Origin of the sequence: Microbacterium sp. NPDC076895, from assembly GCF_040687115.1 — a bacterium.
Taxonomy (GTDB): Bacteria; Actinomycetota; Actinomycetes; order Actinomycetales; family Microbacteriaceae; genus Microbacterium.
In genome coordinates, this window is record NZ_JBFBMQ010000003.1 from 115,344 (window position 1) to 230,686 (window position 115,343).

Annotated in this window: 96 protein-coding genes, 1 pseudogene and 2 riboswitches (2 of these 99 cut by a window edge); of the genes and pseudogenes, 47 read left to right on the top strand and 50 right to left on the bottom strand. The window is 67.6% G+C overall.

Translation table 11 applies throughout. From position 1 onward, the window contains the following. The 9 genes and pseudogenes from AB0O89_RS03805 to AB0O89_RS03845 form a co-directional block, all read left to right on the top strand. Positions 1 to 24 (top strand): annotated as a pseudogene (locus tag AB0O89_RS03805) (ABC transporter permease); its annotated part reaches 810 nt to the left of the window's first position; the annotation flags it as partial. A gap of 76 nt (positions 25 to 100) precedes the next feature. Continuing rightward, the gene (locus tag AB0O89_RS03810) at positions 101 to 958 is read left to right on the top strand and encodes an ABC transporter permease (protein ID WP_363494335.1); all 858 of its coding nucleotides are present in this window, start codon (positions 101 to 103) and stop codon (positions 956 to 958) included. Beyond that, positions 955 to 2,523: an ABC transporter ATP-binding protein gene (locus AB0O89_RS03815; RefSeq protein ID WP_363494337.1), complete on the top strand. Its 1,569-nt coding sequence runs from the start codon at positions 955 to 957 to the stop codon at positions 2,521 to 2,523. Before AB0O89_RS03810 ends, AB0O89_RS03815 begins: the two co-directional genes overlap by 4 nt. Position 2,524: 1 nt before the next feature. Beyond that, a complete protein-coding gene (locus tag AB0O89_RS03820) occupies positions 2,525 to 3,613 on the top strand; it encodes a peptidase C39 family protein (RefSeq protein WP_363494339.1) in 1,089 nt (362 codons plus the stop codon). Positions 3,614 to 3,760: 147 nt separating this feature from the next. Further along, a complete protein-coding gene (locus AB0O89_RS03825; RefSeq protein WP_363494341.1) occupies positions 3,761 to 6,148 on the top strand; it encodes a UvrD-helicase domain-containing protein in 2,388 nt (795 codons plus the stop codon). A gap of 136 nt (positions 6,149 to 6,284) precedes the next feature. Further along, positions 6,285 to 7,868 carry a TrkA C-terminal domain-containing protein gene (locus AB0O89_RS03830; RefSeq protein ID WP_363494343.1) on the top strand — a complete coding sequence of 528 codons (1,584 nt, stop codon included), beginning with the start codon at positions 6,285 to 6,287 and terminating at the stop codon, positions 7,866 to 7,868. A gap of 83 nt (positions 7,869 to 7,951) precedes the next feature. Then, the gene (locus AB0O89_RS03835; RefSeq protein ID WP_363494345.1) at positions 7,952 to 9,013 is read left to right on the top strand and encodes an SseB family protein; all 1,062 of its coding nucleotides are present in this window, start codon (positions 7,952 to 7,954) and stop codon (positions 9,011 to 9,013) included. Next, entirely contained in the window at positions 9,003 to 10,055 is a 1,053-nt protein-coding gene (ligD, locus tag AB0O89_RS03840; protein ID WP_363494347.1) for a non-homologous end-joining DNA ligase, read from the top strand. Before AB0O89_RS03835 ends, ligD begins: the two co-directional genes overlap by 11 nt. Further along, complete coding sequence (locus AB0O89_RS03845) at positions 10,052 to 10,573, top strand: nitroreductase family deazaflavin-dependent oxidoreductase (RefSeq protein ID WP_363494349.1); 522 nt, start codon at positions 10,052 to 10,054, stop codon at positions 10,571 to 10,573. The genes ligD and AB0O89_RS03845 overlap by 4 nt, the downstream gene beginning before the upstream one ends. 3 nt (positions 10,574 to 10,576) lie before the next feature. Here the strand turns inward: AB0O89_RS03845 and AB0O89_RS03850 are convergent, their stop codons facing one another. The 4 genes from AB0O89_RS03850 to AB0O89_RS03865 form a co-directional block, all read right to left on the bottom strand. Further along, complete coding sequence (locus AB0O89_RS03850; protein ID WP_363494351.1) at positions 10,577 to 11,623, bottom strand: ATP-dependent DNA ligase; 1,047 nt, start codon at positions 11,621 to 11,623, stop codon at positions 10,577 to 10,579. Positions 11,624 to 11,668: 45 nt separating this feature from the next. After that, positions 11,669 to 12,826, bottom strand: a complete 1,158-nt coding sequence (locus AB0O89_RS03855; RefSeq protein WP_363494353.1) for an AI-2E family transporter — start codon at positions 12,824 to 12,826, stop codon at positions 11,669 to 11,671. 80 nt (positions 12,827 to 12,906) lie between these two features. Continuing rightward, the gene (locus tag AB0O89_RS03860) at positions 12,907 to 14,370 is read right to left on the bottom strand and encodes an NAD(P)/FAD-dependent oxidoreductase (RefSeq protein WP_363494355.1); all 1,464 of its coding nucleotides are present in this window, start codon (positions 14,368 to 14,370) and stop codon (positions 12,907 to 12,909) included. A 55-nt stretch (positions 14,371 to 14,425) separates the two neighbouring features. Next, a complete protein-coding gene (locus AB0O89_RS03865; RefSeq protein WP_363494357.1) occupies positions 14,426 to 15,103 on the bottom strand; it encodes a TetR family transcriptional regulator in 678 nt (225 codons plus the stop codon). A gap of 234 nt (positions 15,104 to 15,337) precedes the next feature. Here AB0O89_RS03865 and sucC point away from each other — a divergent pair, with 234 nt between their 5' ends. From sucC to purH, 8 genes are all read left to right on the top strand, one after another. Then, positions 15,338 to 16,504 (top strand): ADP-forming succinate--CoA ligase subunit beta, encoded by a 1,167-nt coding sequence (sucC, locus tag AB0O89_RS03870; protein ID WP_341577771.1) that lies wholly within the window; start codon positions 15,338 to 15,340, stop codon positions 16,502 to 16,504. A 27-nt stretch (positions 16,505 to 16,531) separates the two neighbouring features. Further along, positions 16,532 to 17,434: a succinate--CoA ligase subunit alpha gene (sucD, locus tag AB0O89_RS03875; RefSeq protein ID WP_341577772.1), complete on the top strand. Its 903-nt coding sequence runs from the start codon at positions 16,532 to 16,534 to the stop codon at positions 17,432 to 17,434. A 140-nt stretch (positions 17,435 to 17,574) separates the two neighbouring features. Next, positions 17,575 to 18,009 carry a nitroreductase family deazaflavin-dependent oxidoreductase gene (locus AB0O89_RS03880; protein WP_363494360.1) on the top strand — a complete coding sequence of 145 codons (435 nt, stop codon included), beginning with the start codon at positions 17,575 to 17,577 and terminating at the stop codon, positions 18,007 to 18,009. 131 nt (positions 18,010 to 18,140) lie between these two features. After that, positions 18,141 to 18,722 (top strand): hypothetical protein, encoded by a 582-nt coding sequence (locus AB0O89_RS03885; protein ID WP_363494362.1) that lies wholly within the window; start codon positions 18,141 to 18,143, stop codon positions 18,720 to 18,722. Further along, positions 18,719 to 20,308: a polysaccharide deacetylase family protein gene (locus AB0O89_RS03890; RefSeq protein ID WP_363494364.1), complete on the top strand. Its 1,590-nt coding sequence runs from the start codon at positions 18,719 to 18,721 to the stop codon at positions 20,306 to 20,308. The genes AB0O89_RS03885 and AB0O89_RS03890 overlap by 4 nt, the downstream gene beginning before the upstream one ends. Before the next feature lie 43 nt (positions 20,309 to 20,351). Then, positions 20,352 to 21,608, top strand: a complete 1,257-nt coding sequence (locus AB0O89_RS03895) for a DUF6350 family protein (protein WP_363494366.1) — start codon at positions 20,352 to 20,354, stop codon at positions 21,606 to 21,608. A 4-nt stretch (positions 21,609 to 21,612) separates the two neighbouring features. Continuing rightward, positions 21,613 to 22,197, top strand: coding sequence for a phosphoribosylglycinamide formyltransferase (purN, locus tag AB0O89_RS03900; protein ID WP_363494368.1), 585 nt, complete (start codon positions 21,613 to 21,615; stop codon positions 22,195 to 22,197). 71 nt (positions 22,198 to 22,268) lie between these two features. Next, positions 22,269 to 23,876 carry a bifunctional phosphoribosylaminoimidazolecarboxamide formyltransferase/IMP cyclohydrolase gene (gene purH / locus AB0O89_RS03905; RefSeq protein WP_363494370.1) on the top strand — a complete coding sequence of 536 codons (1,608 nt, stop codon included), beginning with the start codon at positions 22,269 to 22,271 and terminating at the stop codon, positions 23,874 to 23,876. 116 nt (positions 23,877 to 23,992) lie between these two features. Here the strand turns inward: purH and AB0O89_RS03910 are convergent, their stop codons facing one another. Further along, a complete protein-coding gene (locus AB0O89_RS03910; RefSeq protein WP_363494372.1) occupies positions 23,993 to 24,649 on the bottom strand; it encodes a TetR/AcrR family transcriptional regulator in 657 nt (218 codons plus the stop codon). Positions 24,650 to 24,705: 56 nt separating this feature from the next. Between AB0O89_RS03910 and AB0O89_RS03915 the strand changes: the two genes are divergently transcribed. Both AB0O89_RS03915 and AB0O89_RS03920 read left to right on the top strand, forming a co-directional pair. Further along, on the top strand, positions 24,706 to 25,494 hold the full coding sequence (locus AB0O89_RS03915) for an SDR family oxidoreductase (protein ID WP_363494374.1): 789 nt from the start codon (positions 24,706 to 24,708) through the stop codon (positions 25,492 to 25,494). Between the two features lie 17 nt (positions 25,495 to 25,511). Beyond that, positions 25,512 to 25,907: an ester cyclase gene (locus AB0O89_RS03920; protein ID WP_363494376.1), complete on the top strand. Its 396-nt coding sequence runs from the start codon at positions 25,512 to 25,514 to the stop codon at positions 25,905 to 25,907. Positions 25,908 to 25,916: 9 nt separating this feature from the next. On the opposite strand, the gene AB0O89_RS03925 is transcribed toward AB0O89_RS03920, so the two are convergent. The 4 genes from AB0O89_RS03925 to AB0O89_RS03940 form a co-directional block, all read right to left on the bottom strand. Further along, on the bottom strand, positions 25,917 to 28,154 hold the full coding sequence (locus tag AB0O89_RS03925; protein ID WP_363494378.1) for a family 78 glycoside hydrolase catalytic domain: 2,238 nt from the start codon (positions 28,152 to 28,154) through the stop codon (positions 25,917 to 25,919). 45 nt (positions 28,155 to 28,199) lie between these two features. Continuing rightward, a complete protein-coding gene (locus AB0O89_RS03930; protein WP_363494380.1) occupies positions 28,200 to 29,078 on the bottom strand; it encodes a carbohydrate ABC transporter permease in 879 nt (292 codons plus the stop codon). Next, a complete protein-coding gene (locus AB0O89_RS03935) occupies positions 29,075 to 29,962 on the bottom strand; it encodes a sugar ABC transporter permease (RefSeq protein WP_363494382.1) in 888 nt (295 codons plus the stop codon). The genes AB0O89_RS03930 and AB0O89_RS03935 overlap by 4 nt, the downstream gene beginning before the upstream one ends. A 99-nt stretch (positions 29,963 to 30,061) precedes the next feature. Further along, entirely contained in the window at positions 30,062 to 31,426 is a 1,365-nt protein-coding gene (locus tag AB0O89_RS03940; RefSeq protein ID WP_363494384.1) for an extracellular solute-binding protein, read from the bottom strand. A 156-nt stretch (positions 31,427 to 31,582) separates the two neighbouring features. Between AB0O89_RS03940 and AB0O89_RS03945 the strand changes: the two genes are divergently transcribed. Beyond that, a complete protein-coding gene (locus tag AB0O89_RS03945; RefSeq protein WP_363494386.1) occupies positions 31,583 to 34,081 on the top strand; it encodes a glycoside hydrolase family 2 protein in 2,499 nt (832 codons plus the stop codon). Positions 34,082 to 34,220: 139 nt separating this feature from the next. After that, positions 34,221 to 37,184, top strand: a complete 2,964-nt coding sequence (locus AB0O89_RS03950; protein WP_363494388.1) for a GH92 family glycosyl hydrolase — start codon at positions 34,221 to 34,223, stop codon at positions 37,182 to 37,184. A gap of 13 nt (positions 37,185 to 37,197) precedes the next feature. On the opposite strand, the gene AB0O89_RS03955 is transcribed toward AB0O89_RS03950, so the two are convergent. Then, positions 37,198 to 38,388, bottom strand: coding sequence for a serine hydrolase domain-containing protein (locus AB0O89_RS03955; protein ID WP_363494390.1), 1,191 nt, complete (start codon positions 38,386 to 38,388; stop codon positions 37,198 to 37,200). A gap of 99 nt (positions 38,389 to 38,487) precedes the next feature. On the opposite strand from AB0O89_RS03955, the gene AB0O89_RS03960 reads away from it, so the two are divergent. Both AB0O89_RS03960 and AB0O89_RS03965 read left to right on the top strand, forming a co-directional pair. Next, positions 38,488 to 39,567, top strand: coding sequence for a LacI family DNA-binding transcriptional regulator (locus tag AB0O89_RS03960; protein WP_363494392.1), 1,080 nt, complete (start codon positions 38,488 to 38,490; stop codon positions 39,565 to 39,567). Beyond that, positions 39,564 to 40,754: a GDSL-type esterase/lipase family protein gene (locus tag AB0O89_RS03965; RefSeq protein WP_363494394.1), complete on the top strand. Its 1,191-nt coding sequence runs from the start codon at positions 39,564 to 39,566 to the stop codon at positions 40,752 to 40,754. The genes AB0O89_RS03960 and AB0O89_RS03965 overlap by 4 nt, the downstream gene beginning before the upstream one ends. Here the strand turns inward: AB0O89_RS03965 and AB0O89_RS03970 are convergent. Continuing rightward, complete coding sequence (locus AB0O89_RS03970) at positions 40,708 to 42,126, bottom strand: NAD(P)/FAD-dependent oxidoreductase (protein ID WP_363494396.1); 1,419 nt, start codon at positions 42,124 to 42,126, stop codon at positions 40,708 to 40,710. The two genes, AB0O89_RS03965 and AB0O89_RS03970, sit on opposite strands and share 47 nt — an antisense overlap. A 250-nt stretch (positions 42,127 to 42,376) precedes the next feature. Here AB0O89_RS03970 and AB0O89_RS03975 point away from each other — a divergent pair, with 250 nt between their 5' ends. The 4 genes from AB0O89_RS03975 to AB0O89_RS03990 all read left to right on the top strand — a co-directional run bounded on the left by AB0O89_RS03975 (position 42,377) and on the right by AB0O89_RS03990 (position 48,331). Beyond that, on the top strand, positions 42,377 to 43,885 hold the full coding sequence (locus tag AB0O89_RS03975) for an AlkA N-terminal domain-containing protein (RefSeq protein ID WP_363494556.1): 1,509 nt from the start codon (positions 42,377 to 42,379) through the stop codon (positions 43,883 to 43,885). A 2-nt stretch (positions 43,886 to 43,887) separates the two neighbouring features. After that, the gene (locus tag AB0O89_RS03980) at positions 43,888 to 44,406 is read left to right on the top strand and encodes a methylated-DNA--[protein]-cysteine S-methyltransferase (RefSeq protein ID WP_363494558.1); all 519 of its coding nucleotides are present in this window, start codon (positions 43,888 to 43,890) and stop codon (positions 44,404 to 44,406) included. 290 nt (positions 44,407 to 44,696) lie between these two features. Then, entirely contained in the window at positions 44,697 to 46,520 is a 1,824-nt protein-coding gene (locus AB0O89_RS03985; RefSeq protein ID WP_363494398.1) for an ABC transporter ATP-binding protein, read from the top strand. Then, entirely contained in the window at positions 46,517 to 48,331 is a 1,815-nt protein-coding gene (locus AB0O89_RS03990) for an ABC transporter ATP-binding protein (RefSeq protein WP_363494400.1), read from the top strand. The genes AB0O89_RS03985 and AB0O89_RS03990 overlap by 4 nt, the downstream gene beginning before the upstream one ends. A gap of 112 nt (positions 48,332 to 48,443) precedes the next feature. Here AB0O89_RS03990 and AB0O89_RS03995 read toward each other — a convergent pair whose 3' ends face one another. Then, the gene (locus AB0O89_RS03995) at positions 48,444 to 48,896 is read right to left on the bottom strand and encodes a GNAT family N-acetyltransferase (protein ID WP_363494402.1); all 453 of its coding nucleotides are present in this window, start codon (positions 48,894 to 48,896) and stop codon (positions 48,444 to 48,446) included. A gap of 134 nt (positions 48,897 to 49,030) precedes the next feature. On the opposite strand from AB0O89_RS03995, the gene AB0O89_RS04000 reads away from it, so the two are divergent. Further along, positions 49,031 to 51,250 (top strand): NADP-dependent isocitrate dehydrogenase, encoded by a 2,220-nt coding sequence (locus tag AB0O89_RS04000; protein WP_363494404.1) that lies wholly within the window; start codon positions 49,031 to 49,033, stop codon positions 51,248 to 51,250. Positions 51,251 to 51,420: 170 nt separating this feature from the next. On the opposite strand, the gene AB0O89_RS04005 is transcribed toward AB0O89_RS04000, so the two are convergent. The 5 genes from AB0O89_RS04005 to AB0O89_RS04025 form a co-directional block, all read right to left on the bottom strand. Then, the gene (locus tag AB0O89_RS04005; protein WP_363494406.1) at positions 51,421 to 52,341 is read right to left on the bottom strand and encodes a BadF/BadG/BcrA/BcrD ATPase family protein; all 921 of its coding nucleotides are present in this window, start codon (positions 52,339 to 52,341) and stop codon (positions 51,421 to 51,423) included. Then, a complete protein-coding gene (locus AB0O89_RS04010; protein ID WP_363494408.1) occupies positions 52,338 to 53,312 on the bottom strand; it encodes an acetylxylan esterase in 975 nt (324 codons plus the stop codon). Before AB0O89_RS04010 ends, AB0O89_RS04005 begins: the two co-directional genes overlap by 4 nt. 141 nt (positions 53,313 to 53,453) lie before the next feature. Beyond that, the gene (locus AB0O89_RS04015) at positions 53,454 to 54,959 is read right to left on the bottom strand and encodes a carboxylesterase family protein (protein WP_363494410.1); all 1,506 of its coding nucleotides are present in this window, start codon (positions 54,957 to 54,959) and stop codon (positions 53,454 to 53,456) included. Beyond that, positions 54,956 to 56,572 (bottom strand): family 20 glycosylhydrolase, encoded by a 1,617-nt coding sequence (locus AB0O89_RS04020; protein ID WP_363494412.1) that lies wholly within the window; start codon positions 56,570 to 56,572, stop codon positions 54,956 to 54,958. The genes AB0O89_RS04015 and AB0O89_RS04020 overlap by 4 nt, the downstream gene beginning before the upstream one ends. Further along, positions 56,569 to 57,846, bottom strand: coding sequence for an MFS transporter (locus tag AB0O89_RS04025; protein ID WP_363494414.1), 1,278 nt, complete (start codon positions 57,844 to 57,846; stop codon positions 56,569 to 56,571). The genes AB0O89_RS04020 and AB0O89_RS04025 overlap by 4 nt, the downstream gene beginning before the upstream one ends. Positions 57,847 to 57,980: 134 nt before the next feature. Between AB0O89_RS04025 and AB0O89_RS04030 the strand changes: the two genes are divergently transcribed. From AB0O89_RS04030 to AB0O89_RS04040, 3 genes are read left to right on the top strand one after another with little or no spacing between them, the layout of a single operon-like run. Beyond that, positions 57,981 to 59,075: an ROK family transcriptional regulator gene (locus AB0O89_RS04030; protein ID WP_363494416.1), complete on the top strand. Its 1,095-nt coding sequence runs from the start codon at positions 57,981 to 57,983 to the stop codon at positions 59,073 to 59,075. A 1-nt stretch (position 59,076) separates the two neighbouring features. Then, positions 59,077 to 60,021: an ROK family protein gene (locus tag AB0O89_RS04035; RefSeq protein WP_363494418.1), complete on the top strand. Its 945-nt coding sequence runs from the start codon at positions 59,077 to 59,079 to the stop codon at positions 60,019 to 60,021. Next, positions 60,014 to 60,793: a glucosamine-6-phosphate deaminase gene (locus AB0O89_RS04040; RefSeq protein ID WP_363494420.1), complete on the top strand. Its 780-nt coding sequence runs from the start codon at positions 60,014 to 60,016 to the stop codon at positions 60,791 to 60,793. Before AB0O89_RS04035 ends, AB0O89_RS04040 begins: the two co-directional genes overlap by 8 nt. A gap of 86 nt (positions 60,794 to 60,879) precedes the next feature. Here the strand turns inward: AB0O89_RS04040 and AB0O89_RS04045 are convergent, their stop codons facing one another. From AB0O89_RS04045 to AB0O89_RS04060, 4 genes are all read right to left on the bottom strand, one after another. Beyond that, positions 60,880 to 62,247 (bottom strand): FAD-linked oxidase C-terminal domain-containing protein, encoded by a 1,368-nt coding sequence (locus tag AB0O89_RS04045; RefSeq protein ID WP_363494422.1) that lies wholly within the window; start codon positions 62,245 to 62,247, stop codon positions 60,880 to 60,882. Next, positions 62,244 to 62,621: a YrdB family protein gene (locus AB0O89_RS04050; RefSeq protein ID WP_300592198.1), complete on the bottom strand. Its 378-nt coding sequence runs from the start codon at positions 62,619 to 62,621 to the stop codon at positions 62,244 to 62,246. The genes AB0O89_RS04045 and AB0O89_RS04050 overlap by 4 nt, the downstream gene beginning before the upstream one ends. Before the next feature lie 135 nt (positions 62,622 to 62,756). Then, on the bottom strand, positions 62,757 to 63,917 hold the full coding sequence (locus tag AB0O89_RS04055) for an N-acetylglucosamine-6-phosphate deacetylase (protein WP_363494424.1): 1,161 nt from the start codon (positions 63,915 to 63,917) through the stop codon (positions 62,757 to 62,759). Next, complete coding sequence (locus tag AB0O89_RS04060) at positions 63,914 to 65,470, bottom strand: family 20 glycosylhydrolase (protein WP_363494426.1); 1,557 nt, start codon at positions 65,468 to 65,470, stop codon at positions 63,914 to 63,916. Before AB0O89_RS04060 ends, AB0O89_RS04055 begins: the two co-directional genes overlap by 4 nt. Positions 65,471 to 65,552: 82 nt before the next feature. Continuing rightward, positions 65,553 to 65,636, top strand: a riboswitch (ZMP/ZTP riboswitch). A gap of 53 nt (positions 65,637 to 65,689) precedes the next feature. On the opposite strand from AB0O89_RS04060, the gene glyA reads away from it, so the two are divergent. From glyA to AB0O89_RS04075, 3 genes are all read left to right on the top strand, one after another. Then, positions 65,690 to 66,964 carry a serine hydroxymethyltransferase gene (glyA, locus tag AB0O89_RS04065; protein ID WP_300592204.1) on the top strand — a complete coding sequence of 425 codons (1,275 nt, stop codon included), beginning with the start codon at positions 65,690 to 65,692 and terminating at the stop codon, positions 66,962 to 66,964. Between the two features lie 118 nt (positions 66,965 to 67,082). Beyond that, positions 67,083 to 67,970: a bifunctional methylenetetrahydrofolate dehydrogenase/methenyltetrahydrofolate cyclohydrolase gene (locus AB0O89_RS04070; protein WP_363494429.1), complete on the top strand. Its 888-nt coding sequence runs from the start codon at positions 67,083 to 67,085 to the stop codon at positions 67,968 to 67,970. Between the two features lie 54 nt (positions 67,971 to 68,024). Then, entirely contained in the window at positions 68,025 to 69,014 is a 990-nt protein-coding gene (locus AB0O89_RS04075; protein ID WP_363494431.1) for a DUF4436 family protein, read from the top strand. A gap of 1 nt (position 69,015) precedes the next feature. On the opposite strand, the gene AB0O89_RS04080 is transcribed toward AB0O89_RS04075, so the two are convergent. The 3 genes from AB0O89_RS04080 to AB0O89_RS04090 form a co-directional block, all read right to left on the bottom strand. Further along, entirely contained in the window at positions 69,016 to 69,447 is a 432-nt protein-coding gene (locus AB0O89_RS04080; RefSeq protein ID WP_363494433.1) for a hypothetical protein, read from the bottom strand. Positions 69,448 to 69,498: 51 nt separating this feature from the next. Further along, positions 69,499 to 70,494: a DUF559 domain-containing protein gene (locus AB0O89_RS04085; protein WP_363494435.1), complete on the bottom strand. Its 996-nt coding sequence runs from the start codon at positions 70,492 to 70,494 to the stop codon at positions 69,499 to 69,501. Between the two features lie 271 nt (positions 70,495 to 70,765). Continuing rightward, positions 70,766 to 72,202, bottom strand: a complete 1,437-nt coding sequence (locus tag AB0O89_RS04090) for a helix-turn-helix domain-containing protein (RefSeq protein ID WP_363494437.1) — start codon at positions 72,200 to 72,202, stop codon at positions 70,766 to 70,768. 117 nt (positions 72,203 to 72,319) lie between these two features. Here AB0O89_RS04090 and AB0O89_RS04095 point away from each other — a divergent pair, with 117 nt between their 5' ends. Further along, positions 72,320 to 74,182: a phosphoenolpyruvate carboxykinase (GTP) gene (locus AB0O89_RS04095; RefSeq protein WP_363494439.1), complete on the top strand. Its 1,863-nt coding sequence runs from the start codon at positions 72,320 to 72,322 to the stop codon at positions 74,180 to 74,182. 124 nt (positions 74,183 to 74,306) lie between these two features. On the opposite strand, the gene AB0O89_RS04100 is transcribed toward AB0O89_RS04095, so the two are convergent. Further along, positions 74,307 to 76,304, bottom strand: coding sequence for an ABC transporter ATP-binding protein (locus tag AB0O89_RS04100; RefSeq protein WP_363494441.1), 1,998 nt, complete (start codon positions 76,302 to 76,304; stop codon positions 74,307 to 74,309). Positions 76,305 to 76,467: 163 nt separating this feature from the next. Here AB0O89_RS04100 and AB0O89_RS04105 point away from each other — a divergent pair, with 163 nt between their 5' ends. After that, a complete protein-coding gene (locus AB0O89_RS04105; protein WP_363494443.1) occupies positions 76,468 to 77,115 on the top strand; it encodes a GntR family transcriptional regulator in 648 nt (215 codons plus the stop codon). Positions 77,116 to 77,218: 103 nt separating this feature from the next. On the opposite strand, the gene AB0O89_RS04110 is transcribed toward AB0O89_RS04105, so the two are convergent. Genes AB0O89_RS04110 through AB0O89_RS04130 form a run of 5 tightly spaced genes read right to left on the bottom strand, consistent with a single transcriptional unit; the run spans position 77,219 to position 81,927 of the window. Next, positions 77,219 to 78,487 (bottom strand): ABC transporter substrate-binding protein, encoded by a 1,269-nt coding sequence (locus AB0O89_RS04110; protein WP_363494445.1) that lies wholly within the window; start codon positions 78,485 to 78,487, stop codon positions 77,219 to 77,221. Beyond that, positions 78,484 to 79,563 (bottom strand): branched-chain amino acid ABC transporter permease, encoded by a 1,080-nt coding sequence (locus AB0O89_RS04115; protein WP_363494447.1) that lies wholly within the window; start codon positions 79,561 to 79,563, stop codon positions 78,484 to 78,486. Before AB0O89_RS04115 ends, AB0O89_RS04110 begins: the two co-directional genes overlap by 4 nt. Next, positions 79,563 to 80,444: a branched-chain amino acid ABC transporter permease gene (locus AB0O89_RS04120; protein ID WP_363494449.1), complete on the bottom strand. Its 882-nt coding sequence runs from the start codon at positions 80,442 to 80,444 to the stop codon at positions 79,563 to 79,565. Before AB0O89_RS04120 ends, AB0O89_RS04115 begins: the two co-directional genes overlap by 1 nt. Before the next feature lie 3 nt (positions 80,445 to 80,447). After that, complete coding sequence (locus AB0O89_RS04125) at positions 80,448 to 81,158, bottom strand: ABC transporter ATP-binding protein (protein WP_363494451.1); 711 nt, start codon at positions 81,156 to 81,158, stop codon at positions 80,448 to 80,450. After that, positions 81,145 to 81,927 (bottom strand): ABC transporter ATP-binding protein, encoded by a 783-nt coding sequence (locus tag AB0O89_RS04130; RefSeq protein WP_363494453.1) that lies wholly within the window; start codon positions 81,925 to 81,927, stop codon positions 81,145 to 81,147. Before AB0O89_RS04130 ends, AB0O89_RS04125 begins: the two co-directional genes overlap by 14 nt. A 249-nt stretch (positions 81,928 to 82,176) precedes the next feature. Between AB0O89_RS04130 and AB0O89_RS04135 the strand changes: the two genes are divergently transcribed. Together AB0O89_RS04135 and AB0O89_RS04140 are read left to right on the top strand one after the other, a co-directional pair. Further along, entirely contained in the window at positions 82,177 to 83,547 is a 1,371-nt protein-coding gene (locus AB0O89_RS04135) for an aminomethyl transferase family protein (RefSeq protein WP_363494455.1), read from the top strand. Positions 83,548 to 83,587: 40 nt separating this feature from the next. Next, positions 83,588 to 84,484 carry an IclR family transcriptional regulator gene (locus AB0O89_RS04140; protein WP_363494457.1) on the top strand — a complete coding sequence of 299 codons (897 nt, stop codon included), beginning with the start codon at positions 83,588 to 83,590 and terminating at the stop codon, positions 84,482 to 84,484. Positions 84,485 to 84,509: 25 nt separating this feature from the next. On the opposite strand, the gene AB0O89_RS04145 is transcribed toward AB0O89_RS04140, so the two are convergent. Next, the gene (locus AB0O89_RS04145) at positions 84,510 to 85,880 is read right to left on the bottom strand and encodes an aminomethyl transferase family protein (RefSeq protein ID WP_363494459.1); all 1,371 of its coding nucleotides are present in this window, start codon (positions 85,878 to 85,880) and stop codon (positions 84,510 to 84,512) included. Between the two features lie 148 nt (positions 85,881 to 86,028). On the opposite strand from AB0O89_RS04145, the gene AB0O89_RS04150 reads away from it, so the two are divergent. Further along, positions 86,029 to 86,955, top strand: coding sequence for a LysR family transcriptional regulator (locus AB0O89_RS04150; protein WP_363494461.1), 927 nt, complete (start codon positions 86,029 to 86,031; stop codon positions 86,953 to 86,955). An 83-nt stretch (positions 86,956 to 87,038) separates the two neighbouring features. Here the strand turns inward: AB0O89_RS04150 and AB0O89_RS04155 are convergent, their stop codons facing one another. Together AB0O89_RS04155 and AB0O89_RS04160 are read right to left on the bottom strand one after the other, a co-directional pair. Beyond that, complete coding sequence (locus AB0O89_RS04155; protein WP_292732827.1) at positions 87,039 to 88,442, bottom strand: aminomethyl transferase family protein; 1,404 nt, start codon at positions 88,440 to 88,442, stop codon at positions 87,039 to 87,041. A 216-nt stretch (positions 88,443 to 88,658) separates the two neighbouring features. Then, positions 88,659 to 89,774, bottom strand: a complete 1,116-nt coding sequence (locus AB0O89_RS04160) for a 5-methyltetrahydropteroyltriglutamate--homocysteine S-methyltransferase (RefSeq protein ID WP_363494463.1) — start codon at positions 89,772 to 89,774, stop codon at positions 88,659 to 88,661. A 56-nt stretch (positions 89,775 to 89,830) separates the two neighbouring features. Here AB0O89_RS04160 and AB0O89_RS04165 point away from each other — a divergent pair, with 56 nt between their 5' ends. From AB0O89_RS04165 to AB0O89_RS04175, 3 genes are read left to right on the top strand one after another with little or no spacing between them, the layout of a single operon-like run. After that, a complete protein-coding gene (locus AB0O89_RS04165; RefSeq protein WP_363494465.1) occupies positions 89,831 to 90,772 on the top strand; it encodes an ABC transporter ATP-binding protein in 942 nt (313 codons plus the stop codon). Further along, entirely contained in the window at positions 90,769 to 91,635 is an 867-nt protein-coding gene (locus tag AB0O89_RS04170) for an ABC transporter permease (protein WP_363494467.1), read from the top strand. The genes AB0O89_RS04165 and AB0O89_RS04170 overlap by 4 nt, the downstream gene beginning before the upstream one ends. Further along, positions 91,632 to 92,456: an ABC transporter permease gene (locus AB0O89_RS04175; protein ID WP_363494469.1), complete on the top strand. Its 825-nt coding sequence runs from the start codon at positions 91,632 to 91,634 to the stop codon at positions 92,454 to 92,456. The genes AB0O89_RS04170 and AB0O89_RS04175 overlap by 4 nt, the downstream gene beginning before the upstream one ends. Positions 92,457 to 92,480: 24 nt before the next feature. Here AB0O89_RS04175 and AB0O89_RS04180 read toward each other — a convergent pair whose 3' ends face one another. The 7 genes from AB0O89_RS04180 to AB0O89_RS04210 form a co-directional block, all read right to left on the bottom strand. After that, a complete protein-coding gene (locus tag AB0O89_RS04180; protein WP_363494471.1) occupies positions 92,481 to 93,923 on the bottom strand; it encodes an MFS transporter in 1,443 nt (480 codons plus the stop codon). Positions 93,924 to 93,975: 52 nt separating this feature from the next. Beyond that, positions 93,976 to 94,335 carry a Fe-S protein gene (locus AB0O89_RS04185; protein WP_363494473.1) on the bottom strand — a complete coding sequence of 120 codons (360 nt, stop codon included), beginning with the start codon at positions 94,333 to 94,335 and terminating at the stop codon, positions 93,976 to 93,978. A 64-nt stretch (positions 94,336 to 94,399) separates the two neighbouring features. Continuing rightward, positions 94,400 to 94,873, bottom strand: a complete 474-nt coding sequence (gene ribH / locus AB0O89_RS04190) for a 6,7-dimethyl-8-ribityllumazine synthase (RefSeq protein WP_363494475.1) — start codon at positions 94,871 to 94,873, stop codon at positions 94,400 to 94,402. Further along, positions 94,870 to 96,153 (bottom strand): GTP cyclohydrolase II, encoded by a 1,284-nt coding sequence (gene ribA / locus AB0O89_RS04195; RefSeq protein WP_363494477.1) that lies wholly within the window; start codon positions 96,151 to 96,153, stop codon positions 94,870 to 94,872. The genes ribH and ribA overlap by 4 nt, the downstream gene beginning before the upstream one ends. After that, complete coding sequence (locus AB0O89_RS04200) at positions 96,150 to 96,794, bottom strand: riboflavin synthase (RefSeq protein ID WP_363494479.1); 645 nt, start codon at positions 96,792 to 96,794, stop codon at positions 96,150 to 96,152. The genes ribA and AB0O89_RS04200 overlap by 4 nt, the downstream gene beginning before the upstream one ends. Positions 96,795 to 96,807: 13 nt before the next feature. Further along, a complete protein-coding gene (gene ribD, locus AB0O89_RS04205) occupies positions 96,808 to 97,866 on the bottom strand; it encodes a bifunctional diaminohydroxyphosphoribosylaminopyrimidine deaminase/5-amino-6-(5-phosphoribosylamino)uracil reductase RibD (protein ID WP_363494481.1) in 1,059 nt (352 codons plus the stop codon). Positions 97,867 to 97,952: 86 nt separating this feature from the next. Then, positions 97,953 to 98,112, bottom strand: a riboswitch (FMN riboswitch). Between the two features lie 53 nt (positions 98,113 to 98,165). Beyond that, on the bottom strand, positions 98,166 to 99,134 hold the full coding sequence (locus AB0O89_RS04210; protein WP_363494483.1) for a sugar-binding domain-containing protein: 969 nt from the start codon (positions 99,132 to 99,134) through the stop codon (positions 98,166 to 98,168). A gap of 102 nt (positions 99,135 to 99,236) precedes the next feature. Here AB0O89_RS04210 and AB0O89_RS04215 point away from each other — a divergent pair, with 102 nt between their 5' ends. Then, a complete protein-coding gene (locus AB0O89_RS04215; protein WP_363494485.1) occupies positions 99,237 to 100,970 on the top strand; it encodes a glycerol-3-phosphate dehydrogenase/oxidase in 1,734 nt (577 codons plus the stop codon). Between the two features lie 49 nt (positions 100,971 to 101,019). After that, positions 101,020 to 102,558, top strand: coding sequence for a glycerol kinase GlpK (gene glpK / locus AB0O89_RS04220; protein ID WP_363494487.1), 1,539 nt, complete (start codon positions 101,020 to 101,022; stop codon positions 102,556 to 102,558). Positions 102,559 to 102,747: 189 nt separating this feature from the next. Here the strand turns inward: glpK and AB0O89_RS04225 are convergent, their stop codons facing one another. Further along, complete coding sequence (locus tag AB0O89_RS04225) at positions 102,748 to 103,623, bottom strand: DNA-formamidopyrimidine glycosylase family protein (protein ID WP_363494489.1); 876 nt, start codon at positions 103,621 to 103,623, stop codon at positions 102,748 to 102,750. Positions 103,624 to 103,635: 12 nt separating this feature from the next. Further along, the gene (locus AB0O89_RS04230) at positions 103,636 to 104,223 is read right to left on the bottom strand and encodes a GNAT family N-acetyltransferase (RefSeq protein ID WP_363494491.1); all 588 of its coding nucleotides are present in this window, start codon (positions 104,221 to 104,223) and stop codon (positions 103,636 to 103,638) included. Positions 104,224 to 104,346: 123 nt separating this feature from the next. Between AB0O89_RS04230 and AB0O89_RS04235 the strand changes: the two genes are divergently transcribed. Beyond that, positions 104,347 to 105,123 carry an SDR family oxidoreductase gene (locus AB0O89_RS04235; protein WP_363494493.1) on the top strand — a complete coding sequence of 259 codons (777 nt, stop codon included), beginning with the start codon at positions 104,347 to 104,349 and terminating at the stop codon, positions 105,121 to 105,123. A 37-nt stretch (positions 105,124 to 105,160) separates the two neighbouring features. On the opposite strand, the gene trpS is transcribed toward AB0O89_RS04235, so the two are convergent. The 8 genes from trpS to sdhC all read right to left on the bottom strand — a co-directional run bounded on the left by trpS (position 105,161) and on the right by sdhC (position 113,188). After that, positions 105,161 to 106,165, bottom strand: coding sequence for a tryptophan--tRNA ligase (gene trpS / locus AB0O89_RS04240; RefSeq protein WP_363494495.1), 1,005 nt, complete (start codon positions 106,163 to 106,165; stop codon positions 105,161 to 105,163). Between the two features lie 40 nt (positions 106,166 to 106,205). Further along, positions 106,206 to 107,054: an exodeoxyribonuclease III gene (locus AB0O89_RS04245; RefSeq protein ID WP_363494497.1), complete on the bottom strand. Its 849-nt coding sequence runs from the start codon at positions 107,052 to 107,054 to the stop codon at positions 106,206 to 106,208. Positions 107,055 to 107,106: 52 nt separating this feature from the next. Further along, a complete protein-coding gene (locus tag AB0O89_RS04250; RefSeq protein ID WP_363494499.1) occupies positions 107,107 to 108,336 on the bottom strand; it encodes a YihY/virulence factor BrkB family protein in 1,230 nt (409 codons plus the stop codon). Between the two features lie 9 nt (positions 108,337 to 108,345). Then, positions 108,346 to 109,560, bottom strand: coding sequence for an MFS transporter (locus AB0O89_RS04255; RefSeq protein ID WP_363494501.1), 1,215 nt, complete (start codon positions 109,558 to 109,560; stop codon positions 108,346 to 108,348). Between the two features lie 96 nt (positions 109,561 to 109,656). Beyond that, positions 109,657 to 110,451: a succinate dehydrogenase iron-sulfur subunit gene (locus AB0O89_RS04260; RefSeq protein WP_363494503.1), complete on the bottom strand. Its 795-nt coding sequence runs from the start codon at positions 110,449 to 110,451 to the stop codon at positions 109,657 to 109,659. Positions 110,452 to 110,453: 2 nt separating this feature from the next. Continuing rightward, positions 110,454 to 112,259 carry a succinate dehydrogenase flavoprotein subunit gene (gene sdhA, locus AB0O89_RS04265; RefSeq protein ID WP_363494505.1) on the bottom strand — a complete coding sequence of 602 codons (1,806 nt, stop codon included), beginning with the start codon at positions 112,257 to 112,259 and terminating at the stop codon, positions 110,454 to 110,456. A 36-nt stretch (positions 112,260 to 112,295) separates the two neighbouring features. Beyond that, complete coding sequence (locus AB0O89_RS04270; RefSeq protein ID WP_363494507.1) at positions 112,296 to 112,754, bottom strand: succinate dehydrogenase hydrophobic membrane anchor subunit; 459 nt, start codon at positions 112,752 to 112,754, stop codon at positions 112,296 to 112,298. Continuing rightward, positions 112,754 to 113,188 (bottom strand): succinate dehydrogenase, cytochrome b556 subunit, encoded by a 435-nt coding sequence (gene sdhC / locus AB0O89_RS04275; RefSeq protein ID WP_228179563.1) that lies wholly within the window; start codon positions 113,186 to 113,188, stop codon positions 112,754 to 112,756. Before sdhC ends, AB0O89_RS04270 begins: the two co-directional genes overlap by 1 nt. A gap of 212 nt (positions 113,189 to 113,400) precedes the next feature. Between sdhC and AB0O89_RS04280 the strand changes: the two genes are divergently transcribed. Both AB0O89_RS04280 and AB0O89_RS04285 read left to right on the top strand, forming a co-directional pair. Continuing rightward, positions 113,401 to 114,516 (top strand): mannose-1-phosphate guanylyltransferase, encoded by a 1,116-nt coding sequence (locus AB0O89_RS04280; RefSeq protein WP_363494509.1) that lies wholly within the window; start codon positions 113,401 to 113,403, stop codon positions 114,514 to 114,516. 161 nt (positions 114,517 to 114,677) lie between these two features. Further along, positions 114,678 to 115,343 carry the 5' portion of a BMP family ABC transporter substrate-binding protein gene (locus AB0O89_RS04285; RefSeq protein ID WP_363494560.1) on the top strand. It continues 444 nt past the right edge of the window, so the window shows 666 of its 1,110 coding nt (coding positions 1-666); it begins with the start codon at positions 114,678 to 114,680; its stop codon lies beyond the right edge, outside the window.

The following is a 115,343-nucleotide window of genomic DNA, read 5'->3' on the forward strand; positions in this document are numbered from 1 at the left end:
CTCACACTCCTGGTCGCGATCGTCATCGCGGTGATCGCGCTCCTGGCCGACATCGCCTACATCCTGCTCGACCCGCGGGTGCGCGAACGGGGGTGCCCGCATGACCGCGGCCATCGAACTCATGACATCGCCGACGCGCCGCCGTCGACGGATGCCGATTCTCATCATCCTGTCGGTGGGCCTCATTGCTCTCGTCGTGCTGGCGGCCGTCCTCGGCCCGCTGCTGTTCCCCGATGCGATGCGCCAAGACATCCTCTCCGCGCTCCTGGCGCCGGGTCAGGACGGGCATCTCCTCGGCACCGACGAGCTCGGCCGCGACGTGTTCGCCATGACGGTCGCGGGCACCGCGTCGGCCCTGGTCGGACCGGTGTGTGTCGCCCTCGGATCGATGCTGCTCGGCATCCTGCTCGGCACTCTCGCGGGTTACGAACGCGGCTGGCTCGATTTCCTGATCAGCCGCTGGACCGACCTGCTGCTGGCACTTCCGGTGCTGCTGGCCGCGATCGTCGTCGCCGGTGTGTTCGGGGGCGGGTACTGGGTCACGGTGGTGTTGCTGATCGCGCTGTTCTCACCCTCCGACATCCGGATCGTGCGTGCCGGCGTGCTCGAGCAGTCGGCCAGGCCCTACATCGAAGCGGCCCAGATGCTCTCACTCTCACGGTGGCGCGTGATGTTCCGCCACATCCTGCCGAACGTGTCGACCCTGGTGATCACGAACGCGATGCTCAACGTCGCCTTCGCGATCGTCGCGTTCTCGTCGCTGTCGTTCCTCGGCGTCGGCGTCCCGCCCGGGACCGCCGACTGGGGCCGGCAGCTCACCGACAACCGGGCGATCATGTTCGACAATCCCGCGGCCGTCCTCGTGCCTGCGGCGTTGATCATCCTCGTCGCGTGCGCCGTGAACCTCGTCGGTGACTGGGTCGGGCAGCGCCTCTCGCAGGTAGGAGAAGAGCCATGACCGGCGTGCAGATTCAGGGGCTCACGGTGCGGGGGCCACAGGGCGTCATGGTCGAACCGTTCGACGCGACCATCGCTGCGGGCCGGACCCTGGCCATCATCGGAGAGTCCGGATCGGGCAAGACCCTCAGCGCGAAGAGTCTCATCGGCCTCCTGCCCCGTGGCTTCCGCGCCGCGGGAACTGCCGTCGTCGGTGACACCACGCTTGCCCTGGATGCCGCACCGGCAGCGTGGACGTCGGTGCGTGGGTCCACCGTCGCGCTTCTGCTACAGGACCCGTTCACGAGCCTCTCGCCCGTGCACCGGTGCGGCGATCAGATCGCGTGGACGCTACGGGCAGCATCCGATCGGCGGATCGCGGCATCCGAACTCACCCGCGAGGTCGCCGCGCGGCTGGCTGAGGTGAAGCTTCCCGAACGTGTCGCGCGGGCCTTCCCGCATCAGCTCTCGGGTGGGATGCGGCAGCGGGTCGCTATCGCGGCAGCGCTCGCCGCCGATCCGAAGCTCCTCATCGCCGATGAGCCCACCACGGCCCTCGACGCCTCGAACCAAGCGGAGATCCTCGACCTCCTGCGTGCGGTGCAGGCACGTCGAGACCTGTCGGTGATCCTCATCTCGCACGACCTCGGGCTCGTGCGCGGCCGCACCGACGATGTTCTGGTCATGCAGCACGGCGTCATCGTCGAGCGCGGAACAACCGGTGCCGTGCTGTCTTCCCCGAAGCATCCGTACACTCGCGCGCTGATCGACGCGGATCCCGTGCTTGCTCCGCCGCGAGACGCACCGACCTCCGCCAGCGAGACGACGCCGACGCTCGTGCAGGTGACGGGGGTGACGAAGCACTTCGGGGAGCGCACCGTGCTCGACGGTGTCGACCTGCGGATCGGCGACGGTGAGATCGTCGGTGTGGTCGGAGAGTCAGGGTCGGGGAAGTCGACGCTCGCTCGCTGCATCGCGGGGCTCGAGCGCGAAGACGGCGGAATCATCTCCTTTGCGGGCGATAACCTCGCGCCCGGACGTCGCTCGCGCACCCCCGCGCAGATGCAGATCGTGTTCCAAGACCCGTACTCGTCGCTGAACCCGATGATGTCGATCGGGTCGATCCTGCGCGAAGCCCTCGCGGTCGCGCACCGCCCGGCATCCGATGTCGCGGAGCTGCTCGAGACCGTCGGGCTTCCCGCCGACTTCGCCGGCAAGCGACCGGCCGAGCTGTCGGGCGGCCAACGCCAGCGCGTCGCCATCGCGCGCGCCCTGGCGCCCAGGCCGCGCCTGCTCATCTGCGACGAATCGGTCTCGGCACTCGACGTCTCGGTGCAGGCCCAGATCCTGACGCTGTTGACGAAGCTGCGCGACGACCTCGGCATCTCGCTGCTGTTCATCTCGCACGACCTGGCCGTCGTGCGACTGCTCGCCGACTCGGTCACGGTGCTCTGGGACGGCCGCGTGATCGAGAGCGGACCGTGCGAACAGGTGCTCACCGAGCCCCACCACGAATACACCCGGATGCTGGTTGCCGCCGCGCACCGCGAGAACACGTCGGTGAGTACCGGCGAGAGAGAAGACTGACGTGCAATCGATCGAACCGGTGCTTGCGGAAGGCGCAGACGCTGTCGCGGCGGTTCTGGATGCGGGCCTTGCTGACGCTCTGGGTGGCGAACGAGCCGCGCGCTGGCGGATCGAGCGCACCGGATACCGCCCGACGGTGCACACGCTCGGGCACGGTGCCGGCATCCTGGCTGCCGCGCTCACGTCCGGTCGCCCCGCAACCGCTGCGACCAAGATCGTCGACGTGTGGGCCTCGCCCGATGCGCCGGATGACGCCGCCGATCGCCTCATCGCGGGAGTGATCGCCGCTGCGGCAGAGCGCGGGGATGCCGCTGTGAAGTGGGAGGTTCCTGAGGGCGCTGCCGTGCCCGAGTCGGCTTCGGCACACGACTTCGCGCCCCTGCGCGCCCCGTGGGGAGCTGTGGGGACCGAGGGTACGCGCGGACTCGTGCGCTGGCTCGTTCCCCTGACCCACGACGAGCCCGGGTACTACGGGCAGACGACGCTCTTCACCTGTGGGGCGGTGGCTGGCCTCATCGCCACCGAGCGCTTCGGCAGCCCCGGGTTCGCGGGGCAGAGTGTGTCCGATCGTGATCTCGAGATCGACTTCTGGCGGCGTGCCAGCAACTATCCGGCGTGCGAACCGATCGGGCTGGCTGTCACGGTGCAGGAGCACATCGGGCCTCACGGCGCCGTCGAGGTCACGCTCGATCACCCGGGACCGGTCCTGCTGGAGGAGTTCTCCGGCTTCGACTACGACTTTCGTGCGGAGTTGCAGCAGGAGTCGCGCAAGCGCGCGGCAGATCTTGGCATCCGGGTCGACACAGCCCGCATCCCGATGACGGAGGTGGCCGCGCGGGTGGCGGCGGGCGAGCAGGCCCTTCTTCTCATCGATGAGGCGCCGATGCACGCCGACCCCGGCCCGCACTGGATCGTCGCTCACGCTACTGCCGGGCCCTACGTCGTCGTCGAGGACCCGTGGGTGAACACAGCGACGGGAGAGACGTGGGTCGACACGCACGACCTTCCGATCCACGTCGATGACCTGGAGCGACTCGTCGCCTGGGGTCGCGACGGCTATCGCGGCGTCATCTTCCTGTCGCCGCGCTGAGTAGACGGCCCGATCGCAGGAGGAATGGCGGCTTTGTCCGCCGTGAGGGGCGTCGAAAGCCATCTGATCCTGCAATCGAGACCGTCACCCGCGGGGCTGCGCGGAGCCGGGGCGGATGTCCGGGGTCGCGAATAGACTTGCGGGGTTATGGATGTGGTGGATGACGAGCTTCTGACCGGCCTGAATCCGCCGCAGCGTGAGGCGGTTCTGTACCGGGGCCCGGCGCTGTTGATCGTCGCGGGCGCGGGGTCGGGAAAGACCCGAGTGCTCACCCACCGGATCGCGTCGTTGCTTCGCAGCGGCGAGGCCTACCCCAGCCAGATTCTCGCCATCACGTTCACCAACAAGGCTGCCGGTGAGATGCGCGAGCGCGTCGAGCAGCTCGTCGGGGAACGCGGACGCGGCATGTGGATCTCGACGTTCCACTCGGCGTGTGTGCGGATCCTGCGGCGCGAGGCCGAGCAGTTCGGCTTCACGAAGGCCTTCACGATCTACGACTCGGGCGACTCCCGCGCGCTCATCAAGCGCCTCGTCAAAGAGCACGAAGCTGACGCACTCGGGCTGACCCCCGCCGGTGTGCAGGGACGGATCTCCAAGCTCAAGAACGAACTCGCGGATGCCGAGTCCTTCGCCCGCCAGGCGAACATGAGCGACCCCGCCGAGCGCCTGTTCGTCGAGATCTTCGGCGACTACCAGCGAGCCCTGCAGCGCGCCAACGCGTTCGACTTCGACGACCTGATCGCCCAGACCGTCTACCTGTTCCGCGCGTTCCCGCAGGTCGCGGATGTCTACCGCCGGCGCTTCCGGCATGTCCTGGTCGACGAGTACCAGGACACGAACCACGCCCAGTACGCGCTCATTCACGAGCTCACCCGCCCCGTCACGGGAGCTGCGGCCGAGCCGTATTCCGTCGGCGGAATGATGATCTTCGAGCCCGACGAAGCCCCCGAACTCGAGGGAGCCTCGCTCACGGTCGTCGGCGACTCCGACCAGTCGATCTACGCTTTCCGCGGCGCCGACATCCGGAACATCAGCGAGTTTGAGCGCGACTTCCCGGGTGCGAAGGTCGTGCTGCTCGAGCAGAACTACCGGTCGACCCAGAACATCCTCTCGGCAGCGAACGCTGTCATCGGCAACAACTTCGACCGCAAGGACAAGAAGCTGTGGACCGATGTCGGCGCGGGGGATCCGATCGTCGGGTTCACCGGTTACTCGCAGCATGACGAAGCCCAGTTCGTCGCGGACGAGATCGAGGCCCTCCACCGTCGCGGTGTCGAGTACGGGCAGATGGCAGTCTTCTACCGCACGAACTCCCAGTCCCGTGCGCTGGAAGAGATCTTCATCCGCTCGGCTGTGCCCTACAAGATCATGGGCGGCACCAAGTTCTACGAGCGCGCCGAGATCAAGGATGCCCTCGCATACCTCGTCGCCGTCGCCAATCCCGCCGACGAGATGGCCGTGCGCCGCATCCTGAACAAGCCGCGGCGCGGCATCGGCGACGTGACCGAAACGGCCATCGCCCGCTACGCGGCAGACCAGCAGATCACGTTCCGCGATGCCCTCGCCAACGCCTCGGCGCTCGGCGTCGGACCCAAGATCCAGGCCGCGATCGTGCAGTTGGATGCCGTGCTCGCCGAGGCCAGTGCCCTGATGCTCCCGGCGTCCGGCGAACTTCCCCCGCCGACCACGGTGGCCGAGGGACTCCAGCTGCTGCTCAACAAGTCGGGATACCTCGACGCCCTGCGCGCCTCGCGCGATCCGCAGGACGAAGCGCGCGTCGAGAACCTCGACGAACTCGTCGCCGTCACTCGGGAGTTCGCCCGCAACAACCCCGACGGCACGATCATCGACTTTCTCACCGAGGTCGCCCTCGTCGCGGATGCCGATGACCTCGACGATGCGACAGGGTCGGTGTCGCTCATGACGATGCACACCGCAAAGGGTCTGGAGTACGACACCGTGTTCATCACGGGCGTCGAAGAAGACCTCATCCCGCATCGCATCTCGGCCGGCGAGCCGGGCGGACCACAGGAGGAGCGACGCCTGTTCTACGTCGGGGTCACGCGCGCTCGGGCGCGCCTCTACCTCACGCTCGCCATGACCCGTGCGCAGTTCGGTGAGGTGTCGGTCGCGATGCCCAGCCGCTTCCTGCAAGAGATTCCCGCGACGCTCATCGACTGGCGCCAGTCCCCGGGGGATGTGAACTCGCGCGGGGGTTCGCAGTCCCGCGCACTCAATGCTCGGCCCGGGCGGTCTGGTGCGGGCGGCGGCTTCGGGGGTTCGGGCCGCTACGGCGACGCACTCGTGCCGAAGTCGACCTCGATCGACAAGTTCGCCAACCGCATCCCCGCGAAGGTGCGCGACAACGGTGACATGGAGCTCGCGCCAGGTGACCGCATCCGTCACGACGACTTCGGCGAAGGGCGAGTGGATGCCGTCACCGGCGAGGGGGCGAAGCGCGTCGCGCATGTGCGGTTCGATACTGCCGGAGCCAAGAAGCTTCTGATCAAGATCGCTCCGATCGAGAAGCTCTGACGGCCGCGTCTGGCCAGCGCGCCAGGACTTTCGCCCCTGAGCGCCGCCGGTGGCCGAGCGTACGATCGCGATGACGGCGTGAGCGAGGGCGCACCAGCGCCCAGGGCAGATCAGGCCCGCTGGCAGAAGGAGGCTCATGACCCTCGCGTCAGTGCTCACAGTGCTCGCCGATCACCCGGTGCTCGTGCTGTTCCTGGTCACAGGTGTCGGCGCGGCGATCGGCCGCATCCGGCTGTGGGGGATGTCCCTTGGTGCGGTAGCCGTGCTGTTCACGATGATTGCGCTGACGGCCTGGGGTGTGTCCCAGGGCGTCACGATCGAGGTGCCCTCGTACGTCGGCGACTTCGGTTTGGTGCTCTTCGCCTTCAGCATCGGCGTCATCGCCGGGCCGGGGTTCGTGAACGCCCTCCGCACGTCGTACTGGATGCTGCTGCTCGTCTCGGCCATCATGATCGTCGCCGCGGCCCTGACGCTCGGCCTCGGGACGATGCTGGATCTGTCGCCGGAAACGATCGCCGGTGCCTATGCCGGCTCGGTCACGAGCACCCCTGCCCTTGCTGCTACCGGGGGCAGCCCGGCAGCCACGGTCGGGTATGCGAGCACCTACATCTTCGGCGTCATCGGGGCGATGGGCGCCGTCGCTCTCGCGCTTCGCCACAGCCGCACTGACGCTGACGCGCCACCGCGGATCGTCGATCTCGTGATCCGCATCGATACCGACAGCACCCCCACGATGACCGACCTCACGCGGCGGCACGGCGGTCGGGTGCTGGTGTCGCGCCTGCGTCGCCCCAGCGGGGAGGTCATTGTCGTCGGCCCCGACACGGTGCTCGAAAAGGGCGCGATCATCAATGTGGTCGGCCCTGAGCGGGTCGTGGCAGCCGTCACCGATGAGCTCGGGCATCCGTCCACGGTGAACATCACCCACGACCGCAGCCGCCTCGACTACCGGCGGATTATCCTGTCGGACGCACGCTGGTCGGGGCGCACGATCGCCCAGCTCGGCGTCGCTGAGCGCTTCGGCGCCACGATCGTGCGGGTGCGGCGCGGGGATGTCGAGTTCCTCGGCACACCCGACTTCGTGCTGCACCAGGGCGACCGGCTTCGCGTGGTCGCGCCGCGCGACCAGCTGCCCGCGGTCACAGCCTTTCTCGGCGACTCCGAACGCGGCATGGCCGACCTCAACCCCGTGGCGCTCGGCCTCGGCATCGCGGCCGGCATGCTGCTCGGCCTCATCGAAGTGCCGCTGCCCGGCGGATCCCACTTGTCGCTCGGAGCTGCCGCCGGTGCGCTCATCGTCGGCCTTGTGATGGGCAGGATCGGGCGCATCGGCCGGTTCGTGACGACGATTCCGAATGCGGCGGCCACCGCGCTGGGCGAGCTCGGCCTCCTGATCTTCCTTGCGTACGCCGGATCGAAGGCGGGATCGCAGATTCTGCAGGCGATCGCATCGGGAGAGATCGTCGCTCTTGTCGGAATCGGCCTGGTCGTGACATCCTTCGCGATGTTCGGCACCTACCTGCTCGTGCGACGCATCCTGCACCTGGGCGGCACAAAGCTCTCGGGTGTCATCGCCGGAGCGCAGACGAACACCGCGATTCTCGCCTTCGCCCAGGAACGGACCGGCCACGACGTCCGTGTCGCCCTCGGCTACAGCCTCGTCTATCCGACGGCGCTGGTCGTGAAGATCCTGCTGGCACAGCTACTGACGCTGCTCTGAGGGGTGCGGCCGAGACTTACCGTCTTTCCCCACCTGTGACAACCCTGGTGCCGTTGGGCGCTCGACGTCTGTAGCCTCGAAACATGGCTCTGTTCTCTCGACGCCCTGCAGCAACGCCTGCCGAGACGCCCGAGGGCGCCTCCGACGATGCGGCATCCGTTGACGACGCGGTCGTCGCCGACACCACATCCGACGTCGACGCAGCAGCTTCGCAGCCCTCCGAGATCACTGACGACGAACCAGATTTCGACGCGGTGGTCGGCATCTCGATGTCGTCGTTCCAGGGTCTGGGGGCGCCAGCACCGGCGGTAAATGCCGCAGAAGCGGCAGGCGACGACGAGGCCGACGCTCCTCCCCGGCCGGGGCTGCAAGACAACGGCCCGCTCGTGACTGCCCTCGCGAAGCTTCCGGAGCGGCCCGAGCCCGCGGAACTGTTGCAGGTTGCGCGCCAGCTTCTGCAGGGACACCTCTTCTTGCGCGTCAAGGGAGACGCGAAGCGGATGCTGGCCGAAGGTGAGAACATTCCTCTGGCCATCACGACGATCGGTGACAAGCAGTACGTGCTCGTCTATAGCGGTGTAGCCGCTCTGCGCGCGAGCCTCGCTGCCGACGGCGCCACCGACACCTCGGCGATGGCCCAGCCCGCGCAGGCTGTGCTCCGGTTCCTGCTGTCGGGAACGTACGCCGGCCTCATCGTCGACCCGGCGTCGGCGCCCGCCAGAGCCATGCTGTCGCGAGAGCTCATCGCCCAGATGATGGAGCAGGCCGATCCCGACTTCAGCATCAAGAAGCTGCTCTCCGCTCGCCGCACCGAGTCCACGCCCGACGATGTCGTGGCAGCCATCCCCTCATCGCGTCTGTGGATCGCGGTGAACAAGCCCGACGGGTCCGATCAGGTCGGGGTCGCCGAGGCCCGCACTGCCGACGGTGACCGCCTCATCGAAGTGTTCACGCACCCCATCGAGATCGCCGCCCTCGGGCGCGGTGACCGGCCCGCCCCCGTCACCGGCGTGCAGCTGGGTGCTGCACTTCGCGCAGACCCCGGGCTTGCCGGCATCCTCATCGACCCCGCCGGTCCGTGGATTCGCCTCGACCGTGAGGACCTCGCCCCGCTGATGGTCGAGGCTCCGGGCGATGGCGACTGACCGAGTCATCCTCGAGATCCCCGGCCCCGACGGTGACCGGGAGGTCGGGCTGTCGAGCCCCGATCGCGTGCTCTGGCCGGCGGTCGGGATCACCAAACGCGAGCTGGCCGAGTACCTGCTCGCCGTCGCCGAGCCCTTCCTTGCCGCCAACGGCCACCGTCCCGTCTCGCTCGAGCGCTACCCCGACTCGATCGAGGGTGAGATGTTCTTCTCGAAGAACCCGCCCAAGGGTGCACCGTCCTTCGTCGACACCGTCACCGTGACCTACAACAGCGGGCGTCGGCATCCGCAGATCGTGCTCACCGAGCCCGCCGCCGTCGTCTGGGCGGCACAGATGAACACCGTCGTCTTCCACCCCTGGGCATCGCGGACCGAGAACACCGACAACCCGGTTGAGCTGCGGATCGACCTCGACCCGCAGCCAGGGACCGATTTCGCGGATGCCGCGGCCGTCGCCCCGGCGTTACGCGATGTGCTCGCCGAGGCGGGCCTTGCGGCGTGGATCAAGACGAGCGGGAACCGCGGCATCCACCTGTTCTGCCCGATCGAACCGGACTGGGAGTTCCTCGATGTTCGGCACGCAGTCATTGCCGCGGGTCGCGAGCTGGAGCGACGGATGCCGGAACAGGTCACGACGAGCTGGTGGAAGGAAGAGCGCGGGCAGCGCGTCTTCATCGACTTCAACCAGGCAAATCGCGACCGCACGATGGCCGGGGCCTACAGCCCGCGCGCCCTCCCGACCGCCACCGTTGCCACCCCGATCATGTGGGAGGAGCTGGCCTCTGTCGATCCGGCATCCTTCACGGTGCGCACGGTGCCAGGGCGCCTTGCCGAGCTCGGCGACCCGTGGGCCGACTTCGGAACATCCCCGGGGCGAATCGACACGCTGCTGGAGTGGTGGGAGCGCGACCTCGCCGACGGCCTCGGCGAGTTGCCGTTCCCGCCCGAGTTCCCGAAGATGCCCGGCGAACCCCCACGCGTGCAACCGAGCCGGGCACGCAAACCCGACACGAGCGGTCACGAAACGGAAGAGACCGCGTGACCGAGAAGACCACTGACGGGGCGCGCTCCGATACGACAGGCTCCGAGACACCGGCGACGATCGATCAGTGGGCAGCGCGCCTGCTTCAGACGCGCTGGATCGTCCGCGCCCCGATTCTGGTCTTTCGTGCAGGCCTCGGCTGGTTGTTCGGCGGCAGGTTCGTGATGGTCGAGCACATCGGCCGCAAGAGCTGCGAGCCTCGCTACGTCGTTCTCGAGGTGATCGAGCGCGAGACGAACGCGCTCCGTGTCGCTTCCGGCCACGGCTCTCGCGCGCAGTGGCTGAAGAACCTCCACGCCAACCCCGCCGCCCGGCTCTGGGTCGGTCGCTCGAAGGGCGTACCCGCGACGTCCCGCATCCTGCCCGAAGCCGATGCTGCAGCGGTCCTCGCCCGCTACGCCCGCGTGCACCCGGATACCTGGGAACACCTGAAGGGGGCGATGGACAAGCTGAACGGGGGAGAGGTGACCATACCTGTCGTCGAGTTCACCCCGCCAGTCGGCAAACTGACCCGCTGACTGTCAGCTTTCGAGCACCGCGCCCACGTCGTACGCGTTGACAGTCTCCAGCTGCTCATAGGTGCACGAGCGGGGATCACGATCTTCGCGCCACCGCACGAACTGCACCGTGTGGCGGAATCGCCACTTCTCGAGCTGGTCGTAGCGCACCTCGAGCACCAGCTCGGGGCGCAGCTGTACAAACGACACGTCCTTGCCCGAAGCGAAGCGAGAGCGCTCGCCCTCACCGGTCACCGCGGCGCCGGACTCGTCGCGTTCGACGAACGGCTCAAGCTCGTCGACCAGCTCGAGCCGGCGTTTGTCTGACCACGCTGCGACCCCGCCGACCTGGACGAGCCGACCGTCGTCGGTGTAGAGGCCCACGAGGAGTGAACCGACGCCGGTACCGCTCTTGTGCACGCGGTATCCGAGGGCAACGACATCCGCCGTGCGTGCGTGCTTGATCTTGAACATCGTGCGCTTGCCCGGCGCATAGGGCTGTGCGAGCGGCTTCGCGACAACGCCGTCGAGGCCCGCCCCCTCGAATTCATCGAGCCAGCGGGCGGCCCGGTCAGGGTCGTCTGTCGTGCGCGTGATGTGCACCGGATGCGGCACGGCTTGCAGCAGGTCGAGGAGCTCCGCCCTCCGGGAGGCGAACGGCTCGCTGGCAAGATCGCGCTCGCCGCGAGCCAGGATGTCGAACGCGATGAACATCGCCGGGGTCTGCTCGCTCAGCATCCGCACCCTGGACTCGGCGGGGTGGATGCGCTGCGTCAGCGCGTCCCAGTCCAAGCGCTGCGAGCCGGACTCGCCCAGCGCGATGACGATCTCGCCGTCGAGCAGGCACGGCTCGGGCAGGAGCCGCGCGAACGCCTCGACGAGCTCGGGAAAGTAGCGCGTGAGCGGTTTCGCGCCGCGGCTGCCGATCTCGACATCCGTCCCGTCCCACGAGATGAGCGCGCGGAAGCCGTCCCACTTCGGTTCGAAGCTCAGGCCACCCGCTACGGCGTCGGGGGCGGGGATGCTGTCGACGGACTTCGCGAGCATCGGCTCGGGGATCGCGTAGGGCATGCGGTCAGCATCCTGTCTGTTGGGGGTCGCTGTCGAGCCCCGGCGTCAGGACGGTGCCGATTCGGTGCTCTTGCGCCGTGCCCACCGGGCTGGCGTGTTGGGTCCGTCCCAGACCTGCACGATGCCCCACGCCACCGCCGTGATCGGCACCGCGAGCACCGCGCCGACGATACCGCCGAGTACCGTGCCGACCGTCAGGGCGATCAGGATGACGAACGAGTGCAGCTTCATCGAGCGGCCCATCAGCACCGGTTGCAGGAAGTTGCCCTCGAGCTGGTTGACCAGCACCACGACTCCCACGACGAACAGGGCGTTCACCAGTCCGTTCGAGACCAGCGCGACCAGCGCCGCGAGGATGCCGGCCAGGGTCGCCCCGACGATCGGAATGAAGGCCAGGAGGAACACGAGGACGGCCAGGGGGAGGGCGAGCGGGACGCCGAGAATCCAGAGGCCGATGCCGATTCCGACCGCGTCGACGAAGGCTACCGATGCCGTGCCGCGCACGTACGCGCCGAGGGTTGTTACCGTCTTGTCGCCGATGCGGCGCGCGCGGGCTTCGGCCGAGCCGCGGAAGGGGCGCAGCAGGAACTCCCACATCCTCGGGCCGTCCTTCAGGAAGAAGAACAGCACGACGACCAGCAGCACGAAGCCCGTCGCGAAGTTCGCGACGATACTCACGCCGGCGATCGCGCCAGAGCCGAACTGCGCGCTCGTAATGAAGTCCTGAATCGAGGCGATCCACTGGTCGATCTGCTGCTGGTCGATTCCGAACGGCAGCGACTGTACCCACTGCCAGAGCTGCTGCGCGCCGGCTTCGGCCTGGCTATAGAGCGAATCCCACTGGTCGCGCACCGCCCAGACGATGAGCCAGCCGATGCCCCCGAGAATCAGCACGATGGCAAGAAGGGCGATGAGGGTCGCGAGGATCGAGGGAACGCCGCGACGGCGCATCCAACTCATCACCGGAGCGAACGCTGACGCGAAGATCAACGCGAGCAGCACCGGGATGACCACGAGCGTGATCTGCTGAAGTCCCCCGATGACACCTGCCGCCAGGGCGACCACCACGATGATCTGCAGGCCTCGCGTCGCGAGCACACCGAACTTGTCGCCCCAGAGCTTGCGGGGCGGCACGATGCCGTCATCCGGTACCGCAAGCGCCCTGTTGCTGTCTTTGGACGAGCCGAAGCCGAACAATCCCATGGCACGACCGTAGCTGTTGAATGCGCCAGCGGGCACGGTCTTGACGGCACCGCCACGCTTGGGGCAGTGCGACGCGTCGGCTATGCGTCGCCGAACACGTCATCGAGCGTGATCGGCACGCCAGCCCCGTCACTGAGCGCCGCGCGCGCGGCGTGCCACCCGCTCATCCCGTGGACGCCGGGCCCGGGCGGAGTCGAAGCCGACGCGAGATACACACCCGGCAACGGTGTTCGCCACGGATGCCGCGAAACGACGGGTCTGCGGATTGCCTGCGTCATCGTGAATGCGCCCCCGGAGATGTCGCCCCCGATCTCCGTAGGGTTGGTTCGCACGCGGGCCGCCGCTGTCGTCGAGTGCACCGCGAGGATCAGATCCCGCACGCCCGGCGCGAAGCGCTCGACCTGTGCGAGAACGGCAGCCGTGGCATCCGTCGTCGATCCGAGCGGAACGTGCGTGTACGCCCACAGCACGGCCTTGCCCGCGGGAGCGCGGGTCGGGTCGATCACCGATGGCTGCACCGCGAGCACGTAGGGGTTCGCGGGGATCCGGCCGCGTGCGACATCCTGTTCGGCGGCGATGATCTCCTCGCGAGTCCCGCCCAGGTGCACCGTCGGCGCGCGACCCACGTCCGGGTCGCGCCAGGGGACGGGCCCCGCAAGTGCGACATCCACCTTCATGACGCCGGGTCCGTACCGGTAATGACTGACTGCCCTCGCGTACGCGGTCGGCAACGCGGATGCCGTCAGAAGCAGCCGCGGAGAGGTGTCGAGAATCAGCAGATCACCCGCCGCCGGATCGCCCCAGTCCAGGTCGTCGAGGGAGGTGACGCGCGTGCCGGTCTCGATCACGCCGCCGTGTGCGCGGATGTCGGCGGCGAGGGCCTCGGCGATCGTCTGGGCGCCTCCGCCCGGAACGGGCCACCCGCCGGCGTGGGCCTGCGCCGTGAGCAACAGACCCGCTGCTGCCGACGCCAGGGACGGCATCCAGGTGTTCGCGTGAGCCATGGCTCCTGCCAGCAGTGCCGCAGCTCGCGGCGTACGGAAACTCCGAGCGGCGAGGCGCGTGCCCTGCTCGAGCACACGGAAGCTGTAGCGCGCCGCCGTGACCGGATGCCGCGGCATCCGTATCAGCTGGTCGCCCGTGAATGACACGAGCTCGTCGATGTGGCGTGCGAGCGGCCGCATCGTCGCGAGCCAGGCGCGTCCATCGGGGCCGAGGTCGTGTGCTGTGCGGTCGATGTCGCGCCAGGCGATGGCCGCGGGCCCCCGATCGAGCGGATGCGCAAAGGATGCCTCAGGGATCAACCACGACACGTCCCGATCCAGCCCGAGCGCCCGGAACACCGGAGAGGTCAGCGCAGCGGGGTGCACGGCCGAGCAGACGTCGTGACGAAATCCGGGGAGGGTCAGCGCTTCGGTTCGCAGTCCACCGCCGATCGTGTCGGCTGCTTCGAGGACCCGCACCCGCAGTCCCGCCCGCGCGAGTGTCGCCGCGGCGGTCAGTCCGTTCGGTCCGCTGCCCACGACCGTTGCGTGTGCCGCCATGCCGTCAGTCTGCCACCCCGGCATCCGGCGCGCCCCGGCATCCGGCGCGCCCCGGTCAGAGGTCGAGCGAGGTGCGCAGGCGACGAGTGACCTCGGCCAGCGGCATCCGCTTGGGGAATACAGCAACCACGACGTCGTCGGGATCGGGATGCTGGGGGTCGGGGTGAACGCCGAACTTGCGCATGAGGTCATCGAGGGCGGCCCGCAACACCGACACGGGCACGGGTTCCCGGTCGCGCAGTAGTTGGCGCAGCACGTGGTTGTGAACGGCAGCGACGGATGCCGCGAAGCCGACCGCATCGATCGGATCAAGTCCCGGGAGTGCGCCGCGGAGGTACTCATCGAAGAGTCGCTCGTAGCGGAACACCGTGACGATCTCGCGCTCGCGCAGCGCAGGAACCTTCCGCACCACGGAGTAGCGTCGCCGCGCCAGCTCGGGGTCGGCGGCGAAGTGTTCGAACACGGTGACTGCCGCATCGCACACCGCGACCCAGGGGTTCTCGTGAGGCTGCGACAGGTTCTCACGCAGTCGCGCGAGAAGGAGCTCGTGATCGGCGAACACGACGTCGTCCTTACCGCCGAACTGACGGAAGAAGGTTGATCGGGAGCTGCCGGCAGCCTGGGCGATCTGCTCAACGGATGTCGCGTCGAAGCCGTTCCGATCGAACAGGTCGAGCGCGACGGCGACGACCGCGGTCCGCGACGACGACGTGGCGGCGGTGGTGTCGGACATGCCGTGAGCCTACCGCCGCAAGAACCTCAACCTCCCCGGTCGCCTCTGGAGAGCACCAGTCGATACGACGGAGGGCCTGCGCCGAAGTATCACAGCCGGACGTCCCTCTGGGCCCAGCGGGGTATACGCGTTCGGAACCGTTCAGTGCCGGGTAGTAGGCTGACTACTTGGTCGAACTATCTCGACATCGAGACATTCCCTCACCCACCCGACGCCGCAGCGGAGGACACCAGCGTGGATCTGTACGAGTACCAGGCACGAGACCTATTCGAGAAATACGGGGTGCCGGTGCTCCCCGGCATCATCGCCGACACTCCTGAGGAGGCGAAGGCGGCTGCGGAGAAGATCGGCGGTGTCGTCGTCGTCAAGGCTCAGGTCAAGACTGGAGGCCGCGGCAAGGCCGGCGGCGTGAAGGTCGCGAAGAACGCCGACGAGGCGTACGAGGCTGCGAAGGCCATTCTGGGCCTCGACATCAAGGGTCACGTCGTGCAGCGCGTCATGGTCGCCGCCGGCGCATCCATCGAGCAGGAGTTCTACTTCTCCGTGCTGCTTGACCGCTCCAACCGTTCGTACCTGTCGCTGTGCTCCGTCGAAGGCGGCATGGAGATCGAGCAGCTCGCCGTCGAGAAGCCCGAGGCGCTGGCCCGCGTCGAGGTGAACCCGCTGACCGGTATCGACAAAGACAAGGCTGTCGAGATCGCTACCGCTGCGAAGTTCCCAGCTGAGCTGGTCGACAAGGTCGCGGATGCCTTCGTCAAGCTCTACGACGTCTACACCGGCGAGGGCGCAACCCTCGTCGAGGTCAACCCGCTGATCCTCGATGGCAACGGCAACATCATTGCTCTCGACGGCAAGGTCACGCTCGACGACAACGCGAGCGAGGTGCGCCACCCCGAGCACGAAGAGCTCGAAGACAAGGGTGCTGCCGACCCGCTCGAGGCCAAGGCGAAGGAGTCGGGCCTGAACTACGTCAAGCTTGACGGCGAAGTGGGCATCATCGGCAACGGCGCGGGCCTGGTCATGTCGACTCTCGACGTCGTCGCCTACGCCGGCGAGAACCACGGCGGGGTCAAGCCCGCGAACTTCCTCGACATCGGCGGTGGCGCCTCGGCGACGGTCATGGCCGCTGGCCTGGATGTCATCCTCGGCGACCCGCAGGTCAAGAGCGTGTTCGTCAACGTCTTCGGCGGCATCACCTCGTGCGTTGCGGTTGCCGACGGCATCGTCAAGGCTCTCGAGATCCTCGGAGACACCGCCACCAAGCCGCTCGTGGTGCGCCTCGATGGCAACCAGGTGGAAGAGGGTCGCGCGATCCTCGCCGCCGCGAACCACCCGCTGGTCACCCTCGCCGCCGGTATGGACGAGGGCGCTGACAAGGCAGCCGAGCTGGCCGCCGCCTGATCGCGAAACCGGATAAGGACTTCTGACATGTCGATCTACCTCAACAAGGACTCCAAGGTCATCGTCCAGGGCATCACCGGCGGTGAGGGCACGAAGCACACCGCTCTCATGCTCAAGGCCGGCACCCAGGTCGTCGGCGGGGTGAACGCCCGCAAGGCCGGGACGACCGTCTCGCACACCGACAAGGACGGCAACGCCGTCGAGCTGCCCGTTTTCGCATCCGTCGCCGAAGCTATGGAGAAGACCGGCGCCGACGTGTCGATCGCCTTCGTGCCTCCCGCTTTCACGAAGGATGCCATGATCGAGGCCATCGACGCCGAGATCCCGCTGCTCGTGGTGATCACCGAAGGCGTTCCCGTCGGTGACACCGCCGAGGCCTGGGCCTACACGCAGTCCAAGGGCAACAAGACGCGCATCATCGGCCCGAACTGCCCCGGCATCATCACCCCCGGTGAGTCGCTTGTGGGGATCACCCCCGCCAACATCACCGGCAAGGGCCCCATCGGCCTCGTCTCGAAGTCGGGAACTCTCACGTACCAGATGATGTTCGAGCTGCGCGACCTCGGCTTCTCGACCGCGATCGGCATCGGCGGTGACCCGATCATCGGGACCACCCACATCGACGCGCTCGCCGCGTTCGAAGCCGACCCCGAGACCAAGGCGATCGTCATGATCGGCGAGATCGGTGGCGACGCCGAAGAGCGCGCCGCTGCCTTCATCCAGGCGAACGTGACCAAGCCGGTCGTCGGCTACGTCGCAGGCTTCACGGCTCCCGAGGGCAAGACCATGGGCCACGCCGGCGCGATCGTGTCAGGCTCTGCGGGCACGGCCCAGGCCAAGAAGGAAGCCCTCGAGGCTGCGGGCGTGAAGGTCGGCAAGACGCCGTCCGAGACCGCCGCCCTGATGCGCGAGATCATCGAGCAGCTCTGACGCTCACTCACCGAGACACCCTCTGTCGCGCGAGACACCGCGCGACAGAGGGTGTCTCGGTGCGCGGAGGGTGTTTCGCCGTCAGTGCGCGGTCTCGCGTGTGGCTGCGCGCGGACACGCGCGGGCGTTAGCCTGAGGGCATGCCACTGACCGGAGAGTACAAGCCGTCCACATCGGAGTGGGCCCGCACCCAGGCCGAGACCTACGAAGCCACCGGCGGCGCCGAGGGATCGGTGCTGCGAGGCAAGCCCGTCATCGTCCTGACGACGCTCGGCGCGAAGACCGGAGGGCTACGCAAGACCGCCCTCATGCGCGTCGAACACGGCGGAAGCTATGCCGTGATCGCCTCGAAGGGCGGCGCGCCCGACGAACCCAAGTGGGCGGGCAACATGCGCAAGAACGCGACAGTCGAATTGCAGGATGGCGCCACCAAGCGTGATTACCTCGCGCGCGAAGTCGAGGGTGAAGAGCGCGACCAGTGGTGGGAGCGTGCCGTCGAGGTGTGGCCCGACTACGCCGAGTACCAGAAGAAGACCGACCGGCTCATCGCTGTCTTCGTGCTCGATCCCGCATAAGGCCCCGCGCTCCGCGCGACGCAGGCTGAGAATCCGCCGCGATCAACGAGTTTTTCCGGCCCTGCCGTCAGGTTTCGGACCTCTAAGCACGGCACAATACGTTCAGCGCCGTCCGTGCGCCCGGAGCCAGCATGAACGACACTGCGCAAGACACATTGACGCGCCGCACCATCGCATCGTCGCGACATCGCCCCACCCCCTGGTGGGTCTGGACGCTGGCGGCGATCGGAGGGGTCGGACTGCTGGCCTTCGTCACGGTGATCGGAGTCATCACGGTGCCGCCGGCCATCGCGAACCTGCAGACCCGGGTGGCAACCGCGGCAGAGCCCCTCGTGCTCGGTCCGGAATCGGCTCCCGTGACCGTCATCGTGCCCGAGGGCTGGCTGATCACCCGACCGGATGACTCGCACGCGCGCATCGTGACACCCGACCGCGGGCTGATCGTGGATGCCTCACTCAGCGCCGCCGACGCCACCCAGGCAGCGACGGATGCCGGCGTGGCAGCTCCCATGGTCGAGACCTTGGCATCGGGGCTGACCGTCGCGCACGGGTCCCCGTCGGGGTCGAGCGAGGCGGGCGCGACTGCCGTGCCTGACCTGGTCGCTGCGGTGGGGCCGGTCGCGGGCGGTTCCGTCGTCTTCGTCGCCTCGAGCGACGACCTCGAGCGCTACCGCGCGGCGATGGCGTCGGTGGTCGAGGGGGTGCAGCCGTGAGCCCCTCGGCCCCGCGTTCTGCGCGTGCCCTGGCCGTCGCGGCCGTTGTCGTAGCGGCATCCGTCGTCGCCTCCGGCTGCGCCCCGGCCGTCGACGAGAACTGGAACCCGCCGGCGTGGCCGACGACGAGTCTGACCGTCATAGCGGGCGAGACGCCGCCGCTGAGCGCGGAACCCGGGCAGCCGCTCGCATCCAACGTTTCACCCGAGCGCATCCGCCAGGACGGTATCGGCATCCAGGCCCGCTACCTGCTTCTGCCGCAGGTCCCCGCCTTCAATGACGCGGTGAAGGGCTACATCCGTGCCGCCATCGCCGCCCGGCAAGACGCGACCGGCGCGACATATCGGCCTCAGGCCGGAGACGTCGGTGCAGGCTTGAACGACCGGACCTGCACTCCCGGCTCCACCACGACCCCGGCCGCACAGTTGCTGGTGGATCCAGCTGTGGCCGGGCCCGTCGTAGGCGGCGGTGCAGCTACCGTCGTGTGTGATGTCGTGTGGGCGGCGGGAACCCTGTTCGGTGAGCGACTACGCACGGTGATGTCGAACGCGGATGCCGTCACAGCCGACACCGCCGAGACCCTCTTCGGTGACGCGGCAGTGGGCGATGTGGCGTCCGGATCCCAGCTGTGGACGCCGGAGGCCGTCGGAACGCTCGCTGCGGAGGTTGTTGACGGCTTGCGCCGTGCCGCTGGCTCCCTCTCGCTGGCTCCCGTGGCCGACCCGTCGGCAGCGGAGCGCCTCGCTGGGGCCTTCGCGACGACGATCCCCGCGGCTGCGGGAGGCATGCAGTTCACGATCCCCGCTGGCTTCACCACCGATGGGCTCGCGGCGCTCGGCATCCCGCCGACCGATGCTGCACGTACGGTCCTCGTGCCTGCGGCGGTCGCTGAGCCCCTGCTCACCGACTTCGGACGACGCCTGCTCGCCTCGGCCGGTCAGCCATACTCGGGGCCGAGTGTGACGCGCCCCGGGGACGTGCCCGTCGACTGTTCGCTGACACCCTGTGTGGCGCTCACCTACGACGACGGTCCGAGCGATCTCACTGCGAGCATGCTGGATGCCCTCGCGGCGCACCGAGCCAGTGCGACGTTCTTCGCGATGGGTGAGAAGGCCAACAAGTACGCCACCACCCTGCAGCGGATGGTGGCCGAGGGACACCTCATCGGAAACCACAGTTGGAACCATCCGTCGCTCACGAAGCTGACTGATGGGCAGATCGCATCCCAGTTGCGCGACACGACAGCCGCGCTCGAGGCGGCATCCGGCCAGAAGATCACGATGTTCCGACCCCCCTATGGCGACTACAACGCGCGGGTGCTCGCGGTCGCGCAGATGCCCGCGATCCTCTGGGATGTCGACACCGAGGACTGGGAAGGCCCGGCCGACGACGTCCTGGTCGAGCGGGTCGTGACACGATCGAAGCCTGGCTCTATCGTGCTGCAGCACGACATCCACGGGAACACGGCGCGCACCGTCGGAGCCATCTGCGACGGGCTTCTCGATCGTGGTTTCACGATGGCAACGATCAGCGAACTGTTCCAGGGCTCAGTTCCGAAATCGGGAGCGTGGCGCAGCGCCCGGTGAGTCGACCGGTCAGCGGCCTGGCGATGGGTAAGGTCGAACCCGCATGAACCGGGTCATCGTCTTCCTTCTCGCGGCCTTCGACGCGCTCGTCACCGTCGCCGCGGGCCTCGTCGTCGTGCTCGCACCAGCGACGCTGCTGTGGGTCGTGGAGTTCGGTGGCCTCGCGCCGTGGGACGCGCTCTGGCCCACGGCCGCGAGCGTCTGGCAACTGGGGCACATCGTCCCGCTAGAGATCACGCTTCCCGCCGACTACCTGGCAACTGCCGGCATCGATCCAGGCGCAGCATCCTTCGTGCTCTCGCTCGCCCCGCTGGGCTTCGCGGGGTTCACTGCCATCTCGGCGGCACGCTCCGGTCGCCGTGCGTCGCGCTCGGGAGCGGCGTTCACCGGCGCGCTCGCGGGGACCGCGGTCTTCGCCGCTGCAGCCACTGGTGTCGCGCTGACCGCGGGTAACCCCGTCGCGAACACCTCGCTCACGGAAGCGATCCTCTTTCCGGCCCTCATCTTCGGCATCCCCGCGCTGCTCGGCGCTCTCGTCGGCGAATGGCAGGATGCCGACCGTGGCGTCATTGCGGCGCTGCGGGAACGGACCGAAGACCTGCCCGAGGACTGGGCACTCACCCCGACGGTCATCGCGCGCGCGGGGGCGATCGCCGTCGTCGGCCTCGTCGGCGTCGCGGCGCTCGTCACCGCTGTCGCGATCTTCGCGCGTGGCTCGCAGATCGTCGGCCTCTACGAGGCGTCCCATGTTGACGTCCTGGGCGCGGTGCTGCTGACCCTCGGTCAGCTTCTCTACCTTCCCACGCTCGTCGTGTGGGCCCTGGCGTTCGTCGCCGGCCCCGGTGTTTCTCTCGGGGCGGGGTCGACAGTGGCGGCATCCGGAACCACAACCGGCGTCCTGCCCGGTCTGCCGCTCATGGGTGCCCTCCCCGAGTCGACCTCGCCGTGGCTGCTGCTGCTCGCGCTCCTGCCCGTCGCGGTCGGTGCCTTCGCCGGGTGGGTTGCCCGGTCGTTCTTCGCCGCGGATGCCGAGCGCATTCCCGCCCGTATCGTCGTGACGCTCGGGATCGCGGTTGTCGCGGCTGGTTCAGCCGCGCTGCTGGCCGCGCTCGCTTCCGGATCGCTCGGGCCGGGGACGCTCGCGCAGCTGGGACCGGAGCCCGGCCCCGTTGCGCTGGCCATCGGCATCGAGGTCGGCGTCGGTGCCGGCATCCTGTTGCTCTCGCCCCGACGCCGAGCCCGTGAGGATGGCGCCATCGAGGCAGTGCCCACGGCGCTCCTGGAGCCCTCGGTAGACTGAGTCGGTGCTCACCGTCGCCGTTCTCATCTCCGGCGCCGGATCCAACCTTCGGGCGCTGCTCGAAGCGGCGAACGAGCCCGACTATCCGGCGCGGATCGTCGTCGTCGGTGCCGACCGCGAAGCCGAGGGCCTCGCGCACGCCGAAGCCTTCGGCATCCCGTGGTTCTTCGTTCCCTACGCCGAGTATGCGAGCCGGGAGGCCTGGGGTGAGGCGCTTCGCGACCAGCTCGCCGTGTGGCAGCCCGACCTAATCGTTCTCAGCGGCCTGATGCGGTTGCTCCCGGCGCCGGTCCTCAAACCCTGGGCGCCGCGGATCATCAACACCCACCCGGCGTATCTTCCCGAGTTCCCCGGTGCCCACGGCGTCCGAGACGCGCTGGCTGCCGGGGCCTCCCAAACCGGTGCGAGTGTCATCGTCGTCGACGCCGGGGTCGATACCGGACCCATCCTCGCGCAGGAGCGCATCGCGGTGCTTCCCGGCGACGACGAGGCGAGCCTTCATGAGAGGATCAAGCCGGTCGAACGCCGACTCCTGATCGACGTCGTGAGGCGCATCGCAACGGGCGAGATCGACCTCTCATCCCCCTGACTTTTCCTCTGGCCAGGTCCGCGACGACGCAGCACGCGCGGCCGATGACTACCCGACAGCAAGGAGACCCGATGGCAGGCCCTAGTCACGACCCGTCCCTGTACCGCGACCGCGACGTCGTACCCGTCCGGCGGGCGCTGGTCTCGGTCAGCGACAAGACCGATCTCCTGAACCTCGCCGCGGCGCTTGCCGAGGCAGGTGCCGAGATCGTCTCGACGGGGTCGACGGCTGCAACCATCCGGGATGCCGGTTTCGCCGTCACCGATGTCGCCGCCGTGACGGGCTTCCCCGAGTCGCTTGATGGGCGCGTCAAGACTCTGCACCCCGCCGTGCACGCGGGGCTTCTTGCTGACCTTCGCCTCGCGCACCACGAGAACCAGCTCGCCGATCTCGGCATCCAGCCCTTCGAACTGGTCGTGGTGAACCTCTACCCCTTCGTCGAGACTGTCGCCTCTGGCGCGCAGGGCGACGATGTCGTCGAGCAGATCGACATCGGCGGTCCCGCTATGGTTCGGGCGTCGGCGAAGAACTACGCGAACGTCGCCATCGTTGTCTCGCCGGAGTCCTACGGTTCGGTGATCGAAGCCATCCGCGCGGGCGGCACCTCTCTCGCCCAGCGTCGCGAGCTCGCCGCGCGCGCCTTCGCGCACACCGCCGAGTACGACCGGGCAGTCGCCACCTGGTTCGCTGACGAGACGCTGGGCGAGGATGTCGAGCTTCCCTCGCATCTGACGATTCGCGCCGAGCGGATGTCGACCCTGCGTTACGGCGAGAACATGCACCAGCGCGCCGCGATCTACACCCGCACGGGTGGCCACGGTATCGCCCAGGCGACCCAGCTGCAGGGCAAGGAGATGTCGTACAACAACTACGTCGATGCTGACGCGGCCCTGCGTGCCGCTTTCGACCTGGTCAAGCCCGCCGTGGCGATCATCAAGCACGCGAACCCCTGCGGCATCGCGGTGTCGGCGCCGAACGCGCTGGACCCGATCGCCAGCGCACACCTGCGCGCCCACGCCTGCGACCCGGTCTCTGCCTTCGGTGGCGTGATCGCCGCCAACCGCAAGGTGACCCTGAAGATGGCCGAGAACCTTCGCGACATCTTCACCGAGGTGATCGTCGCGCCGGACTTCGAGCCGGAGGCTCTGGAGGTCTTCCGCCTCAAGAACAACCTGCGCGTGCTGAAGCTTCCCGATGACTGGAAGCAGGAGCCGATGGATGTGCGGCTCATCTCGGGCGGGCTCCTTCTGCAGGATGCCGACCGTTTCCCCGACGACATCGAGTCCGTCGCCACCGATTGGGAGCTCGTCTCGGGTGAACGTCCGGATGCCGACGCGATGACGAACCTCATCTTCGCGTGGAAGACCTGCCGTGCCGTGAAGTCCAACGCGATCGTTCTCGCGAAGGATTCGGCGACGGTCGGTATCGGCATGGGCCAGGTGAACCGGGTCGACTCGTGCCGCCTCGCGGTCGAGCGCGCCGGGGATCGCGTGCAGGGTGCGGTCGCCGCATCCGATGCCTTCTTCCCGTTCGCCGACGGACCGCAGGTGCTCATCGATGCCGGGGTGTCGGCGATCGTGCAGCCGGGAGGGTCAGTCCGCGATGAGGAGGTCGTGAAGGCCGCGCGCGACGCGGGCGTCACGATGTTCTTCACGCGCGAGCGCCACTTCTTCCACTGAGTCGCGCCGCGCGGGGCGGACCGATTGCAGGATCAGCGCCGGTCGAGTCGACTGGACGCGGCGTGAAGGCCGATCATCCTGCGTTCGGTCCGCTGCCGCGCTAGACCCCGCGCGGCTCAGCGTGAGATCGTCGCGATCAGCATGCGTTCCAGGAGCGCGCCTGCGCGAGCAAGCTCCTCCTGAACGGATGCCGCATCCTCGCCCACGATGTTGATGAGGGCCTTCAGGCCGTCGAACGCTCCGACGACGACGCGGGCAAGGTCTTTCGGGTCCACCCCCGCGGGTGGGTCAGCGCTCGAAATCACTTCCGCGACCAGATCAATCCACCGCCGCATGCTCGCCGTTGCCACCTCGCGGGTGGCGTCGTCTTCGGCAAGGGTCTGGCTGAGGCGTGAGATGACCCAGGCGTCGGGGTCCTGCCGATGCAGCGTCAGCATCGCCGGAAGGAGGGCGCGCAGCCGGGGGAGGCCGGGTTGCGCTGCGTCAAGGATCTGGGCGACGCCGGTGATCCACTTCTCCTGCCGAGAAGCCAGGACAGCGACAGCGAGCGACTCCTTGCTGTCGAAGTAGAAGTACACCGCGCCCTTGGATAGGCCGCTCGCCTGCACGATGTCGGACATGCGTGCCCGGTCGTAGCCGAGCCGAGCGAACACTGCAGCAGCCGCGTCGATCAGCTGCGCGCGGGATGCCTCCCCCTGAGCCGTCGGGCCCGGGGGTCGTCCGGCACGCCGTGCCGCCGGCGCCTTCTCACCCTCTGCTAGACGCGTTGCCACTCCTGCACTATAGTCGCATCATAATAGACCGGCCAGTCGGTTTAATAAGGAGAATGATGCGTACTCTCGAGTCGGGATCGACGACACTGATCACAGGCGCCTCGTCGGGTATCGGTCGTGCCTTTGCCCAGCGCATTGCCGCCGCGGGCGGAGACCTCGTGCTGGTCGCGCGTCGCGAGGGCGTGCTGATGCAGCTGGCAGGTGACCTCGAGCGGCGCCACAGCGTGCGTGTGAGCGTCATCGCTCACGATCTGGACGGACCTGATGCCGGTCGCGCCCTCGCCGAGAAGGTGGCGGAGCGGGGCATCGCGGTGGACGCGCTGATCAACAACGCTGGCTTGGGAATCCATGGTGATCTCGGGACGGCACCCCTGGCCGCTGCGACGACCCAGATCGCGGTGAATGTCACGGCCCTCACGACCCTCACTGCGCTGCTGCTGCCGCCGATGATCGAGCGCGGACGCGGCGCGATCGTCAACGTTGCCAGCACCGCGGGCTTCCAGCCTGTGCCGCACATGGCTGTCTACTCGGCATCCAAGGCCTACGTCCTCACCTTCACCCGTGCCCTGTGGCGGGAGGTGCGCGGAACCGGGGTCGACGTGCTGGCGGTATGCCCGGGCGCCACCGACACCGCTTTCTTCGACACCGCCGGCGACGCGGCATCCGTCGGTAGCCGCCGTACGCCCGAGCAGGTTGTCGACACCGCCCTGCGTGCCCTGCGGGCAGGGCGCCCCTCTGTCGTCGACGGTCGCGGCAACGCACTCGTCTCGTGGCTTGCCCCCCGTCTTCCCGAGCGCGTGGCAATCAACCTCGCCGAGCGTTCAGTTCGTCCCACCACCCCCTGAGATCGAAGGAGATCCCGATGTACATCCACGACTTCGCTGTGCGAGCCGCCAAAGCCGTCAACACCCACGACCCGGACGCTGTCGTCGCGTTGTGGGCCGAGCCTGCGGACTACGACTCCGTTCTCACGGGGCCACAACAGGGACTCGCGGCTCTTCGCGTGCGCGAGGAGGCCCTGTTCGCGGGGTTCAGTGACTTGCGTGCCACGATCACCCCTCTCGGACAGGAAGGTGACACCGGCGCCATCCTGGTGCGCTTCGACGGGACACACGATGGCGAGTACGCCGGGTTTGCGCCGAGCGGCCGCACCATGGCGCTGGAGATGGTGGCTGTCGTGAGTTTCGATGACGCCGGCAGGGTCGTGGGCGAGCGCGTGTTCCTGGATGCCGGTTCGGTTGTGGCCCAGCTCACCTGACGCTGCGAGCTACACGAGTGCGGCGTCAGCAGCAACGATGCCAGCGAATGTTGACGCATCGACACGCTGTGCCCCGGTAGCCGCGGGACCGAGTTCGACCTCGACCTCGTCGGGAGCGCAGTAGGTGACTCTGACGCTGCCCGCGGCATCCTGCTGCCAGTGCGCCGCGACGAGCCCGTGCGGTGTCATCACCGACCCCCGTGCCCAGGTGAGAACACCGCCGGGCCGGGGGTCGATGCGCACCCGCGCATAGCCGGGAGCTGCCGGGGAGATACCCACCACCGTGCGATGCATCCAGTCGGCGACCGCCCCCAGCGCGTAGTGGTTGAAGCTCGTCATCTCGCCGGGATTCACGGTGCCGTCGGCGCGCAGCGAGTCCCAGCGCTCCCACACCGTGGTCGCCCCACGGGCGAGAGGGCTGAGCCACGACGGTTCGTCCCGCCCGAGCAGCAGTGCGTAGGCATCGTCGAGGTGACCAGTACGGGTCAGCGCATCGCACAGGTACGGCGCACCCGCGAAGCCCGCAATCACGCGGTGACCGGCGGCACGCACGAGCTCAGCGAGCCGGTCGCCCGCGGCCTGCGCCGCGTCCCCCTCGAGGATGCCGCTGACGATCCCGAGGGCGTAGACGGCCGGGGCATCGGACAGGATGCGACAGTCGGCATCGAGGTAGGCATCCGCGAATGCCCGGCGTAGCCGTGCCGCCTCAGCGCGCCAGGCCTCGGCTTCCTCACCCCGACCCAGCGCGTCGGCAGTGCGGGCGGTGAGCAGGATGCTGCGGTGCAGCGCCTCGGTGGCGATGACTCCGGGATCGGACACGGCCTGGATCGGGTTCTCGGGGGGAGCTGTCGGGTCGAGCCAGTCGCCGAACTGGAAGTCGCCTTCCCAGACCCCGCGCGGCGAAAGCCGCGACCTGACTCGGTCGAGGTGCGCGCACATGCTCGGGTAGCTCTCGGCCAGCACCGCGAGCTCGCCGCTGGCCTCCCATACCGCCCACGGCACCCAGACCGCAGCATCGCTCCAGATCGCCACCGACTCCGGTTCTTCACCCGAGATGACGGCCCAGCCGGGCAGGGCGTCGGGCACGACGTAGGGCACCCGCCCGTCGTTCGCCTGCTGTTCTGCGCGAAGATCAGCGAGCCAATCTCGCAGGAACCCGGTCATCTCGAACAGGTAGCAGGCTGCGGGTGCGAAGACGGCGATGTCGCCCGTCCACCCCAGGCGCTCATCGCGCTGCGGGCAGTCGGTGGGGATGCCGACGGTGTTGCCGCGCAGGCTCCAGACGACGTTGCGGTGAAAGCGGGTGAGGTCGGCATCCGAGCACGCGAACGTGCCGGTGCGGGGGAGGTCGCTGCCGACGACGACGGCCTCGACGGTACCGGTGACTTCTGCCCACCCCTCGATGTGCGCGTAGCGGAAGCCGTGGAAGGTGAGGGTGGGCTCGATCTCGTCATCCCCGCCGCTGAGGATGATGGTGTCTTCGGCGCGGGCCGACCGAAGCGGGCGGCGGGCGAGCTCCCCACCATCGAGCACCTCGGCATGGGTCAGCACGAGCCGGTGCCCGCGCGGCCCGTGCACACGCAGCCGCAGCCAGCCCACGAGGTTCTGCCCGAAGTCGAACAGGGTTCCCGTCGGCGTGGGGGTGACGGTGACAGGCGTCACGCTCTCGTGCCGCACGATCGCGGGCCCGTGAGCGGCGACCAGGCGCCCCGTCTCCAGTGCAGAGACGAGAACCGGATGCTCCGCACCGCGCTCGCGGGCCAGATCCAGATACTGGCCGTCGTAGAGGTCGTCGGCGACGACCGGCGAGCAGACGGCGTGCCAGGACTCATCGGTGCGGATGATCACCTCGCTCCCGTCGGCGAAGGTCATGGTCAGCAGGGCGGCGACCCGGGGTCGGTCGCCGTACACGCCGCGCGCCCCCATCCAGCCCAGTCGTCCGCAGTACCAGCCGTTTCCCGCGAGGAGCGTGAGCTCGTGCTCACCGCCCGGCACGAGCCGTGCGGTGACGTCGTGCTCGATGACCCGGAGCCGCGAGTGATACGCCGTCCAGCCGGGGCTGAGCACGGCATCCCCCACCGCCACACCGTCGATCGCGGGCTCGACCAGACCTTCGGCTGTCACCGCGAGCGTTGCTCCGGTGAGCGCCCCGCGGTCACTCGGCACACTGACTCGCCGGACGAACAGCGGAGCACCGCTGACCGTCGCCGGAGCCTCGAGCAGCAGCGCGTCGCGGAGAACGTTCATTCCTGCCTTTCGTCCCTGAACCGTGCGCCCGCCGCGCGGGGTCTGTCAGTCCTTCAACCCCGCTGTCGCTCCTGCGCTGGCCAGCAGCGGCTTCTGGAAGATGAGGAACAGCACGATCGGAACGATCGAGGCGACCACGAGAACGGCGAAGAAGGTAGCCAGGTCGGTCGAGCGTTCGATGATCGGGAGGGCGACTGAGATCGGTCGCATCGAGGGGTTGGTCAGCACGAGCGAGGGCCAGAGATAGTCCTTCCACGCCCCGATAGCTGCGAGCAAGGCCACGACGCCCAGGATCGGCCGCGACAGTGGCAGCACGATCGACCACAGTGTGCGCACGGGCCCGGCGCCGTCGATGGATGCAGCTTCGATGAGTTCGCGGGGGAGGCTGCGGAGGTACCCGGTGACCAGGAGCACGGCGAACGCGTTGGCGCCGGCGGGCAGCCACACTGCCCAGAAGGTGTTCTGGAGAGAGAGGCCGGTGCCGAACATGTCGACGGTGGTCAGGTACAGCGGCACGAGGGAGACCACAGCCGGAAGGAAGATCGTCGCGAGGACCCCGGCCGCGAGTACCGGCGCCCACCGTGGCCGCAGGATCGCGATGACATATCCGGCGCTCAGGGCGACGATCACCGTCAGCAGGGCCGTGCCGGCAGCGATCGCGAGGGTGTTGACCAGGAGTCGCGCGGTATCGACGTTCTGGAAGGCATCCACATAGTTGTGCCACTGCGTCATCCGGACGAAGACGCCGATCGGGTCGCTGAGTACTTCGCCGGTGGTGTTGAGGGATGCCGCCACGAGCCACAGCAGCGGACCCACGCCCGCGATCGCGATCCCGATGAGCACCAGGATGTGGACGATCCTCAGGGTGATCCGGCGGTGGGGTTGGCGGAGCTCGGAGGCAGTGATCAGGCCCGAATCGCTCATGACTGCCACCTCCGGGTGACGCGCAGGTAGATCGCGGACAGGATCGCCAACACGATCGCAAGGAGCAGTCCCAGTGCGGTCGCCGCGCCGTAGTCGGCGGAACCCCCGAACGCGTAGCGGTACATCAGAAGGAGAACGGTGAGTGTCGCGTTCTGCGGACCACCCGAGGTCATGAGGAACGGCTCGGTGAACACCTGGGATGCCCCGACCAGCTGGAGCAGCAGGAGGATCAGGAGCATCGTGCGAATCTGCGGCAGGGTCACGTGCCACACCCGAGACCAGACACCTGCGCCGTCGAGGATCGCTGCCTCATACAGTTCGGGACGCACGGCGGTGAGAGCGGCGAGATAAACGAGGACGCTCGTGCCTGCTGCAGCCCACGTGGCCTGCAGCACGATCGACGGCATCGCAAGGCCCGGCGAGTTCAGCCAGGGGAGCGGTCCGATCCCGAGCGGCGCGAGCAGCGAGTTGAACAGACCGTGCGCGGATGGGTCGTACGCGTACTTCCAGAGCAGGATCGCGACGACCGGGGGAACGATGACGGGGAAATACGCGAGGGCGGCATAGACGCCGCGCCAGCGGGTTCGCACGGTGGAGATGATGACGGCCAGCGCGAGGGGGAGGGGGAAGCCGAAGAGGATGGCGAGGGTGACGAACCAGAGGGTGTTCACCACCGCCTGGCCGAGCTGGGGGTCGGTGAGGACGTACTCGAAGTTGCTGAGGCCCACCCATTCGGCAGGCCCCACGAAGTTCGTCTTCTGCACGCTCATCGTGGCGCCGAGGATGATCGGCCACCACGAGAACACGGCAAAGATGACGAGCGTGGGCAGGGCCAGCAGCAAGGCCGTCACGTTCCGGCTGCGGCGCGCGCGTGTCGCGGGCATGGCGTCCTCGGTTGGGGTGGGTCGGTGTTACTGCGGGGTGAGTGCGGGTGGTGCGGCGTTCGGGCGCGCCGCACCACCCGTCGGGGAGGGCTCTGGGCCTCAGCGGTCCAGAGCGTCCTGCGCGGCGGTTGCGGCGCCGCTGAGCAGGGTCGGGATGTCGGCGTTTTGGTCAGTGATGACTGCCTGAACGACCGGATCCAGTGTCGCGTAGATGTCCTGGCCCTTTACCGGAGGCTCTCCGACGACCGTCTGGTCGGCGAAGCGGCTGAGGTACGGTGCGAAATTCTCCAGCGGCACGTTGTTCAGGTCGGAGATCCACTCCAGGTACTGCGTGTACATGTCGGGGGTCACGACCGGAAGACCGGGGATCGCAACGGCACCGCCACCGGCGGCAAGAGCCTCGGCGTTGGCGCGAGCGGCCTCCTCCGAGGAGTACTTGCCCAGCTGGTTGAACTGGATCCACTCCACGGCGGCCTGGATCTGTGCGGCATCCGCATTGGGGCTCACGATGTCGATGTTCCCGCCCGACAGGGTGATCGGGTTCTCCCCGGCTTCCTCGGTCGGCATCGCCGCGAATCCGAAGTTCGCCGCGGGGAAGCCGAGCAGCTCGGTCAGGGGCTGGTAGGCATCCGACTGCAGCACGAACATCGCGGTCTGCCCGCCACCGAAGCTCTGCGCAAGGTCCATCGCGGTCATGAGGCCGTTCGGCGAGAGGCTGTCATCGACCCAGCGCATGTCGTGCAGGAGCTGGAGCGAGTCGTCGGCGGGAGGGGCGTCGAACGTGATGGTGTCACCGGTCTCGTTCACCAGCGACCCGCCACGCGAGTCGATCTGAGCGCCGAGCACCCACCCACCCTGGTTGTCGGTGGTGACCTGAGCGAAACCGTACACGCCGGTCGTGTCCTTGATGGTCTTGGCCGCCTCGCGAACCTCGTCCCATGTGGTCGGCGGAGCGTCGGGGTCAAGGCCTGCCTGTGTGAACAGGTCGCGGTTGTAGATGAGCCCCATGGCATACGCCATCGTGGGGACGCCGTAGTACTTCCCATCCGCGGTGACCATGTCGACCAGCTGCGGGTTCAGGATGTCGACAACACCGGTCTGGTTCACGGCATCCGTGATGTCGGCGACCTGACCGCGCTCGATCAGGCCACGAATCTCGGTGAAGGGAACACCGACGACCGTGGGCAGGTCGCCCGAGGCGAGCCGGGCGGCGAAGGTCTGCGCGTCCCAGCCGTCCTCGACGGCGGTGATCTCGTAGTTCGGGTGCTCCTCCTGGAAGGCGGCAAGGTTGTCCTCGAACAGTGCCAGACGTGCTGTTTCGGTGGCAGCCGGCTTGTTGCCGATGACCAGCTCGACGGGCCCCTCGGGGGTGGGCTCGCTCGAGCAACCTGTCAGTGCGCCAACGGTGACGGCTGTGATTGCTGTGACGCCGAGGATGATGCGGCGTGCGCGGTGTTTCCTCATCGAAACTCTCTTTCTCGTGTCGGATTGCCGACACTCGGTGCGTGTTGTACTTTGGACATCGCCAGATGCCAAAGCGCTTTTGCACGATAGCTCGATGGTCGCCGCAATGCAAGACCATCCCGATTCCGTCCGTGATCGCGGCCGAGAAAGTCAATGATGCTCACTCGACACTCCGTCGACCAGACGTGGCGACTGCGCCCGCTGGCTGGCCCGGTGCCCGACGATGTCGTCGGACACGAGTTCCCCGCGCCGGTACCCGGCGATGTCCACACCGCACTGCGCAACGCCGGAGCGATTCCGGACCCCGTCGTCGATGACAATGAGCGCATTGTCTCGTGGATCGGGCGCACCGACTGGGAGTACGCGACGACGCTGCCCGCGATTCCTCGAGCGGATGCCGAACGTGTCGAGCTCGTCTTCTTCGGCGTCGACACGCTCGCAGAGGTCTTCATCGACGAGATCCCGCGGGGGAGTAGTCGCAACATGCACCGTACGTGGCGGGTCGACGTTCCCGAACTGCGCCGCGGCCGCGCCGACCTGCGACTGACCCTGCAGGCTCCCATCCCGGCCGGTGAACGAGAGCGTGACCGGCTCGGAGCCCGCCCGAGCGCCTTCAGCCCGGTCGCTCCGTTCCTGCGCAAGAAGGCCTGCGATTTCGGCTGGGACTGGGGTCCAGCCCTTCCCGGCGCAGGCATCTGGCGCACTGTCGAGATCCAGGCGTGGTCTACCGCGCGGCTCGACGCCGTCCGTCCGACGGCAGCGTTGCGCGGCGACGACGGTGTGGTCGACCTCGACATCGACCTCGTTCGCACCGCCCAGGGTCGCGGGGAAGCGCTCGTCGTGGAGGCGCGCGTCGGAGCATCGGTGGTCGAGCTCTCGGTCGATCCCGGCGTGGATCGGGTGCGTGGCAGCCTTCCCGTCCCGCACCCCGCGCGCTGGTGGCCGGCGGGTCTCGGCGAGCAGGCCCTGCACGATCTCACGGTGACCCTCCGCCGCGGCGACGAGGTCCTCGACGAACGAACCGAGCGGGTCGGATTCCGCGACATCGTCGTGGAGCAGCGGCCGGATGCCGAGGGCGTCGGATTCCGCGTCGTCGTCGACGGCGAGCCGATGTTCATCCGGGGCTTCAACTGGATCCCCGACGACACCTCCATCGCCACCGTGACCCCCGCAGACTACCGCCGTCGGATCGCCGAGGCGCAGGCGCTCGGGGCAAACCTCATCCGCGTGTGGGGCGGCGGCGTCTTCGAGGACGACGAGTTCTACCGCGCGTGCGACGAGGCGGGGATGCTCGTCTGGCAGGACTTCCTGTTCGCGTGCGCCGCCTACCCCGAAGAAGAGCCGTTCGCCACCGAGGTCGAGGCTGAGGCGCGCGACAACGTGTCCCGGCTCATGCCGCATCCGAGCCTCGTGCTGTGGAACGCCAACAACGAGAACCTGTGGTTCTGGTTCGTGCAGGACTGGGAGACGGTACTCGAGGGCAAGACCTGGGGTGACAGGTTCTACTTCGACATCCTGCCGCGGGTGGTCGCCGACCTCGATCCTGCGCGCACCTATCTGTTCGGCAGCCCGTCGTCGGGCGGTCGCTGGGAGGATCCCAACGACCCGACTCGCGGCGTCGTGCACCTGTGGGTTCCCGGCGACTACCGCGAATATGACCAGACACGTCCCCGCTTCGTGTCGGAGTTCGGCTTCCAGGGTCCGCCGACGCGTGCCACTTTCGAGGCAGCCGTGCACGAAGGCAGCCACGCGCCGTTCAGCCCCGGCACGATCCAGCGGCAGAAGGCCGAGGGCGGCACCGAGCGGATCAACGACGTGCTCGACATCCACTTCGGTGTGCCGACCGACTTCGATGAGTGGTACTGGCTCGCCCAGCTCAATCAGGCGCGGGCCGTGCGATTCGGTGTTGAGCGGTTCCGTACGCTGGAGCCGTACTGCGCGGGAACCGTGATCTGGCAGCTCAATGACTGTTGGCCTTCGCTGTCGTGGTCGGTCATCGACGTCGCCGACAGGTGGAAGCCCGTCGCGTACGCCGTGCGCGAGGCGTACGGCGATCAGATCGTCGTGCTGCGCCACGAGGATGACGGACCCGCTCTGTTCGCGTGCAACAGCACGGCCGACGCCTGGGACACCGAGATCGACGTGCAGCGCTGGCGGCGCGGCAGCCTGGTCGGGCGCGAGGTGATTCGCTCGTCGGCTCCCGCGCATACGGCGCTGCGGCTGGAGCTTGCCGGGCTCGGCGAGGATCTCGGCGTCGACGAGCTGCTCGTGGCAACGGCCGGAGCCCGCCGGAGCGTGCTGCTTGGCGGCGTCGACCGTGAGTATCCGGATGCCGCCCCCGACTTCGCTGTCGAGGTCACCCCGGGTGCGACTAGCGTGTCGGTCGTGATCACCGCCCAGAGTCTGATGCGGGATACCTTCCTCCCCGTCGATGCGCTGGCCGTGGACGCCCACGCCGAACAGAACCTGCTGACGCTCCTGCCTGGTGAGTCCGCGACGTGGACGATTCGCACCGCCCATCCTGAGGCCTTCACCGTGGATGCGGTCCGCGCCATCGTCCAGACTGCGCACGCCGCGACAGCCCGCGACGAGTCCTATCGTGGTCTCGCGCAGCTCGAGGCCGAGAAGGCCGCGCGCCGGGCGAGCGCGGCATGACGAGGGCGGCGTGACCCGCGCAGAGTGCGAACCCCACCCCGGGCCGCCGGCCCCTCCTGCCTCGGCGGCCGGGGCGGGGCCTCTCGCGGGCCGCTGCGTCCGCTATCGCGTCCCGGCGCAGCCCGGCGGTGCGCTGCGGATGCCGATCGTCGCCGATCTGCCCGGCCGCCCCATCGAAGCCGACGACGAGCTCGTCTGGGAGCTCTACCCGCGCTTCGACGAGAACGCGGCACAGATCGGTGACGGGTTTCGCGCGGCATCCGTGGCCCTTGATCTGCGCACGGCTGACGGGCGACGCCTGCTCGAGAAGCAGGCGCTCGAAATCGACGGCACGGGCAGCGCCGCGCGCGGGCGCGCCGATCTGGACTTTCCCGACCAGTGGAACCAGCGGCGCATCTCCCTGGCGCCACTGGTAGGAGCTGTGGTGTCCGCGGTGGAGCTCGTCATCGACCCGCCTGGAGCCACAGGCCCGGTCGGGAAGCGGCTGGAGGGGTGGGTCTCGGGTCCGCGCGTGGAGAAGGCGCGTGCGCTCGCGGCATCCTCGTCTCCGAGCGAGCGGGTGCTGACCACCCGCGGCAGTCACTCCTCACCCGACCGCTCCCGCGGACTCACCCAGCCCGCGGCGGCGGTGCCCCAGGGCGGCATCCAGCTCACGCCCGCCACCAGCCTCGACAACCCGCACTGGACGTACTCCTGGAACGCGCACGGCACGGGGCCGCTCCCCGTTTTGCAGGGGCTGCTGATCTCCCGGTCGCCGAGCATCTGGATCGGAGACCGCGGCGCGCTCGCCCTCCGGCTCGGCCTTGCCGGCAGTGACGATCCTCCCTCTGCCGTCTTCGACCACGGCGCCGAGCGGGCCGAGCCACACCGGTACAGCCTCGACACTGTCGAGGGCATCCGGATTGACGCGGCGGCTACCGATCACGCCGCGCGCGTCGAGGTGACCTTTCCTGCCGCCGGCCGCATCGCGCTCTGCGCTCCCGGGGCGCCGGTGGAGATTCTCGACGTTCGCGACGGAGCGCAGGGCGTCATCGAGGTCGACGTCGCGAGCGTGCTTCCGAGCCCCCACGAGGCCGATCCGCTCCGCGGCTTTCATGCGGTGATCCTCCGCGGTGCGGGCGTTCGGGTGCGGACCGGCACTGGCGGATCGTCCTTCGACGCTGATGCGGGGACTCTCTCGATCACCGTCGGTTCCTCCCAGATCTCGCTCGAGGTTGCGCGCGCTGCCGCGGCGGCGGTCGCAGGCCGCAGCGTGGCCGAGCTTGCGCGCGAAGCCCAGGACCGGTGGGACGAGGTGCTCGGCACCGTCGAGGTGACAGGCACCGACGAACAGCGTGCCCTGGTGGCCAGCGACCTGTACCGACTCTTCCTCTTTCCCTCGCGGCACGACGAAGACACCGATGCCGGACCGAGCTACCCCAGCCCCACGAGACGCGAGAGCCCCGACACCGCGGCGCGGACGGGTCGTGCCGTGCGGGCGGGACGGATGCTGACCAACAACGGCTTCTGGGATACCTATCGCACCGCGTGGCCCGCGTACGCGCTGCTCGCGCCGGGCCGGGCCGTCGACCTTCTCGACGGCATGCTCGAACATGTCCGCGAGGGCGGGTGGTCGCCGCGCTGGACGGCCGGAACCTCGCTGGATGCCATGGTCGGCACGAGCCTGGATGTCATCGCCGCCGACTTCGTCAGTGCGGGGCTTGAGGGCATCGATCTCGACACTGCCTACGCGGCTGCGCTCCGCAACGCGACCTGCGCATCCGATGATCCGCGCTTCGGTCGCCGCGAGCTCGTCGACTCCCTACGGCGGGGATGGGTCAGCGCCGGCACCCCCGAATCAGTGTCGTGGACGCTCGAAGGTGCGATCGCGGATGCCGGTGCCGCCGTCCTCGCCTGTGCGGCGTCCCGCGCTGACCCGGGAAGGGCGGCGCGATATCAGGCTGAAGCACGCTACCTCGCTCACCGAGCGCTCGCGTACACGTCGGTCTGGGACCCGCACACGACGTTCTTCCGGCCCCGGGATGACAACGGCGCATGGGCGGACGAGCCCTTCGATCCGCGGGTCTGGGGCGGCGCGCACACCGAGACCAACGCCTGGGGGCAGCGGTTCTCTGCTCCGCATGACGGCGCGGGGCTGGCCCGGTTGTTCGGGGGCCCTCGCGGCCTTGGGGAGGCGTTGGATGCCGCCTTCGCCGAACCCGAAACCGGACGGGCACGGTTCGCGGGAAGCTACGGGCGCGTTATTCATGAGATGGCTGAGGCTCGCGACATCCGCCGCGGCATGTGGGCGCCCTCAAATCAGCCGGCGCACCACGTGCCGTGGATGTACGCGCACAGCGACCGACCCTGGCGAACCGACGAGGTGCTGACTGACGCCGCCCGGCGCCTGTTTCGCGGCATCCGCCTCGGGCAGGGCTATCCCGGTGACGAAGACAACGGGGAGATGTCGGCATGGCACCTGTTCACGACCCTCGGGCTCGCGCCGTACCAGCCCGGCTCGGGGATGCTGCTGCTGACCGCACCGCAGGTGCCGGAGGCGCGGCTGCGGCCGGTCGGCGGAGAGGAGCTCGTGCTGCGCGCGACGCGGCGTTCGGCATCCGATCGCTACATCCGTTCCGTGCGACGCGACGGTGCCGAGTGGACGCGCCCGGATGTCTCGCTGCGGGAGCTCCGCGCCGGAGGGGAGTGGGTGATCGAACTCGGGTCCGAGCCGGTGCGGTGGGCTGACGCGCCCGCGTCGCGCCCCTTCTTCGCGCCGGACGGCGTTGAGCAGCTCGCGCTGCAGGATCTCATCGACGGGCCCGTTCAGCTCGGGCTGATCGGGCCGGGGGAGAGTCGGATGCTTGACCTCAGGCCTGCGGGTGCGTTCGCTGACGAACCACTGCTCGTCCTGGGGCTCGAGGAGGCCGGGTCGTACGCCTTTCGGCTGCTCGCGGACGGAAAGCCCATCGCAGATTTCCACGACGAGCACTGGCCCTGGCGTCAGCAGGCGCGGCCCTTCGCCGTGCCCGTGCCACCGGGGACGCGGCAGGTCGAGATCGTGTGGGGTGCGCGGGGAGCGAGCCTCACCCTGGTCCAGCTCCTGGCAGCCACGATCGGCTGAGTATCACGGCGACTTAGCCGAGCACGGCGGCCGTTGCGGCGAGCAGCCGGTGCCATCGAGGATCCTCGCCCGGCGGTGGGAACGACATCCGTTGGCCAACGAACGCGAAGCCCAGCCGGCTCGGTGCGTGGGCGAAGGCCAGCCGTCCGCCCATGCCAGCGTGCCCGAAGGATCCGTCCCCGAGCATCGGGTTGGCGGGGTGAGAGATCTCGAAGCCGAGTCCCCATCGGGTCGTCGTGCCAGCGTCCGCGCGGCACACCGGCTCCGCGATGCCGTTGAGGTGATCGGCTGAGACAACAGCGACGGTCTCGTCATCCAGCAGGCGCACGCCGTCGACCGGAGCGACGCACGCTCCGTAGGCGCGGGCGAGGGAGCGGGCATCCGAGACGAGACCACCGCCGCCGATCTGCGCTGCCCGGAAGGATGCCGTGTTCATCATCTCTGTGCCGATTTGGTCGTCGACGCGCTCGAAGACCGGGATGATCTGTGCCGTCGAGAGGTAGGCGGCCTCGCACGCTGCCGCGTTCGGCCCGGTGGTCACCTCGGGCAGCGGTGCCGGCTCGACGGGACCCATGAGCGACAGCAGAACTCGGGACTCGGCCGATGCGGGCGTGCCGAACCACATCGAGGCGCCGAGCGGTGCAGTGACCTCGTCGCGGAGGAGCTCGCCGAGCCCTCGCCCGGTGACACGGCGCAGCACTTCGGCGAGGATCGTCCCGTAGCTGAGGATGTGATAGATCCGCGCCGATCGCGGCGGGTACGCGGGCGGCTCTGGGGCCAGCCTGGCCGCGAGGTCGACGGGATCGAGCAGATCGGAGAGGCCCCGCAGCGGCAGCACGGGGACTCCCGCGACATGGGTGAGGACGTCGCCCACGGTGATATCTGCCTTGCCGGCCGCCGCGAACTCCGGCCAGTACTGGGCGACCGGGGCCCCGGGGTCGATGGTGCCTGCCTGGATCTGCTGGGCGACCAGGAGGGCCACCATCCCCTTGGCTGCAGAGAAGGCGAGCACGACGCTGTCGCGCTCCCACGCGCGAGAGCTGAGGGGATCAGTGCCGCCCCACAGGTCCACGACGAGGTCACCGTCGTGGACAATGGCAACCGCGGCGCCTGCGGCATCCGTGTCGAGGACGTCGGCTACCGCATCGGCGAGTGGTTCCCATCCGGGAGCCACCTCACCATGCACTGTGGGACGGGGCATCATCGGCCCTCCTTCGGGTGACTAAGCGCTTTGGCATATACTCTCCACGATAAGCTCCCGGCGCGCACTTCTGCACGCAGGATTCAACCGAAGGTGGTGACGATGGCAGTCCGACTCGCCGATGTCGCCCGCGCGGCGGGCGTGTCAGTTCCCACCGCGTCCCAGGTGATGAACGGCACCGGCCGTGTCGCCGACGAGACGCGAAAGCGGGTGCTGGATGTCGCGAAAGAGCTCGACTATCGCCCGAACGCGCTCGCTCGAAGCGTTGCGCTGGGGCGCAGCCGCACGATCGGGGTGCTCGCCGAGAATGCCGCCGGCGCCTTCTGCATGCCAGTGCTCATCGGGGTCAACAGAGCGCTCAGCTCGCAGGACCTTGCAAGCCTGCTCTTCGATGCCCGACACGATCCGGCCACGCGGCGCGATCACATCCGGCACATGCTCGACCGGCAGGTCGATGGCATCGTCGTCATCGGCGAGGGTCCGGATGTCGCGATCGCAGCGCTCGAGGAGCGATTCGACGGCCCGATCGTCCACGCCTTCGGCCCGCACGATCCGCCGCACGCGGTCGGCGTTTACCCCGATGAGTTCGCCGGCGGGGCGCTCGCCGCGCGCGAACTGCTGGCGCAGGGCCGGAAGCGCATCGCGCATGTCACCGCTGGTGCCGATCTCCCGTCAGTGAAGGAACGCGAAGCCGGCTTCCGCGCTGCCCTGGATGAGGCGGGCATTAGGTGCGAGGTCGTTTTGCACGGCGAGTTCACCCGCGCATGGGGTCAGGCATCGGCGGAGCGCCTGCTTGCTGCACTGCCGGATGTGGACGGCGTGTTCGCGGGCAACGACGGCATCGCCGTCGGCCTCGCTGCGGCGCTGGAGGCGCGTGGTCGGCGGGTTCCCGCCGATGTGGCGATCGTCGGCTACGACAACGTGGCGGGGTACGGCGAAGACACCAAGCCCTACCTGACGTCCGTCGACCCACACCTGGAACTGGTCGGCGAGCGAGCCGGCGCCTACCTGCTCGCAGCCCTCGAGGGGGATGAGGGCGATCGAGCACCGGTCGCGCCCGACATCGCTCCGGGCGCATCGACGCGCGGCGAGGGCGATGACCGACGGCTCGACCTTGTTGAGGCGCTCTTGCGTTCGGCGACCGCGCCGCCCGTGACCTATCTGCCGCCGGCGGGCTCGTGAGCACGGCGATCCACCGGTACGCATTCCCGGCAGCCGAGGCGCCGATCGTCGGAGCGCTCGACCTCGATCCTGGCGAGCTCGGCGTTCGCCCGCGCCGTCTCCCCGCGTGGACGCGCCGACAGATCCCCGACCGGGTGTTCGACTTTGTCGTCGGAATGGGCTCTGGCCTGCGGATCGCCACCGCGACCGCGGCCACCCTGCTCGACCTCGAGTTCGTGGTGATCGGTATCGACCCGTCGGTCGGTGCGACGATCCCCGCCACCGTGCAGCTTGTCATCGACGGTGAGGTCGTCGCGACCCGGGTCTTCGGGGTCGACGCGCAGACACTCATCGATGCGAACGGCGACTCGACCCAGCAGCGGGGTGCTGTGCACGCACGGTTTGACGGACTCTCTCCGCGGATGAAGAGCGTGGAGCTGTGGCTTCCGCACTCGACGGCGATGGAACTTGTCAGTATCAGCGCGGATGCCCAGCTGCATCCGCCCCTCGATGACCGCCCCGTGTGGGTCCACCACGGCTCCTCGATCAGCCAGTGCGGTGAGGCCCTCGCCCCGACTCTCACGTGGCCGGCCGTGGCTGCGGCGGCCGGGGGAGTAAGCCTGCGCAGTCTCGGTTTCAGTGGCAACGCGGTGGGCGATCCGTTTGTGGCGCGGACGATCCGGGACCTCCCGGCCGATCTCATCAGCGTCGAGATCGGGGTCAATGTCGTCAACGGCGACCTGATGCGCAGACGGATGTTTGAACCGGTGCTCCACGGGTTCCTCGATACCGTGCGGGACGGGCATCCGGAGACTCCGTTGCTTTTCCTCGGACCGATTCCGTGCCCCGCGCACGAGCATCTTCCCGGGCCGACGGTGATCGATCCGCTCACGGGTCAGTGCGCGAGCGCGGGCCATCCGGGTGAACTCGAGCGCGGTGCGATGAGCCTCAGAGTCGTGCGTGAGGCGATCGACAGCGTCCTGCGCGCGCGGGACGACGACCCGAACCTGCTCTACCTCGATGGGCGTGCGTTGCTCGCCGAGTCCGAGACCGGAGATCTCCCCGACGGGCTGCACCCGAGTGCCGATGCCTACGTGCGGATGGGGCATCGGTTCGCCGCAGCCGCGTTCGCGCCTGGCGCGGTCCTCGACCCGCGCGAGGTCAGGGACGCCCGTAGGCCTCCAGCCAGCGCAGCCAGACCTCGCTGACTGTCGGGTACGACGGCACCGCGTGCCAGAGTCTGCTCAGGGGGACCTCGCCGACGATGGCAATCGTGGCCGAGTGCAGCAGCTCCGCGACATCCGGGCCCACAAAGGTCGCCCCGACCAAGACGTCGCGTTCCCGGTCGACGACAGCACGTGCCTGACCGCGGTAGTCATCCGAGACCGTTGAGGCGCCAGCGACCCAGGAGAGGTCGTAGTCCAGCACCCGGATATTGATCCCCGCCGCTTCCGCCCGCTCGGCGGTCATACCGACCGAGGCGACCTCCGGGTCGGTGAAGGTCACCTGCGGGACATGATCGTGGTCGGCGGTTGCGACATGGGTGCCCCAGCGGGACGTGTCGACGTGCGAACCGCGCGCGCGGGCGGCGATGACATCTCCCGCGGCGCGCGCCTGGTACTTGCCCTGATGGGTGAGGAGGGCGCGGTGATTCACGTCGCCGACCGCATACAGCCAATCGGTACCGTGCACCAGCATCGTGTCGTCGACATCCAGCCACGTGCCCGGTGTCAGATCGACGGATTCCAGGCCCAGGTCTGCGGTGCGTGGCACTCGTCCGGTGGCCACCAGGACCTCATCCGCCGTGACCGATGTTCCGTCCGAGAGCGTAAGGGTGCGGCCGCTTGCGTCGCGGGATGCCGAGACGACATCAACCCCGGTGCGGACCTGGGCTCCCTGCGCCGTCAGTGCCTCGGCGACCATCTCACCCGCGAACGGCTCCATACCGCCCAGCAGCCCGGACCGCGCGATCAGGGTCACCGCGGTGCCGAAACTCGCGTACGCGGTTGCCATCTCACACCCGACGACCCCGCCGCCGATGATCGCGAGTGAAGAGGGTGCGGACTCGGCGCTCGTCGCCTCGCGGCTCGTCCACGGCTCGATCTCGCGCAGCCCCGGGGTGTTCGGCAGCAGGGCCGCCGATCCGGTGCACACCGCGACGGCATGGGTGGCGATGAGGTCGACAACCTCGCCGCCGGGCCTGGTGACCTCGACCCGCTTGCGGCCCGCGATACGGGCATGTCCCCGCACCAGGTCGATCCCCGCCTTCTCGAGCCACTCGACCTGCGACGCATCGTTCCAGTCGTGCGTCATCCGGGTGCGGCGCGCGAGGGCGGCGGCAACATCGAGCTCGCCGGTGACTGCTTGCTTTGCGCCGTCCACCGCTCGAGCCGCCCGCAGCACCGCCCCGCTTCGCAGCAGTGCCTTCGAGGGCATGCAGGCCCAGTACGAGCACTCGCCACCGACGAGTTCGCTCTCCACGATGGCGACCCGCAGGCCCCCCTGCACGGCCCTGTCGGCGACGTTCTCACCGACAGGTCCCGCCCCGATCACAACAAGGTCATACTCGCGCGCGCCCATATGCCACGGTAACCCGCCCAACGCGCCCGCGTCCTGGGAAGTGGGCGCAGATTGTCGCGACCCGGCGAGGAAATGGGCGCGAATTGCCGCATCCGCCCCTTGGACGCGACAAGATGCGCCCACCGTTCGCGCGCGAGCGCGGCTGCAGCAGCACAGGCGAGCGTCGGGGGGTCGTGGATGCCGCCGCTGTCGTGTCTGATTTCCGCCAGTGGGCGGGGGTCGGGAGTGCGAAGCTTGACCCGTGCTCTCGATGACCTTCGACGAACGGTATGCCGCGATCCAATCGCGCGATAGCCGCTTCGATGGTCAGTTCGTGACCGCGGTCAGCTCGACGGGGATCTACTGCCGGCCCAGCTGCCCGGCCCGCACACCCAAGCCCGCCAACGTGACGTTCTACCCGACCAGCGCCGCCGCGCACGAGGCCGGGTATCGCGCCTGCAAGCGGTGCCTGCCTGAGGCAGCTCCCGGCTCCCCGGACTGGGATGTGCGCGGCGACGTCGCGGCGCGGGCGATGCGCCTCATCGCCGACGGGGTCATCGAGCGCGAGGGTGTTCCCGGGCTCGCTCGTCGCCTGGGCTATTCGCCGAGACACCTCACGAGGCTGCTGACGGCAGAGCTCGGCGCCGGCCCACTCGCGCTCAGTCGTGCGCAGCGAGCACACACGGCTCGGATGCTGCTCGTGGGCACGGCGATGCCGGCATCCGACGTCGCCTTCGCGTCGGGGTTCGCGAGCGTTCGGCAGTTCAACGACACGATCCGCGAGGTCTTCGACCTCACACCGCTCGAGGTGCGCGTCAGGCGCACGGGCACCGAGTCAGCCGAGGGAGTCATCGACCTCGCGCTGCCCGTGCGAGGACCATTCGACGCCGACGGCCTGTTCGCGTGGATGAGCGCGCGTGCGCTGCCGGGAGTCGAGGAGGCGGGTGAGAGATCTTTCGCGCGCACGCTGCGACTGGCATCGGGCCCGGCATGGTTCGAGGTGAGATCGGATGCCGACACCGTGCGCCTGCGCGCCGCGGTGACCGCTCTTCCCGACCTTGCCGCCCTCGTTGCCCGCGTTCGCCGCATCTTCGATCTGGATGCCGATCCCCTCGCGATCGACGCTGCGCTTTCGCGCGATCCGCGCCTCGCGCCGCGCGTTCGCGCGATTCCCGGCATCCGGGTTCCTGGCGCTGCGGACCCGCACGAGATGCTCATCCGCGCGATGGTCGGCCAGCAGATCAGTGTCGCCGCAGCACGCACGGCGCTGACCGCGCTCGCCGAGGCTCTCGGCGAAGAAGTGCCGGGGCCCGACGGGCTGACACGACTGTTCCCGACGATGGCAGCGATCGCCGACCACGGCGCCGAGGTGCTGCGGGGTCCTGCTGCCCGCATCCGATCGATCGTCGGCGCCGCGGGGGCCCTGGCCGAGGGGGAGCTGACCCTCACGATCGCCGACGACGGCGTCGACCAGCGCCGCGCCCTCCTCGCGCTGCCCGGCGTCGGTCCCTGGACTGCCGACTACGTACGGATGCGGGTGCTCGGCGACCCCGACGTCTTCTTGCCCACCGACGTCGCCGTCCGAAGCGGGGCCCTGGCGCTTGGCATCCCCGCGGACGGGCTCGAGGTGTGGGCTGCGACGGCCGCGCCCTGGCGCAGCTACCTGAGCGCGCACCTGTGGCGGGCCGTTCCCGCCCGCCCCATCCGCACTGCGGCCGCCCGCACCCGCACCACCCGTACCCCTGCGCTGAGCGCGCTTGCTGAGGAGGTCCCAACATGACCATGACCGCCGTTTTCGAGGTCGTCGACACCCCCGACGGCCCGTTCGCGATCCTCGCTGCGGGCGACGGTGCGGTGCTCTCCTCCGGGTGGACAGACTCGGTGGAACGCATCGCGGAGCGCATCCGTCCGGCAGATCGGCCCGCGGATATCCGCCCGGGCACGACGGATGCCGCAGCTGCTGTCCGCGCGTACTACGCCGGTGATCTCGCGGCGATCGATGAGGTGCCGGTCCGGCAGTTCGGCACGCCGGGGCAGGTGGCCGGATGGGCTGCGCTTCGCCGGATCACGCCCGGAGCGCCGCTGTCGTATGCGACGTTCGCCGCGGTCCTGGGTCACCCGACCGCGGTGCGGGCGGCGGCATCCGTCTGCGCCCGCAACGCCCCAGCGCTTTTTGTACCGTGTCACCGCGTGCTGCGCACGGACGGGAGCCTCGGCGGCTTCGCATGGGGTCTGGAGGTCAAGCGGTCTCTGCTGGATCGGGAAAATCCGTCCTTGCTTTCAGCTGACTCTCAGGCATAGTCTGGAGGGCTGCCGCGTCGTGCGGCAACCCGTACGCCAAGGAGGATGCCATGTATCAGATCGCTGTTGTCGCGAGCACTGTCGTCCTTGCCGCCGCGGCCCCGCTGCGTCACCGCGGCCCCGCTACGACGCACTAGTTCGCCTGTCCACGACCTGACCGGTCGCGGCATACTCTCGGCGCCGCCTGCGTTCTCGCCCACGACCGCACGCTTCGCATCCGCGCTCCACTGACCCGGAGCCGCCCTCCCGCCTGCACACCCGCGGGTTCGCTTCGCCCTCCCACAAGGACCATGACCGCAACGCCTTCTTCTCCCACGCCCCACCTGTCGACCCTGCGTGCCCTGGGCCGTCTGCTGCCGTTCGCGCGCCCCGTGCTCGGGCGTCTCGGCCTCGGCGCGGCAAGCGCCATGCTCGCCTCGGTGCTGGCCCTCATGTTCCCGCTGGTCCTCGAGGTGATCGTCGGCGGCCCGATCGCCTCCGGAGATCCCGGACAGATCGCCTGGGGCGCAGCAGCGATCCTCGCCCTGGGCCTTGCCGAAGCGGCGATGGTGTGGGCACGCCGGTGGTTCGTGCTCGCGCCCTCGACACGCGTCGAATACGAGCTGCGAACCACCTTCTATCAGCGACTGCAGCGGCTACCCGTCGCGTTCCACGACCGCTGGCAGTCCGGTCAGCTGCTTTCGCGGATGATGCAAGACATCAGCATCATCCGTCGCTGGCTGGCGTTCGGTCTCGTGCTGCTGGTGGTCAACGTCCTCACGATCATCGTGGGTGCGGTCCTGCTGTTCCAGTGGCACTGGCTGCTCGGGGTGATCTTCCTGGTCACCTCCGCGCCCCTCTGGTACGCCGGATACCGCTTCGAGAAGCGATACGGAACCCTGGCCCGCCAGTCGCAGGACCAGGCGGGGGACCTTGCCACCTCCGTCGAAGAGAGCGTGCACGGCATCCGCGTGCTCAAGGCCTTTGGTCGCGGATCGCACGCCCTGCAGAAGTTCGCCCGGCAGGCCGAGACTCTGCGCGAGACCGAGATCCACAAGGCGCGCGCTGTCGGGCTGATCTGGTTCTGGCTGATCCTCCTCCCTGACATCGCGTTCGCCCTCGCCCTCGGTGCGGGTATCGCGCTCATTAGCATGGGCCAGCTGAACGCCGCTGAGCTCATCGCGTTCTTCGCAATGGCAACCGTGCTGCGCTGGCCGATGGAATCGATCGGATTCCTCTTCTCGTTCCTGCTGGATGCCCGCACCGCTACCGATCGCATCTTCGAGGTCTTCGACGAGGTCGACACCATCACCGACCCTGAGCAGCCGCAGACCATTGCAGCTCCCCGCGGCGAGCTGGCGTTCGAGGGCGTCCACTTCCGTTACCAGGACGCGCCGGACAGCCAGCGCGACCTGCTCGATGGGGTCGATCTCGTGCTGCGTCCCGGCGAGACAATGGCCCTGGTCGGACTCACCGGGTCGGGAAAGACGACCCTCACGACCCTGCCGACGCGTCTGTACGACGTGACCGGCGGGCGCGTGACGCTCGATGGGGTCGACATCCGTGACCTGACCCTCGCTGAGCTACGTACCCACATCGGCATGGCGTTCGAGGATGCGACGCTGTTCTCGCAGACCGTGCGCGAGAACGTGCTGCTCGGTCGCGAGGATCTCATCCCCGGATCTCCGGAGGCCGAAGCGGCACTGCGGGAAGCGCTCGATGTCGCGCAGGCGAGCTTCGTCGACGATCTTCCCGACGGTGTCGACACCGTCATCGGCGAAGAGGGCCTCAGCCTGTCGGGCGGCCAGCGTCAGCGTCTGGCGCTTGCCCGCGCCGTCGCGGCAAAGCCTGCTGTCCTCGTTCTCGATGATCCGCTGTCGGCACTGGATGTCGACACCGAGGCTCTCGTCGAGGATGCCCTGCGGCGCGTGCTCGCCGACACGACAGCCCTGGTCATCGCGCATCGTCCGTCGACTGTCACCCTCGCCGACCGCGTCGCCCTGCTCGAGGACGGGAAGGTGACGGCGGTGGGGACGCACTCCGACCTGCTCCGCGACAGCGAGCACTACCGGTACGTGATCTCGAGCCTCGAAGACGAACAAGCCCGCCTGCGGGAGAGGGAGGTGACCCTATGAGTGCCACAGTCGTGGGTACGGCCGGCGAAGACCGGTCGGATTACACCAAGGACGAAAGTCGCGCCATCCGCCGCCGCTCGCTGCGCCTGCTCGGTTCGCTGATCTCGCCGCTGCGGTGGCAAGTCGTGCTCGCCGGCGTCGTGCTCGTCGTCTCCACCGCGCTGCAGGTCGCCGGCCCGGCGTTGATCGCGTACGGCATCGACACCGCGCTTCCGGCGGTGCTCCAGGATGCGAACTGGATGCCGACCATCGGAGTCGTCGCCGTCTACCTCGTCGCGGGGTTCGGCGGCGCGGGCCTCGTGGGCTGGTTCGCGGTCGTTGCGGCGCGCCTCACGCAGGCCGTGATGCTGGACCTTCGCAAGCGCATCTTCCTGCACACGCAGCGGCTCAGCCTCGAATTTCACGAGTCCTACACCTCCGGCCGCATCATCTCGCGGCAGACGAGCGACCTCGAGTCGATCCGGGAGCTCCTCGACGGCGGACTCAACCAGCTCGTGTCGGGACTGCTGTACGGCGGGTTCACGCTCATCGCACTGTTGCTGTTGGACTGGCAGTCCGGAGTCATCCTTGCCGTCATGGGGGTGCCGCTGTTCCTGCTGATGCGCTGGTTCTACCTGCGCTCGCAGGTCGTCTATCGCGAGTCGCGGGTCATCAGCGCGAAGCTCATCGTGAAGTTCGTCGAGACGATGACCGGCATCCGTGCGGTGAAGGCCTTCCGCAAGGAGCCCCGTAACGACGACGAGTTCGGTGACGTCGCCGAGGACTACCGCGACGTGAACATGCGCTCGATCCGCCTGTTCGGCACGTTCGAGCCTGGCCTCATGGCTGTCGCCTCGGTCTCGATCGCGCTGGTCGTGCTCTGGGGCGGCCTGCGGGTTGCTGACGGTGCGATCGCCATCGGCATCCTGCTGGCAAGCGTCCTGTACGTGCGGAACTTCTTCGCACCTCTGCAGGAGGTCGCGATGTTCCTGAACTCGTACCAGGCTGCCACTGCGGCGCTCGAGAAGGTCTCGGGGGTGCTGGAGGAGGAGCCGACGGTTCCCGACCCGACCGATGCCGTCGACCTGTGGACCGCGCGCGGACACGTCGCGTTCGAAGACGTCACGTTCGGGTACGCGGATGACCGCGTCATCCTGCCGCACTTCTCGCTCGACATCCCCGCAGGGCAGACCATTGCCCTGGTCGGCACGACGGGGGCGGGCAAGTCGACGCTCGCGAAGCTCGTCTCGCGCTTCTACGACCCGACGCGCGGAGCCGTGACCCTCGACGGGGTCGACCTGCGGCGCCTGCACCCGAAGGACCTGCGGCGCGCGATCGTCATGGTCACGCAGGAGGCCTACCTGTTCAGCGGCACGGTCGCCGACAACATCGCGCTCGGCAAGCCCGACGCGACGCTCGACGAGATCGAGTCGGCGGCGAAGGCGGTGGGGGCTGATGCCTTCATCCGTGCCTTGCCCGACGGCTACGACACCGACGTGAACAAGCGCGGCGGCCGCGTTTCGGCGGGGCAGCGTCAGCTGATCTCGTTCGCGCGGGCGTTCCTCGCCAACCCCGCGGTGCTGATTCTCGACGAAGCCACGGCGTCACTCGACATCCCGTCAGAGCGGGCGATTCAGGATGCCTTGCAAACGCTCCTGGCAGACCGCACGGCGATCATCATCGCGCACCGCCTGTCGACTGTGGCCATCGCCGACCGGGTGCTGGTCATGGAGCACGGCAGGATCATCGAGGACGACACCCCCGAGACGCTGATCGCGGGAACGGGCAAGTTCGCGCAGCTCCATGCGGCGTGGCGGGAGTCGCTGGTCTGACGATGCCGAAAAAGGCGACGGGGCCTCGGTGGGGGAGGGGAATCCGAGGCCCCGCCGCCAGCCGACAAGCCCCTCGGATGGGGGCTGAATACTGAGGGTGGGACTCGCCGGATCAGAGCCGGATCTCGGCGATAACCTCACCGTACTCGGTTTCTCCGACCGGTGTGAAGCCCACACGCTCGAAGAATGCCTGCGGGCCCTCTTGGCCCGCACCATAGATGACGTTCACGTGATCGACACCATGCTCGCGGGCTTCGGCGAGCAGGCTTTCGACGGCGAATCGACCGATTCCGCGTCCCTGGTCGTCGGCGTCAACGTTGATCCGCCACAGCACCGACCGGAAGTACTCCGAAGCGCTGTCGTCATCGAAATTGGCGCTGATGAATCCGACCACGTCGTCGCCGTCGAGCACGACTCGCTGCCACATCGTCTGCGGATCGACATCGCCTGCCGCCACTTCGTAGCTCTCGGGGGCGAGGAACTCCGCCTGCCCGGGCTTGAGCGACATATTGTTGACAGCTTCCACCGTGGCGGCGGACAGTTCAGCAAGTCGCAGTTCGGCCATGTCACACAGGCTAGCCGGGATGCCGCGGTTCAGCATCCCGGGACGGTGACCTCTGGGGAATTTATCTTGATATCGAGATAGTTGGGTCGGTGCGGTAGGCTCGTGCGCGGCCCCCGAGCGGAAAGATCAGGCGAGTGAGCGAATCCACGATCATCTACACGTACACCGATGAAGCGCCGGCCCTGGCCACAGCTTCCTTCCTCCCTATCGTGCAGGCGATCACGCATCAGGCCGGCGTGGATGTCGAGACGCGCGACATCTCTCTCGCGGGCCGCATCCTTGCCGCCTTTCCGCAGCAGCTCACGCCCGAGCAGGCTGTCGGTGATGCCCTCGCTGAGCTTGGCGGACTGGCCACCCTTCCCGAGGCGAACATCATCAAGCTGCCGAACATCTCGGCATCCATTCCGCAGCTGAAGGCTGCCATCGCTGAGTTGCAGTCGCAGGGCTACGACATCCCCGACTACCCGGACGAGCCGCAGACGATCGAGCAGAAGGACATCCGCGCGCGGTACGACCGCATCAAGGGGTCGGCTGTGAACCCCGTCCTGCGCGAGGGCAACAGTGACCGCCGGGCGCCGCTGTCGGTCAAGAACTATGCCCGCAAGCACCCGCACCGCAACAAGCCGTTCCCCGAGGGCTCGAAGACTCGGGTAGCGACGATGGGTCACGACGATTTCAAGAGCAACGAGAAGTCATGGGTCGCCGCCCATGACGACGTCCTCTCCATCCGGCACGTTGCTGCCGACGGCACGGTCACGATGCTCAAGGACGGCCTGAAGGTCCTCCCGCGCGAGATCATCGACGCCACATTCCTGTCGGCATCCGCCCTCGATGCCTTCCTTGCTGAGACGCTGGCGCAGGCATCCGCGGAGGACGTGCTCTATTCCGTTCACCTGAAGGCCACGATGATGAAGGTCAGTGACCCGATCATCTTCGGTCACGTCGTGAAGACGTACTTCGCCGATGTCTTCGAGCGCTACGGCGACAAGCTCGCGGCAGCGGGCCTCACACCGAACAACGGACTCGGATCGATCCTTGCGGGGCTGCCGTCGGTGGAGGGCGGTGACGAGATCGCTGCCGCGATCGACGCCGACCTGGAGCGCGGGCCGCGCCTGTCGTATGTGAACTCCGACAAAGGCATCACGAACCTGCACGTCCCCTCGGACGTCATCGTCGATGCATCCATGCCTGCCCTGGTCCGAAACGGCGGCAAACTCTGGGGAGTCGACGGTGGTGAGGATGACACGCTCGCCGTGATCCCGGACTCCTCCTACGCCGGCGTCTACCAGGCCGTGATCGACGACGTCATCGCGAACGGGCCGCTCGATCCCACGACGATCGGCACGGTCCCCAATGTCGGCCTCATGGCGCAGGCTGCCGAAGAGTACGGCAGCCACGACAAGACGTTCGAGATCGCCGCTCCCGGCGTCGTTCAGGTGCTCGACTCGTCGGGTGAGGTGCTCCTTGAGCACGAAGTCGGTGCCGGCGATATCTGGCGCGCGACGCAGACCAAGCACATCGCGGTCATGGACTGGGTCAAGCTCGCCGTGACCCGTGCCCGGGCAACCGGGGTTCCCGCGGTGTTCTGGCTCGACGTGAACCGCTCGCACGACGCGCAGCTGATTGCCAAGGTGCACCAGGGGCTCGCGCTGCTCGATACCAAGGGCGTGCAGATCAGCATCCTCTCGCCCGAGGAAGCCACCCGCTACACGCTTGCGCGCATGCGCCATGGCCTGGACACCATCTCGGTCACCGGCAACGTGCTGCGCGACTACCTCACCGACCTCTTCCCGATCCTCGAGGTCGGCACGAGCGCCAAGATGCTCTCGATCGTGCCGCTGCTCGCGGGCGGCGGACTGTTCGAGACCGGCGCCGGCGGGTCTGCCCCGAAGCACGTGCAGCAGCTGTTGAGCGAGAACTACCTGCGCTGGGACTCGCTCGGCGAGTTCTTCGCGCTCGCCGCCTCCCTCGAGCATCTTGCCGAGACCACGGGCAACGCGCGGGCCAAGGTCCTCGCCGACACGCTGGATGCTGCCACGGGCACCTTCCTCGAGAACGACAAGTCCCCGGGACGCGCGCTCGGCACGATCGACAACCGCGGCAGCCACTTCTACCTCGCCCTTTACTGGGTGCAGGAGCTGGCGAAGCAGACCGAGGACGCTGATCTCGCGGCGATCTTCGCACCGGTGGCTGAGAAGCTCTCGGCCGAGGAAGCGACGATCGTCGCGGAGCTCAACGGAGCGCAGGGGTCACCGGTCGAGATCGGTGGCTACTACCGCCCGAACGGCGAACTCGTCGACGAGGTCATGCGACCCTCGGCGACCTTCAACGCCGTTATCGACGCGCTGCGCTGATCTCTTCTCGATTCGGGCCGCTTCCGCTTCCGCGGGGCGGCCTGAGTCGTTTCCGGGCGTGCCGAACGCAGGAAGAATCGGGGTTCGGGTGTGATCCGCCGGGGTCGGTCTGGCGTTTCTCCTGCATTCGGCTCAGCTGGGCGGCCCGCCGCCGGAGAGCGGGTCCGAGGCTAGGCGGGGGCCGACCAGGTCAGGGGCGCGAGCGGGTGATTCGCGGGGAGGTCGATGAGCGCCTCGACGCCGTCGATGCCGATCCCGGCCGGCTCGACGACCCGGGCATCCGGCCGCTCGTTCACCAGCGCCCGCGTGAACTCGTCGCGGAGGGCCTCGGTCCGGAAGACCCCGCCGATCGCGCACACTGCGGGCTCGGCATCGACGCGACGCAGCGCAGCCAGAGCGCTCTCTGCCAGCAGATCCCCGGCACGGCTCAGGATGTCGAGAGCCACGGCATCGCCGTCGGCTCCTGCTCGCGCGACCTCAGCCGCGAAGGATGCGACGATGCTCACCCGGGCCGGGTCGGCCTGCAGGTCGATGTAGGCCTGTTCGAGATCTGGCCAGCGTCCGCGGACGACATCGGTGAGCGCGGTCGCGGCGCCCCGGCCGTCGTGGTCGCGCATCGCGGCGACCAGCGCTTCACGCCCGAGCCAGAAGCCGCTGCCGGCGTCGCCCATGAGGTAACCCCAGCCGTCGACGCGCGCGGCGCCGCCGGGACCGACTCCCAGGGTCACGACGCCCGTTCCCGCGGCGACGACAGCGCCGTGCGCGGTGCCGCGGGCGCCGAGGTACGAGGTTGTCGCATCGTGCGCGATGACGGCGTGGTCAGCGCCCGCGCTGCGAACGAGCGCGCCGACGGCATCCGGGGTCGTCTCGCCGTCTGTCAGTCCGGAGATCCCCGCGGCGAGGTGACGGATGTCGAGATCGAACTCGTCGGCAATCTGTCGTGCTGCCAGACCGATCTGCGGGAGCACCGGCTGGTCGGTACGAACGCCGGGGAGAAGGGCCTCGCCGACCGAGGCGTCAGTGCGCACGCGCACCTTCATGCCGGTCTGGCCGGCGTCGATCGCGACGACGGCTGCGGTTCGAGCGCTCACTGGATGCCCAGTTCCGCGAGGAATGCCGCCTGCTGCGTCCACTGGTGCGCGCCGCCGCCCTCGTGGTCGTTGAACTCGTAGGCCACGATGCGCTTGGACGGGCCGGCGTAGTTGTTGAACGCGGCATACACGGTCGAGGGTGGGCAGGTGAAGTCCATGAGGGCTACCGAGAACAGGCCCGGCGCGCTTGCCCGGCGGGCCATCGACACGCCGTCGAAGTAGCTCAGCGTTCTGAAGGTGCGTTCGCGTGCGTCACGGTGCACGCCGAGGTAGCGAACGAGCTCCTGGTACGGGTCGCGGTCGGTGAGGCCGACTGCGCGCGAGAAGTGGCAGAGGAACGGCACGTCGGGCATCACGGCGACGAGCCCTTCCGACAAGGCGCCGGCAGCGAGTGCGATGCCGCCGCCTTGGCTACCGCCGGTGACGGCGATCCGGTCCGGGTCGATCTGAGGGAGCGTCCGGAGCGCATCGACGGCGCGGACCGCATCCGTGAAAACCCGGCGGTAGTAGTAGTCGGCGGGGTCATCGATTCCTCGGGTCATGTAGCCGTTGGTGGCGGCGCCGGTGCCGTGGGGATCGGGAGTCTGCCCGCCCGAGCCCCACGTGGAGCCCTGGCCGCGGGTATCCATGATCAGGTGTGCGTAGCCGGCCGCCGACCAGGCGAGGCGTTCGGAGGGCAGACCGCGCCCACCGCCGTACCCGACGAACTCGACGATCGCTGGCAGTGGCTCGGTGGCGCCGGCAGGCAGAAGTAGCCAAGCCTTGACCGGGTCTCCCGTGAAACCCGGGAAGGTGACGTCGAAGACGGAGACGGCGCGCAGCCGCGAGTCGACCTGTGTGACTCGCGGATCCCAGCCCGCTCGGCGGGACTCGTCGAGAGTCGCGGCCCAGAACGTGTCGAAATCGGCGGGCTCGCGGATGTCCGGACGATACCGCTCCAGCTCGTCGCGCGACAGATCGAATCGGGGCATACGTGATCCTTCGGGAAGGCCGAGGAGCTCGGCACGAACCCTCGCATTCTCTCACCTCGTCCATACGAGCGCGGGGCGTGAAGCCGTCAGTGCTGCGGTATCGGCCTACCCTGAAGTCCGGCGTGTTGGCCACGTAGGCACTCAGACGAGCGCCGCCAGCTCTGCGTAGCCGTCTGTGCGCAACGGTTCGCCCGCCGTGTCGAAGATGCGCGTCATGCCCGGCGTGCTCGACCACGTCGGCCATCCTGGGTCACCGGAAGCAACGAAGGCGACGGCGGCGCCGTGGATGTCGTCGGCAACCGACTGGGGTGGGGCATCGCCCGCAATGTTCGGCACATGTTTGTCGGCGAGGCAGTCAAACCAGAAGGGCACATCCAGGCAGTGCAGAGCCCATCCGCGGGAAGCTGACGGCCAGGCGAACACGTATGCCCACGTGTGAGCGCCTTCGCGTGCTGCGGCGACGCGAGGGATGTTCACCCTCAGCATCGCGTCGCCGAGGTACCGGCCGAGTACCGCTGGGCTATCGCGTCGCCGCTGATGCGCGTTTGCGCGAAGATAGCTGCGGCGCGTCGGGCGATCGACACCGAGAGCGCGCAGGAGCGCGCTGGGTGGTACGAGTCGCACGGACCACGGCATGGAGTCGGCGATCATCGTCATTTCATCCTGAGTGGATCCGATCACGAGGGGTATGTCAGCGCCGACGCCGTCGCCGTACGCGGCCAGTATCGGCTGAGGGATCAACTCCCCGTCGACGACCGGGCCCAGGGAGAGGCCTTCGGCAAGTAAGCCACGTATACCTGCCATCACATTCGTGTCAGCGAGGAGATTGGTGGCTTGATTCTCCAGTTCGACGAGTTCGTCTGGGTCCACGGAGGCGAAACCTTCCTTCGTCGCGGGAACCCCTGCCAGCTTCGCGATGCGATCAGCCACTGCTTCTGCACGTTCTCGCGTGACCTCCGCGACTCCGGGGGAAAGCGCCCACGCTCGATGGAATAGCCCCCGCGCCGCGGGCATTCCCAGCAGCGTGAGAACAGCGCCTCCTCCCGCGGACTGTCCCGCGATTGTGACGTTGCCCGGGTCGCCGCCAAAGACTGCAATGGTGCGCCGCACCCATTCGAGGGCTGCGAGCCAGTCGCGTGCGCCACGGTTCTCCGGGCATCCGTCAATGTGCCCGAATCCCTCGAAGCCGAGCCGGTACGACACAGTGACGGTGACGACCCCGTCCCGATTGAATGCTGCCCCGTCATACCAGGGGCTCGCCGGCGAGCCCGACACGTAGCCGCCCCCGTGAATGTAGACCATCACCGGGAGGAGCGCCGCGGTGTCGCCCGGTCGCGGAGTAAAGACGTTGACGTTCAGTGTCGAATCGCCGGATACGGAGGGCTCGGGGATCAGCGTGATCTCGGCGGCCGGGTGCCGCTGGGGCGTGGGACCGTACTCGGTTGCATCACGTACCCCGTCCCACGGCTCCACCGGGACCGGGGCCTCGAACTTCAATGCACCGGTGGGTGGTTGCGCGAAAGGGATGCCGAGGAAGGCGGCAGACTTCCCACACCCTCGAGGTTCGCGCCACAGCCCACGGACCTGGCCGTTGGGTGTTGCGACGAGTACTTCGGCACCCTCTGTCGTCACGCGCGGCTCGCTCACTGGTTGCTCTCCTTGTCCCAGTCGATACCTGCGGCGCGGAACCAGTTCCATTCGCGAGCCCGCCACACGTGCGACTGAGAGGCAAGACTCAGTCGATACGCGTCCCACTCGTGTCCCGCAGAAGCCCAGGCTCGTTCCGCCGCTCCTGGCAGCCGCGGAAGGAGGAGGAACTCGAGGTCATCGCGGTCTCGGACCGTCTCGCACCACAGCGCCGCCTCGATACCCGCGATGGCGCCTCTGTCGGCCTCGGTGCCCGGCAGTTCCTTGCGCGGGTCCCAATCCACACCGTCGCGCAGAGTGGACGGCGAATAGAACGGAAGCCCGAGACGAGAGCGTGGTTCCTCCTGGGCTGGGTCCTGCGCCGCGTCGCCGTGCGGGCGGTCGAAATACAGGCGCGTGAACGGAGACATGATGACTCCTGCGCCTTGTGCGCAAGCCCGGGGAACATCGCTTGCGGCAGCGAGCATGTTTTCGGCGAGGACAGCAGCCACCTCGGGAGGTAACTGGCCGAGTGCATCGGACTCGGTGAGCCGTGCGGCTTCGCGGGGTTCCATCCAGTACTGAACGAGGTGACCGGCCTGGAGTCGCCCCCGCGCGGTCTCTTGCCAGCCAACAGGGAGCTTGCCCAGTCCGCGCACGATCTCGGCAGTGCGCTCGACGAAGGCCGCGTGTGCGCTTTCGCTCATGCCGAAGGCTTCGTCCCCGCCGAGATGAAGGTACGAGCTCGTCGTGAACTGATCCGCTGCAGCGCGGAAGACGTCTTCCAGGAGGCGCCCAGTGTCTCCATGGTCCAGATCCAGCGTGCCGATCGCGAAACCCAACGCCGCGGCCTTGCTTCCCCGGTCGCTGTGGGGGTCCAACTCTGGGTATGCGTGGAAGATGGCCTGCACGTGCCCGGGGACGTCGATTTCTGGCACGAGCGTGACAAAGCGCTCTGCGGCGTAGGCGACGAGTTCGCTCACTTCAGCTGCTGAATACCATCCACCCGGACGGTCGTCCACGGCTCCTTGTCCGCCAACGCTGGTCAGCAGCGGCCACTCTGGAACCTCGAGACGCCAGCCCTGGTCATCCGTCAGGTGAAGATGCAGCACGTTCAGCTTGTACAGCGATGCCATGTCGATGACGCGGCGCAGCGTCTCAGGGCCGTGAAAGGTGCGTGACACATCCAATGAAAGACCGCGCCAGTGATACAGCGGCGCGTCTCGGATATCGACCGCCGGCAATTTTGCTCCGCGAGCCGCGGCAATGAGCTGACGCAAAGTCGTGAGGCCGCGAAAAGCTCCCTCTTCGCACGGTGCCAGGATCCGCACTCCGCGAGAAGATATCGTCAGTTGATAGCTCTCGTCGGTGTCGTGGGCTCCGTCTGCCCGGACACCCTCGGTGAAGGGGAGGTCGTCTCGCACGACGACTCCGCGTTCGAGCCGGATGCCGTCGACCCCGGACTCGATAGTGCGTCCGGTGTCGAGAAGCACCTCGGACGCGAAGTGATCGAGCAGATGATCCCACTGGCCCCCCCGGCTGATGCGCAAACGCTCAAGCGGGAATTCCCCCGCGCTTGCGGATACCACGCGAGGACGTGGAAGCACGGGCAGCGCGACTGACGCGGCGTTCACCGGACTGCCTTGATCGGAAGGATGGCAGCTGCCCCGAGAAGTGCGAGGACAATCCCGATCGGGAACAGCGCCTCATATCCCAGCCCGACCACAACGAGCCCGCCGAGGAACGGACTGATGGTCTGGGGCAGGGTCGCGGCGATGTTCAAGACGCCGAGGTCCTTGGCGTAGGTACCCGAGGACGGGAGTACCTCCGACATCAGCGCGGTGTCGACCGCCTGGTAGACGCCAAACCCGAACCCGAGGACCGCGCTCGAGAGGATCATGCCGGTAAGGGTGGGTGCGAGCCAGGGGACGAGCAGGCCAGCAGCCATGAGGATGGAGGCTCCTATCACGAAGGCCTTGCGTCTGCGAAGCCGATCCGAAAGCGGTCCGGAGAAGCTCGTGGCGATGACGATGCAGATCAGGCTGACGAACCCGAGGAGCGGAATCGCTGCGACGGCACCTTCACCGAGTCCGATGTAGTCCTGAAGGATGTACAACTGGTACCCGGTCACGATGAAGTAGCCGGTGAAAAGGAGCAAACGGCCGAGGAAGCCCCAGAAGAAGTCCGGGTGCTTGATGGGGTTGATCCAGAACGTACCCAGGAAGCCGGTCAGCGAGAACGGTTCCCTCGGCATGTCGGCCGAGGAGGGGTCAGGGCTAAAGACCACGAACAGTGTGATGACGACCAGCAGGATGCCGGGGAGCAGGAAGTAGGCCAGGGACATGTTCGAGGCGAGCGCTGCGCCGAGGATTTGACCACCGAGCGCGCCGACCATGAGCCCGATGCCCGAGAGCGTCGCGAAGCTTCCACGGATCGCGGTCGGCACGCGATCGGGGAGCAGAGCGGTCAAAGGGCTGATCAGGAGGTTGAGGGCTATCTGCACGATCGTCCACGCGAGTAGGAGAGAGACGATCGTATTCGCAACTGACATGCCGATCAGGGAAAGGCCGATCGCGATCGCCCCCGTGACGAGCCACGGTGCCCTCCTCCCGAACCGCGAGCGGGTTCGGTCGGAGATGAGGCCGGCGATCGGCGATGCGATCATCGCTGCCAGTGCCCCGATTCCCGTGATCAGCGCGAGGTTGGCAGCCTTGTTCGCCGGGTCGATCGCCTCCACCTGCAGCGGGAGGAAGACGCCGGGGACTGCGCCGATGATGAGATAGACCGCGATGTTGACGGGGACAATGAACCCGAACAGTCGGCGCAGTTGCGGCGTCAACGTCACGCGGTGTGAAGAATCAGAAGCTTCCTCCGAGACGGGCTCAAGAGGAGTGGGGGGCATCGCCATCGATCTTTCCTTCAGTGCGGAGAATGGGTATGTAAGTTATCCCGCCTAACATAAAGCGTCATGTGTCGGCTCGCAAGCTTTGATCTCCGTCGGTCATGTTGCGCGGATAAGTTTCGTAAGGTCTACTAACAATGATGAAATCACTGCCTCAGGATGCGCGCGAGCGCAACCGTTCGCTCGTCCTCCAGAAGCTCTTCCGGCGTGGAGCCATGAGCCGGGCCGATCTCGCCAGGGAGACCGGCCTGACGCGGGTCACGATGTCTGAACTGGTCGCAAGCCTGATCGATGATCACTATGTCCACGAAGTGGGAATCAGCGAGCTGCGTCGTCCCGGCAAGCCTGCTGTGCTCGTCGATATCGCTCGGGATGGTCATCGCATCGTCGCGATCGATCTGTCGGGCGCGTCGATGCTCGCGGGAGCAGTGCTCTCTCTCGACGGCGATGTGCTGACCCGCCTGCGCGTCCCCCTTCCTGAACGTTCCACCGAGGTACTTACCGCGACCATCGCTCTTGCACAGCGGTTGATCGCCAGTTGCGATGTGCCCGTGCTCGGGCTCGGAGTGGGCAGCCCGGGCATCATCGATGACAGGGGTGTGGTCCTTGCGGCTCCCAATATCGGGTGGGGAGGTATGGAACTTCAGTCCCGCCTCTCGGATGCTCTCGCAGTGCCTGTGCTCGTCGCCAACGACGCGAATGCAGCGGTACTGGCGGAGCGCACGTTCGGCGGCTCGCAGGATGACGTGGTGGTCGTGAGAGTGGGAAGCGGACTGGGCGCGGGGCTGTTGACGGGGGGGCGTCCGTTGCGAGGGGGTCGCTACGCTGCTGGCGAGATCGGACACGTCACGGTCGACGGTGAGGGCGCACCCCGCTGTGCCTGCGGGAAGGTGGGCTGCCTCGAAGCGTGGCTATCCGTTCCGGCCCTGCACGGCCGATTGGGTAGCTCGTCCTCGGAGCAGGAGAAGGTTGCCGTGCTCCATCAGGCGGGAGAGCGCTTGGGTACCGCGCTCGCGCCGGTCGTTGCTGCGCTGGATCTCGCGGAGATTGTGCTGTCCGGCCCTCCCGACCTTCTTGGTGGGGTGTTCGCCCGTGCAACCGTGGATACCCTACGGGCCCGCACGTTGGCACCCTTCCACGACGATGTGTCGGTGCGCTTGAGCGAGCAGGGCGATGACATCGTCCTGCGAGGCGCCGCGGTGATGGTGCTGTCTTCTGTGCTTGGGGTGTCGTGACATGCTCCCGATAAGCGGCATCAGAATCGGCCTCGACATCGGCGGCACCAAGACGGAGGGACTTGCTCTTAGCGATGATGGTGCGGTCGTGGCGAGAACTCGCCGTGCGACGAAGACAGGGCCCGGTGGCGTTGTGGAGACCGTCGTCGCGTCGGTGGCGGACCTGCGGACGCAACTCGGCGTCGCCGAAGAGATCGTCTCGGTCGGGATCGGTGTGCCTGGACAGGTGCATCCGGCGACCTCGGTCGTTGAACATGCTCTCAACTTGCGGATCGAAAGGATGGATCTCGCTGGTGTCGTCGCTCCGCTGCTAAGCCTTCCCGTCATGGTGGAGAACGATGTGAAGGCCGCTGCGCTGGGAAGCTTTTCCCTGGATGGATCGCATCGCGACCTCGCCTACCTCAATCTGGGTACCGGAATCGCGGCAGGCTTCGTCATCAACGGAGCGCTGTTCCATGGCGGGCGCGGCGCGGCTGGAGAGATCGGGCACGTGATGGTGGATCCGGCGGGCCCGCGGTGCCGCTGCGGTTCGAGAGGCTGCATCGAAGCGTTCGCCGGAGGAGCCGCGCTGAGCCGGCGCTGGGGACGCCCGGGCACGCTCCCCGTTCTCGACATTTTCGATGCCGCCGATTCGGGGGATTCGTGGGCACTGTCGCTTCGGGCTGAACTCGCGCGTGCGGTAGCAGCTGCTATCCGGATCATCGCGCTGACCGTCGATGTAGAGGTGGTCCTTCTGGGCGGCGGCATGACGGCGATCGGGGAGCGGCTCACGGATGCCATCAGCGATGCGCTGGCGATGGATGCCGCGTCGTCGTCGTTTGTCAGCTCGCTCGAGCTGGCATCTCGGGTCGAGGTCCTGCCACCAGGAGCCGTTCCCGCAGCGCGGGGAGCCGCCCTCCTCGGCGCGCGAGCGGCAGGCGACAGAGAGGCGGTCACCCATGGCTGAAGTCATCATCGTCGCGAATCGCGAGGTGGGCGGGCAGTTGGTAGCGAGCGAGATCGCGCGACGCATCCGTGCCACCCTCGATCTCGTGCTCGGGCTGGCGACGGGCTCGACGCCGCTCCCCGTTTATGAGGCGCTGCGCTCAGCCCTGGCCGGTGTCGACGTGTCAGCGGTGCGCGGGTTCGCCCTCGACGAGTACGTGGGACTCGACCCCGCGCACCCGCAGAGCTACCGGTCGGTCATCACGCGCGAGGTGGTCGAGCCACTGGGGCTGAATCCGGCGCGTATCCGGGTTCCCGATGGGCGCCTCGAGGGGATCGCGCATGCCGGCGAGGTGTACGAGGCAGCGATCATGGATGCCGGTGGCATCGCCCTGCAGATCCTGGGGATCGGCACCGACGGCCATATCGGTTTCAACGAACCAGGCTCGTCGTTCGCTTCCCGCACGCGCGTCAAGACACTCACCGAGCAGACGCGCGCCGACAACGCGCGCTTCTTCGCCTCGCCGGACGATGTGCCGATGCACTGCATCACGCAGGGGCTCGGCACGATCCTGGAGGCAGGTCACCTCGTGCTCCTCGCCTTCGGGAGGTCCAAGGCGGCAGCCCTCGCGGCAGCCGTCGAGGGGCCGGTGTCGGCATCCGTCCCGGGCTCGGCGATTCAACTGCACCCGCACGTCACGGTCGTCGTCGACGAGGATGCCGCGAGCGAGCTCACCCGCGCGGAGTACTACCGCTACGCCTACGCGAACAAGCCCGCCTGGCAGGGTCTTTAGGCCGAGCGCTGCGCGCCGGCAGGGTTTGTAGGCCGAGCGCTGCGCGCCGGCAGCGCTCACGCGCACGACGCCCGTCACGGTGCGGCTCACGGTGCGAACACCTTGCCGGGGTTGAGGATTCCCTGGGGGTCGAAGACGCGCGCGATCTGGCGCTGCAGCTCCCACTGGTCATCGCCGAGTTCGTCAGCGAGCCACCGTCGCTTGAGCACCCCGATCCCATGCTCGCCGGTGAGGGTTCCGCCGAGATCGAGCGCGGCGCGGAACAGTTCGTCGGCGGCTTGCCAGATCGCCGCGGGTACGTCGGGACCGTCGAAGATGAAGTTCGGATGCAGGTTTCCATCGCCCGCGTGCGCGACAGTAGGGATCACGAGACCGTAGCGGCGCTCGATGTCGGCGATGCGCGCGAACATCGTCGCGAGCTGCGACCGGGGGACCGAAACGTCTTCGATGAGCGTCGTCCCCAGGCGCGCCATCGCGGGATGCACCGACCGGCGGATCGCGAGCAGTCGCTCGCCCTCCTCGCGGTCGGTGGAGAGGGCGACGGTGCCTCCCGCTGCCTCAAGGACAGCGGTGATCGCCGCCGCATCCGCCGCTGCAGCGGCGCCGTCGGTCTGGATCGTGACGTGCGCCGCGCCGGGGGTGGGCGCGGCAAGGCCCAGTAACTCGTGGATGGCCGTCAGCGCCGCCGCATCCAGCAATTCCATGATCGCCGGTTGAAGTCCCGCGGCAGTGACAGCACTGCAGGCGCTCGCCGCGGTGCCGACATCCGTGAAGGTCGCGGCGATGGTGCACACTTCGCCCGGAACAAGCCGCCGGAGCTTCAGGGTCGCACCCACCACGACACCGAGAACGCCTTCGGAACCGATCACGAGCGACGTGAGGTCGAGCCCGGTCACGCCCTTGACCGTGCGGTGACCCAGGTGCAGCAGTCGCCCGTCGGCGAGGACGAGATCGACGCCCAGGACGGCATCGCGCACCACGCCGTACTTCGCGCACAAGAGGCCCCCGGCGCCGGTGGCGATGTTCCCGCCGACAGTGGAGATATCGCGGCTGGCGGGATCCGGTGCCCACCACAGGCCGTGCTCGGCGAGCGCGCGGTTCAGGTCGGCGTTCAGGATACCGGGTTCGACCACTGCCAGCAGGTCGTCGGGTCGCACCTCCAGGATGCGATCCATCGCCCGCACCGAGAGTGCGATCTCACCGGGTCCGGCGTTCGCTCCGCCGGCGAGTCCCGTCCCCGCTCCTCGGGTGACGACCGGAGTTCCCGTGGCAGACGCCACACGCAGTGTCACTTGGACATCCCCGACGGTCCGGGCGTGCACGACGGCGAGCGGGCGCCCCGTGCTGGCGTGACCGGACTTGTCGGCCCGGGCAGCTTCGAGCGAGGCATCCGTCGTGTCGAGCGCGTCGCCGAGTTCGGCACGCAGCTGCGCGAGGACCTCGCGGTCGCTCATGCCAGTCGGCGGCGCCCGGCGATCACGCCGACGGTGACGGCGATGACCCCGAAGATCAGGCCGACCCACACGAGGCCCACGCTCCACCACGCGATCGTCGCTGAGACATACACGAGGAGCTCAACCACTGCCCGCAGGAACGGATGCACGATGATCACTGCTCGGGGTGAGACAAACAGCGCCCACAGCAGGATGGCGACCACCGGCGCGACGATGCCCGCGACGATGTTCCAGGGGAAGGGCCAGGCGGCGAAGCCCCAGAACGCCAGCGTCCCGAACGCGAAGAGTTCGCAGAGAACAGCGAGCACGTCGACCACGCTGAGCGCCGGGCGGGTCCCTGCGGGCAGACCGGACGGGGTCGCTGATTCGGGCATGTTTCCAGTCTAGGCCGCGTGAGTTGGGCGCATCTGGTCGTTGTCGCGGCAAAGGTGGGCGCGAATCGTCGCGTCTGGACTGGGAGGCGACAGTTCGCGCCCATCTTTCCGTTGCAGCAGGGAAGGATGCTGGCCTCAGTGCATGCGCCGCCCGTCGAGCCAGACAGCTCGGGGCTGGAGCGAGGCATCCATCACCACGGCGTCAGCGGCGAAGCCCGGGCGCAGGCTGCCGTGGCGATCCGCCACACCGATCGCCGCGGCCGGCGCGCGGGTGAGCGCATCGACGGCCGCGGGCAGGTCGACTCCCGCCGCGAGGGCCACGCGAAGCGCAGCATCCTGCGTCAGGGTTGACCCCGCGATCGCGCCGGTTTCCACGAGGCGGGCGACACCGTCGACGACCTCGACCTCGAGCGAGCCCAGCGTGTACCTACCGTCGCCGACGCCTGCCGCGGCCATCGCGTCGGTGATGAGCGCAATCCGTCCGGGCGCGGCGGCGAACAGGATCCGTACGAGCTCGGGATGCACGTGCACGCCGTCAGCGATGACCTCGAGCGTCACGCGCGGGTCGGCGGTTGCCGCCCCGACCGGTCCTGGGGCGCGATGGAGCAGGGGAGGCATCGCATTGAACGCGTGGGTCAGGATGTTCGCGCCGGCCTCGAACGCCGCACGTGTCGCCTCGAGGTCGGCATCCGTGTGACCGACGGCGACGCAGACGCCCGCCTCCCGAAAGGTGAGAATCGCCTCCGCCGCGCCCGGCAGCTCTGGCGCCAGCGTCACCTGCCGGATCGTCCCCGCGCCGGCCTCGAGCAACGCTGCGACGGCGTCCGGCGTCGCCGCGCGCAAAGCCGCGGGATCGTGCGCGCCGCGGTGACCGTGATCCAGAAACGGCCCCTCGAGATGGGAGCCGAGGATGTCGGCATCCGTCTGCGTCATCGCCGCGATCCGCGCGACCTGGGCGGTGAGGTGCGCGAGCGAGCCCGAAACGAGGGAGAGGACTGCCCGTGTCGTGCCGTGTGTGAGGTGCAGCGCGCGGGCGGCGCGGATGCCTGACTCGTCGCCCTCGTACGAGAACCCACCGCCGCCGTGACCGTGGATGTCGACGAACCCCGGTGTGAGAACGGCGCCGGGTCCGGCGACCTCCCGCGCGTCGATGATTGTCGCCGTCGAGGCTCGGGACCGCCAGTCATCGCCGGTACCGGCGGCAGTGACGCTCTCACCCTGCATCTCGACCCAGGCGTTGCTCGTCTCGGCGCCGTCCGCGACGAGCCGGGCGCTGTGGATGATCGTGGTGCTCACGATGCTCCCTCGCCACTCCAGGGGATCTCAGGCGATCGGCGGAACCGGATGCCGAGGGCGCTCCACAGACCGTCGAGTGCACCGACCCGCTCGCGGAACGACTCCCAGCTGCGTAGCGGGTGCTCGCCGGTCGCCGGTGACCAGGCTGCCTCGGCTGCGGCAGCGATCCTCGGGAACATGAGCGCGTCGATGTCGGCAGCTGTGCGCACGGTTTCGGTCCACAGCGGTGCTTCGATGCCCAGAATGTCGCTCTCGGCTACCCCGTCGAGCACCGCCCCCGGCTCCCATGCGTAGGCGCGTTCCACGCTCGTGACACCGTTCGCCCAGGTCAGGCCGAGCTCCGAATCCACCGAGTCCTTCATATCGAGGTAGACCGCGTCGGCAGGCGACAGGATGAGACGCCCACCGCGCGTGACGAAGCCCCGCGCCTTCTCGCCAATACCGTCGGTCGGTGAGACGAATCCCCAGTACTGGCCGATCGTTCCCGGATGCAGGTCATTCGCAGCACCGGCCTCGTGCCACATCACGGGCACTTTTCCGGCATCCGCGACGATGCGTGACGCGAGGCTCACGAAGGCGGCGTAGTCGGCCGGATCCGTGCCGAGGGCCTCATCCCCGCCGACGTGAAGGTAGGGCCCGGCAGTCATCGCGGCCAGGTCGGCGACGACATCCGTCACGAAGGCTTCTGTCGCCGGGTCGCCGATCCGCAGGGAGGAGAAGCCGACCGCGATGCCCTCGTACGGCTCGCCCGCGACCGGAAGCGTGCTGCCGTAGGCCTCGACGACCTCGCGGATGTGCTCCGAGAGCACGGGAGGCTCGACGATGTCGGGGTAGGCGAGGCCGACCGCGTGGGTGTGTCCGGGAAGGTCGATCTCGGGCACGACGGTCATGTGGCGGGCGGCGGCGTACGCCACGATGCGGGCGTAGTCCTCGGCGGTGTAGAAGCCGCCGGAGTCCCCGCCGATGGCGGTACCGGATGCGAACCGGGTCAGCTCGGGGCGCGAGGGGATCTCGATCCGCCATCCCTGGTCATCGGTCAGGTGCAGATGGAGGTGATTGAGCTTGAGCTGCGCGGCTCGGTCGATGACGCCGAGCACCACCTCGACGGGGAAGAAGTGGCGCGCGACATCGAGCATGACACCTCGGTATGCAAAGCGCGGCGCGTCGGTGATTTCTACAGCCGGGATGCGCCATCCGTCCGGCGTGCGTTCGATGAGCTGCACGAGCGTTTGGATGCCGTAAAACAGGCCCGCAGCGTCCGACCCTGTCACCTCGACGCCCTCCGCAGAGGCGATCAGTCGGTAGGACTCGGGGGTGTCGGCATCCGTGACGGCCAGCGAGATGCCGGGGCCCGTCGCGGTGGAATCGAGACGGACCTCGCTATCCGTTCGCGCAGATACGAGGTTCGTGACGACACCGATCACGGTCTGGTCGCCGGTGACGGCGGTCCGCGCTCGCAGGATGAAGCCCGGTCCTTCGCCCGCCACCACGTCGCGGGGGAGCGGCACGGGCCAGGCGGAGGTGGTTGCACCGCGGGGCTGGGTCCCGGTCATGTAAAGAGTCCTAACAAATGGCGTTGAGTCACTCTATCAACCGCCCTGTTGCGGATCGAGGGCTGAGTGCGATCCGGTATGCTCAGGATGTCGCGACTGGCGTTGAGGTGGATGACCACCGGGGAGCGACCGACACGGTACTCGACCGTACGCCTGGGTCGAGACGGAACCCCACCCGAAGCCGTCGTCCCCGCCCCGCAGCACAAGGAGCACAACGCCATGAGCGACTCGCTGTTCACCGCCCCGCTTGCCGAAGTCGATCCCGAGATCGCTCAGGTCCTTGACCGCGAGCTCGCTCGTCAGCAGAGCTACCTCGAGATGATCGCGTCCGAGAACTTCGTGCCCGTCTCGGTCCTGCAGTCGCAGGGCTCGGTCCTTACGAACAAGTACGCCGAGGGGTACCCGGGCAAGCGTTACTACGGCGGGTGCGAAGAAGTCGACGTCGCCGAAGAGCTCGCGATCGCCCGGGCGAAGGAGCTGTTCGGCGCCGCCTACGCCAACGTGCAGCCCCACTCCGGTGCCACGGCGAACGCGGCTGTTCTGCACGCGATCGCGCGCCCGGGCGACACGATCCTCGGTCTGTCGCTCGATCACGGTGGACACCTCACGCACGGCATGAAGGCCAACTTCTCCGGTCGCCTGTACGACATCGTCGCCTACGGAGTCGACCCCGAGACGAGCCTGATCGACATGGACGAGGTGCGTCGCCTCGCGCTCGAACACCGTCCGCAGGTCATCATCGCGGGCTGGTCGGCGTACCCGCGCCAGCTCGACTTCGCGCGCTTCCGCGAGATCGCCGACGAGGTGGATGCGCTGCTCTGGGTCGACATGGCTCACTTCGCCGGTCTGGTGGCCGGTGGCGTGCATCCCTCGCCCGTGCCGCACGCGCACGTCGTGTCATCCACGGTTCACAAGACCATCGGCGGCCCGCGTTCGGGGTTCATTCTGACCAACGACGAGGCGCTCGCGAAGAAGATCAACTCGGCGGTCTTCCCCGGCCAGCAGGGTGGTCCGCTGATGCACGTGATCGCGGCGAAGGCGACGGCGTTCAAGCTCGCCGCGACCCCGGAGTTCCGCGAGCGTCAGCAGCGCACCGTGCGCGGGGCGAAGATCCTCGCCGACCGGCTCGCGCAGCGCGATGTGGCCGACGCCGGCATCGCTGTTCGCTCGGGTGGCACCGATGTGCACCTCGTGCTCGTCGACCTGCGAAACGCGGCGATCGATGGGAAGCAGGCCGAGGATCTGCTGCACGAAATCCAGATCACCGTCAACCGCAACGCCGTGCCCAATGACCCGCGGCCGCCGATGGTCACGTCGGGCTTGCGTATCGGGACGCCCGCGCTCGCCACGCGTGGTTTCGGTGACGCCGAGTTCGCCGAGGTTGCCGACATCATCGCGCTCGCGTTGCTGCCGAACCCCGACATCGACGCTCTGCGTGCGCGGGTCGCGACGCTGACCGAAGCCTTCCCGCTCTACCCGGGCCTGTCCCAGTAAGCCCGGATCGCTGCGGCATCCGGGTCTGGATGACGCGACCCCGCGCCCGTAGAATACCTATGGACGTAGTTATCCGTCCCGGGACGCGGATGTCGCGGGATGACGACAGGAGACGCGAATGACTGCACAACTACTCGACGGCACCGCGACCGCCGCTGCGATCAAGCGGGAGCTTCGTGACCGCGTCGCTGCCCTTGCGGAGCGGGGCATCGTGCCGGGCCTGGGGACTCTGCTCGTCGGTGACGACGGCGCCTCACGCTCCTACGTCACCGGCAAACACCGTGACTGCGCCGAAGTCGGCGTCGCCTCGATCGCTGTCGAACTGCCCGCTACTGCAACGCAGAACGAGATCGCGGATGCCGTCCGTGCGCTCAACGCCGACCCCGCCGTCACCGGGTTCATCGTGCAGCTGCCGCTGCCGAAGGGCATCGATGAGAACGCCATCCTCGAGCTGATTGACCCTGACAAGGATGCCGACGGCCTGCATCCGACGAACCTCGGTCGGCTCGTGCTTGGGGTCGACCCCGCTACCGCGGTTGCAGCGCCCCTGCCGTGCACGCCTGCCGGCATCATCGAGCTCCTCACTCGCCACGGCGTGCAGATCGCCGGCAAGCACGTGACCGTCGTCGGGCGCGGCATCACCGTCGGTCGCCCGCTCGGGCTTCTGCTGACCCGCAAAGGCACCGACGCGACAGTGACCCTCACCCACTCGCGCACTCCCGACCTCGAGGCTCAGGTTCGCCGGGCCGACATCGTCGTTGCTGCCGTCGGACAGCCGCATCTGGTCAAGCCCGAGTGGATCGCGCCCGGCGCCGCCGTGCTGGATGTCGGTGTGACCCGTGTCGGGACCACGGAGACCGGTCGCGCGAAGCTCGCCGGAGATGTCGATCCGGCCGTGGCCGAGGTCGCTGGCTGGCTCTCCCCGAACCCCGGTGGTGTCGGACCCATGACCCGCGCGATGCTTGTCGCGAACGTCGTGGAGACCGCCGAACGCCTGGCCGGCTGACCCCGACCGCGGGGGCGGCCCGCGTCGGCATCCTTGCTCTGGCACAATGACGCCGTGACGTCCTCGACTCCTGCACGACGCCGCGGCCGTCGCGCGGCGATGGTGGGCGGCATCCTCGCCCTCGTTCTGTTGTACGTCGTCGTGGTGCTGCTCTACGCGTCAGGTGGACGCATCGAGCGTGCGTCTGTGTCTAGCGGCGGCTCGGGGCAACCGCTCGTGCTCACCCTGACTCCTGTCGACGTTGACGGCGCGGCGAGCCATCTCACGCTACGAATCACGCCCGGTCCCGACCTCGGGTCCTACTCGTCCGACCAGTTCTCGATGGACGAAACAGTGCACGTCCTGGTCACCGGAACCGACGGATCGCGCACGATCACCTACGGCGCGGACGAGGTTGTGGGGGCTGAGACCGTCACGCTCACGCTCGACGGATTCATCGAGCAGTGGCCGTTTGACAGGTACACGACTGACACGATGATCGTGCCGCTGCGCGAAGGTGCGGACGGCGAGGGTGTGCCGATCCCGTACGAACTCGCGGTCGACGGTCGAGTTCCGGGTTGGGACGTCACCGCGCAGGCTGTGGAGTTGCCCGCCATGGCCACCCAGGACGGGCTGATCACGACGCTCGGGGTTCAGTTCACCATCACGCGCGCGGCATCCACGATCGCTTTCGGTGTCGTGCTGTTGACGCTGATGGTGATTGCGCCGGTTCTCGTCCTGACCGCTGCGATCACCGTCTATCGGGGCCGCCGCAAGATCGAGGCGACCATGCTCGGCTGGTTCGGCGCGATGCTGTTCGCGACGATTCCGCTGCGCAACTTCCTTCCCGGTTCCCCGCCGATCGGCTCCTGGGTGGACTACCTCATCGTGCTCTGGGTGATTGCTGCGCTCATCGCCGGACTGGTGATCTTCATCCTCGCGTGGCTCCGCAGTGGCCCGGCCGGTGTTGCAGCTGCCCACTCTGCGGGCGACGCCCACGTGCCGGGCGATGGATCCGACGCGGATGCCGGATCAGATGGTGGCGGGGCCGGCGCGGGCGAGTGAGCTACGACCGCCCGCGGGCGCCATCCCAGAGACGGCCAGCGTGCGCTTCGAGACGGTCATCGATGGCGTCGTAGATGAGCCACGCGATGACGAGCAACACTGGCGGGATGACCCAGCCCCAGAAGAAGCCAGCGACGCCCACGCCGGAGAGCACCACAACGAGCACCCACACGACTGCTCCGACGATGAGCACGACGGCGCCCTGAACGAGCTTCGCGCCCGTACGCGTGAGCTCACGGCTTGACCGTTCGGCACGGCCTCCCAGCCAGCGCCGTAAGGCTGGCTTGACCCAGAGCGTCGCCAGGGCGAGGATCACGGCTGCCCACAGTACCGACCATCCAACCGAGACCTGCGGCATGATCAGACCGATCACGAGCAGCACGACAACGTCGAAAACGTAGAGAGTGACGAAGCGGATCAGCCAGGCGCGCACGGGTCCACCCTGCCACGGATGCCGCACCACGTCAGCCGGGATGCGCCGCTGCTAGTGGCCCCGCGGTCCCGCCCAACCATGGCGGTGGAGGGCGCTTCCGACCACCGCCGTCGCGCTCCCGTCTCGAATCCGTCGAGAGGTCAGGCGAATGACCTCCCACCCCTGCGCCGCCAGTGCCGCCGTTCTGTCGATGTCGCGATTCCACTGTGCGCGATCGGTCCGGTGGTGATCCCCTTCGACTTCGACAATCAGGTCGAACGCTCGATGCATGCCGTCGACAATTGCTATCAGCGCTCCGTCCGCATCGCGGACCTCGACATCCAACTCCATGTCGGGCAGTCGCTCGGCCTCGGCATCCAGTCGATACTCAGTCTCGAGCCGGGAGGCACTGCCGACGCGCACCGACGTCAGGGCACGAAGGAGCGCTTTGCGGTGCCGCCGCCCTGGCGCGAGCGCTGCTGCCTCCAACTGTGCGGGCGTGGCCAGTCGAGCGTTCGGCATGGCCCGACCCCGGTGGTCGCGAGGAACTCGTACGAAATGATCTCCCATGATCACGAGCCACCGTTCTGACAGCTCTCCGCCGAGCATCGCCCAGGTCGAGGCGGGAGTGGTCACGCGCAAGCCTTCGACATCCATCACGTACGCAAGGTGCTCGCGCGTCTGAAGGCCGGCCACGCCTCGGGCTCGCGCTGCCCGATGCGGGTGCATAATGCCGACCGACAGGTCCGCGTCAGCGTCGAAGCCGTCGGGGAGTGGACACCCGAGAAGCGCTGCTGCCGTCATCCCTGTGAAGAATCCGCGCCGACTCATCACGCTGCTGTAGGCGCGGGCCCGCTCGAGTACCCGGGCGCGGGCTCGGGCGTCGATCGCTTGCGGACCCTCGAACGCGGAGCGTGCCGCGGCCTCGGGATGAATCCGAGTGGCATGGAACGGGCGCTCGAGATCGGACCCACGCAGTCGCCGGGGACTAACACCCATCGCGCGCGCCTCGGCGTAGGCGAATGTGCCAGACAGCGTCGGAGGAAGCGAGGCGTGGCGGCGCGGCATCCGATCAGCATTCTGGTCGGGCCGCACCTGGGGCTGGCCGTTCAGGCAACTCGTGTCATCCTGCGCTGAACCTGGAGGTGGGGAGGAGCCCATGCCGGACTCTCGAGCTTCACTGTCTGATTCTCGCGCGCGGTCCCAACGGCGAAAGGTTGGCCTGAATTGTCGCTTGCAGGTCCTGAGGCGACAATGTGCGCCCACTTATCGAGTCGAGACGACAATCTGCGCCCACTTTTGCGGGCGCGCACGGATCCACCCTGCCACGGATGCCGCGTTAGGCGTGACGGTCCAGGAACGCGTAGACCTCGGAGTCGTCGACGCCGGGGAAGTTGCCCCGGGGGAGTGGGGTGAACATCTGCATGTGCACGCGAGCGCTCGGCCATGCCTTGCCCTCCCAGCGTGAGGTGAGCTCCGACGGCGCCCGGCGGCAGCACGCCTCGTCGGGACACGACGAGACCGCGCGCTTGGTCGTCTCCCGGCCACGGAACCAGCGGGCGTCGTCGAACGGGACCCCCACACTGATCGAGAACTCGCCGTCGGATGTCGTGCCGGTCTGCGTGGCGCACCAGAACGTCCCGGCGGGAGTGTCGGTGTACTGGTAATGCTCGGTCGTGCGGTTCTGCTCCGAGAACGCAGCGCGGGCCGACCACTTGCGGCACGCGATCTGCCCGTCGACGGCTCCCGTCACATCCATCGGCAGGGGAAGGTCGTCGTTCTCATAGACGCGCGAGATGGCCCCGGATCCGTCGACGCGCAAGAAGTGCAGACGGATGCCGAGATGCTGCGTCATGAGGTTCGTCATCCGCATGGCCGCCGCCTCGTGCGTCACGCCGAACGCATCGCGGAAATCTTCGACGGCGAGGTTGCGGTCTCTCTTTGCCTGCTGCAGGAACGCGACCCCGTTGGTCTCGGGGATGAGGCAGCAGGCGGCGAAGTAGTTGATCTCCAGCCGCTGTTGCAGGAAGTCGGCGTACGAGGTGGGTCGCTGGTGTCCGAGCAGCCGGTGCGCCATCGCCTGCAATGCCATCGAGCGCAGCCCGTGGCCGCCCGGGATCGACGCGGGCGGGAGGTAGATGCGGCCGTTCTCGAGGTCGGTGACCGATCGCGCGGAGCGTGGCAGGTCGTTGACGTAGAGCAGCTCGAACCCGAGGCGCTCTGCCATGATGCTCACGGTGCGGTGGGTGAGGGCTCCTGACACGTGACCTGCGGCTGCGAGTTGCTTCTCAGCGAGCTTCTCGATCTCGGGGAGGTAATTGTCGCGCTCCCGCATCCGCAGACGCAGCTCGGTGTTGGCCCGACGTGCCTCCTCGGGCGTCGCGATCGCTTCTCGCTCACGGCGATCGAGCTCCCGGTGCAGACCGAGTATCGACTCGATCGTCTCGTCGGGCGTTCCCTTGGTGACCTTCACCGGCGGAATGCCGAGCCTGCGAAACACGGGGCTTGCCTGCGCGCGTTCGAGTTCGATCTCCAGCGCCGCTCGGCGATTCGGCGGTTCAGCGGCCAGAAGATCGGTGACCTCCAGCCCCGTCGCGTGCGCGATTGCCTGCAGCAGCGAGAGCTTCGGCTCGCGCTTGCCGTTTTCAATGAGGCTCAGTTGACTGCCCGCGACCCCGACCTGTGCACCCAGCTCGTCGAGCGTCCACCCCCGAGACACGCGTTCGTGACGGATGCGGTGCCCGAGCGTCACCAGTTCGAGGTTCGTGGGTGCCATTCCTTGATGCTAGCGAAAGAATCGGACTTCTTATGAGGTCAGACGCGTTCAAACGGTGCTTCACGTGCAGGAAAGTGGAGAACGAGCCCCCAGACGACGTCGCACACAGGAGAGACAATGGCCATCGCTGACATTACTCGCCCCACCACCTCGGCGCCCGCGTCGGCATCCGGCGAACTGCCGTCGATCTCTGGCCCCGGCATGGATGCCCTCATCGAGTGGGTGGGCGAGATCGCGGCGCTCACCAAGCCCGATCGGATCCGCTGGGTTAACGGCTCCCGCGCCGAGAACGAGGCTCTGCTGCGCGAGCAGGTCGAGCAGGGCAAGCTCATCAAGCTCAACCCCGAGTGGCGGCCGGGCTCGTACCTCGCGCGCTCTCACCCGAGCGACGTGGCGCGCACCGAGGCGCGCACCTTCATCGCGTCGGAGCGCGAGGAAGACGCCGGCCCGACCAATAACTGGGTGGCCCCCGCCGAGATCCGTGCCACGATCACTCCGCTTTTCGACGGGTCGATGCGTGGGCGCACGATGTACGTCGTGCCGTTCTCAATGGGACCCGTTGCTGGACCGCTGTCGCACATCGGCGTACAGATCACTGACAGTGCCTACGCTGTCACCTCGATCGGCATCATGACGCGTGTGGGCAGCGATGTCCTTCGTGAGATCGCAGGCGGGTCGCCGTGGGTCAAGACCGTCCACTCCGTCGGTGCGCCGCTCGCACCGGGCCAAGACGATGTCGCGTGGCCCTGCAACGACGAGAAGTACATCGTGCACTTCCCCGACACCCTCGAGGTGTGGTCGTACGGCTCCGGATACGGCGGCAACGCCATCCTCGCCAAGAAGTGCTTCGCGCTGCGCATCGCCTCGGTCATCGGCCGCGACGAGGGGTGGATGGCCGAGCACATGCTGCTCATCCGCGTCATCAGTCCCGAGGGCAAGGCTTACCACCTCGCCGCCGCGTTCCCCTCGGCGTGCGGCAAGACCAACCTGGCTATGCTGCGTCCGACGATTCCCGGATGGCGCGTCGAAACGCTCGGCGACGACATCGCGTGGCTGCGACCTGGTGAGGATGGGCGCCTCTGGGCGATCAACCCCGAAGCGGGCTTCTTCGGGGTAGCGCCGGGAACCGGTGAATCCACCAATGTCACGGCTGTCGAGACGCTCTGGGGCAACACGATCTTCACGAACGTGGCTCTTCGCCCCGACGGGGATGTGTGGTGGGAGGGTCTCACCGATGAGGCCCCCGCCGAGCTCATCGACTGGGAAGGCAACCCCTGGACCCCGGCATCCGGGCGTCCCGCGGCGCACCCGAACTCCCGCTTCACGGTGCGTGCTGACCAGTGCCCGCAGATCGCCGACGACTGGGATGCACCCGAGGGTGTGCCGATCGACGCGATCCTCTTCGGTGGACGCCGCGCCACGAATGTTCCGCTCGTGGTCGAGGCAACCGACTGGGCTCACGGGGTCTTCCTCGGCTCGACGATCTCGTCCGAGCGCACCGCGGCCGCCGAGGGCACAGTCGGCGAACTGCGGCGCGATCCGTTCGCGATGCTGCCGTTCTGCGGGTACAACATGGCCGACTACTTCGGCCACTGGGTCAAGATGGGTCAGCAGCTGCGGTTCGACCGCGCGCCACGGATCTTCCAGGTCAACTGGTTCCGCAAGGGAGCAGATGGCCGCTTCCTCTGGCCCGGGTTCGGCGACAACTCCCGTGTCATCGAGTGGATCATCCGCCGCGTCGACGGGAAGGTGCCGGCTCTTGACAGCCCGATCGGGCGTCTGCCGCGCGTCGAGGACCTCAACCTCGAGGGCATCGACGTTCCGCAGGAAGACCTCGATGAACTGTTCGCCGTCGATCCAGCGTCGTGGCTGCATGAGGCTGACCTCACCGAGGAGTTCTACGGCGTCTTCGACGGTCGCATCCCGGCCCAGCTGAATGCCGAACTCGCAGCCCTTCGCTACCGACTCAGATCAGCCTGACCCGGGCGACCTCCTCCCGCCCGCGACCGCGAACCCACACCTTCCCGCGCCAGCCCACAGGTTTCAGCCGCGGGAAGGTGTGGGTTCGTCGGGATTCGGGTGGGTTCGGCGGGAGTGGTGCGGGTCAGACGAGGAGTTGGTGGCGGGCGAGGTCGCGATACAGCGGCGTGGACTCGACCAGTTCACCGTGCGTCCCCTGGCCGATCACCTCGCCGTTTTGCATGACGACGATCAGGTCGCTGTCTACGACCGTCGACAGGCGGTGGGCGATCACGATGAGAGTGCGCTCGGCTGCGACGGCGTCGATGGCATCCCGCATCCGTTGCTCGTTGAGTCCGTCCAAGGATGAGGTCGACTCGTCCAGCAGCAGGATGGGCGGGGCGGCCAGAAGAGCGCGAGCGATCGCCAGGCGCTGACGCTCGCCGCCCGAGAGCATGACGCCGTTCTCGCCGACCGGGGCTTCGAGGCGCAGCGGACTGCGCTCGAGCACCTCGGTGAGGTTCACGGCGTCAAGAACGCGCTCGCAGTCGGCATCCGTCGCCTCGGGGGACGCGAGGCGCAAGTTCTGCGCGATCGTGCCGGCAAGGGTCGGGGCATCCTGCTCGACGTAGCCGAGCTGTGCGCGCAGTTGTTCGCGCGGAAGGGTCCGGATGTCATCACCGCCGAGCAGGATGGCGCCGCGGGTCGGGTCGTAGAACCGCTCGATGAGCGCGAGTGTCGTGCTCTTTCCGGCGCCCGACGGGCCGACGATCGCCACGCGCGACCCGCGAGGGACGTGGAACGAGACGCCGCGCAGCACGTCGCCGGCATGATCGGATGCCTCGGACTGCACCTGCGCGCTGGAGTCGGCATCCGTGCCGCCGTCGCCCGCGAGCGCGATGGCCGACGTGTCGACGTGCGCGCTCTCGAGCACGGCACGCGCCTCGGTCTCGGCCTTCCGGCGTGCGGCGACAACGGCCTCGGGGTATCGGAACCAGACATCCCGGAACTCGATCGCGATCTCCCGCGGTTCCGGTGTCACGGATGCCGGGTCTGAGGCCAGGGCGCCCGCCATCTGTGACACCGGAGCGGGGGAGGACTCGGTGACGGATGCCGCGAGCCGTGCGTCGTCGGCGTCCTCGACCGGGAGATTGAGGATCTCTTGGATGCGGCCGAGAGCACCGAGGGCCTGGTTCACCGAGGTGATGGCACCGAAGAAGCTTCCGAGCGGGCCGACGAGCAGGAACAGGAACATGATGAAGGTCACGAGGCTTGCGATCTCGATCGCGCCGGATGCCACGCGGAAGCCGCCGACGCCCAAGACGACCAGCAGCGAGACCTGCAGGGCGATCCCGGCGACAGGAACGACGAGCGCAGACACCTTCGCGATCCGGACGCCGACGCCGTATGCGTCAGTCGCGACACCCGTGATGTCCGCAACTTCGCGCTCGGTGGCTCCTGCGGCGCGCACGGTTCGGATCGAACTGACCGCGCGTTCCACCGAGGAGGCCAACTCGCCGACCTTCTCCTGTTGCTCGCCGGTGGCGCGGCGGATCCTGCCGCTGAGGATCACGACCACGGTGACCGACAGGCCGATCACGACCACGATGGCCAGCAGCAGAAGGGGGTCGATCAGCGCCATCGCAACCAGGGCACCGATAAAGAGGAGCGAGTTGCCGACGGCATCCGCGAGTCCCTGCGTGAGGACCGCGTACAGCAGCGTCGTGTCTGTGCCGACGCGGGAGACGAGATCGCCCGTGCGGCGTGCATCGAACTCCCGGATGGGAAGGTGCAGGATGCGGGCCACGAGCTGTCGCCTGCTCGAGTAGACCACGGCGGTTCCGGTGCGCTGCAGCAGGTAGTGCTGGAACCCGGAGATGAGGGATGCGGCGACCACGAGCGCGACGATTCCCCACACGAGCCATCCGAGTGGGACTTGGTCCTGAACGCGGGTGATCACCTGGCCGACCAGGAGCGGCTGGGCGAGGGTAGCGACGGCGCCGACGATGCTGAGGATCGCGACGACGATCAGCACATTTCGGTGCTCGAGCAGGAAGGGCACCAGCTGGCGGAACGTTGCGCGCGGCCCTTCCTCGGGTGTGCGACGACCACGGCGGGCGGGACGCGTATCAGCGCGCGACATCGAGACCTCGATTCGGGGGATGGGCTATCTACGACCGTACTCCGCGCTGGATACTGCGCTCGCCCCACGGATGACGCCGTGCGAGGATCCGCGCCGAGATCGTGAAAGAAATCGTCGACAGTTCCTGCGCAGACACTATTGTCGACTCGAGGAGGATACGTCGATGACGACGATGTCAGTCGAGGGTGCCCCGAGCGCCGACGTCGCCGGGCAGATCCGGGATGCGATCCAAACGGGTCGCTATGCACCGCACCAACGCCTCATCGAGTCGGACATCAGTGCCGAGTTCGGAGTGTCGCGCGCTGCGGTGCGCACTGCTCTGCTCACGCTCACGGGCGAGGGGCTGGTCGAGCGGATGCCGAACAAGGGCGCCCGCGTGCGTTCAGTCACACTCGACGAGGCCGTGGAGATCGCCGAGGTGCGCATGGGGCTGGAAGCCCTGTGTGCGCGCAAGGCTGCTGAGGTCGCCACCGACGACGACATCGCGAAGCTTCGGCGTCTGCGCGCCGATATGGTGGCCGCCGCCGAGTCGGGGAACCACCTGACCTATTCCGAACTGAAGAGTGCGGTGCACCAGCGGGTGCAGCAGATCAGTCGCCACAGCACGGCGGTCGCCCTCCTTGAGCGCCTTCGGGCGCAGTCGGCTCGTCACCAGTTCAGGCTCGCGCTGCATCCGGGCCGCGGTGTGGATTCGGTCCACGAGCACGCCGCAATCATCGATGCTGTCGTCGCTCGAGATCCCGAGGCTGCCGAATCGGCAATGCGACTTCACCTGGCGGGTGTGCTTGAGGTCTTGCGCACGCTGGACTGACCGCGACCACGCGGCCCCGTTGCGCTGAAACCCCGCCTCGCCACTACGAGAGCGGGGCGGCGGCCCGGAGAACCCGGACCGCCGCCCCGCTGAAGGACAGGCGTCAGCCGATGGTGTCAGCGTCGCTGTAACCGGTGCCGTTGTACTTCTGGACGATCACGCTCGAGACCGCCGGCTCACCGGGGATCGTCGTGTTGACCGCCGTGCCCGGAAGCATGAGCGGCGCCTCGAAGTCGGTGACCTCGCGCAGGTGAAGCATGAAGTCATCGCGGGTAGGCTCGGTCATGTTCTGGAACACCTGCTCGAGCGCCGCGCCGATCATGTAGCTCCACATGCAGTGCGGGAACGCCGGCGGGTCGGGGTAGTCGCCGTATTCCTTGAGGTCGGACAGGAATGTCACGACATCCTCGTCCTCGGCGAAGGCCGGGCTCGCCGGGGCCTTCGAGAACGAGACGGAGTAGACGCCCGGGAAAGCGGCGGCGTTACCCGGCTGCAGGATCGCCGTCGGGCTCGAGGTGTTGGAGGGCAGGAACCAGCTGGGGAGCCATCCGAGTTCCTGAGCCTTCTGCAGCGAAGAGATCACCAGCGGGGTGATCGACATCGCGTTGAAGAAGACATCCGCGCCGCTGGCCGCGAGTTCGGTGATCTGCGCATCCACCGAGGCGTCGGTGGCTTCGTAGCTGAGCTCCGAGACGATCTCGATGTTGCTGGCGCCCGCGACAGCTTCCTTGAAGCCCTCGACGTAGCCCTGGCCGTAGTCGTCGTTCTGGTAGAGGATCGCGACCTTGTGGTCACCGGACTCCGCGAGCAGCTCACCGAACGCGGCGCCCTCGTTCTGGTAGACCGGCACGAAGCCGAGCTGCCAGGGGCTCTCCTCGGGGTCGGAGAAGAGCGGGTCACCGGTCATGATCAGGACCTGCGGGAATTCCTCATCGATCGCCGCTTCGCGCCAGGCGCGGTTGGTCGGAGTTCCCAAGCCCGAGGTGGCGGCGAAGACGTCGTCGGCCACCATCTGCTGGAAGTTGGCCAGTGCCTTCTGCGGGTCATAGGCGTCGTCGTAGGACTTGACCTCGATCGTGCGGGTCTTCCCGTCGCCGAACTCGATGCCGCCCTCGGCATTGCGTGCACCCATGTAGGCGGCAAGGCCGGCGACGGTGCACGTGCCGGGCCCGGCAGTGCCTCCCGACAGCGGCGTCGAGACGCCGAGCGTGAGCGTGGTGTCGGTGATGCCGGGGCTGTTGGCTACGGCGCCGTCGGTGCTTTCGCCGCCGCCGGAATCGTCGCCACGGGAACATCCGGCTGCGAGCAGGGCGACGATGCCGATGCCCGCAACGACGGAGGTGACCCGCGCTTTGGTGCGCAGAGTACTCATGTGTTGTGCCTCTTTTCTTGTGGTGATGGATGGGAGGGTGGGTCGGATGGGGCGGATGCTGCACCTGCCGGACCGTTCGGTCGACCCGATCCGGACGAGCGCTTGGTCAGGCGCCGCACAGCGCGGGGGAGGGAGGCAAGGCCGCCGGGGAGGAGGAAGAGGATCGCGAGCAGGATGATGCCCTGGAAGAACGCCGTCATGCTCGGGTTGATGAGGTTCGTCCACTGGGGCACGAGAACGTAGTACGCGCCGCCGAGGAGCGAACCCACGATGCTTCCCGCTCCGCCGATCACCATCGCGGCCAGCAGCGAGATGGAGTGCGCGAAGCTCATCGTCTCGGGCGAGGTGTACTGCACCACGACCATGTACATGAATCCTGCGACGCCGCCGATGATGGACGCGATCGTGAACGCCAGAACCTTGTACCAGTAGGGAGAGATTCCCATGGACGCGGCAACGGCTTCGTTGGACTTCACGATCGCCAGCGCCCGACCGAACTTGCCGTGCACGAGGTTTCGCGTGAGCAGGAACACGATCACCGTGATCAGGATGACGATGTAGAGCTGCCACTGGTCGTTGTAGAGCCCCGTCCACTCGGGCGCCGCCGAGAAGCGCGCTGAGATCCCTTGCGATCCGCCGGTGAACTCTGAGAGGCGCTTGGCCAGCGGCACACCGACGATAGGGAGCGCGATCGTGACCATTGCGATCGCAAGCCCGCCGAGGCGGCTTGCGGCCAGGGCGACGATCAGTCCCACGACGCCGGGCAGAATGCACGCGAGCGCGAAGACCAGGATGATGTTCCAGTCCTGTGTGACGCCGTAGGCCGTGACGTAGGCGCCGAGGCCGACGAAGAAGATCTGACCGAGCGAGACCTGCCCGGCGTATCCCATGACGACGTTGAGGCCGAGCACCGCGACGGCGAAGACACCGATGCGGGCTGCGGTCTGGTTTGCGAATTCGGGGAGGATCAGCGGTCCCACGATGAGGACGACAGCGATCGCTGCGATGATGATCCAGCGCACCCAGGGTCGCGCTGTGCTGCGAGCTGGGATCGTGAAGTCGGTTGTCGAGGTCATCACACGCGCACCACCGTCTTGCGTCCGAACAGTCCCTGTGGTCGCACGAGCAGCACCACGAAGATCAGGATGAAGGGCACCGCGATCTTCATGTCGTGGCCGATGAACGGCACGTACACAGCCGCGAGGTTCTCGAGGACACCGATTAGCCACGCGGCGATGACGACCCCGATCGGACTCGACAGACCACCCAGGATGACGGCCGCCAAGGCGTAGACCAGCGCGGAGTCCATCATTCCGGGGGTGAGCGTGAGCTGGGGGGCCACGAGTGCTCCGGCTACGGCTCCGAGTCCTGCCGCCAGGCCCCATCCGACCATCAGCATCCGACCGACGGCGATCCCCGAGAAGGCTGCGGACTGGGGGTTGATCGCCACGGCGCGCAGCGCCAGCCCGAGCTTGGTGCCCACGAAAAGCAGCTGGAGGAGTCCCATGATCGCCACGATGACGAAGATCGTGCCGAGGGAGCGGACGCTGATAACGGCACCGAGGAAGGTCACCGTATCGAGCGGGAACAGCGAGGGGAAGAGCAGGTTGTTGTACGACCAGATCCACCCAACGAAGCCCGTGATCAGCGTCAGCAGGCCGATTGTGACGACCACGGCGGTGTCCGGGTCGCCTCCCTCGAAGCGGCGCATGAGGAACCGCTCGACGATCGCTCCGAAGATGAACGCGAACAATACTGAGACGAGGATCGCCAGAATCAGCGGAAGTCCCACCTGCGTCAGCGTGTACGCGACGTAGGCTGCCAGAACCGCCATCCCGCCCTGGGCGAAGTTGATCAGTCCGGTCGATTGGTTCACGAGGACGATCGCCAGCGCGAGGGCTGCGTAGATCGAGCCGGTCGAGAGCCCGTCGACGACGAGTTGGACGAAGGTTCCCATCCGTCAGCCCCCCAGGTATGCGCGTCGGATCTCGTCCATGCCCTTGAGTTCGGACGTGGTGCCGGTCAGCGCGTTGCGACCGGTTTCGAGAACTGTTGCTGAATCAACGACGGTGAATGCGAGATTTGCGTTCTGTTCGACGACGACCATGGCGATACCTGACTCGGCGCGCAGCCGCGCGATCGCTTCATAGACGCTCTTGGCAGTGCTGGGAGCCAGGCCCAGCGAGGCTTCGTCGAGCAGGATGAGGCGGGGCTTGGCCATGACGGCGCGCGCGATGGCGAGCATCTGCTGTTCGCCGCCCGAGAGGGCCGCGCCGTGCGAGCGAATCCGCTCCCTGAGGTTCGGGAAGAGTTCGAGCAGGTAGTCGATGTCCTTCTCGATGCCTTTGCGGTCTTTGCGCAGGTAGGCACCCACCCGCAGGTTCTCGCGAACTGTCAGATCTGCGAGAGTTCCGCGGCCCTCGGGGACATGCGCGATCCCGAGTGCGGCTACCTGCTCCGGGCGCTTTCCGCGGATGTCTGTGCCATCGAAAATGATTCGTCCGCCGGTGCGCACCACTCCCGTGATCGCGCGCAAGGTCGTCGTCTTGCCCGCCCCGTTTGCCCCGAGGATGCCGACAGCGCCGCCGTCGGGAACGCTCAATGACACGCCCTCGAGCACCTGGACGGGTCCGTAGAACGCGGTGACGTCTTCGAGCTCAAGCAGCGTCATCGCCGGCCTCCTTCCCGATGTAGGCCTCGATGACGCGAGGGTCGGACTGTGCTTCGGCAGCAGTACCCTCCACGAGCTTCTTGCCATGGTCGAGGACGACGACGCGGTCGGTGAGGGCCGCGATCAGTCCCATGTGGTGTTCGACTACAACGATCGTGATGTCGGCTTCGGCGCGGATCGCGCGGATGAGCTCGATGAGATGCTCGACCTCGGAATGCGGAAGGCCGGCTGCTGGCTCATCCAGCAGCAGGAGCCGCGGGCGCGACATCAGAGCTCGGGCGAGCTCGATTCCCTTGTGCAGTCCGTGCGAGAGTTCGTCGGCATGCATGTCTGCCGCCCAGTCGAGGCCGACCTTCGCCAGAATCTCACGTGCCTCTGACCGCATCTGCTTCTCGGACCGTCCCGTCAGGGGCAGCCGCAGCGACCACGCGATCGGCCCGCCCGGCATACGGGTATGCGCTCCGAGCATGACGTTGTCCAACACTGTCGACTCGAGCTGCAGGGCCGGGTGCTGGAACGTCCGCGCGAGCCCGTGCCGCGCGAGCGTTGCGGGCGAGGATCCGATGACCTCTTCGTCGTCGATCCGGATGGACCCGGAACTCGGCTTGTAGTGACCGCTGATGCAGTTGAACAGGGAAGTCTTGCCCGCGCCGTTCGGGCCGACGAGGCCGAAGATGAGGCCGGGCTCCACGTCGAAGCTGACGTTTTCGAGCACGCTGATTCCCCCGAAACGGAGAGTCAGGTCTCGCAGTGTCAGTCGAGCGGCCATCGCCCATCCCTCCCCGTGGCGCCACTGCCACGACCTGTCTCGGACGCTACGACCCGACCTCAGGATTGTCAACGATTTTGGCTGCACGCCCCGAGAGTGTGCCCCGACCGTGACGAGGAAACGTCCGACGCCCCCATCCTGACCCCGCTCGCGAGAACCATGGAGTCCGATTCCGTTCAACGGAAATCGTCGCCGGCGGCGTGAGAGGGCCGACCTAGCATGGCGCCACATCGATAGGAAAGGTCGACGATGACATCCGAATCCCTTGCCGCGGCTATCGCTCGCGCCGGAAGCCCGGTAACTCTGATGCGCAATCAGAACTGGCCGGCGTTCACGTTCCCGGTAGCCCCCGAGTTCACGAACTGGCGCGATGAGCAGCGTGCGTGGAACAGCACGGTGGCACTCATGGACCAGTCGCACCACATGACCCAGCTGTTTCTGGGCGGTGCCGATCTCATCCCGCTGCTCTCCAGCATCTCGCCGAACACGTTCGGCACCTTCCGTCCCGGGGTCGCGAAGCAGCTGATCTCCGTCAACAAGGACGGCTACCTCATTGGCGACGGCATCCTGTTCTACAACGAAGATGCGCCCGAGGGTCTCGTGCTCATCGGACATCACCTGCTCATCGACTGGGTCCGCTTCAATGTCGAGAAGGCCCAGGCGGCGGGCAAGGACGTTCACCACCGACTCGAGGGCAACTCGCACATGCGTCAGGGGCCGCCGACCTTCTACCGCTACGAGCTCCAGGGGCCGAACGCCGACCTCGTCATGGAGAAGGTCTTCGGCGGACCTGCCCCCGACATCAAGTTCTTCCACATCGGGGATGTCGAGATCGCCGGGCGCCCCGTCAAGGCGCTGCGCCACGGCATGGCCGGTCAGCCGGGCTTCGAGTTCTATGGCCCGTGGGAAGACAACGAGATCGTCCTGAACGCCTTGATGGATGCCGGAGCCGAGCACGGCATCCGTCGCGTCGGTGCGAAGGCCTATTCGGCCACCCCGCTCGAATCCGGATGGGTCCCCACGCCCTTCCCCGCCATCTTCGACGAGGACTTCGCCGAGTATCGGGAGTGGCTGCCGGCAGACCGGGCCGGCTCGATCGGAGGGTCGCTCTACAGCGAAGACATCCACGATTACTACATGACGCCCTACGACCTGGGGCTCGGTCGCTCGGTCCGTTTCGATCACGACTTCCACGGTCGCGAAGCCCTCGAGAAGCTCGCCGAGAACCCGACGCGTCGCAAGGTCACCCTGCTATGGAATGCGAACGATGTCGCCGACGTCGTGCGCTCGCAGATGGAGCCGGGCATTCCCGCGAAGTTCCTCGACTTCCCGAAGGCCCGCTACGGCCTGTACCAGATGGACGAGGTGCTGCAGGATGGTCGCCGTGTCGGCATCTCGACCGATGCCGGCTATATCGCCTACGACCAGCTCTACATGTCGCTCGCGACCCTGGATGCCGACATTGCCGACGGTGAGGTCGTCGAGGTGGTCTGGGGGGAAGACCCCATCTCGCAGAAGCACAGCGTCGACGCGCAGCACCGGCAGGTACGCATCCGCGCTACCGTTGCGCCGGCGCCGTATCACGAGTACGCGCGCACGGTCTATCGCGCCGACGACTGAGCATCGCGAGTAGCATCGTGGCGTCATCGAGGAGGATGCCATGGCGCGAGGGTCAGCCGGAGAGTCGGTGCTTCACAAGCACCTGAAGATCCTCGACGCCTTCGAAGCCAGGCGACCCTTCCTCACGCTCACCGAGATCGCCGATGCGGCGGGCCTGTCGGCTTCGACAGCGCACCGCCTCGTCGGCGAACTCGAGCGGGAAGGGCTGCTCGAGCGGCTTCCCGACAAGTCCTACCGTCTGGGCGTGCGCCTGTGGGAGTTCGCATCGCGCACCCCGGGAGCGATCGGCCTGCGCGAGCTGGCCAAGCCGTGGCTGACCGCCGTTCACTCGCGGGTGCGCCAGCACACTCAACTGGGAGTTCTCGCCGGGCTCGACGTGCTGTTCGTCGAACGGATGTCGACGCGCGACGCTGTCGTGAACGCCACCCTGATCGGCGGCAGGATCCCTCTCCCGGTGAGCTCCAGCGGCCTCGTTCTGCTCGCCCATGCCGAGCCGGGGCTTGTCGACGAGGTCGTGGCTGCCGGATGGCCGAACTACACCGCGAGCACTCCTCGTGACGAGGCGAGCCTGCGCGACCTGCTGCGTCGCGTCCGCGGGGAGGGCTACGTGTGCGCAGAGGGGTTCATCCACGAGGAGTCCCGCGGCATCGCCGTGCCGGTTGTGGGACCTCACGGGGTGGTCTACGCGGGTTTGGGAGTCGTCGTACCCAACGACGGGGCGCCGATTCAGGGGATCGTCGAGCTGCTGTCGGTTGCCGCTCGGCAGATCACCGAGGCGCTGCGGGATGCCTATCTGCCGGACGCGGGAACCACCGGTCGCGACGAGCCGCACGGCATCCATCCCCTCGTTTCGACCTCGCTGCGCTCGCTGGCCTACCTCGAGACACACCCCGACCCGGGGCGCCGTGCGTCATCGCCGCCGCGCGGTGTGGCTTAGCGCGGCGGCGACGACCTCCCGCATGTCAGCTGGATGCAGCTGAGGTGTCCCGACGGTAGTTCTCGCGCGCGTACGACGAATAGGGTGCGGGAGCAACCGTCGCGCGGATCTCAACCTGACGGTGTGGCTCGACAGCGGGCTTGGCGGAGTTAGGCTCCTCGCCCCACACCACCACGACCTCGGTGCCCGGCTCCGCGGCATCCGGAACGAGACTCGCCAGCGAAGCGAACACCTGCTCGTTCGTGATGTACCCGGCGTCGTGCGAAATACCGACGTCGCGCCCGTCGATGAGAACTCGGTCGACCTGATACAGGCCGTAGCGCGCCTTCGGGAAGTCGATGTACTTCGCCGGCAACCCCGGCTCGAGCAGGGATCGCTGCGCCGCCGCGACATCGTCGGCGTTCCAGATCAGCGTTACCTTGACCCGTGTGGGCTCCTGCGCGATGCGCTCGAGTGCCTCCCGACCGAGAAAGTCGTGATCGAACGCGACGCTGCGGCCATACCCCAGGTCGTACGGGGTGACGTAGTAGTCCTCGATCCGGTCGGAGGTGAGGCTTCCGGCCAGGGACCCGGCGCTGGTGGCGGGAAGCCATTCGAGGTAACGCTCGGCGTGGGCCCCGGTGAAGATTGCAGGCAGGGGAGACGGAACCCACGCGGACTCGAGGTTGGCTGACGAGTAGGCCTTGGAGCCCACGCGGACGAGCCCGAGGGGCTCGCCTTCGCGCAGAAGGGCCTCCCTGACGCGCTCGCCGTCTTCCCAGGGGCCGAAGAGTTCGAAGCCGGGTTGGCCAGCCATGCCGTGGCGCAGCGAGCGCACCGTGACGCCGTCGATCGTGAACGTCGCCATGTGGAAGAAGCGGGTGGGCGGGACTGGCGCGCCGGTGACGCGCTCCATGAGTTCCAGCGCGTTCGGCCCCTGCAGTTCGTACCGGTACAGCGTGGGGTTGCCCGACCGCACGATCGAGTTGCCGTCCCGCTCGAAGGTGACCTCGTAGTCGCCGGTCTCACCATGGAACTGCACCCAGTCGATGACCATCTGGTGGCCGACGAGGTCGAACTCTTCGTCGCCCAGGTAGAAGAGGATGGCGTCGCCGATGAGGTATCCCTCGTCGTTGACCGCGATGAACTGCTTCGCATTGTCGACCTCGAAGCGGGCGAAGCTGTTGACGCCGAGATCGCTCAGCAGGCGCAGGGCGTCGCGACCGCGGATGAACAGGTCGGTCATGTGGTGGGACTGGTCAAGAAGTGCCACGGTCTGTCGCCACGACTGCTGCTCCGACCTCCAGTTGCTGAACTCTGCCGTCACGGGGAAGATCGTGGGTCGCGCTTGCGCGTTGCGCAGAAGCTGCACGGGGCTTCCCGCTCGGGCGATCGCGGCGGCCAGCGACTCGGTCATGTGAACTCCTTCGTTCTGGGCTCGACGCGGTGCGCGCCGGCCCGAGGAGACGCTATCCCAAGCAGGACTGAATCAAATACCCTTTCATGATGAGCTCTGCTAATAGCTTCATGAGCAGTCCTGATGTCGGACCGATCGAGGTGTACGCATGCTCACTGACCTGAACCTCACCCGGGTGTTCGTTGCGATCTATGAGGCCGGCAGCCTGACAGCGGCGGGGCGCCGACTGTTCGTGACGCAGTCGGCGATCAGTCAGTCGCTCGCGCGGCTGCGCCGGGAACTCGGAGATCCGCTGTTCGAGCGAACGGCGCAGGGGATGCGTCCCACAGCGCTTGCCGACGCGATCTATCCCGAGCTCCACGAGGGTATGTCAGTGATCGATCGGACCATTGCGGCAGTGACCGGCTTCGACCCCCTGACCTCAGAGCGCACCTTCCGCATCGCACTGTCGGAGCTCGGTGAGATCGGCTGGCTTCCGGCAATCGGCGAGGCGATGGCCCTCGGAGCACCCCGCGCTCGCTTGGCCGTCACGGCGCTCCGGGGTGAAGACCTCGAGGAGCTACTCACCCGCGGGTCCGTGGACCTTGCCATCACGCCGGCGGAACTCCCCGCTGCGTTCGAGCGGCAGACGGTCAAGCGCGAGGAGTACCGCGTGGTGATGTCAGCCCAGAACCCCCTCGCCGACAGCGAGCTGAGTCTCGAGGCCTACCAAACCGCGCGGCGGATATGGGTCGAGGGTGACTCAAGTGCGCGGCTTTTGGCCGGCGTGCACGCTCGGCACGCCGTGAGCGAGCCACCGGCGGTGAGCGTCCAACACATTGCGTCGATCCCGCCCCTGCTCGCGCGCTCGACGACGCTCATCGCGACGATTCCCGAGACTCTCGCTGTCGGATGGTCGCGGAGCTGGCCGCTCGCTATCCGTGAGTTGCCCTTCGCTCTCGGGCCGGTTGAGCTTCAGCTGTACCGTCGGCGGTCGCCGCAGCACGCGGGTGCGCTCGACTGGTTCTTTGACACCGTCTCGGCGGCGGTCAGCGGCTTTCCGGGCGGCTTCGAAGGCATCCACATCGCGTCCTGACGCGACTGCCCGAAGACGATCTCGGGGGCGGATGCCGCAGCATCCGTCCCCGAGATCGTTGTGTGCGCGAGGCGCGAGTTGGATCAGAGCGATCCGGTGGTGCGCCAGCCGCCCTGGTACTCCTGGCGTGCGGTCACGGCGTAGGGCACGGGGCTGACGACGGCGCGGATCGCGATCTGCTCGTGCGGTTCGACTGTCGTCTTGCCCGATCCGCCGTTCGGCTCGCCCCAGACGACCCGGACTTCGGCGCCCACGGGGACGTCGCGGTCGACCGTGGCCAGCGACAGGCCGCGCTTCTCGTTCGCGGTGACGCCGGTGAACAGCGAGAGGCCCACGGTGTTGCCGTCGGCGTCGATGACAGCGTCGTAGTTGCTGGAACCGTAGTTGGCGTTGGGTAGGTCGAAGAACTGGTAGCCGGGTCCTTCGCGGTCGAGCACTGACGCGAGGACCTTGGTGAGGTCCTCGTCGTTCCAGGCCAGCGTGACCTTCTTGCGCTGGGTCTCGGGGTCGAGCTTCTCGAGCGCGTCACGGCCGATGAAGTCGTGGTCGAACTTCACGAACGAGCCGTAGCCGAGCTCCCAGGGGTTCAGGTAGTAGTCCTCGATGTTCTCCGAGACGAAGGACCCTGCCAGCGCGTTGATCGCTTCGTAGCTGTTCGCGGGCAGCCACTCGCGGTAGGCGCGCTCGGCCTCGCTGGAGTAGATCGCCGGGAGCGGCGAGGGGATCCATCCGGACTCGAGAGTGTTCGACGAGTACGCGCGCGACCCGCAGGGTTCGATGCCGAACTCGCGGCCTGCCTCGAGGATGGCATCGCGGATCTTGCCGTGCTGCTCGTAGGGTCCCCAGATCTCCAGGCCCGGAGCGCCTGCCATACCGTGACGGAGTGTGCGCACCTTCTCGCCCGCGATCGTCATCTCGCCCATGTGGAAGAACTTGACCTGCTCGACCGGTCCACCCGCGAGCTTCTCGATGATCGCCCAGGCGTTGGGTCCCTGGATCTGGAAGCGGTAGTAGTCGCGGTGCACGGCCTGGCCGTAGGGGCGCGACGGCGAGCGGTCGTCGTAGCGGAACTCCACGTCGTACCCGCCGGTCTCGGCGTGGAACTGCAGCCAGTTGGCTCCGGGGGCGCGCCCGACGTAGACGTACTCACCCTCTGCTTCGTGGAACAGGATGCCGTCGCCGATCACGCCGCCGTTGGAGGCGGTGGGAACGAACTGCTTGGCGGTGTTCACGGGGAAATTCTTGAAGCCGTTGATGCCGGTGTCAGTGAGCAGCTTCAGCGCATCGGGTCCCTTCACGAAGAAGTTGACCATGTGGTGGCTCTGGTCGTACAGCACCGCTGCGTTACGCCACGCCTTCTGCTCGCGGCGCCAGTTGCTGAATTCGGCCGGAACCACGGGGTAGATGTACGTGCCGAGCTGCGAGTCGCGCAGCATCCGGACGGTATCGCCCTTCTCGTCCAACAGCTCTTGCAGATTCTTGGCCATGGGTGTCTCCTCGACTTCCTCGTCCGGGTGGCTTCAGCGAGAGCGTACGGGCAAAATTTACCTATGTCCAGAGGTATTTACTTGTAAACAGCCAACGATATGGCAGCGGACCCACACGCGAGGGGTCGCAACACGCCGCATCCGCTCGCGGGTGCATGGCGTGTTGCGACCCCTCGCGCGCGGCAGGAGGTGCAAAAGCGTGAGGCGCGCGTCGCGTCAGTCCCAGACGGTTGCTGCAGTGTCGACGACCAGGCGGATCTTGGCCCACTGCTCGTCCTCGGTGAGGAGGTTACCCTCCTCGGTTGAGGCGAAACCGCACTGGGGGCTGAGGGCAAGCTGCTCCAGCGGTGCGAACTGCGCAGCCTCCTGGATGCGGGTGCGCAGCAGGTCGGCATCCTCGAGCTCGCCCGACTTGGTGGTCACGAGGCCCAGCACGACCCGCTTGTGGCCGTGGGGAAGGAAGCGGAGCGGCTCGAAACCACCAGCGCGGTCGCTGTCGTACTCGAGGAAGTAGCCGTCATAGTTCGTGTCGGCAAGCAGGTGCTTGGCCACCGGCTCGTAGCCGCCGGAGGAGATCCACGTGGACCGGAAGTTGCCGCGGCAGACGTGAGTCGTGATCGTCATGTCGGCGGGCTTCACCTCGAGGATCGCGTTGAGCATCGCTGCGTAGCGTTCGCCGATTCCCTCGGTGCGGATGCCGCGGGCAGCCGCCTTCTCGAGCTCTTCCGGCGAGCAGAGGTAGGCCCACGCGGTGTCATCGAACTGCAGGTAGCGGCATCCGGCGTCGTAGAACGCCTGCACTGCGTCGCGGTAGGCCTGCACGAGGTCAGGCACGAGCTCATCGCGGTCGGCGTACAGGTCGGTGATGATCCCGGCGGGCTCGAGGCGGAAGTCGAAGACGGTGGGGGCGGGGATCGTGAACTTCGGCGTTGCCCCGGTGGCGGCAGTGGCGTCGGCCAGTGCGCGGAAGTGGGCGACGAACGGATGCGTGTCACTGAAGCCGATGCGTCCGTTCACCTGCAGGCCGAGGGGCCGCGTCTGCACGCCCTGGAACTGGATCCCGTGGTCGAGCTCGACGACCTCGACACCATCGAGCATCCCGAAGAAGTCGAAGTGCCACCACGACCGGCGGAACTCGCCGTCGGTGGCAAGCCGCAGCCCGTTCGCGGCTTCGTTTGCGACGAGCGCGGTGATCTCAGCATCCTCCACCTCGCGCAGAGCGGCATCGTCGATCTCTCCCGCGGCACGCGCGGCACGCGCATCAGCGAGGACTGCCGGTCGGAGAAAACTGCCGACGATGTCGGCGCGGTACGGAAGCTGTGTATCGGTCACACCGGGATGCTACTCCCGCGTCGTCGGATGTCGGAGATCGCTCGTACAGTAGGACGGTGCCAGAGCCCGTGATCCGCGCCCACAACCTTGTCAAGGCCTACAAGATCGCTGGCAAGGATGACTTCCTCGCCGTGAACGGGCTGTCGTTCGAGGTGGCCCCCGGCGAGTCGTTCGGACTTCTCGGCCCGAATGGGGCGGGCAAGTCGACGACGATGAAGATGATCGGCGCCGTCTCGACGCGCACAAGCGGGGAGCTCAGCATCCTGGGCTTGGATCCTGACCAGTACGGTCCCGAGATTCGCTCGCGGCTGGGCGTCGTCCCGCAGCAGGACAACCTCGACGGCGAACTCAACGCCCGCGAGAACCTCTTCATCTACGGCCGCTATTTCGGCCTGCCCGGCAAGGTATGCGCACAGAAGGCCGACGAGCTGCTCGCGTTCGCTGCGCTCGAAGACAAGGCGAAGAGCAAGGTCGATCAGCTCTCGGGCGGCATGAAGCGCCGGCTCACGATCGCGCGCGGGCTGATCAACGACCCCCGCATCCTGCTGCTGGACGAGCCCACGACGGGTCTTGACCCGCAGGCCCGGCACGTGCTCTGGGACCGTCTGTTCCGCCTCAAGGAGCGCGGCACGACGCTCGTGCTCACGACCCATTACATGGACGAGGCCGAGCAGCTGTGCGACAGGCTCATCGTGGTCGACAAGGGTCAGATCATGGCCGAGGGGACGCCTGCCTCCCTCATTCGCGAACACTCCAGCCGTGAGGTGCTCGAGGTGCGTTTCGGGTCGGACCGCAATGAGCAGGTAGCGCCGCAGCTCGAGGGGATCGGCGACCGTGTCGAGGTGCTCCCTGACCGCATCCTCGTCTACGCGCACGATGGTGAGCGCGCGCTGGAGCGTGTGACGGCCGCGGGCCTGCAGCCGCTGACCTCGCTCGTGCGTCGGTCGAGCCTCGAGGATGTCTTCCTGCGCCTGACCGGAAGGTCGCTGATCGAATGAGCACACCCCTTCCGGATGCGCGCACTCAGCCCTCGCTCGACGAGCTGCGCGCCGAAGCCCTCGCGTGGGGGCGCAAGCCCCGTCGCTGGGGCTCGTGGTACGTCGCCGAGCACATGGTGCGCGCGATGCGCGCCTACGGGTGGACGATCGTGGTCGGTGCCCTCGGGCAGCCCATCCTGTATCTGCTCGGACTGGTGCTGGGTCTTGCCGCGCTCCTGGACGGGACGATCGAGGTGCACGGCGAGCAGGTCCGCTACCTCGTGTTCGTCGCGCCGGCGCTGCTGATGACAGCGGCGATCGGCGTGGCCACAGAAGAGTTCACCTACCCGGTGATGTCGGGGTTCAAGTGGCGCCGCTACTTCTACGGGTTCAACGCGTCGGCGCTGTCGAGCCCGCAGATCGCGAACGGGGTGATCCTCGGCGCCTCGGCGCGGATGCTGATCGCTGTCGTCGCCTACTACGTGTTCATCGTCCTCTTTGGTGCGGTTCCCGACCCTGCCACCGGTTGGCTAGCGATGTTCGTCGGTCTGCTGGCGGGGCTCGCGTTCGGCGTGCCTTTGATGGCGTACGCGGCGTCGATCCAGGACGACAAGGGTCAGTTTGCGCTCGTGCAGCGCTTCCTTTTCGTGCCGATGTTCCTGTTCTCGGGGACCTTCTACCCGCTCGAGACCCTTCCCATCTGGCTGCAGTGGATCGGCTGGATCTCGCCCCTGTGGCACGCGTCGGAGCTGGGTCGGATGGCAACGTATGGGTCGCCCGGTGGCCCCGGTGCTGTCGCGATCCACCTCGCATACCTTGCTGTCCTGACCGTCGTCGGCTACGCGTTCGCGCGCCGCACCTTTACGCGGAGGCTCGCGAAATGACCGCGGTGGCATCGGAGACGGAACCTCGTCGTAGCGGGAGCGTACGCGCACTCTGGTCGGGCAACCCCTGGGCCGTCGTGCAACGGGGACTCATCGCGGCGCGGTCATCCAGCTGGGTCGTTGTGCTCTCAGGCTTCTTCGAGCCCGTGTTCTATCTCGCCTCATTCGGCTTTGGGCTAGAGAAGCTCATCGGCACGGTTGAGACCTCGTCGGGGCTCGTGGTCTCCTACGCGGCCTTCATCGCTCCCGCACTGTTGGCGGTGTCGGCGATGAACGGCGCCATCTACGACTCCACGTGGAACGTCTTCTTCAAGCTCAACTACGGCAAGCTCTACGAGGGGCAGCTCTCGACATCCCTCGGACCACTGGATGTCGCGCTCGGCGAAATCCTGTACGCCCTGCTTCGTGGACTCGTATACGCCACCGGGTTCATGGTCATCATGCAGCTGTTCGGCCTGAACCTCGCGCCCACGGCGATTCTCGCGCTCCCCGCTGTTGTACTGATCGCCTTCGGGTTCGCGAGCCTCGGGATGGCGGTCACAAGCTACATGAAGACGTTCCAGCACATGGACTGGATCAACATGGTGCTGCTGCCGATGTTCCTCTTCTCGGCGACCTTCTACCCGATCACCGTCTACCCGGAGTTCGTCCAGGCGATCGTCATGGCCCTACCGCTGTGGCACGGCGTCGAACTGATTCGTGGCCTTACGACCGGCGCGCTGTCGATCGCGATGCTCGGTCACGTCCTCTACTACGTCGTCATGATCGCGGTGGGCTTGGTGTTTACGACTACGCGACTGCGGAAGCTCTTCTTGGACTGACGCCGTAGCGTCCCAAGGGCCGCGCTATAGCGAGACGGTCTCGCCGGGTCCGATCTCGTCGTAGTCCACGTCCTTGGTCTCGGGAGACAAGAGCAGGGCGATGAAGGTGAGTACGGCCATCACCGAGAGGTAGACGCCGACGAGCCCCGGGCTCCCGTCGGCGGCTGCCCACAGCGCGACGGCGACCAGGGGAGCGAGCGCAGCCCCCAGGATCGACGACACGTTGTAGGACACCGCCGAGCCGGTGTAGCGCACCTCGGTGGGGAACAGTTCGGGCAGTACCGCGCCCATCGGGCCGAAGGTCGAGCCCATGAGCACGAACCCGAACACGAGGAACGCCTGCACCAGCGCACCGGTGAACTTCGGATCGGCCTGGGGGAGCAGGAAAACGGTGAACGTGAAACCGAACACGATGATCGCCGCAGTCACCCACAGCAGCAGGCGGCGCCTGCCGATCGCGTCAGCCACGGGGCCTGAAAGCAGCGTGAAGATCCCGAAGAACACAACGCCGATGATCTGCATCAACACGAAGTCGGTGTAGCCGAAACCGAGACCCGGAACGTAGGTGGCCGGGTCGAACGGGGTTCCTGCCGCTTCTGCGGCTGCCTGCGCGGCATCCGTCGTCGCCTTCGTACCGTACGAGAGCGTGAAGCTCGTCATCAGGTAGAACAGCACGTAGGTGGCAAGCATGATGAACGTGCCGAGAATCAGCTGCCACCAATAGCGACGCAGCGCGAGCCCGAGGGGGAACTTTCGAAGCGTCCCCTTCTTCTCCGCCCGCGTGAACGAGTCAGACTCAACCAGGCGTAGCCGAACCCACAGGCCGACAATGACCATGACCGCTGAGAACAGGAACGGGATTCGCCAGCCCCAGGCGAGGAACGCATCCGAGGCTTGAGCCGTGCCATCGGGGTGGGGGAGCGAGAGGTTGATCGCGAGGAAGATCCCGTTGGCGATGATGAAACCGATCGGTGCGCCCAGCTGCGGGAAGGTGCCGTACCACGCGCGCTTGCCGGCCGGGGCGTTCTCCGTTGCCACAAGCGCGGCGCCCGACCACTCGCCGCCGAGCGCGAATCCCTGCGCGAGTCGCAGCACGAGCAGGAATACCGCCGCCCAGACCCCGATCTCATTGACCGTGGGCAGCAGACCGATCACGAAGGTCGCGATCCCCATCGTGAGGAGCGAGGTGACGAGGGTCGCCTTGCGGCCGAATCGGTCGCCGAAGTGGCCGAACACGACGGCGCCCAGGGGACGCGCAACCATCGCGGCGCCGAACACCGCGAAGGATGCCAAGAGCGAAGTGGTCTCGTTACCGGTGGGGAAGAAGAGCGCGGGGAAGACAAGCACCGCCGCCGTCGCGTAGACGTAGAAGTCGTAGAACTCGATCGTCGTGCCGACAAGGCTTGCCGTGATGACACGGCTTCGCGGATTGGCGGGCGCGGGAACGGTAGCGGTGGCGGAGGTCATGATGGCCTGTCGACGAGGCGGACGAGAACGGCGTCCGCGCCCCCAGCCTCGCCTAGCGCCAGAGTGTGGCGATCGCCGCGTTCGCGAAGGTCAGGATGCCGATCGCCCAGAATACACCGGCCGGTGCCGAGCCGTTCCGCTTGGTGCGGGCCGAGCCGATGCCGAGGAGTGCCCCGATGATGAGCAGGATGACGAGCTTCGTCCCGATCTTCATGTAGTTGAACTCGACGCCCTCGGGGACGCCCCACGGCGCCGCCAGAGCGAGGCCTGCGACGCCCGCGATCAGCAGACCCCAGTTCATGAGCGCGGTCACGGCCCCGGTGCGGCGCACCGCCTCGACGACCCAGGCGCCGAACAGAATCGCGAAGCCCGAGAGGTGAACGAGAAGCACGGCGTGACGAAGAATCTCCATGCCGTCAGCGTACCTTATGCATCACTGAAGGTGGAGTCTTCTTCGCCTGACTCTCCTGTGCCTGTCAGGCCCGCAGCTCCCGCAGCGCGAGCGCGGTACGCAGGGCCGCATCCGCTGCCTCGAAGCCCTTGTCTTCGCGCGAGCCCGGAAGGCCGGCTCGGTCGATCCCCTGCGCCTCGTCGTCCAGGGTCAGCACGCCGAAGCCGACGGGCTTGCCGGTGTCCAGGGCGACGCGGGTGAGCCCGTCGGTGGCGGCTGACGAGACGAACTCGAAGTGCGGAGTACCGCCGCGGATGATGACCCCGAGCGCGACGACGGCGTCAGCGCCGGCATCCAGAGCTGCCTTCGCCACGACGGGAAGCTCGAACGATCCGGGGACGGGCACGACCCGGTAGGAAGCGCCGGCGCCATCGAGTGCCCGACGCGCACCGTCCAGGAGGCCGTTCGCGATGGTCTCGTGCCACTGGCCCGCGACGATCACGATGTTCAGGCCCGAGCCGTCGATGGTTTCGCGCTCAGGGGCGCCGGTTCCGCTCATGCGTCGGTCCTCTCTGCTGCGGCCCCGACTCCGAGGGCGCGATCCAGGTCGTCGAGGGCGATGGTGTGTCCCATGCGCTCAGCCTTCGTGGCCAGGTACTGGTGGTTGTTCGGCCCCACGCCCACAAGGAGCGGCACCTGCTCGACGATGTCGAGGCCGAGGCCACGCAGCTGAGCGACCTTGTCGCCGTTGTTGGTGAGCAGTCGCATCCGGTCGATGCCGAGATCTCCCAGGATGCCGGCGGCTGCAGCGTAGTCACGCGCATCGGCGGGCAGCCCGAGGGCCAGGTTCGCGTCGACGGTGTCGAGCCCCCGCTCCTGCAGGCTGTAGGCGCGCAGCTTGTTGATCAGGCCGATACCGCGTCCTTCGTGTCCGCGCATGTAGATGACAACCCCGCCGTTCTGCGCGATAGCGTCGAGCGCGGCATCCAGCTGCGGCCCGCATTCGCACTTGAGCGAGCCGAAGGCCTCGCCGGTGAGACACTCCGAGTGCACGCGCACGAGCGGCGCATCCTCGGCCAGGTCGCCAGCCACGACCGCAATGTGGTCGGTGCCCGTGATCCGATCCTTATAGGCCAGGAATCGGAACACGCCGTGTGACGTGGGCACGGTGGCCTCGGCGCGCAGGCTCACACGACGGTGATGCACGTTGTGCGGTGCGACGGTGCGAGGCTCGTGCTCGTCGAGGTAGGCGATGAGCTGCTCGATCGTGATGACCGGCACCCCGTCGCGCGCGCCGAGTTCCAGCAGTCCCGGCATCCGCATCATGGAGCCGTCCTCGGCGACGACCTCCGCGATCGCCCCGACCGGCTGCAGCCCTGCCAGGCGCATCAACTCGACGGCAGCCTCAGTGTGGCCGGCGCGTTCGCGAACGCCCCCGTCGACGGCGCGCAGCGGCAGAACGTGGCCCGGCCGGATGACGCTCGAGGGCGTCGAGGCGGGATCGGCGAGCACGTTCAGGGTATGGGCGCGGTCGCTCGCGCTGATGCCGGTCGACGTGCGGTCGGCGGCGTCCACTGTGACGGTGTACGCGGTGCCACGAGCGTCCTCGTTGACGGCGACCATCGGCGGCAGGTCGAGGCGGTCTGCCCACTCGGCGGGCATCGGCGCGCACAGCAGGCCGCTGGACCAGCGGATCGTCCACGCGACGGCTTCGGGCGTGGCAAGCTCTGCCGAGAGGATGACATCGCCCTCGTTCTCGCGGTCCTCGTCATCAGCGACGATGATCGGGCGGCCGGCGCGCAGGGCGTCCAGAGCCTCGGTGATGGGGGCAAGGCTCACAGCGAGCCTCCTTCGGTCGGGGCGGCCGCAGCCGCCGGAGGGAACGCCAGCAGACGCTGCACGTGACGGGCAAGGATGTCGGTTTCGAGGTTGACGGGCGAGCCCGGAGCCAGGGCGTCGAAGGTGGTCGCCTCGAGGGTTTCGGGGATGAGCGAGACCTCGAACCAGGGTTCGGTGGCGGCGGGTTCGCTCACGGCGCTGACGGTCAGGGACACGCCGTCCATCGCGATCGACCCCTTGTCGACGATGAGGGGTGCCAGGTGCTGGGGAATCGCGACGCGGATTACCCGCCACTGGTCGCCGGGTCGAACCTCGACGACGGTCCCTGTGCCGTCGATGTGACCCTGCACGATGTGTCCGCCCAGGCGCCCGCCCGCGGCGGTAGCGCGCTCCAGGTTGACGAGGCGGTCGACTGAGACATCGGCGAGGGTCGACATATCGAGCGTCTGTCGCATGACGTCGGCGGTGAAGCCGTCGCCATCGCGAGCGACGACCGTCAAGCAGACCCCGCTGACGGCGATGGAGTCGCCGTGCGCGGCATCCGCGACGGATCGCGGTGCGTGAATCGTCAACCGGATGCCGTCGCCCGACGGCTCGACGGCAGTAACGCGGCCGATCTCTTCAACGAGTCCTGTGAACATGGCGATCTCCTGACTACACCGACGAAGCGTCAGCGACGGTGGTCTCGGGGGACAGGGATTCGGGGGTCTCGGCTGCGGCGCGGGGGCGGGCGACAAACAACACGTCATCGCCGAGCCGCTCGAGCGAAGTCAGCTCGAGCCGGTGAGCCTGTGCGAGGGTCGAGACCCCGATGTCGGTCACAGCCGGCCGATCGCGGTCCCGGCTGGAGCCGATCAGCACCGGAGCGACATACGCCAGCACCTCGTCGACCAGCCCGGCGCGCAGGAACGATGCCGCAACCGTCGGCCCGCCCTCCACGAAAACACGCTGGATGCCGAGATCCCGTAGTTCTTCCAGCACCGCCGTGAGGTCGGTTCCGGGGCGTTGGATCAGGCCTCGGGGATGCCTGCGGACCTGTGCGGCATCCGGAATCGAGCGCTCGCCGAGAACGACCGGCAGGGGCTGCTGTGACAGGGGCTGGCCGGCAGGGCCTCGTGCGGTGAGCGCCGGGTCATCGGCCAGCACGGTGCCGATGCCGACCACGATGGCGTCAGCATCCGATCGCCTCCGGTGCACGTCAGTGCGTGCCTCGGCGCCTGTGATCCACATGCTCGTTCCGTCGGCGGCCGCCGCGCGACCATCCAGGCTCTGCGCCCACTTCACGGTGACGTGGGGTCTGCCCAGTCGCTGCACCGTGAGCCAGGTGTCAAGGAGCGCGGTGCCTTCATCGCGCAGTAGACCCGCCTCGACGGTTACGCCCGCTGCCGCGAGACGTTCGGCCCCGCCGCCCGAGACGACGCCGGGATCATCGACCGCGTAGACCACGCGTGCCACACCAGCGTCGATGAGGGCTTGCGCACAGGGGCCGGTGCGGCCGGTGTGGTTGCAGGGCTCGAGGGTGACAACCGCCGTGCTTCCGCGAAGCTGGTCGGGCGTCAGTTGGGACATCGCATCGACTTCGGCGTGTGCAGTTCCGACGCCCCGGTGCCAGCCTTCGGCGAGAACCTCTCCGCTGGGTGAGAGGATGACCGCCCCGACCTGGGGGTTCACCCCGCGAGGACCGCGCAGCGCAGCGCTCATCGCGCGCCTCATAGCGGCTGTCTCGCTTGTGCCTTGACTCACTGCCAACTCCGGTCGGGTACGCCGGGGCAGGGAAGGCGGCAACGCCGTGGCGTCACCTGTGCTGCCTCCCATCCGGACTGACGACACTTTCGCGTCGCATCACCGTCGGTTCCGGAATTTCACCGGATCAACCGCTGCGGCGTTCTCTCGAACACGGATGCAGCGGGTCGCGGACTTTCACCGCCGGTTCGGATTCTCACCGACCCCGGAGCACGTTCATTGCTCTCGAGTGTAGTCAACGCGCCGCGCGCGCGTTCATTCCCGGTGGCCTACGCCGCTTCCCGCCCGTCGACCATGGCGCGGGCGGTGCGCTCATCGATGACGAGATCTGTGATGAGGCCTGCGGCGAGTGCGCCGCGCAGACTCGGGATCTTGGCCTCGCCGGTCACGATGCAGCAGCGCCGCGGGACCGCGCGAAGCAGATCGAAAGAGGGGCCTGATCCCCGCTCGTTCAACGCGATCCCCTCGGTCGAGCCGTTCGCGCGATAGAACACCGTCGCGACGTCACCCACGACCCGTTCTGCCTTCAGCTGCTCGAGGTCGGTGGGTTCGAGATAGTCGCCGGCGTGCACGCGGCTGGGCACCTCGGCCCGGAAAGCTCCGACACTGAACAGCACGAGACCCATACGGCTCTGGATGTCGAGGATGCGTCGCGTGCTGCGTTCTCGCCAGAGCGCTCGTCGGGTCTCAGGGTCGTCGAAGAACGCCGGGACAGGGAACTGTTCGGCCTCCCCGCCGTATGCGGTGCTGAATCTGCTGAGCAGTTCGCTCGCGTACGTGATGCCGGACGTCTTCACGTTTCCCGAGCCGTTCAACTGCACGAATGTCGTGCCGTGCACGCGCTTGGGAGTCAGCCGGCGCGCTACCGCAGCCAGCGTCGATCCCCACGCGATACCGACCACCAGATCCGAGACGATCAGCTCATCGAGCAACTGCGCTGCTCCCTGCGCGACGCGGTCGAGACGCTCGAGATCGCTCACCGACTCCGGTACGGGAATGACCTGGGCGCGCACCCCGAACTGGCGGCGCACCTGCGTCTCCACGAGGCCCGGTGCGTCAAGGGGCGAACGCACGCGCACCTCGACGATTCCCTCGGCGCGCGCGAACGACAGCAGCCGCGACACCGTCGAGCGGGAGGTTCCGAGCTCGGCGGCGATGGCGTCCATCGTGCGTAGCTGGACGTAGTACAGGTGGGCGGCGGTCAGTGCCCGTCGCAAATGGGTCGAGTCGTCGCTCACGCACACAGTGTGCACGTATGTGCATTGGGTCTGCAACTTCGATCAGTCATGGGACGATGGTGAACACGCGGGAAGTCCCCGAGCGAGGAAGGACACCAATCGATGAGCGCCGTCGAACGAGACACGGTCGAACGAGGCGCCGTCACCCAGTTGAGCGAGCGGCCGCAGGCCGATGTGCTCATCGTCGGCGGTGGGGTCAACGGGCTCGCGACTTTTCGGGACCTCGCCCTGCAAGGCGTGGATGTCGCGCTCGTCGAACGCGGCGACTTCGTCAGCGGCGCATCCGCAGCGTCTTCACACATGATCCACGGCGGCGTCCGCTATCTCGAGAACGGCGAGTTCCGTCTCGTCCACGAGGCGGTCACCGAGCGCAATGACCTGCTGGCCACCGCTCCCCATTACGTTCGTCCCCTGCAGACCACGATCCCGATCTTCTCCACGTTCTCGGGGGTGCTCTCGGCGCCGCTGCGCTTCCTGCGCCACGGCGCGGGGAAGCACGTCGAGCGCGGCGCAGCGCTGATCAAGATCGGTCTCACGATCTATGACTCGTTCTCGCGTGGCGGCGGCCGCGTTCCCCGCCACACCTTCCGCGGCCGCACCGCCTCGTTGCGCGCACTTCCAGCACTGAACGACACCGTCAAATACACCGCAACCTACTGGGATGCCTCGGTACACGACCCTGAGCGCCTCGCGCTCGATCTGCTCCGCGACGGTCGTGCCGCCGGTGGTGACCGCGCCCGGGCTGCCAACTACGTCGAAGTCGTGGGGGCAGCGGACGGCGCGATCACTCTTCGCGACACGGAGACAGGTGTCGAGTTCCCCTTCCGCGCCGCGGTCGTGATCAATGCATCCGGACCCTGGACCGACCTCACCAACCGCGCCCTCGGGGCCCCGACCAGCTTCATGGGCGGAACCAAGGGCTCGCACATCGTGCTCGACAACCCCGAGCTGCTGGCAGCCACGGCTGGTCGAGAGATCTTCTTCGAACACCGCGACGGTCGCATCGTGCTCATCTACCCGCTCAAGGGACGCGTCCTGGTCGGCACCACAGACCTCGAGCACGATATGGCAGAGCCCGCGGTGTGCACCGAGCCCGAGGTCGACTACTTCATCGACCTCATCGGGCACGTCTTCCCCGACATCACTGTCGACCGCTCGCAGATCGTGTATCGCTTCTCGGGTGTCCGCCCGCTTCCCGGCCACGGCGATCTCGCTCCCGGCTTCGTCTCGCGCGATTACCGTGTCGAGACCGAGCAGCTCCCCGGGTCGGCGGACACCACGGTGATCAGCCTCGTCGGCGGCAAATGGACCACCTTCCGCGCCTCCGCCGCCCACCTCACCGATGACGCCCTTGCGCTGCTTGCTCGACCCCGCGTCGTCACGACCCATGGCCGTGCAATCGGCGGCGGAGCCGGGTACCCGGTAACCGAGCGGGCACGGCATCAGTGGGTCGCCGAGAACCGCCGGGGGCTCTCGAAGGATGCCGCAGCCACCCTCCTCGAACGCTACGGAACGACCGCCCGCGAGGTCATCGCATTCGTCGACGAGGATGCCGAGGACCGGCCCCTCGGGACACTTCCCGCCTACAGCACCGGCGAACTGCGGTACCTCGCGAGCTCAGAGGATGTCGTGCATCTGGCCGACCTGCTGCTGCGCCGCACGAGCATCGCGTTCCGTGGCGAGGCGACACCCGATGTCGTCGCCGAGATCGCCGACGCCGTCGCTGGAGTGCTCGGATGGGACGAGGATGCCGCCACGGCCGAGGTCGCCGCAGCCCTTGTCGCTGTCCACGCCGCCGATCCGACCTGGCAGCCCGCGGCGGCACCGGTAGCCTAAGCGGCGCGCCATCCATCGTCTGGAGGCGTTCAACACTTCGGGAGGCATCGTGGCCGAACACGTCCTAGCCATCGACCAAGGCACCACCTCGACACGGGCGATCGTTTTCGATCGCGCCGGAACCGTGGTGGCAACCGCCCAGCGCGAACACGAGCAGATCTTTCCTCGTGCCGGGTGGGTCGAACACGACCCCATGGAGATCTGGACCAACACCGAGTGGGTGATTTCCGGCGTTCTCAGCAAGGCCCATCTGCAGGCATCCGGTATCGCCGCCGTCGGTGTCACGAACCAGCGCGAGACTGCGATCGTGTGGGACCGCCGCTCGGGCCAGCCCATCTTCAACGCGATCGTGTGGCAGGACACCCGCACGCAGCCCTGGCTCGATGCCCTTGCCCGTGACGGCGTCGGCGACCAGGTTACCGAGGTGACGGGTCTTCCGCTTGCCACCTACTTCTCGGCATCCAAGGTCGCCTGGATCCTCGATCACGTGCCGGGGGCGCGGGCGGATGCCGAGGCCGGCCATCTGCTGTTCGGTACCCCCGATTCGTGGGTGGTTTGGAACCTCACCGGCGGCACCAGCGGCGGGGCGCACGTGACCGATGTCACGAACGCGAGCCGCACGCTGCTCATGGACCTGCAGACCCTCGACTGGTCCGACGAGATGCTCGCGCTGTGGAACATTCCCCGCGCGATGATGCCCGAGATCCGGTCGTCGTCGGATGTCGTGGGCGAACTCGCACTGCCGGGCACCGCCCGCGAACTGCCCATTGCCGGCATCCTCGGTGATCAACAGGCCGCGACCTTCGGGCAGGCTGCCTTTGGCGTGGGGGACTCGAAGAACACCTACGGCACCGGCAACTTCCTGCTGGTGGGCACCGGGACCGAGATCGTCAGGTCTCGTCACGGACTCATCACCACCGTCGCCTATCGCCTGGGGGATGGCCCCACCCACTACGCGCTGGAAGGCTCGATCGCCGTCACCGGATCGCTCGTGCAGTGGCTGCGAGACAACCTCGGGATCATCGATCGCGCACAGGATGTCGAAACCCTCGCGATGACCGTCGAGAACGCGGGCGGGTCATACTTCGTGCCAGCCTTCTCGGGCCTGTTCGCTCCCTACTGGCGACCGGATGCCCGCGGTGCGATCGTCGGCCTCACCCGGTACGTGACACGCGCCCACATCGCCCGCGCCGCTCTCGAGTCGACGGCCTTCCAGACCCGGGACGTGATCGAGGCTGTCGTCGGGGATGCCGGCCGCGATCTCTCGGAACTGCGCGTCGACGGGGGAATGACGAAGAACGATCTGCTCATGCAGTTCCAGGCCGACATCCTCGGCATCCCCGTCGTACGCCCGCGCGTGGTCGAGACGACGGCGCTCGGCGCCGCCTACGCGGCAGGACTTGCAGTCGGCATCTGGTCGGGACTCGACGAACTGCGCGAACACTGGCAAGTGGATCGCCGGTTCGAACCTCAGATGTCTGAGGAGGAACGCGCTCGCCGCTACCGGCTGTGGAAGAAGGCCGTCACGAAGTCCCTCGATTGGGTGGATGACGATGCTCGGACGCTGATGGATACGCTCGGCGACTGATTGGTTCGAGTGGCGCCGCTGGGCGGTCGCTGCGGAAAGTGGTGCCGCTACGCGAACTGCCCAGCGCGGGGACATGCCCTCGCCGGCTACGCCGGCTCCCGCCAGACCCGGTGCCAGCCCCGCGCTGGGCAGTTCGCTTCGCTCCTGCAGAGACCATCGGGCTGACCGATAGGGCGCCCCCCTCGGGGTCTACTTGAGGAGGCGGGAGAGGCGGCGATCGGCTAGCAGCTTGCCGCCGGTCTGGCACGTCGGGCAGTACTCGAGGGAGTTGTCGGCAAAGAAGACACTGCGCACCTCGTCGCCACAGACGGGGCACACCTCGCCCCGGCGGCCGTGCACCCGCATCCCGCGTCGTTTGGCGTCCTTGAGTTCGGCAGGGGGTTTGCCGGATGCCGCCGCAATCGCCTCCGTGAGTGTCTGGTGCATCGCGGCGTAGAGCGTGTCGATATCGGCATCCGTCAGCGTCGCTGCCAGGGCGTACGGCGACATCCGCGCCGCGTGCAGAATCTCATCGGAGTAGGCGTTGCCGATCCCGGCGATGATCGACTGATCGCGCAGAACGCCTTTGATCTGGGTGCGGCGTCCCTTGAGCAGCGCGGCGAGAGCGTCATGATCGAATCCCGGATCGAGCGGATCGGGGCCGAGCCTCTCGATGCCTGGCACGTCTGCGGGATTCCGGGCGGCGTACACGGCGAGGGACTTCTTCGTGCCGGCCTCAGTGAGATCGAACCCTGAGCCGTCCGAGAACGCGATGCGGAGGGCGATGGGGGTTTTGCCGGGGCGGATGATCGTGCCCGGCAGTTCGTCGTACCAGCGGAGCCACCCGGCCTTCGCGAGGTGGAAGACCAGGTGCAACGAAGCCGCAGCATCCGTCGCCGTTTCGATGTCGACGAACTTCCCGTGGCGCGAAACCGACACGACCTGCGTGCCGACGAGCGCATCCAGCGGCGGATCGTAGGTCTTGAGCGCCGCGATATTCGCGACTGTCGCGCGCGTGACCGTGAGACCCGGCAGGCGTCCGGCAAGGAAGTCGACAAGTCCTTGCACTTCCGGCATCTCGGGCATGGCGACATCCTGTCACGAGCCGGGAAGCGGCGGCAGGCCTCCATCGATGATCGGCCACGCGACCGGCGCGCGATCATCGCCGGGGAGAAGGCCCGCGATCCAGGCATCGTCCCGCTGTAGGGGGCCTGCGAGTGCCTGCCGCAGCATGCCTTCGTAGCGGAAGCCGAGCGCTCGGGCCACACGCGCGGATCCGGTGTTGCCCACGACAGCACGCCACTCGATACGCGCCAGCGACATGCCGGCGGATTCAAACCCGAAGTCAACGACCGCCCTGGCAGCTTCTGTAAGGAGGTGCCGTCGCCGCGCCCAGGGCGACATCCAAAACCCGAGCTCTGCGGACTCGAGGTCGCGTCGGTATAGCCCGATCATGCCGGCGAGTCGACCGTCGTGACGGATGCCCCACGTCGCCTCGCGGCCCTCGGCCCAGTGGCGCTCCACGCGCGGGATGAATTGCTCGGCATGCTCGCGCAGATACGGCGAAGGCACGGTGGTGTAGCGCTGGATCGCCGGGTCTTGACACGCCTCGAAGATCGCATCCACGTCAGCGTCGGTCGGTGGCGAGAGCTCGCACCGCTCGGTGCGCAGCACGACGACATCCATCGCCCCACCCTATGCGGCTTCTCGGGACGTTCGTCTCTCGCGGGGTACCCCGGGTCGGCGTAACGTCGCAGTCGCAGCGTTACGGAGCGCTCCGCGCTCTGGCGTCGGAGAAAGGACTCTGAAATGCGTACGTATGTGGTCACCGGATCTGCCTCCGGTATCGGCAAGGCAACCGCCGACCTCCTCGTGGAGCGAGGAGACAGGGTGATCGGCGTGGACCTGCGCGATGCTGATGTCGAGGTCGACCTGACGACGGCCGACGGGCGAGAGCGACTCGTCACGGAGGTCAACCGCCTCTCCGGCGGATCGATTGATGGCATCCTCGCGATCGCCGGCCTTGCCGTGCCTGCGCCTGCGACTGTCGGCGTCAATTACTTCGGTATGGTCGCGACACTCGAGGGCCTGCGTCCCTTGCTGCTGGAATCCGACGCCCCTCGAGCCGTCGGGGTCTCATCGATGGCGAGCCTGCAGCCTTCCGATACTCGGCTTGTCGATCTCGAGTTGGCTGGCGACGAACCTGCCGCGCTTGCCCGGGCAGCCGAGCTGGCCGCGGGAGCCGAGACGGCGAATCTCATCTACAGCTCCACGAAGGTCGGCTTCGCGCGATGGATTCGTCGCCACGCCGCCCTGCCGGAGTGGGCCGGTGCAGGCATCCCGCTCAACGCTGTCGCTCCCGGCGTCATCCTCACGCCAATGGTCGCGCCGCTCCTGGCGACTGACGAGGGCCGCTCGATGATTGAGCAGGCCGTGCCCATGCCGCTCAACGGCTTCGCAGAAGCGATTGTCGTCGCACGACTCCTCGCATGGCTGGCGGGGCCCGAGAACTCCCACCTGTGTGGCCAGGTGGTTTTCGTCGACGGGGGAAGCGACGTCGTCATCCGGGGAGAGAGAGTGTGGTGAGGCGTGACGGTCTGGTGACCGCTGCGACGCGGGCTGTTCAGGCGCGGCGGAGGAGCCCGATCCGGTCGTAGACGTCGCCGAGGGTCGCGCGGGCGACAGATTCAGCCCGTGCGGCGTTGGCGGCCAGGACCCGGTCGAGTTCTGCCGGATCATCGAGCAGTTCGAGCGCTCGGGTCCGCACCGGCTCAAACTCGTTCACCACGACGTCGGCGAGACCCTTCTTGAAGTCGCCGTAGCCGCGGCCGGCGTACTCGTCTTCGATCGCGGGGATCTGCCGACCCGTGAGGGCAGCGTAGATGACGAGCAGGTTCGAGACACCGGGCTTGTTCTCGCGGTCGTATCGCACCGAGCCCTCGCTGTCGGTGACGGCACGCATCACCTTCTTGGCGCTCTTGGAGGGCTCATCCAGCAGCCACAAGACGCCGGCATCCGACTCGGCCGACTTCGACATCTTCGCCGTCGGGTTCTGCAGGTCGTAGATGCGGGCGGTGTCTTGCTGGATGACGGGCATCGGCACCCGGAAGGTGGTGCCGTAGCGTCCGTTGAACCGCTCGGCGAGGTCACGGGTGAGCTCGACGTGCTGCTTCTGGTCGTCACCGACAGGAACGATGTCGGTCTGATACAGCAGGATGTCGGCTGCCATCAGCACCGGGTAGGTGAACAGCCCGACGGATGTCGCATCCTGGCCGTAGCGCTGCGACTTGTCTTTGAACTGGGTCATGCGCCCCGCCTCGCCGAAGCCCGTGAGCGTGGAGAGCACCCACGCGAGTTCGGCGTGCGCGGGAACGTGCGACTGGACGTACAAGGTCGACTTGGATGGTTCGATGCCCGCGGCGATGTACTGCGCGGCGGTGCGACGGGTCTTCTCGCGCAGCTCAGCCGGATCGTTCGGTTGGGTGAGGGCGTGCAGGTCGACGACGGAGAAGAACGCGTCGTAGGCCTCCTGCAGGTCCCGCCACTGCATGAGTGCCCCGATGTAGTTGCCGATCTGGAGGGAGTCGGCGGAGGGCTGCATTCCGGAGTACAGGCGGGGCTTGGTCACCTGACAATCCTAGGCCGCGGCCAGGTGCCAGCCGGTGCGCTCAACGACCGATCGTGTAGTCGACGACGACCGGCGCGTGGTCGCTCCAACGGGTGTCCCAGGACGGCGCCCGGTCGATGCGATACCCCGTCACCCGCTCGGCCAGCGAAGCGGTGGCCAGGTGGTAGTCGATACGCCAGCCGGTGTCGTTGTCGAAGGCCTGCCCGCGGTTCGACCACCACGAGTAGGGCCCGTCGACCTCGCCGGCCCAGCGGCGTCCGATATCCACCCACCCGAGTCCGGTGCCGGTAGTCCCGTCGACGCACTCGATCTCGGCACCCGCGGGAGCGAAGATCCGGTCGAAGTAGGCGCGCTCGCGGGGGAGGAACCCGGCCTTCTTGAGGTTGCCCTTCCAGTTGCGGATGTCGAGCTGGCGGTGCCCGACATTCATATCTCCCATGACAACAGCGAGGGGGGAGTGGGCCTCGAGCTGGGGGAGACGTGCCTGCATCGCGTCCAGAAACGCGTACTTGGCCTCCTGCTTGGGGGTGCCGTCCTCGCCCGAGTGGACATAGGCGCTCACGACAGTCAGGGTTTCGCCGTCGATGTCGAAGTCAGCCTCGATCCACCGGCCCGACTGGTCCAGCGGCTCGGGGCCGAGCACCGTTCGGACGGCCCCGGCATCCACCCGGCTCGCGACAGCGACACCAGACCGGCCCTTCTGGAGCGCTTCGTGGTGAACGATCCGCCACCCGGGAAGAGCGGCGGTCAGCTGCTCTTCGTTTGCACGGACCTCTTGCAGGGCCATGATGTCGACGTCCGCCTGGTCGACCCACTCGAGCATTCCTTTGCGCGTGGCAGCGCGGATGCCGTTGACATTGATGGAGGCGATACGAACTGTTCGAGGCACGAGCTTCAGCCTAGGCGGCAGGTCCGACGCCGTGCTCCCAGGCCTGAAGCGATCACACGACGCCGTCGAGTGCGCTGGGGCCGCGCACTGCAGGTGGCGCGGACGCCTCCACCTCGCGCAGTTCCTCTTCGGCACGTCGCAGGTTGCGGGTCGCTGCCCACCGCGCGTGCCAGGGCGCGCCGTCTCGAGCCTCCTGGGCGGTGCGCAGGCGCACCTGGGCGGCAAGGAGCAGCGCGGCATGCTCCTCGGCCAGCTGCTCAGCTTCGGTCTTCTCCAGCAGCGGAATGTTCTCGTCCCGAGCCGAGATGGCGATCCACGATGCCCCCACGAGCATGATGATGCCGATGAGTCGGAACCAGAGCAGCAGACCGACGAAGATCGCGAAGGTCGCGAGCAGGGCGTTTGTCGGCGTGTAGCTGAGCAACCACCCTGCCCCGAGCTGGAGCACCGTGACCGCCGCTCCGGCAAGCAGAGCTCCGGGCCAAACCGTGCGCCAGCGCAGGCTCGTGCCGGTCAGGAACTGGTAAAGCGCAGCCAGCGCCGCGGCGTTGATGGCGAAAGAGATGAGGAGGGTTGCGGTGCGCACGCCGATCGAGAACCACACCGATTCGGTGTCGAGCCCGAACAGCGAGAACACGATGTCCAGGGCCCAGGTGCCCACCGCGCCGAGTCCGCCGCCGATCAGCAGCAGGATGCCGAACAGCGCCGCCGCCAGCAGGTCGCCGCTCTTGAGCAGCAGGTAGGGGCGCCGGTCGGGTGGCAGCACGAAGATCTCGCGGACGGCGCGGCGCGAGAACGTCACCCAGCCGATGGCGGTCCAGATCAAGGTCACGAGAGCTATCGCACCGGTGATCCCGAACAGGCTCGCCGAGTTGGTGGCGATCTCTGCCACGGCGTCGGGGGTGATCGGCCCGTCCTTGTCGATCAATCCCGGGATGTATTGGTTGATGAGGTCGATGAGGTTCTGGATCGCCTCTTCGCTGCCGCCGAGCCACAGGCCGGCCAGAGCGAAGGCGACATAGACGGCCGCGAAGATTGCGAACAGTGCCTGATAGCTCACTCCCGCGGCCAGGAGGAAGCCGTTGGCGATCAAGAAGTGGCGCCAGACGCGAACCGGAAACCAAGCGAGTGTCTGTTTGGTTACCTTCGTCGCGAACGAGATCGGCTCTTCGAACCGCGTGAGCAGGCGCTCTTGGGTCTCCTCCCACCGCGCACGCAGGGTCTCCTCCTGCTGCTGCGCTGCGCGCGCGGTGTCGCGGCGGTTGCGGTCGGGCGAACTCACGGTCTCAGGTTATCGAGCCTCAGGCGCGGCATCCGTCTGGCTCATCACGCCCGTATCCGTGCGGAACCAGCGGACCACCGAGAGGGATGCTGCGAGCACCGCCGCGGGAATGAGGAACGCGATTGCCAGTCCCGGACCGTCGGCGAGGAGGCCGACGATGACGGCACCGAGGATCGCCCCGGCGTAGTTGAAGATGTTGACCCGGGCTATCACCTGGTCGGAGTGGGCGGGTGCGAGGTCGCCTGCTGCGCCGAACGTGACCGGGATCAGGATGCCGGTGGCGGCCCCGGCTAGCGCGAAGCCGACGATCGCGGCGATCTCGAACGGCAGAAGCGCGACAGCCACCACACCGATCACCGAGACGACGATCGCGCCTGCGACCAGACGGCGCCTGCTCATGATGCCGAGGAGTCTGTCGGTCGCGAGGCGGGTGACGAGGACGCACACCTGGTAGGCGGCGTAGCCGAGCGGCGCGAGGGCTGGCAGTGCCCCGAGATCGTCCTGCAGATAGACCGTGCTCCAGGTGCTCACGGCCGAGTCGACGACGAACACCGCCAGGATGACGAAACCGAACGCCCAGATGCCCGCCCGGGGGAGCCGAGTGCGCTCGGTCGCCGGGAGGGCCGCCTCGATCGGTACTTCTCGAGCGAACAGACGGATGCCGACCACGGCCACCACGAGGATCGCAACGCCCGCCGTTGCGATCGCCACTCCCGCGGCGAAGGGAGACGCCGCAATGGCCGACACGAGGAGCGCTCCCGCGATGGCGGCAGCCGTGTAGGCAGAGAAGAAGCCGCCGAGGAGCGGCTTGCCGTGGGCGCGTTGCACGATGACCCCCTGCATCGCCGTTGCGGCATCCACGCAGCCGAGGCCGATGCTGTAGACCGCGAAGAGCGAGACGAAGAGCGGGAACGGGGTCGGTAGCGCAATGGCGGGGAGGGCTGCGGCTTGCAGGAGAAGTCCCACGACGAGGGCAGTGCGGCTTCCGAACCGCACGGCGAGCGCGTTGGCGAGCACGGAACCACCGGCGGCGGCGATCGCGACGCCGAGAACGATGAGCGTGACGACGGTGTCATCGACGCCCTGGCGTTCCTTCAGCGCGGGAAGCGAGGTGACCACGACGGCGTAGCCGAGTCCCTGAGCCGCGTAGGCGGCGAACACCGCGACACGCGTGGACGTCGATCGCGCGGCGCTGGCGATCGTGGGCGCGTCTGGGGTGCTCATTCGGCCAGAGTAGCGAGCACAGCGCTTCTGGCCGAGAAGAATCTCAGATGCTCGAACGCGGCATCAAGCAGCCCGCGCCGCTGATGCGGCCCGGCTTCAAGCCTTCCCGCGAAGCACCGCCTGCTTGACCTCGGCGATTGCCTTGGTGACCTCGATACCGCGGGGGCAGGCCTCGGTGCAGTTGAACGTCGTGCGGCAGCGCCACACGCCTTCCTTGTCATTGAGGATGTTCAGGCGCACATCGGCGGCGTCGTCGCGCGAATCGAAGATGAAGCGGTGCGCGTTGACGATCGCGGCGGGCCCGAAGTACTGGCCGTCGGTCCAGAAGACGGGGCACGACGAGGTGCAGGCTGCGCACAGGATGCACTTGGTCGTGTCGTCGAAGATCTCGCGGTTGGCGATCGACTGGATGCGCTCCTTGCCGGGCTCCGGCGCAGAGTTCGAGATGAGGAACGGCTGCACCTCACGGTACGACGCGAAGAAGGGCTCCATGTCGACGATGAGGTCCTTTTCCAGCGGCAGACCCTTAATGGCCTCGACGTAGATGGGCTTGGAGATGTCGAGGTCCTTGATGAGGGTCTTGCACGCGAGGCGGTTGCGGCCGTTGATGCGCATGGCGTCCGACCCGCAGATGCCGTGTGCGCAGGAGCGGCGGAAGCTCAGCGACCCGTCGACCTCCCACTTGATCTTGTGGAGAGCGTCAAGCACACGGTCGGTCGAGTACAACTCCACGTCGTAGTCGACCCAGCGGGGCTCGGCATCCACCTCGGGATCGAAGCGGCGGATGATGAAGGTCACCAGGAATGACTGGATGCCGGTGGACTCGGCGGACTGGTCGATGCCTGCGGCCGCGTCGGTAGGGGCACCCGTGGAGACTAGCGTCGCGCTCATCGTCAGTACTTCCTCTCCATCGGCTGGTAGCGGGTGATGACGACGGGTTTCCAGTCGAGGCGGATGTGGTCATCCGCGACCGACGAGTGCGGGTCGCCCGTGAGGTAGGCCATCGTGTGCTGCATGTAGTTCTCGTCGTCGCGCTTGGGGTAGTCATCCCGCATGTGGCCGCCACGGCTTTCGAGCCGGTTGCGGGCCGTGACGACGACGACCTCGGCGATGTCGAGCAGGAATCCGAGCTCAACGGCCTCGAGCAGATCGGTGTTGAACCGCTTGCCCTTGTCGTCGACGTGGATATTGAGGTAGCGAGCTCGCAGTTCCTCGATGACACCGAGAACGTGCTTGAGGGACTCCTCGGTGCGGAACACCTGGGCTCCCTTGTCCATCTCGTCCTGCAGCTTCTTGCGCAGGACCGCGATGCGCTCCTGGCCGGGGTTGTTGCGCAGTCCTTCGATCATCTCGCGAACACCAGCTGCAGCGTCCTCAGGAAGGTCGACGAAGTCGGCGGTCTTGACATACTCGACCGCGTTGCGGCCCGCGCGCTTGCCGAAGACGTTGATGTCCAGCAGCGAGTTGGTGCCGAGGCGATTCGAGCCGTGCACCGACACGCACGCGCACTCGCCGGCGGCGTACAGGCCCGGCACGACGGTCTCGTTGTCGGCGAGCACCTCGGCCTTGACGTTGGTCGGGATGCCGCCCATCGCGTAGTGGGCTGTCGGCATGACCGGCACCGGCTCGACGACCGGGTCGACACCCAGGTACGTGCGAGCGAACTCGGTAATGTCGGGGAGCTTGGTCTCGAGCACCTCGGCGCCCAGGTGCGTGCAGTCAAGCAGCACGTAGTCACGGTGCGGGCCGGCCCCGCGACCCTCGGCGACCTCTTGCTGCATGCAGCGGCTGACGATGTCGCGCGGAGCGAGGTCCTTGATGGTGGGGGCGTAGCGCTCCATGAAGCGCTCGCCGCTCGCGTTGCGCAGGATGGCGCCCTCACCGCGAGCACCCTCTGTGAGCAGGATGCCGAGCCCAGCGAGCCCCGTCGGGTGGAACTGGAAGAACTCCATGTCCTCCAGGGGCAGGCCCTTGCGCCACACGATCCCGACGCCGTCACCGGTAAGGGTGTGCGCGTTCGAGGTCGTCTTGTAGATCTTGCCGAAGCCGCCGGTCGCGAAGATCACGGCCTTGGACTGGAAGACGTGCAGGTCGCCGGTGGCCAGTTCGTAGGCGACGACGCCCGCGACCTGGGTGTTGCCGTCGGCATCCTTCACCGTGATGAGGTCGAGCACGTAGAACTCGTTGAAGAAGTTGATGCCGAGCTTGACGCAGTTCTGGAACAGCGTCTGCAGGATCATGTGACCGGTGCGGTCGGCGGCGTAGCAGGCTCGGCGCACGGGGCTCTTGCCGTGGTCGGCGGTGTGTCCGCCGAATCGGCGTTGGTCGATCTTGCCCTCGGGTGTGCGGTTGAAGGGCAGGCCCATGTTCTCGAGGTCGATGACCGCGTCGATCGCCTCTTTCGCCAGGATCTCAGCGGCATCCTGGTCGACGAGGTAGTCGCCACCCTTGACGGTGTCGAAGGTGTGCCACTCCCACGAGTCTTCCTCGACGTTGGCGAGGGCAGCAGCCATGCCACCCTGGGCCGCGCCGGTGTGAGACCGGGTGGGGTAGAGCTTGGAGATGACCGCGGTCTTCGCGCCGGGGCCTGCCTCGATGGCGGCGCGCATGCCAGCGCCGCCGGCGCCGACGATCACGATGTCGAACTGGTGGTAGTGGACGCCGTCCTTGACGACGCTTTCGGCGCTCTGAGTAGTCACGGGTGCTGTGCTTTCGATGTCAGGTGAGCGGCGGGATTACGAGGCACACAGGCCGATGATCGTGTCGGATGCGGTGGCCGGGTCGAACCCGAGGCGCGGGTCGAAGGTGAAGACCACAAGAGTGCCGAGCAGGATCAGAAGCGCTGCGGTGATCCAGATCGCCGCCACCAGCACGGTGCGGGTCTTTGCGTGGGTCACATAGTCGTTGGTGATGGTGCGCATGCCGTTGGCGCCGTGGATCAGGGCGAGCCACAGCATGAGGACGTCCCACCACTGCCAGAACGGGTTGGTGAGCTTTCCGGCAACGAACGCGAAGTCGATCGCGTGGATGCCGTCACCGATCATGAGGTTGACGAAGAGGTGGCCGAAGATCAGCACCACGAGCACCATGCCGGATGCTCGCATGTAGATCCAGCCCCACTTCTCGAGGTTCACGCCACGCCGGCGCGGAGTGCTGTGGGAGGCGCGGGGTTCGGCGATCGCAGGAGCGCTCATCAGTGACCGCCTCCCATCGAGCTGAACACATTGATGAGGTGACGCGGAGTGAAGCCGATCATCGTCACAGCCCAGACGCCGAGCACGATCCACCAGAGCTGGCGCTGGTAGCGGGCTCCCTTGGACCAGAAGTCCACGATGATGATCCGCAGCCCGTTGTAGGCGTGGTAGGCAATCGCCCCGACCAGGAAGACCTCACCGATGCCCATGATCGGGTTCTTGTACGTCCCGATCACCGCGTTGTACGCCTCGGGGGAGACCCGAATGAGCGCCGTGTCCAGAATGTGGACGAGAAGGAAGAAGAAGATGGCGACGCCGGTGATGCGATGGAGAACCCACGACCACATGCCCTCGTGACCGCGGTACAGCGTTCCACGAGGGGTCTTGGAGGTGGTTTCGGATACCGACGGTGTGACGCGTGCTGGTGCAGACACGGTCGTCCTCCCTGGATCGAACACGAGCGGGGCGGTCAGTGCCCCAACGGGAACCTGGCGCAGGTCCCTCGGCGTCACTCGGGCGCGAAGCCCATCCTATTGCGCCCTGAGCGGACACGGCTCTTAGGCCACCCTTAGTTCGGGGGTACTGCTGTCGCGCGCCGTCACCTCCCGGACACGTCCTCGAAAGGACGCCCCAGTAGCCTGGGGGCATGTCTCAGGAGATCTCCGACTTCTACGCCGTCATCCCCGCGGGAGGCATCGGCAGCCGGCTCTGGCCGCTCTCCCGGGCTGATGCTCCGAAGTTCCTGCACGATCTCACAGGATCTGGGCATTCTCTTCTTCGGGACACGTGGGATCGGCTCGAGCCCCTGGCCGGCAGCGAACGTATCGCGGTCGTGACGGGACGAGCGCACCGCGCCGCTGTCGAGGCACAGCTTCCCGGCGTGCCCGATCGCAACGTCTTCCTCGAGTCCGAGCCCCGCGACTCGACAGCTGCGATCGGACTGGCAGCCGCCGTGCTCGTGCGCCGTGAGCCCGACGTCATCATCGGATCGTTCGCTGCAGACCACGTCATCCGGCCTCCGCACCTCTTCCAATGGGCGGTGCGACAGGCAGTCGCCGCGGCACGGCAGGGGTACATCAGCACAATCGGCATCCAGCCCTCCGAGCCCTCGATCGGTTTCGGCTACATCAAGAAGGCTGACGAGCTTCTTGTGGATGGCGCGCCCGAGGCGGCAACCGTCGAGCGCTTCGTGGAGAAGCCTGACCTTGAGACGGCGCGGGCCTACTTCGCGGATCGCTCCTACCTCTGGAACGCGGGGATGTTCATCTCTCGCGCCGATGTGCTGCTCGCCGAGATCGAGGCCAACAACCCGGAGCTCCACGCCGGGCTGATGGAACTGGCGGAGGCGTGGGATGACCGTGACCGTCGGGGACCGGTCGTTGACCGCGTCTGGCCGGGCCTCACCAAGATCGCCATCGACTATTCGGTTGCTGAGCCCGCCGCTGAAAAGGGAAAGCTCGCGGTGATCCCTGGCCACTTCGACTGGGACGACGTTGGCGATTTCGCGAGCCTGGCCAAGCTCAACTCCCACGGCCGTAAGAACGATCTCGCGATCCTCGGCGAGAATGCTCGCATCCTCTCGGACGCCTCCAGTGGCATCGTCGTCTCGCAGACCTCGCGGGTGATCAGCCTGATCGGCGTGCAGGACATCGTCGTCGTCGACACCCCTGATGCGCTGCTGGTGACCACGAGCGAGCACGCGCAACGGGTGAAGGGAGTTGTCGACGCGCTCAAGCTCGGCGGTCGCGGCGATGTTCTGTGAGAAGGCGGATGCCGCGCCCGAGCAGTTTGCGTGACGACTCTATTGCGGGTTTGTAACCATTGCTCAGTCGTGGCTGTCCGGGGCATGCATCGTGGCGATTCGCTAGGTAGATTCTCCAGATGCACCCGCCGTCTGGGCGGGCCCTTCACCTGGAGGCACAGTTGACCATTTCCACCCGTAAGCGCGTGCTCGGCGGCCTTGTCGCCGCGAGCATGTTCGTTGCTCTCGCCGGCTGCGCGTCGGCTCCCACCGACACCGAGTCCTCGGCAGCCGCCGGCGGCGACGTCGTCGAGGGCTTCCTGCCCTGCATGGTCTCGGACGCCGGTGGCTTCGATGACAAGTCGTTCAACCAGCTCGGCTACGAAGGCCTCGAGCGTGCCGCTGACGAACTGGGCGTCGAATTCAAGACGGTCCAGTCCGACTCGGAGTCTGACTTCGCGCCGAACCTCACCAACCTGGTCGACCAGGGCTGCACCATGATCATCACGGTCGGCTTCGCGCTCGCGTCGGCTGCCGGTGAGTCGGCTCTGGCCAACCCCGACATCGAGTACGTCTCGATCGACGACGTCGTTGACAACGACTTCGACGGTGAGACCGACGCTCCCAACATCAAGCCGATCGTCTTCGACACCGCGCAGGCCGCATTCCTCGCCGGCTACGCCGCCGCGTCGTACTCGACCGCCGGCAAGGTGGGCACCTTCGGTGGCATGAACTTCCCGACGGTCTCGATCTTCATGGACGGCTTCGCTCAGGGCGTGGCGTACTACAACGAGGCCAACGGCGCCAACGTCGAGGTCCTCGGCTGGGATTCCGCTGCGCAGGACGGT

Bases quoted from the DNA above. Each gene is read 5' to 3' on its own strand.
- AB0O89_RS03880 (WP_363494360.1), top strand. From the start codon at position 17,575: ATGCCACTGACCGGAGAGTACAAGCCGTCCACATCGGAGTGGGCCCGC.
- AB0O89_RS03835 (WP_363494345.1), top strand. From the start codon at position 7,952: ATGGCTCTGTTCTCTCGACGCCCTGCAGCAACGCCTGCCGAGACGCCC.
- AB0O89_RS03945 (WP_363494386.1), top strand. From the start codon at position 31,583: ATGCTCACTCGACACTCCGTCGACCAGACGTGGCGACTGCGCCCGCTG.
- AB0O89_RS03855 (WP_363494353.1), bottom strand. From the start codon at position 12,826: ATGGGATTGTTCGGCTTCGGCTCGTCCAAAGACAGCAACAGGGCGCTT.
- AB0O89_RS04175 (WP_363494469.1), top strand. From the start codon at position 91,632: ATGACCGCGGTGGCATCGGAGACGGAACCTCGTCGTAGCGGGAGCGTA.
- AB0O89_RS03810 (WP_363494335.1), top strand. From the start codon at position 101: ATGACCGCGGCCATCGAACTCATGACATCGCCGACGCGCCGCCGTCGA.
- AB0O89_RS04010 (WP_363494408.1), bottom strand. From the start codon at position 53,312: ATGCCCCGATTCGATCTGTCGCGCGACGAGCTGGAGCGGTATCGTCCG.
- AB0O89_RS03995 (WP_363494402.1), bottom strand. From the start codon at position 48,896: ATGGCCGAACTGCGACTTGCTGAACTGTCCGCCGCCACGGTGGAAGCT.
- AB0O89_RS04155 (WP_292732827.1), bottom strand. From the start codon at position 88,442: ATGGCCAAGAATCTGCAAGAGCTGTTGGACGAGAAGGGCGATACCGTC.
- AB0O89_RS04150 (WP_363494461.1), top strand. From the start codon at position 86,029: ATGCTCACTGACCTGAACCTCACCCGGGTGTTCGTTGCGATCTATGAG.
- sucD (WP_341577772.1), top strand. From the start codon at position 16,532: ATGTCGATCTACCTCAACAAGGACTCCAAGGTCATCGTCCAGGGCATC.
- AB0O89_RS04215 (WP_363494485.1), top strand. From the start codon at position 99,237: ATGAGCGCCGTCGAACGAGACACGGTCGAACGAGGCGCCGTCACCCAG.
- AB0O89_RS04230 (WP_363494491.1), bottom strand. From the start codon at position 104,223: ATGGATGTCGTCGTGCTGCGCACCGAGCGGTGCGAGCTCTCGCCACCG.
- AB0O89_RS04100 (WP_363494441.1), bottom strand. From the start codon at position 76,304: ATGTCGCGCGCTGATACGCGTCCCGCCCGCCGTGGTCGTCGCACACCC.
- AB0O89_RS03850 (WP_363494351.1), bottom strand. From the start codon at position 11,623: ATGCCCTACGCGATCCCCGAGCCGATGCTCGCGAAGTCCGTCGACAGC.
- AB0O89_RS03950 (WP_363494388.1), top strand. From the start codon at position 34,221: ATGCCGATCGTCGCCGATCTGCCCGGCCGCCCCATCGAAGCCGACGAC.
- AB0O89_RS04025 (WP_363494414.1), bottom strand. From the start codon at position 57,846: ATGGCGATGCCCCCCACTCCTCTTGAGCCCGTCTCGGAGGAAGCTTCT.
- AB0O89_RS04225 (WP_363494489.1), bottom strand. From the start codon at position 103,623: ATGCCCGAGATGCCGGAAGTGCAAGGACTTGTCGACTTCCTTGCCGGA.
- AB0O89_RS03860 (WP_363494355.1), bottom strand. From the start codon at position 14,370: ATGGCGGCACACGCAACGGTCGTGGGCAGCGGACCGAACGGACTGACC.
- AB0O89_RS04030 (WP_363494416.1), top strand. From the start codon at position 57,981: ATGAAATCACTGCCTCAGGATGCGCGCGAGCGCAACCGTTCGCTCGTC.
- AB0O89_RS03960 (WP_363494392.1), top strand. From the start codon at position 38,488: ATGGCAGTCCGACTCGCCGATGTCGCCCGCGCGGCGGGCGTGTCAGTT.
- AB0O89_RS04045 (WP_363494422.1), bottom strand. From the start codon at position 62,247: ATGAGCGACCGCGAGGTCCTCGCGCAGCTGCGTGCCGAACTCGGCGAC.
- AB0O89_RS03865 (WP_363494357.1), bottom strand. From the start codon at position 15,103: ATGTCCGACACCACCGCCGCCACGTCGTCGTCGCGGACCGCGGTCGTC.
- AB0O89_RS03825 (WP_363494341.1), top strand. From the start codon at position 3,761: ATGGATGTGGTGGATGACGAGCTTCTGACCGGCCTGAATCCGCCGCAG.
- AB0O89_RS04050 (WP_300592198.1), bottom strand. From the start codon at position 62,621: ATGCCCGAATCAGCGACCCCGTCCGGTCTGCCCGCAGGGACCCGCCCG.
- purH (WP_363494370.1), top strand. From the start codon at position 22,269: ATGGCAGGCCCTAGTCACGACCCGTCCCTGTACCGCGACCGCGACGTC.
- AB0O89_RS04140 (WP_363494457.1), top strand. From the start codon at position 83,588: ATGGCGCGAGGGTCAGCCGGAGAGTCGGTGCTTCACAAGCACCTGAAG.
- AB0O89_RS03925 (WP_363494378.1), bottom strand. From the start codon at position 28,154: ATGAACGTTCTCCGCGACGCGCTGCTGCTCGAGGCTCCGGCGACGGTC.
- AB0O89_RS04170 (WP_363494467.1), top strand. From the start codon at position 90,769: ATGAGCACACCCCTTCCGGATGCGCGCACTCAGCCCTCGCTCGACGAG.
- AB0O89_RS03935 (WP_363494382.1), bottom strand. From the start codon at position 29,962: ATGCCCGCGACACGCGCGCGCCGCAGCCGGAACGTGACGGCCTTGCTG.
- AB0O89_RS04235 (WP_363494493.1), top strand. From the start codon at position 104,347: ATGCGTACGTATGTGGTCACCGGATCTGCCTCCGGTATCGGCAAGGCA.
- AB0O89_RS04110 (WP_363494445.1), bottom strand. From the start codon at position 78,487: ATGAGTACTCTGCGCACCAAAGCGCGGGTCACCTCCGTCGTTGCGGGC.
- ligD (WP_363494347.1), top strand. From the start codon at position 9,003: ATGGCGACTGACCGAGTCATCCTCGAGATCCCCGGCCCCGACGGTGAC.
- AB0O89_RS04255 (WP_363494501.1), bottom strand. From the start codon at position 109,560: ATGAGCACCCCAGACGCGCCCACGATCGCCAGCGCCGCGCGATCGACG.
- AB0O89_RS03815 (WP_363494337.1), top strand. From the start codon at position 955: ATGACCGGCGTGCAGATTCAGGGGCTCACGGTGCGGGGGCCACAGGGC.
- AB0O89_RS03930 (WP_363494380.1), bottom strand. From the start codon at position 29,078: ATGAGCGATTCGGGCCTGATCACTGCCTCCGAGCTCCGCCAACCCCAC.
- AB0O89_RS04105 (WP_363494443.1), top strand. From the start codon at position 76,468: ATGACGACGATGTCAGTCGAGGGTGCCCCGAGCGCCGACGTCGCCGGG.
- AB0O89_RS04270 (WP_363494507.1), bottom strand. From the start codon at position 112,754: ATGAGCGCTCCTGCGATCGCCGAACCCCGCGCCTCCCACAGCACTCCG.
- AB0O89_RS04090 (WP_363494437.1), bottom strand. From the start codon at position 72,202: ATGGCACCCACGAACCTCGAACTGGTGACGCTCGGGCACCGCATCCGT.
- AB0O89_RS03980 (WP_363494558.1), top strand. From the start codon at position 43,888: ATGACCGCCGTTTTCGAGGTCGTCGACACCCCCGACGGCCCGTTCGCG.
- AB0O89_RS04070 (WP_363494429.1), top strand. From the start codon at position 67,083: ATGACTGCACAACTACTCGACGGCACCGCGACCGCCGCTGCGATCAAG.
- AB0O89_RS03990 (WP_363494400.1), top strand. From the start codon at position 46,517: ATGAGTGCCACAGTCGTGGGTACGGCCGGCGAAGACCGGTCGGATTAC.
- AB0O89_RS04085 (WP_363494435.1), bottom strand. From the start codon at position 70,494: ATGCCGCGCCGCCACGCCTCGCTTCCTCCGACGCTGTCTGGCACATTC.
- AB0O89_RS03885 (WP_363494362.1), top strand. From the start codon at position 18,141: ATGAACGACACTGCGCAAGACACATTGACGCGCCGCACCATCGCATCG.
- AB0O89_RS04060 (WP_363494426.1), bottom strand. From the start codon at position 65,470: ATGACCGGGACCCAGCCCCGCGGTGCAACCACCTCCGCCTGGCCCGTG.
- AB0O89_RS04135 (WP_363494455.1), top strand. From the start codon at position 82,177: ATGACATCCGAATCCCTTGCCGCGGCTATCGCTCGCGCCGGAAGCCCG.
- AB0O89_RS04095 (WP_363494439.1), top strand. From the start codon at position 72,320: ATGGCCATCGCTGACATTACTCGCCCCACCACCTCGGCGCCCGCGTCG.
- ribH (WP_363494475.1), bottom strand. From the start codon at position 94,873: ATGAGCGGAACCGGCGCCCCTGAGCGCGAAACCATCGACGGCTCGGGC.
- AB0O89_RS03920 (WP_363494376.1), top strand. From the start codon at position 25,512: ATGTACATCCACGACTTCGCTGTGCGAGCCGCCAAAGCCGTCAACACC.
- AB0O89_RS03940 (WP_363494384.1), bottom strand. From the start codon at position 31,426: ATGAGGAAACACCGCGCACGCCGCATCATCCTCGGCGTCACAGCAATC.
- AB0O89_RS03985 (WP_363494398.1), top strand. From the start codon at position 44,697: ATGACCGCAACGCCTTCTTCTCCCACGCCCCACCTGTCGACCCTGCGT.
- AB0O89_RS04125 (WP_363494451.1), bottom strand. From the start codon at position 81,158: ATGACGCTGCTTGAGCTCGAAGACGTCACCGCGTTCTACGGACCCGTC.
- AB0O89_RS03830 (WP_363494343.1), top strand. From the start codon at position 6,285: ATGACCCTCGCGTCAGTGCTCACAGTGCTCGCCGATCACCCGGTGCTC.
- AB0O89_RS04280 (WP_363494509.1), top strand. From the start codon at position 113,401: ATGTCTCAGGAGATCTCCGACTTCTACGCCGTCATCCCCGCGGGAGGC.
- AB0O89_RS04260 (WP_363494503.1), bottom strand. From the start codon at position 110,451: ATGAGCGCGACGCTAGTCTCCACGGGTGCCCCTACCGACGCGGCCGCA.
- AB0O89_RS04185 (WP_363494473.1), bottom strand. From the start codon at position 94,335: ATGGAGATTCTTCGTCACGCCGTGCTTCTCGTTCACCTCTCGGGCTTC.
- glyA (WP_300592204.1), top strand. From the start codon at position 65,690: ATGAGCGACTCGCTGTTCACCGCCCCGCTTGCCGAAGTCGATCCCGAG.
- AB0O89_RS03915 (WP_363494374.1), top strand. From the start codon at position 24,706: ATGCGTACTCTCGAGTCGGGATCGACGACACTGATCACAGGCGCCTCG.
- AB0O89_RS04040 (WP_363494420.1), top strand. From the start codon at position 60,014: ATGGCTGAAGTCATCATCGTCGCGAATCGCGAGGTGGGCGGGCAGTTG.
- AB0O89_RS03955 (WP_363494390.1), bottom strand. From the start codon at position 38,388: ATGATGCCCCGTCCCACAGTGCATGGTGAGGTGGCTCCCGGATGGGAA.
- AB0O89_RS04180 (WP_363494471.1), bottom strand. From the start codon at position 93,923: ATGACCTCCGCCACCGCTACCGTTCCCGCGCCCGCCAATCCGCGAAGC.
- AB0O89_RS04120 (WP_363494449.1), bottom strand. From the start codon at position 80,444: ATGGGAACCTTCGTCCAACTCGTCGTCGACGGGCTCTCGACCGGCTCG.
- AB0O89_RS03895 (WP_363494366.1), top strand. From the start codon at position 20,352: ATGAACCGGGTCATCGTCTTCCTTCTCGCGGCCTTCGACGCGCTCGTC.
- AB0O89_RS03970 (WP_363494396.1), bottom strand. From the start codon at position 42,126: ATGGGCGCGCGCGAGTATGACCTTGTTGTGATCGGGGCGGGACCTGTC.
- AB0O89_RS04200 (WP_363494479.1), bottom strand. From the start codon at position 96,794: ATGTTCACAGGACTCGTTGAAGAGATCGGCCGCGTTACTGCCGTCGAG.
- AB0O89_RS04035 (WP_363494418.1), top strand. From the start codon at position 59,077: ATGCTCCCGATAAGCGGCATCAGAATCGGCCTCGACATCGGCGGCACC.
- AB0O89_RS04145 (WP_363494459.1), bottom strand. From the start codon at position 85,880: ATGACCGAGTCGCTGGCCGCCGCGATCGCCCGAGCGGGAAGCCCCGTG.
- AB0O89_RS04130 (WP_363494453.1), bottom strand. From the start codon at position 81,927: ATGGCCGCTCGACTGACACTGCGAGACCTGACTCTCCGTTTCGGGGGA.
- AB0O89_RS03975 (WP_363494556.1), top strand. From the start codon at position 42,377: ATGACCTTCGACGAACGGTATGCCGCGATCCAATCGCGCGATAGCCGC.
- ribD (WP_363494481.1), bottom strand. From the start codon at position 97,866: ATGAGGCGCGCGATGAGCGCTGCGCTGCGCGGTCCTCGCGGGGTGAAC.
- AB0O89_RS04115 (WP_363494447.1), bottom strand. From the start codon at position 79,563: ATGACCTCGACAACCGACTTCACGATCCCAGCTCGCAGCACAGCGCGA.